98 protein-coding genes and 3 pseudogenes are annotated in these 115343 nt (G+C 37.4%); 74 read left to right on the top strand and 27 right to left on the bottom strand.

All coding sequences use genetic code 11. The annotated features are described in order from the left end of the window. Positions 1–261: 261 nt before the first annotated feature. From MF646_RS00505 to uvsE, 3 genes are all read left to right on the top strand, one after another. Positions 262–4026: an AAA domain-containing protein gene (locus tag MF646_RS00505; protein WP_250094528.1), complete on the top strand. Its 3765-nt coding sequence runs from the start codon at positions 262–264 to the stop codon at positions 4024–4026. 169 nt (positions 4027–4195) lie between these two features. Beyond that, the gene (tlp, locus tag MF646_RS00500; RefSeq protein WP_250094527.1) at positions 4196–4432 is read left to right on the top strand and encodes a small acid-soluble spore protein Tlp; all 237 of its coding nucleotides are present in this window, start codon (positions 4196–4198) and stop codon (positions 4430–4432) included. A gap of 249 nt (positions 4433–4681) precedes the next feature. Further along, positions 4682–5635, top strand: a complete 954-nt coding sequence (uvsE, locus tag MF646_RS00495) for a UV DNA damage repair endonuclease UvsE (RefSeq protein WP_250094526.1) — start codon at positions 4682–4684, stop codon at positions 5633–5635. Positions 5636–5979: 344 nt separating this feature from the next. Here uvsE and MF646_RS00490 read toward each other — a convergent pair whose 3' ends face one another. Further along, positions 5980–6549 (bottom strand): TetR/AcrR family transcriptional regulator, encoded by a 570-nt coding sequence (locus MF646_RS00490; protein WP_250094525.1) that lies wholly within the window; start codon positions 6547–6549, stop codon positions 5980–5982. 157 nt (positions 6550–6706) lie between these two features. Here MF646_RS00490 and MF646_RS00485 point away from each other — a divergent pair, with 157 nt between their 5' ends. From MF646_RS00485 to MF646_RS00475, 3 genes are all read left to right on the top strand, one after another. After that, positions 6707–8770, top strand: coding sequence for an efflux RND transporter permease subunit (locus tag MF646_RS00485; protein WP_250094524.1), 2064 nt, complete (start codon positions 6707–6709; stop codon positions 8768–8770). Then, positions 8767–10551 (top strand): YhgE/Pip domain-containing protein, encoded by a 1785-nt coding sequence (locus MF646_RS00480; RefSeq protein ID WP_250094523.1) that lies wholly within the window; start codon positions 8767–8769, stop codon positions 10549–10551. The genes MF646_RS00485 and MF646_RS00480 overlap by 4 nt, the downstream gene beginning before the upstream one ends. 707 nt (positions 10552–11258) lie before the next feature. After that, positions 11259–11720: a UPF0158 family protein gene (locus MF646_RS00475; protein WP_250094522.1), complete on the top strand. Its 462-nt coding sequence runs from the start codon at positions 11259–11261 to the stop codon at positions 11718–11720. Between the two features lie 259 nt (positions 11721–11979). Here the strand turns inward: MF646_RS00475 and MF646_RS00470 are convergent, their stop codons facing one another. Next, positions 11980–12537, bottom strand: coding sequence for a hypothetical protein (locus tag MF646_RS00470; protein ID WP_250094521.1), 558 nt, complete (start codon positions 12535–12537; stop codon positions 11980–11982). Between the two features lie 145 nt (positions 12538–12682). Here MF646_RS00470 and MF646_RS00465 point away from each other — a divergent pair, with 145 nt between their 5' ends. Further along, positions 12683–12922: a hypothetical protein gene (locus MF646_RS00465; RefSeq protein ID WP_250094520.1), complete on the top strand. Its 240-nt coding sequence runs from the start codon at positions 12683–12685 to the stop codon at positions 12920–12922. Between the two features lie 98 nt (positions 12923–13020). Here the strand turns inward: MF646_RS00465 and hepT are convergent, their stop codons facing one another. Together hepT and mntA are read right to left on the bottom strand one after the other, a co-directional pair. After that, complete coding sequence (hepT, locus tag MF646_RS00460) at positions 13021–13425, bottom strand: type VII toxin-antitoxin system HepT family RNase toxin (RefSeq protein WP_250094519.1); 405 nt, start codon at positions 13423–13425, stop codon at positions 13021–13023. After that, positions 13415–13816, bottom strand: a complete 402-nt coding sequence (mntA, locus tag MF646_RS00455; protein WP_250094518.1) for a type VII toxin-antitoxin system MntA family adenylyltransferase antitoxin — start codon at positions 13814–13816, stop codon at positions 13415–13417. Before mntA ends, hepT begins: the two co-directional genes overlap by 11 nt. Before the next feature lie 330 nt (positions 13817–14146). Between mntA and MF646_RS00450 the strand changes: the two genes are divergently transcribed. From MF646_RS00450 to MF646_RS00405, 10 genes are all read left to right on the top strand, one after another. Then, positions 14147–15049, top strand: coding sequence for an AraC family transcriptional regulator (locus tag MF646_RS00450; protein WP_250094517.1), 903 nt, complete (start codon positions 14147–14149; stop codon positions 15047–15049). Between the two features lie 436 nt (positions 15050–15485). Beyond that, on the top strand, positions 15486–16448 hold the full coding sequence (locus tag MF646_RS00445) for a sugar ABC transporter substrate-binding protein (RefSeq protein ID WP_250094516.1): 963 nt from the start codon (positions 15486–15488) through the stop codon (positions 16446–16448). Between the two features lie 269 nt (positions 16449–16717). After that, positions 16718–17656 carry a sugar phosphate isomerase/epimerase family protein gene (locus MF646_RS00440; RefSeq protein ID WP_250094515.1) on the top strand — a complete coding sequence of 313 codons (939 nt, stop codon included), beginning with the start codon at positions 16718–16720 and terminating at the stop codon, positions 17654–17656. A 94-nt stretch (positions 17657–17750) separates the two neighbouring features. Next, positions 17751–18785: a bifunctional inositol 2-dehydrogenase/D-chiro-inositol 1-dehydrogenase gene (gene iolG, locus MF646_RS00435; RefSeq protein ID WP_250094514.1), complete on the top strand. Its 1035-nt coding sequence runs from the start codon at positions 17751–17753 to the stop codon at positions 18783–18785. Positions 18786–19265: 480 nt separating this feature from the next. Then, the gene (locus tag MF646_RS00430) at positions 19266–20708 is read left to right on the top strand and encodes a sugar porter family MFS transporter (RefSeq protein ID WP_250094513.1); all 1443 of its coding nucleotides are present in this window, start codon (positions 19266–19268) and stop codon (positions 20706–20708) included. A 324-nt stretch (positions 20709–21032) separates the two neighbouring features. Next, positions 21033–21746: a DUF421 domain-containing protein gene (locus MF646_RS00425; RefSeq protein ID WP_250094512.1), complete on the top strand. Its 714-nt coding sequence runs from the start codon at positions 21033–21035 to the stop codon at positions 21744–21746. 226 nt (positions 21747–21972) lie between these two features. After that, positions 21973–23379 carry a sigma-54 interaction domain-containing protein gene (locus MF646_RS00420; RefSeq protein WP_250094511.1) on the top strand — a complete coding sequence of 469 codons (1407 nt, stop codon included), beginning with the start codon at positions 21973–21975 and terminating at the stop codon, positions 23377–23379. Positions 23380–23687: 308 nt separating this feature from the next. Beyond that, positions 23688–25001: an acyclic terpene utilization AtuA family protein gene (locus MF646_RS00415; RefSeq protein ID WP_250094510.1), complete on the top strand. Its 1314-nt coding sequence runs from the start codon at positions 23688–23690 to the stop codon at positions 24999–25001. Beyond that, positions 24998–25324, top strand: a complete 327-nt coding sequence (locus tag MF646_RS00410; protein ID WP_250094509.1) for an AtuA-related protein — start codon at positions 24998–25000, stop codon at positions 25322–25324. Before MF646_RS00415 ends, MF646_RS00410 begins: the two co-directional genes overlap by 4 nt. Before the next feature lie 64 nt (positions 25325–25388). Next, positions 25389–26675 carry a CitMHS family transporter gene (locus MF646_RS00405; protein WP_250094508.1) on the top strand — a complete coding sequence of 429 codons (1287 nt, stop codon included), beginning with the start codon at positions 25389–25391 and terminating at the stop codon, positions 26673–26675. A gap of 160 nt (positions 26676–26835) precedes the next feature. On the opposite strand, the gene MF646_RS00400 is transcribed toward MF646_RS00405, so the two are convergent. Continuing rightward, positions 26836–27471, bottom strand: coding sequence for a DUF2306 domain-containing protein (locus MF646_RS00400; RefSeq protein ID WP_250094507.1), 636 nt, complete (start codon positions 27469–27471; stop codon positions 26836–26838). A 748-nt stretch (positions 27472–28219) separates the two neighbouring features. Here MF646_RS00400 and MF646_RS00395 point away from each other — a divergent pair. From MF646_RS00395 to MF646_RS00370, 6 genes are all read left to right on the top strand, one after another. Continuing rightward, entirely contained in the window at positions 28220–29131 is a 912-nt protein-coding gene (locus MF646_RS00395) for a DMT family transporter (RefSeq protein WP_250094506.1), read from the top strand. 309 nt (positions 29132–29440) lie between these two features. Continuing rightward, positions 29441–31372: a fructose-1,6-bisphosphatase gene (gene fbp, locus MF646_RS00390; RefSeq protein ID WP_250094505.1), complete on the top strand. Its 1932-nt coding sequence runs from the start codon at positions 29441–29443 to the stop codon at positions 31370–31372. Positions 31373–31427: 55 nt separating this feature from the next. Further along, the gene (locus MF646_RS00385; RefSeq protein WP_250094504.1) at positions 31428–31655 is read left to right on the top strand and encodes a hypothetical protein; all 228 of its coding nucleotides are present in this window, start codon (positions 31428–31430) and stop codon (positions 31653–31655) included. Positions 31656–31836: 181 nt separating this feature from the next. After that, entirely contained in the window at positions 31837–32178 is a 342-nt protein-coding gene (locus tag MF646_RS00380) for a hypothetical protein (RefSeq protein ID WP_250094503.1), read from the top strand. Positions 32179–32664: 486 nt separating this feature from the next. Next, on the top strand, positions 32665–34125 hold the full coding sequence (locus MF646_RS00375; protein ID WP_250094502.1) for an MDR family MFS transporter: 1461 nt from the start codon (positions 32665–32667) through the stop codon (positions 34123–34125). Positions 34126–35291: 1166 nt separating this feature from the next. Further along, on the top strand, positions 35292–36239 hold the full coding sequence (locus MF646_RS00370; protein ID WP_250094501.1) for an alpha/beta hydrolase family protein: 948 nt from the start codon (positions 35292–35294) through the stop codon (positions 36237–36239). A gap of 520 nt (positions 36240–36759) precedes the next feature. Here the strand turns inward: MF646_RS00370 and MF646_RS00365 are convergent. Then, positions 36760–36888 (bottom strand): annotated as a pseudogene (locus MF646_RS00365) (tryptophan 2,3-dioxygenase); the annotation flags it as partial. A 32-nt stretch (positions 36889–36920) separates the two neighbouring features. Further along, the gene (locus MF646_RS23365; RefSeq protein WP_250094500.1) at positions 36921–37676 is read right to left on the bottom strand and encodes a helix-turn-helix domain-containing protein; all 756 of its coding nucleotides are present in this window, start codon (positions 37674–37676) and stop codon (positions 36921–36923) included. Positions 37677–37801: 125 nt separating this feature from the next. Between MF646_RS23365 and MF646_RS00355 the strand changes: the two genes are divergently transcribed. Further along, positions 37802–39769, top strand: coding sequence for a right-handed parallel beta-helix repeat-containing protein (locus tag MF646_RS00355; RefSeq protein WP_250094499.1), 1968 nt, complete (start codon positions 37802–37804; stop codon positions 39767–39769). Between the two features lie 90 nt (positions 39770–39859). Here the strand turns inward: MF646_RS00355 and MF646_RS00350 are convergent, their stop codons facing one another. Beyond that, entirely contained in the window at positions 39860–41089 is a 1230-nt protein-coding gene (locus tag MF646_RS00350) for an endo-1,4-beta-xylanase (protein WP_250094498.1), read from the bottom strand. 303 nt (positions 41090–41392) lie between these two features. On the opposite strand from MF646_RS00350, the gene MF646_RS00345 reads away from it, so the two are divergent. After that, on the top strand, positions 41393–41995 hold the full coding sequence (locus MF646_RS00345; RefSeq protein WP_250094497.1) for a hypothetical protein: 603 nt from the start codon (positions 41393–41395) through the stop codon (positions 41993–41995). An 86-nt stretch (positions 41996–42081) separates the two neighbouring features. Here MF646_RS00345 and MF646_RS00340 read toward each other — a convergent pair. After that, a pseudogene (locus MF646_RS00340) lies at positions 42082–42153 on the bottom strand (fasciclin domain-containing protein); the annotation flags it as partial. 144 nt (positions 42154–42297) lie between these two features. Beyond that, a complete protein-coding gene (locus tag MF646_RS23360; RefSeq protein ID WP_250094496.1) occupies positions 42298–43992 on the bottom strand; it encodes a DUF6612 family protein in 1695 nt (564 codons plus the stop codon). Between the two features lie 985 nt (positions 43993–44977). On the opposite strand from MF646_RS23360, the gene MF646_RS00330 reads away from it, so the two are divergent. From MF646_RS00330 to MF646_RS00315, 4 genes are all read left to right on the top strand, one after another. After that, positions 44978–45454: a DUF2975 domain-containing protein gene (locus MF646_RS00330; RefSeq protein ID WP_250094495.1), complete on the top strand. Its 477-nt coding sequence runs from the start codon at positions 44978–44980 to the stop codon at positions 45452–45454. 14 nt (positions 45455–45468) lie between these two features. After that, entirely contained in the window at positions 45469–45690 is a 222-nt protein-coding gene (locus MF646_RS00325; protein ID WP_217228465.1) for a helix-turn-helix domain-containing protein, read from the top strand. Between the two features lie 15 nt (positions 45691–45705). Beyond that, a complete protein-coding gene (locus MF646_RS00320) occupies positions 45706–46497 on the top strand; it encodes a DUF817 domain-containing protein (RefSeq protein WP_250094494.1) in 792 nt (263 codons plus the stop codon). A 121-nt stretch (positions 46498–46618) separates the two neighbouring features. Further along, entirely contained in the window at positions 46619–47194 is a 576-nt protein-coding gene (locus tag MF646_RS00315; protein ID WP_420842466.1) for a hypothetical protein, read from the top strand. A 291-nt stretch (positions 47195–47485) separates the two neighbouring features. Here the strand turns inward: MF646_RS00315 and MF646_RS00310 are convergent, their stop codons facing one another. Then, a complete protein-coding gene (locus MF646_RS00310) occupies positions 47486–48799 on the bottom strand; it encodes an MFS transporter (protein WP_250094492.1) in 1314 nt (437 codons plus the stop codon). A gap of 117 nt (positions 48800–48916) precedes the next feature. Between MF646_RS00310 and MF646_RS00305 the strand changes: the two genes are divergently transcribed. Next, positions 48917–50131, top strand: a complete 1215-nt coding sequence (locus tag MF646_RS00305) for a helix-turn-helix domain-containing protein (RefSeq protein WP_250094491.1) — start codon at positions 48917–48919, stop codon at positions 50129–50131. A gap of 103 nt (positions 50132–50234) precedes the next feature. Here MF646_RS00305 and MF646_RS00300 read toward each other — a convergent pair whose 3' ends face one another. After that, positions 50235–50642, bottom strand: coding sequence for a MerR family transcriptional regulator (locus tag MF646_RS00300; RefSeq protein ID WP_250094490.1), 408 nt, complete (start codon positions 50640–50642; stop codon positions 50235–50237). A gap of 314 nt (positions 50643–50956) precedes the next feature. Here MF646_RS00300 and MF646_RS00295 point away from each other — a divergent pair, with 314 nt between their 5' ends. Further along, positions 50957–51997: an NAD(P)-dependent alcohol dehydrogenase gene (locus MF646_RS00295; protein ID WP_250094489.1), complete on the top strand. Its 1041-nt coding sequence runs from the start codon at positions 50957–50959 to the stop codon at positions 51995–51997. 222 nt (positions 51998–52219) lie between these two features. Then, a complete protein-coding gene (locus MF646_RS00290) occupies positions 52220–53305 on the top strand; it encodes a PQQ-dependent sugar dehydrogenase (RefSeq protein ID WP_250094488.1) in 1086 nt (361 codons plus the stop codon). A 152-nt stretch (positions 53306–53457) separates the two neighbouring features. Here MF646_RS00290 and ilvA read toward each other — a convergent pair whose 3' ends face one another. Then, on the bottom strand, positions 53458–54663 hold the full coding sequence (gene ilvA, locus MF646_RS00285; protein ID WP_250094487.1) for a threonine ammonia-lyase: 1206 nt from the start codon (positions 54661–54663) through the stop codon (positions 53458–53460). 255 nt (positions 54664–54918) lie between these two features. Between ilvA and MF646_RS00280 the strand changes: the two genes are divergently transcribed. Continuing rightward, complete coding sequence (locus MF646_RS00280; RefSeq protein ID WP_250094486.1) at positions 54919–58107, top strand: DEAD/DEAH box helicase; 3189 nt, start codon at positions 54919–54921, stop codon at positions 58105–58107. A gap of 263 nt (positions 58108–58370) precedes the next feature. Here MF646_RS00280 and MF646_RS00275 read toward each other — a convergent pair whose 3' ends face one another. Next, positions 58371–59159, bottom strand: coding sequence for a histidinol-phosphatase HisJ family protein (locus tag MF646_RS00275; protein ID WP_250094485.1), 789 nt, complete (start codon positions 59157–59159; stop codon positions 58371–58373). Between the two features lie 308 nt (positions 59160–59467). Between MF646_RS00275 and MF646_RS00270 the strand changes: the two genes are divergently transcribed. The 17 genes from MF646_RS00270 to MF646_RS00190 all read left to right on the top strand — a co-directional run bounded on the left by MF646_RS00270 (position 59468) and on the right by MF646_RS00190 (position 76739). After that, a complete protein-coding gene (locus MF646_RS00270) occupies positions 59468–61474 on the top strand; it encodes a BglG family transcription antiterminator (protein ID WP_250094484.1) in 2007 nt (668 codons plus the stop codon). Continuing rightward, the gene (locus MF646_RS00265; protein ID WP_250094483.1) at positions 61464–61913 is read left to right on the top strand and encodes a PTS sugar transporter subunit IIA; all 450 of its coding nucleotides are present in this window, start codon (positions 61464–61466) and stop codon (positions 61911–61913) included. Before MF646_RS00270 ends, MF646_RS00265 begins: the two co-directional genes overlap by 11 nt. A gap of 25 nt (positions 61914–61938) precedes the next feature. After that, positions 61939–62250, top strand: a complete 312-nt coding sequence (locus MF646_RS00260) for a PTS fructose transporter subunit IIB (RefSeq protein ID WP_250094482.1) — start codon at positions 61939–61941, stop codon at positions 62248–62250. Positions 62251–62285: 35 nt separating this feature from the next. Then, a complete protein-coding gene (locus MF646_RS00255) occupies positions 62286–63341 on the top strand; it encodes a PTS fructose transporter subunit IIC (protein WP_250094481.1) in 1056 nt (351 codons plus the stop codon). A gap of 96 nt (positions 63342–63437) precedes the next feature. After that, entirely contained in the window at positions 63438–64721 is a 1284-nt protein-coding gene (locus MF646_RS00250) for a class II D-tagatose-bisphosphate aldolase non-catalytic subunit (protein ID WP_250094480.1), read from the top strand. 172 nt (positions 64722–64893) lie between these two features. Continuing rightward, entirely contained in the window at positions 64894–65166 is a 273-nt protein-coding gene (locus MF646_RS00245) for a phosphocarrier protein HPr (RefSeq protein WP_250094479.1), read from the top strand. A gap of 528 nt (positions 65167–65694) precedes the next feature. After that, on the top strand, positions 65695–66171 hold the full coding sequence (locus tag MF646_RS00240) for a cell wall hydrolase (protein WP_338035458.1): 477 nt from the start codon (positions 65695–65697) through the stop codon (positions 66169–66171). Between the two features lie 20 nt (positions 66172–66191). Further along, positions 66192–66656 (top strand): spore coat protein GerQ, encoded by a 465-nt coding sequence (gene gerQ / locus MF646_RS00235; RefSeq protein ID WP_250094478.1) that lies wholly within the window; start codon positions 66192–66194, stop codon positions 66654–66656. A gap of 248 nt (positions 66657–66904) precedes the next feature. Beyond that, positions 66905–67855 carry an ABC transporter ATP-binding protein gene (locus MF646_RS00230; RefSeq protein ID WP_250094477.1) on the top strand — a complete coding sequence of 317 codons (951 nt, stop codon included), beginning with the start codon at positions 66905–66907 and terminating at the stop codon, positions 67853–67855. Further along, positions 67848–68810, top strand: a complete 963-nt coding sequence (locus MF646_RS00225) for an ABC transporter permease (RefSeq protein ID WP_250094476.1) — start codon at positions 67848–67850, stop codon at positions 68808–68810. Before MF646_RS00230 ends, MF646_RS00225 begins: the two co-directional genes overlap by 8 nt. 118 nt (positions 68811–68928) lie before the next feature. Beyond that, complete coding sequence (locus MF646_RS00220; protein WP_250094475.1) at positions 68929–69636, top strand: response regulator transcription factor; 708 nt, start codon at positions 68929–68931, stop codon at positions 69634–69636. Beyond that, positions 69636–71018, top strand: coding sequence for a sensor histidine kinase (locus tag MF646_RS00215; RefSeq protein ID WP_250094474.1), 1383 nt, complete (start codon positions 69636–69638; stop codon positions 71016–71018). The genes MF646_RS00220 and MF646_RS00215 overlap by 1 nt, the downstream gene beginning before the upstream one ends. Before the next feature lie 401 nt (positions 71019–71419). After that, positions 71420–72568: a sensor histidine kinase gene (locus MF646_RS00210; protein WP_250094473.1), complete on the top strand. Its 1149-nt coding sequence runs from the start codon at positions 71420–71422 to the stop codon at positions 72566–72568. Then, on the top strand, positions 72565–73200 hold the full coding sequence (locus tag MF646_RS00205) for a response regulator (RefSeq protein ID WP_250094472.1): 636 nt from the start codon (positions 72565–72567) through the stop codon (positions 73198–73200). Before MF646_RS00210 ends, MF646_RS00205 begins: the two co-directional genes overlap by 4 nt. 190 nt (positions 73201–73390) lie before the next feature. Beyond that, positions 73391–74323, top strand: coding sequence for an ABC transporter ATP-binding protein (locus tag MF646_RS00200; protein WP_250094471.1), 933 nt, complete (start codon positions 73391–73393; stop codon positions 74321–74323). Between the two features lie 10 nt (positions 74324–74333). Continuing rightward, positions 74334–75632 (top strand): ABC transporter permease, encoded by a 1299-nt coding sequence (locus tag MF646_RS00195; RefSeq protein WP_250094470.1) that lies wholly within the window; start codon positions 74334–74336, stop codon positions 75630–75632. Then, entirely contained in the window at positions 75633–76739 is a 1107-nt protein-coding gene (locus MF646_RS00190; protein WP_250094469.1) for an ABC transporter permease, read from the top strand. Between the two features lie 385 nt (positions 76740–77124). Here MF646_RS00190 and MF646_RS00185 read toward each other — a convergent pair whose 3' ends face one another. After that, the gene (locus MF646_RS00185; RefSeq protein ID WP_250094468.1) at positions 77125–77745 is read right to left on the bottom strand and encodes an NAD(P)-dependent oxidoreductase; all 621 of its coding nucleotides are present in this window, start codon (positions 77743–77745) and stop codon (positions 77125–77127) included. Positions 77746–78305: 560 nt separating this feature from the next. On the opposite strand from MF646_RS00185, the gene MF646_RS00180 reads away from it, so the two are divergent. The 3 genes from MF646_RS00180 to MF646_RS00170 all read left to right on the top strand — a co-directional run bounded on the left by MF646_RS00180 (position 78306) and on the right by MF646_RS00170 (position 81295). Then, a complete protein-coding gene (locus MF646_RS00180) occupies positions 78306–79766 on the top strand; it encodes an alkaline phosphatase PhoX (RefSeq protein ID WP_250094467.1) in 1461 nt (486 codons plus the stop codon). 54 nt (positions 79767–79820) lie between these two features. Then, complete coding sequence (locus tag MF646_RS00175; RefSeq protein WP_250094466.1) at positions 79821–80054, top strand: twin-arginine translocase TatA/TatE family subunit; 234 nt, start codon at positions 79821–79823, stop codon at positions 80052–80054. Positions 80055–80956: 902 nt separating this feature from the next. Then, positions 80957–81295 (top strand): LLM class oxidoreductase, encoded by a 339-nt coding sequence (locus tag MF646_RS00170; protein WP_250094465.1) that lies wholly within the window; start codon positions 80957–80959, stop codon positions 81293–81295. 92 nt (positions 81296–81387) lie between these two features. Here MF646_RS00170 and MF646_RS00165 read toward each other — a convergent pair whose 3' ends face one another. Beyond that, positions 81388–82956, bottom strand: coding sequence for a BCCT family transporter (locus MF646_RS00165; RefSeq protein ID WP_250094464.1), 1569 nt, complete (start codon positions 82954–82956; stop codon positions 81388–81390). Positions 82957–83629: 673 nt separating this feature from the next. On the opposite strand from MF646_RS00165, the gene MF646_RS00160 reads away from it, so the two are divergent. The 6 genes from MF646_RS00160 (at position 83630) to MF646_RS00135 (ending at position 87843) form a co-directional block, all read left to right on the top strand. After that, positions 83630–84601, top strand: coding sequence for a tRNA dihydrouridine synthase (locus MF646_RS00160; RefSeq protein ID WP_250094715.1), 972 nt, complete (start codon positions 83630–83632; stop codon positions 84599–84601). A 642-nt stretch (positions 84602–85243) separates the two neighbouring features. Next, a complete protein-coding gene (locus tag MF646_RS00155; protein WP_250094463.1) occupies positions 85244–85777 on the top strand; it encodes a hypothetical protein in 534 nt (177 codons plus the stop codon). A gap of 150 nt (positions 85778–85927) precedes the next feature. After that, the gene (locus MF646_RS00150; protein ID WP_250094462.1) at positions 85928–86443 is read left to right on the top strand and encodes a hypothetical protein; all 516 of its coding nucleotides are present in this window, start codon (positions 85928–85930) and stop codon (positions 86441–86443) included. A gap of 85 nt (positions 86444–86528) precedes the next feature. Continuing rightward, the gene (locus MF646_RS00145; protein WP_250094461.1) at positions 86529–86951 is read left to right on the top strand and encodes a hypothetical protein; all 423 of its coding nucleotides are present in this window, start codon (positions 86529–86531) and stop codon (positions 86949–86951) included. Between the two features lie 83 nt (positions 86952–87034). Continuing rightward, complete coding sequence (locus MF646_RS00140; RefSeq protein ID WP_250094460.1) at positions 87035–87454, top strand: hypothetical protein; 420 nt, start codon at positions 87035–87037, stop codon at positions 87452–87454. Positions 87455–87582: 128 nt separating this feature from the next. Continuing rightward, positions 87583–87843 carry a hypothetical protein gene (locus tag MF646_RS00135; protein ID WP_250094459.1) on the top strand — a complete coding sequence of 87 codons (261 nt, stop codon included), beginning with the start codon at positions 87583–87585 and terminating at the stop codon, positions 87841–87843. Between the two features lie 476 nt (positions 87844–88319). Here the strand turns inward: MF646_RS00135 and MF646_RS00130 are convergent, their stop codons facing one another. Continuing rightward, entirely contained in the window at positions 88320–89372 is a 1053-nt protein-coding gene (locus MF646_RS00130; protein WP_250094458.1) for a hypothetical protein, read from the bottom strand. A 269-nt stretch (positions 89373–89641) separates the two neighbouring features. Here MF646_RS00130 and MF646_RS00125 point away from each other — a divergent pair, with 269 nt between their 5' ends. The 5 genes from MF646_RS00125 (at position 89642) to MF646_RS00105 (ending at position 94355) form a co-directional block, all read left to right on the top strand. Further along, a complete protein-coding gene (locus MF646_RS00125) occupies positions 89642–90022 on the top strand; it encodes a helix-turn-helix domain-containing protein (RefSeq protein ID WP_250094457.1) in 381 nt (126 codons plus the stop codon). Positions 90023–90667: 645 nt separating this feature from the next. Next, positions 90668–91030: a Na-translocating system protein MpsC family protein gene (locus MF646_RS00120; RefSeq protein ID WP_250094456.1), complete on the top strand. Its 363-nt coding sequence runs from the start codon at positions 90668–90670 to the stop codon at positions 91028–91030. Between the two features lie 39 nt (positions 91031–91069). Further along, entirely contained in the window at positions 91070–91921 is an 852-nt protein-coding gene (locus MF646_RS00115; RefSeq protein ID WP_250094455.1) for a DUF6671 family protein, read from the top strand. Between the two features lie 157 nt (positions 91922–92078). Beyond that, a complete protein-coding gene (gene ilvD, locus MF646_RS00110; protein ID WP_250094454.1) occupies positions 92079–93749 on the top strand; it encodes a dihydroxy-acid dehydratase in 1671 nt (556 codons plus the stop codon). 351 nt (positions 93750–94100) lie between these two features. Next, entirely contained in the window at positions 94101–94355 is a 255-nt protein-coding gene (locus tag MF646_RS00105) for a hypothetical protein (RefSeq protein WP_250094453.1), read from the top strand. A 197-nt stretch (positions 94356–94552) separates the two neighbouring features. Here the strand turns inward: MF646_RS00105 and chrA are convergent, their stop codons facing one another. The 3 genes from chrA to MF646_RS00090 are packed head-to-tail and all read right to left on the bottom strand — an operon-like array spanning position 94553 to position 96545. Further along, positions 94553–95680: a chromate efflux transporter gene (chrA, locus tag MF646_RS00100; protein ID WP_250094452.1), complete on the bottom strand. Its 1128-nt coding sequence runs from the start codon at positions 95678–95680 to the stop codon at positions 94553–94555. A 14-nt stretch (positions 95681–95694) separates the two neighbouring features. After that, positions 95695–96117, bottom strand: a complete 423-nt coding sequence (locus MF646_RS00095; RefSeq protein ID WP_250094451.1) for a chromate resistance protein ChrB domain-containing protein — start codon at positions 96115–96117, stop codon at positions 95695–95697. After that, the gene (locus MF646_RS00090) at positions 96114–96545 is read right to left on the bottom strand and encodes a Chromate resistance protein ChrB (RefSeq protein WP_250094450.1); all 432 of its coding nucleotides are present in this window, start codon (positions 96543–96545) and stop codon (positions 96114–96116) included. Before MF646_RS00090 ends, MF646_RS00095 begins: the two co-directional genes overlap by 4 nt. A gap of 272 nt (positions 96546–96817) precedes the next feature. Here MF646_RS00090 and MF646_RS00085 point away from each other — a divergent pair, with 272 nt between their 5' ends. From MF646_RS00085 to MF646_RS00075, 3 genes are read left to right on the top strand one after another with little or no spacing between them, the layout of a single operon-like run. Further along, positions 96818–97453 (top strand): YhbD family protein, encoded by a 636-nt coding sequence (locus MF646_RS00085; RefSeq protein WP_250094449.1) that lies wholly within the window; start codon positions 96818–96820, stop codon positions 97451–97453. Further along, on the top strand, positions 97454–98110 hold the full coding sequence (locus MF646_RS00080) for a hypothetical protein (RefSeq protein WP_250094448.1): 657 nt from the start codon (positions 97454–97456) through the stop codon (positions 98108–98110). It abuts the gene before it with no gap. 17 nt (positions 98111–98127) lie between these two features. After that, the gene (locus MF646_RS00075) at positions 98128–98853 is read left to right on the top strand and encodes a polymer-forming cytoskeletal protein (RefSeq protein ID WP_250094447.1); all 726 of its coding nucleotides are present in this window, start codon (positions 98128–98130) and stop codon (positions 98851–98853) included. 165 nt (positions 98854–99018) lie between these two features. On the opposite strand, the gene shc is transcribed toward MF646_RS00075, so the two are convergent. From shc to MF646_RS00060, 3 genes are all read right to left on the bottom strand, one after another. Further along, on the bottom strand, positions 99019–100905 hold the full coding sequence (shc, locus tag MF646_RS00070) for a squalene--hopene cyclase (protein WP_250094446.1): 1887 nt from the start codon (positions 100903–100905) through the stop codon (positions 99019–99021). A gap of 239 nt (positions 100906–101144) precedes the next feature. Continuing rightward, complete coding sequence (locus tag MF646_RS00065) at positions 101145–101861, bottom strand: response regulator (protein ID WP_250094445.1); 717 nt, start codon at positions 101859–101861, stop codon at positions 101145–101147. 15 nt (positions 101862–101876) lie between these two features. Beyond that, on the bottom strand, positions 101877–103469 hold the full coding sequence (locus tag MF646_RS00060; RefSeq protein ID WP_250094444.1) for an ATP-binding protein: 1593 nt from the start codon (positions 103467–103469) through the stop codon (positions 101877–101879). A 222-nt stretch (positions 103470–103691) separates the two neighbouring features. Here MF646_RS00060 and MF646_RS00055 point away from each other — a divergent pair, with 222 nt between their 5' ends. The 6 genes from MF646_RS00055 to MF646_RS00030 all read left to right on the top strand — a co-directional run bounded on the left by MF646_RS00055 (position 103692) and on the right by MF646_RS00030 (position 109170). Then, complete coding sequence (locus MF646_RS00055; RefSeq protein WP_250094443.1) at positions 103692–104816, top strand: type 2 periplasmic-binding domain-containing protein; 1125 nt, start codon at positions 103692–103694, stop codon at positions 104814–104816. An 88-nt stretch (positions 104817–104904) separates the two neighbouring features. After that, positions 104905–106404 (top strand): tripartite tricarboxylate transporter permease, encoded by a 1500-nt coding sequence (locus MF646_RS00050; RefSeq protein ID WP_250094442.1) that lies wholly within the window; start codon positions 104905–104907, stop codon positions 106402–106404. Continuing rightward, complete coding sequence (locus tag MF646_RS00045) at positions 106401–106841, top strand: tripartite tricarboxylate transporter TctB family protein (protein WP_250094441.1); 441 nt, start codon at positions 106401–106403, stop codon at positions 106839–106841. Before MF646_RS00050 ends, MF646_RS00045 begins: the two co-directional genes overlap by 4 nt. Before the next feature lie 27 nt (positions 106842–106868). After that, the gene (locus MF646_RS00040) at positions 106869–107738 is read left to right on the top strand and encodes an isocitrate lyase/PEP mutase family protein (RefSeq protein WP_250094440.1); all 870 of its coding nucleotides are present in this window, start codon (positions 106869–106871) and stop codon (positions 107736–107738) included. Between the two features lie 184 nt (positions 107739–107922). Further along, positions 107923–108717, top strand: a complete 795-nt coding sequence (locus tag MF646_RS00035; protein WP_250094439.1) for a class I SAM-dependent methyltransferase — start codon at positions 107923–107925, stop codon at positions 108715–108717. A gap of 240 nt (positions 108718–108957) precedes the next feature. Beyond that, positions 108958–109170, top strand: coding sequence for an ArsR/SmtB family transcription factor (locus MF646_RS00030; RefSeq protein WP_338035462.1), 213 nt, complete (start codon positions 108958–108960; stop codon positions 109168–109170). 283 nt (positions 109171–109453) lie between these two features. Here MF646_RS00030 and MF646_RS00025 read toward each other — a convergent pair whose 3' ends face one another. The 4 genes and pseudogenes from MF646_RS00025 to MF646_RS00010 all read right to left on the bottom strand — a co-directional run bounded on the left by MF646_RS00025 (position 109454) and on the right by MF646_RS00010 (position 113935). Next, positions 109454–111397, bottom strand: a complete 1944-nt coding sequence (locus MF646_RS00025) for an ABC transporter permease (RefSeq protein ID WP_250094437.1) — start codon at positions 111395–111397, stop codon at positions 109454–109456. Next, entirely contained in the window at positions 111387–112148 is a 762-nt protein-coding gene (locus tag MF646_RS00020) for an ABC transporter ATP-binding protein (protein WP_250094436.1), read from the bottom strand. Before MF646_RS00020 ends, MF646_RS00025 begins: the two co-directional genes overlap by 11 nt. A gap of 103 nt (positions 112149–112251) precedes the next feature. Continuing rightward, positions 112252–113249, bottom strand: a pseudogene (locus tag MF646_RS00015) (ATP-binding protein). Then, positions 113246–113935 carry a response regulator transcription factor gene (locus tag MF646_RS00010; RefSeq protein ID WP_250094435.1) on the bottom strand — a complete coding sequence of 230 codons (690 nt, stop codon included), beginning with the start codon at positions 113933–113935 and terminating at the stop codon, positions 113246–113248. The pseudogene MF646_RS00015 and the gene MF646_RS00010 overlap by 4 nt, the downstream one beginning before the upstream one ends. Before the next feature lie 636 nt (positions 113936–114571). Between MF646_RS00010 and MF646_RS00005 the strand changes: the two genes are divergently transcribed. Continuing rightward, positions 114572–115234, top strand: a complete 663-nt coding sequence (locus MF646_RS00005; RefSeq protein WP_250094434.1) for a DNA-binding response regulator — start codon at positions 114572–114574, stop codon at positions 115232–115234. The last annotated feature ends 109 nt before the right edge of the window (positions 115235–115343 follow it).

Genomic DNA, 115343 nt, shown 5'->3' with positions numbered 1-115343 from the left:
AATACGTCTTCACTTTAATTATAGAGATGAAATATTATTTTTAAAATTAAAATAATTTATGCCAACGATAATTATTCACTATGAAAGAAAACAGCTCCATTTCCTTTTCAGCCCCATCCTTCCCTATTTTCGACAATTTCTTGGTCTTTCCCCTCTCACTTTGTTAAAATTAGGGAATTACGATTGGTCGAAAAGTAGTGAATATTATATATGTTTGTTTACATATAGTTTATGACAGATGACACGGGAAAGGGGTTAAATATGAAAGAGAAATTGGTCCATATGCGGGATAAGTTAAATGATATTAGTAAGAGAAATCGTTCAATTCGTTTGCTCAAATTATATAATAAATGGAGTTTGGACTTACATGAGTTAGACCGTAGAATTGAAGCTGGTATATCGGAACGTGTCGTATCGAAAGTTGTTAGTAACTCTAAAAGTGACATTCCGCTTTTTTCTGTAAACATCAATGATGATGACTCGTTGTCGCTCTCTCGAAAAGTGACTGATTTATTTCGAAATATGAAAGCAATCGAGGATGAAACAGGGGTCTATGATTTTTACTTAGGCTACCCATTTATTCAAGGGACGATGGTTGATGGCACCTTTTTTCAAGCTCCTTTGTTTTTATATCCGATTCGACTTGAAAAGGATCGAGAGAATCAACAAAAGTGGGTGTTGAAGTATTCTGATGATGAACCGCAAATTAATCGCACGTTGTTTCTAGCATTAAAAAAGGTCAATGGCATGGCCTTTTCAGAAGATTGGTTAGATGGATTAGGTGAAATAGCGACAACTCATGATTTCACAGAATGGAAGGCAGTACTCAAAGATGTGTTTCCAGACATTCAAATTCAAGACGGAGAAATCATGCGTTTACGAGAATACAAGCGAGACGAGATTCCTAATCAGTCGAATGTAATACTTTTAAAGCATGCGGTGATTGGCAATTTTCCTCAAGGTGGCTCTGCGATCGTCAAAGATTATGACCAAATGATTCAATTAAATGAAGAAGACGATTTAGCGTTGGCGCAGGAGCTTATTGATCCGACTGATGATATAGTCGATCTCTCGTCTATGGATTCTCAAGAAAGGGAAAAGGACCGACTTGGCAGTTCGTTCGTTAAGGAGGAAGATAAGCTTTTTTTAATGCAGACAGATGGGTCACAAGAAGAAATATTAGAAGAAGCGCGATATCAAAAAGGTTTAGTCGTACACGGCCCACCTGGAACAGGAAAATCTCAAGTGATTGTTAACCTTATTACCGATGCTCTTCATCAAAAAAAGAAGGTGCTTGTTGTCTGTCAAAAGCGTGCGGCTCTAGATGTGATTTATCAACGTTTAGAAAGTTTAACTCTTGCTCAGCATACTGCACTTATTCACGATGAAAAACATGATCGCAAGGCACTTTATGGTCAGATTGAACAGCTTTTGAATCAGCCGGAATTGTTATTTGACCAGGCTGCGAAAGAGTTAGAGGAATTGTCTGATAGAATTGCTGCTCAAGAAGTTTTGCTAAATTCAATCTCAAAGGCGTTATTTGAATATCATGAATTTGGTTACCGGTTGTACGACCTGTACGGGCAGGCAAAACCAATGGAAGATATGGCTCAATTGTTAGATGTTAGTGATAATCTCCCGAAGCTAAGCAAAACGACTTTAGAAGTCACTCTTGCTGCTGTGTATTCGTACGGCGAATGGTATGAACGCTTTGGCAAAGAGGATTATCCCCTAAAGATGAGAAAGTCATTTGCCTCAATGGAAATGAAGGATAAGTTAACCGTCATTGAAACATTGCAAAATGTATTAACGAAGGCCGAGTCATCTGTAGCGTATTTGAACGCACTAAATCATGAAAAAATTACACCAGCATATACGTGGCTTGTAAATGATAAACTTGGGAAAGTGTATGGAGATTTAAACCCTGAAAAGAAGCGGACACTTCAAGGACTTCGACTATGGTGGTGGACATCGTTTACAGGGAAACAAATCATTGAGGAACTATTAAATGGTCAAAAATTTAAAGGAGTCTCTTCAACAGAATGGCTTACGATTCGCGAAGGCTTAAAGATCATGTACGAGCTTTCGAATGAAACACAAGCGATGGCAAAACAGATTGAAAAGCTCAAAGTATATATTAATGATGATGTCGTCGAGCGGATGAAACAGCGAGTGTCAGAAGGCGATATTCCGATAGAAGAACTCGATAAGATGTTAGAATACATCCATCAAGACTTTGAAGACTTACGACAAATGGATTCGTATTTGGAAAATAGTACAGACTTAGTAAAAAGCGTTGTTGAAAAATTGAAGGAGAAAGAATGGACTGAAGTGTCATCACTTTCGGAAGTTTGGGTGGAACTTGTCCGGAACTCGACGTTTATTCATTGGATCGATCAAGTGGAAAGAAATCATCCCGATGTTAAGAAAATATCAACGAACGAGTTTGCGCGAATTCGCGAGTTGTTTGCGAAGGGTATTGATGAGAAAAGGGAAGTTGCTAAGAAATTTTTACGCCATGAGCTTAGTGAAGCAACGTTGCAAGTAAAAGCGGAGAAAGGAAGACGTATCAAAGAACTGAACCATCAAGTAACGAAGAAAAGAAGAATCTGGCCACTCCGTAAAGTTATTGAAGAATTTGCACATGACGGACTGTTGGAAATCCTGCCGGTATGGCTAACGTCTCCGGAAACCGTATCATCGATCTTTCCACTTGAGGAAGGGTTATTTGATCTCGTCATTTTTGATGAAGCGTCTCAATGTACAGTCGAGAGCAGCATCGCAGCGATTTATCGAGCAAAACAAGTCATTGTTGCGGGCGATGAGAAACAACTTCCCCCATTCAATATGTTTCAAAGTTCCGTTTCGGGTGACGAAGATGAAGAGGAGTACGACATCGATGATTCACAAAGTTTATTAAACCTTGCCAAACGCCGCTTTCCTGAGAAGATTCTCCAATGGCATTACCGTTCTAAGTACGAGGATTTAATTAACTTTTCAAACCATGCTTTTTATCAAGGGCAAGTGCAGATTGCACCAAATGTGGAACCGTTACGAGAACCTCCAGCTTTACAATGGAAGAAAGTCGATGGACTTTGGGTGAACCAGTCCAATGAAATCGAAGCACAAGCAGTTGTCGAAGAAATCAAACAGCTGCTGGTCAAAGCTCCGAATAAAACCATTGGTGTCATCACATTCAATGCCAAACAACAAGATAAAATATTAGATATGATCGATAAAAGAGTTCAAGAGGACCCAGAGTTTCAGGCACTCTATAATCAGGTGATGAGCAAGGATTTGGATGAACGTATTTTCGTGAAAAATATCGAAAACGTCCAAGGAGATGAGCGTGATGTAATTCTCTTTTCCATTGGCTATGCGAAAAATGAAGAAGGAAGAATCTATAATCGTTTCGGTATGTTAAATCAACAAGGCGGGGAGAATCGACTGAATGTTGCCGTCACACGGGCAAAGGAAGGGATTATTGTTATATCTAGCATAGAACCTGAGGAATTAAATGTAGCGAGTACAGCACATATCGGCCCAAGAATATTAAAATCATACTTGCAATACGTAAGAGCTGTCTCCCAAATGGACCATGAACAAGTGAAAGTTGTTGTAAACGATGTTAGGGACAGCTCTAATACGCGAATACAACAGACTGACGTAAGCTTTGATTCACCGTTTGAAGAACAAGTGTACAAACAACTTCTTCATTTAGGATACAAGGTTGACACCCAAGTCGGAATGTCCGGTTATCGCATTGACTTAGCGATTATTCATCCAAACGATCCTCAGCGTTATATTCTCGGCGTCGAGTGCGACGGCGCGATGTACCATAGCTCGAAAAATGCAAAAGAACGAGATGTGTATCGCCAGCGTTTCCTAGAAAACAGAGGATGGACCATTGAACGCATTTGGAGCCGGAATTGGTGGAGAAATGCATCAATGGAGATAGAGCGAATTGACCAAAAGGTGAAACAATTAATGAAGGAGGAAGAGGTGAGAGAGAGGGTTAAAGTATAGTTGATGAAAAAGGCAGGGGGTGCCTGTCTTTTTTATGTAATATAATTCCTAAATGTTCTGACGGGAGAACTTTAAATATACATGTTTATTTTCTGAATTATCATTTTCCGTCTTTGTCATACTATAAGATGGTGCTAGGAAAAGCGCCTATCTTACGTGAAAAAGGGGTATGAACATGGCAAAACCAGATAACCGAAAGAATAATGTGGAGCGCTTGCAACAAATGAAGGATAATACACAACACAATATTGAGGCGGCTGAAGAGACGCTGCAGTCGGATTTACAAGAAGAGCAACGAAAAGCAATTAAAGAGAAAAACCGTAGACGTGCGGAAAGCATTAAAGCGTTTGATGCTGAAATAGCTGACGAAATGGAAGCAAGAAAAAGCGGGTATAAGAACCAATAAAGGGTAAACCAAATTTGTAGATATACTAAAAGAAGCAGGAAACCGAAGGCATTGAGAAAGGGTAACAACCTTTTTCAATGCTTTTTTATATAAGAGGTACGAAAAAAGTGATATTTACCTTTTTTCGGGGCCTCTTGGAGAACCGCCCCTTTTTAGTAAGGTACAATTGCCTCAATGGTGATTCAACCCGTATGAAGTTCCCGTAACTCACACACACTACATTCATCTATCATAGGTTGGAGTGGTACGATGATACTCAGGTTCGGATACGTCTCAACATCGCTATCTTTATGGGAAGCATCTCCTTCTAGGACGTTAACGTTTACGAATTGGAAGAAACAAGATCAAGATAGTAGAAAGGAAAAGTTATACCATATTACAGAGCAAAATTTAAAAAATACAATTCGCATTCTTCATTATAATATTGCACATGGCATTGATGTTTATCGAATGTCTTCTTCGCTCGTACCGCTTGCTACACATCCAGAGGTTAAATGGGATTATGTGACACCTTTTCGGGAGTTGTTTATAGAGATTGGGGCATTGGTTCAAAAATATCATTTGCGTGTGAGCTTTCACCCGAATCAATACACATTGTTTACGAGTCCACAGGATCATGTAACGGAAAATGCCATTACTGATATGACCTATCACTATGAAATGTTTGAAGCAATGGGATTACATAAGGATGCAAACATAAATATCCATGTTGGTGGCGCGTATGGGAACAAGGAAGAGGCGATAGCTAGATTTAACAAAAACTTTGTGAAACTTGATAAAGCTATTCGTAGGCAGACGACGCTTGAGAACGACGATAAAACCTACACAGCAGAAGAAACGCTGCAAGTTTGTGAACAGCACGGTCTTGCCTTTGTTTTTGATTATCATCATCATTGGGCCAATCCTGGAGATGAAACCGTAGAGGATTTACTACCTAGAATTTTTGACACATGGGAAGGGACTGGAAAGCCTCCTAAATTTCACTTATCCTCTCCAAAGTCAGAAAAATTAATACGAGCCCATGCCGATTATGTTGATATGGAGTTTGCCATGGACTTTATCAAAGCATTAAAGGGATACGGAAGATCAGCAGATATTATGATAGAGGCGAAAGCGAAAGATAAAGCGGCTTTAAGGCTTGTCGAAGAGTTAGGAAAAGTGCGGGGGTTTAAGAGAATTAATGGTGGGGAGATAGAGATGTAAGAGGTCGAAGAGGGACAGAAAGAATTATTCAATAGTTGGATGGGCGGGTTCCATGTTATTGTTCATGTGTCATTTCTGTACCTGGTTACCAAATGAAGGACAAAACTAAGGCAGGAATTCAAGGGGAATGTCCTTCATAAAGCTGATGAAGGACAAACAAGGCAGATGCCCAGGAGGAACGTCCTTCATGAAGTCAATTATTGTGGGTATGAATTTATTAAGTTATGAACTTTCAATAAAGGTATAAAAAATATGAAAAATCGTTCAATCGATAATGATTGAACGATTTCTTATTTTAAGAATCATTGCACCGGTACAACAATGCGAGGTCGCTTAGTAGAGTTTTAATGTTGCAATGAGGATAGTCCCTTATTGGCAAGAGAGATCAGGATTTCAGCTATCTCTTTTGGCGACTCTTTTAACCCGTTTTTTAGCCAATGTTGGACAAGGTGAATACTACCGTTTACGATATACAAACTTAAATATTCAGCGTTATAGGGGAGGTTTTTTCTGTCTGCCATCAAGGATTTTAATGAATGCCTATGGGCTAGCGACATGACTTTTTTTTGGAACGTTGGATTGCCATGTTCACTGAATAACGTTTGGCAGCTTTCTCGATTTTTTACTAGGTATTCTAACAGTTTTTCTGTCATTTGAATGGCTTCTTCATTTTTCGTGTAGTTGTATGCGGACAAGGTTTCATTCATGTCCTCGATAATGCCGTCCTCGATTTGGTGAAGAAGGTCATATAAATCTTTGTAATGAGAATAGAAAGTCGAACGATTAATGTCGGCTAATTCACATACTTCTTTAATGGTAATGCTTGTTATCGGTTTTTCTTTCATTAGCTTTATCAAACTTTCTTTCAATACCATTTGTGTATATTTGATACGTCTGTCTATTTTGGAATTCATGTCTTTTCACCCTTCATTTTTGACAATTTTGTTGTAAATCCATCACATTGCTTTCGGGTGTTGGATATGTAACATAAGATAACGAACTGTTTGTTGATTATCCTACACTGTGTCATTATACTTAGTCATTAGTTACGTTTCAAGGAGTTGTTCTGTCATGCTAGACATTGCTGCAAAAATAATGAAATACAAAAAGTCAATTGTGATCGTATTTATGCTAGTAACGGTATTAAGTGCAATCGCACAGCTATTTGTTTCAGTTAACTACAATATGAGTGAATATATGCCTGAGGATACTCCATCGACAAAAGCCATTGAAGTGATGGAAAAGGAATTTGATACCCCTCTTTCAAACGCGCAAGTCATGATTCGGAATGTATCTGTCCAAAAGGCGCTTTTGTATAAGGAAATGCTCGAGGAGGTTGAGGGTGTTTCTGATGTTGTCTGGCTTGATCAGGTGCTGGATGTAAAAACTCCTTTAGAGATGGCAGAAAAGGAATTAGTTGAGTCTTACTATAAGGACAATCATGCTCTCTTTTCGTTGACGATACGAGAAGGGGATGAAGTAGAGATTACAGAGGCTATTTATGAACTGATCGGTGAGGAAAATGCATTGGCAGGAGAAGCAGCCGATACAGCAGTTGCTCAGAGTATGGCAGCGAATGAAGCCATGTATGCAGCTTTGTTGTTAGTTCCGCTTATTGTTATTATTCTTGTGATTTCAACAACCTCATGGGTTGAGCCACTATTTTTCCTTACAGCTATTGGAGTATCTGTACTCATGAATTTAGGGACGAATATTTTTATTGGTGAAATCTCTTTTGTGACACAGTCTGTCAGTCCTATTTTACAATTAGCGGTTTCTTTAGATTATGCTGTTTTTCTGCTTCATAGTTTTGCACATTATCGGAAAGTGACGACAAGTCCTGAAGAGGCGATGCAACTTGCGATAAAAAAATCATTCCCGGCGATAGCAGCTAGTGCTGCTACCACTTTCTTTGGTTTTTTGGCACTCACGTTTATGCAGTTTGAAATTGGAGCTGATTTAGGAGTTAACCTTGTTAAAGGGATTGTTTTAAGTTTTATTAGTGTGATGATATTTTTACCAGCATTAACGGTGTTGTTTTATAAATGGATTGATAAAACACAGCATAAGCCATTCGTGCCAAGCTCCTTTTCCATTGGCAAAGGAGTGATGAAGGTAAGAGTTGTCAGCTTGCTCGTTGTGTTGATTCTGATTGTTCCTAGTTTTTTAGCCCAACAAGAGACAGAGTTTATTTATGGGAGCGGTGAAAACCCAGAAACAACCCGTCTTGGTAGTGACATTATAGCCATTGATGAGGTATTCGGTAAGACCACACCGATTGTTCTTCTTGTTCCAAAAGGGGATGTTGCTAGAGAAGTAAGGATGGAACAAGATTTAGAAGAAGTTCAGCACGTCACAAATGTGATTTCCTATAATCAAGCAGTTAGTCCAGCGATCCCGTCGGAGTATTTGGATTCATCGATTACGGACCAGTTTCATTCGGAAAATTACAGTCAAATCATCCTTTATACCGAGACAGATAACGAAGGTGATGTTGCCTTTCAAGTTGTGGAGTTGGTCCGAGAAATTGCAGCATCTTATTACGGTGATGAAGCGCTGGCTCTTGGAGAGAGCGTGGCCTTGTATGATATGAAAACGACGATTACAAGAGATAATGTAGTGGTGAACATTTTAACGATTGTTGCCATTGGAATCGTCTTGATTTTTACATTTAAATCGATTTCTCTCCCAGTCATCTTACTACTGACGATCCAAGCAGCAGTATGGATCAATCTTTCTGTGCCATATTTTACAGATACACCTTTAGTCTTTGTTGGCTATTTGGTCGTAAGTACCGTTCAGCTTGCGGCGACGGTCGATTATGCGATCCTATTCACTGAAAATTACCTTGAGAATCGGCAAAAAATGCCTGCCAAGCAGTCAATTGTTAAAACGTTAAATGAGAAGACATTCTCTATTTCGATATCGGCAGCCATTTTATCGTGTGTCGGCTTTATTTTGTGGATTACGTCTAGCAATCCGATTGTTGCATCAATAGGATTGCTACTTGGCAGAGGGGCGTTACTTGCCTTTATTATGGTACTCTTTTTCTTACCAGCAGTGCTCTTTGTGTTCGATAAAGTGATTGGGAAAACAACGGTAAAAGCAAAATTTTTAAGGGAGGACAAACAATGAAAAAGAAAATAACATTCGTGTTTTTGACAATGCTCCTCGTCTTTCCTTATCAAATTGGGAATGCCAATATAAATGGGGAACTAGCTTCTAAGGATGAGGTTGTGTATGGAAGCTTGCATGCGGATGGAACACTGAATGAATTATATGTTGTCAATATGTTGGAAGTTGAGCAACAAGGAAGCATTATCGATTATGGGGAATACACGGAAATTCGTAATTTAACAGATCTTTCCGTCATCGAACAAGACGGGGATGAGGTCCAGCTTGAAGCCGCACCAGGTTGGTTCTACTATCAAGGAAATATGACGGGGCGTGAATTGCCATGGAATATCGATATTTCCTACATGCTCGATGGGGAAGAAGTTCTTGCAGATGAGTTAGCAGGAAACGAGGGCCGTTTACTGCTAACAATCAAAACATCAGAAAATAAACGAGTAGACCCTTCGTTTTTTGAAAACTATACGATTCAAATCTCTCTCATTCTTAATACAGAGATTATTGGCAATATCCAAGCACCAGATGCAACGATGGCGAATGTAGGGAAGAAGAGACAATTAACGTATACGGTTATGCCTGATAGTGAGGGGGATATTAGTTTTCTTGCTGATGTTGTCGATTTTGAAATGGAAGGGATCGACATTTCAGCTATTCCGCTATCAATGGCGCTTGATCATCTAGAAACAGACGAAATGACGAGCGAAATGCGAACGTTAAGTGATGCCATTCAAGAAATCAATAACGGTGTGTCTGATTTAAACACAGGTGTGTCGGAATTAAACGATGGTGTTCAAAGCTTGAACTCTGGTTCCAGACAATATGGGGCAGGGATGATCGAAATAAAGGATGCTTCCTCTGAAATCATCAATGCTTCCCGGACAATTGCTGAATCACTCGGGACGCTATACCGGGGACTAAGTGGCACATCAGGTGAGATGAATTTGAGTGATTTAGCACAATTGCCAGAAGGGTTATCGATTATGGCAAATGGTCTTAAAGAGGTAGGGGACGGATTAACCCAATTAAAGGAACACTACGAGATGGCATTTTCCGCATTAAATGAAGCGGTAAACGGTATTCCAGCTACTGCTGTATCCGAAGAAGACATTCAGCAATTATATGCAAGCGACGCCAATCCTGACACAATTGAAAAATTAGTGGATGTGTATGTTGCTGCTCAAACAGCAAAAGGAACGTATGACAATGTGAAAGAAGCGTTTGCTGCTGTTGGCACAACGTTGGAAGGAACTAGCGACGCGGTCTCTGACATAAGCAATCAGTTACGCACGATGGCAAAAGAGCTTTCCGTTGCTTTTGAAAGGATGGAAGGATTGGATGCATTAGGTGAGTTAGAAGAAGGAATCGGTTTGCTTGCCAAAAATTATGGCGAGTTTCACGCAGGCCTCGTTTCTTATACAGATGGTGTTGCGCAGCTGGCAAACTCTTACAGCGAGATTGATTCAGGGTTCGGGGAAGTGGCAAAAGGGACATCGGAGCTGAGTGACGGTGTCGGAGAGCTTCATAATGGTACAGAAGAATTAGCTGACGCTACAAATGATTTACCAGAACAGATGCAAGAAGAGATTGATGCAATGAGGGACCAATTCGATAAGTCAGATTTTGAGCCCGTTTCGTTTGTATCACCGAAAAATACAAACATTGCATCTGTGCAATTTATTCTCAAAACAGAACCGATTGAAGTAGAAGAAGAGGAAGAACCGACTTTCGTTGAGGAAGAAGGGGAAGTAGGTTTTTGGGAGAGACTTAGGAAGTTGTTTCTATAATAAATGCAGCACCTGAAAGAATGTTGTTCGGGTGCTGTTTTTGTGCACCTGGTATACCGGCATGGGTTCAGTTCAGAACCATGTCCCGCGTAAATGCGTGCATGAAGACCATTTTGTTAATCGATATAAGAGTTAAATACGTCATAGGAGTTATGAAGACCATTTTGTTAATTGATTTAAGAGTTAAAGTCGGTCATAGGGGCTATGAAGACCATTTTGTTAATCGATATAAGAGTTAAATACGTCATAGGAGTTATGAAGACCATTTTGTTAATCGATTTAAGAGTTAAAGTCTGTCATAGGGGCTATGAAGACCATTTTGTGAATAAATTTAATAGTTTGAGTGCGTGATCAGGGTTATGAAGGGCTTGTTTGTGAATCTAATTAAGAGTTAAATACGTCATCGCAGTGGAGTAGGACCTGAGGGAAGAGTATTACAAGTTTTATTACAGATAATGGATGAGGCATACATATCTTATTGGAATCTCCGTGATGTTGTCTACAACTCTCTTTAAAATATAGGTTATTTACTGGTTTTTTCACGCGATTCGAGGATGAAAATATCTGTTATAATTGTATTATAAATGAATCCTACAGTTACTAGAGGTACCAAAAAAGCGAAAAAACATATTGAAGCAATGTTAACATTGGAACTCCAAGTGTAAATAATATGGAAACTTTAAATGAGAGTGAGGAGGAAAAAGTCTATGAAAGTGAAATTAGACCACATAGTCGATGGAATGCAGATGCAATCAGAGGAGGGGAATGATTATCTAAATCTTGAAACAGGAGAAATCGTTTATGTCTCTAGGACGTCATTAAGGATTGCAGAAGATGAAGAGGAATTTGATCATTTGCCTGAATGGCAGCAAGATGAAGTGACAATAGCGATTGACATAGTTGAGAACTTTGATAAATATGTCTCACTCCCTACTAGCTTTGACATTCATGAGTATGACATGATGGAACGGTTTTGTTATAGCCTTTCTGATCATAGAAAACAAGGCATATTATTTAATGCCATTAGAGGCAAGGGTGCATTTCGACGATTTAAAGACGAGGTCTATCGATTAGAAATTGCCGAACAATGGTATGATTACCGTGATCATTGTTATAAGGAAATAGCTAAGGAATTTTGTCAGAGCAATAATATTGAATATATCGAGTAAGTTCTAGTGAAAATAGAATGGTTTTCATTGGAAACACAAGTCAAATTAGTATTTCTCTGGGAACATGAAGAACCTTTTGATAATATTCTAAAACAGCATTCGTCCTTCATCAGGGTAATGAAGAACTTTTTGACTACTCTCTTAACAGCTATAGTTCGTCATCGAGGTTATGAAGGAGCTTTCGTTTACAATCTTATCAAACATAAGGGCATAGGGGTTATCCCAAAGGTGATTTCAATTATGTGATAACCCCTAACATCTATTTGTTAGTAATCATTTGTTTAATTAAGCGGATGTCTGTTTCATGATCTATCACTTTTTGAGCTACATCTTTCAAAATAAGCTCTTGTTCAGTATTATGGGCAACTTGTGAGGCGACAGCATCGAGCTTCTTACTCATTTGCTCAAGTTTAGTAGCCATGCCCTCGAGGTCTTGCTTGGTAGCCATGCCCTCGAGGTCTTGCTTGGTAGCCATGCCCTCGAGGTCTTGCTTGGTAGCCATGCCTTTGAGGTCAAGTTTAGTAGCCATGCCCTCGAGGTCTTGCTTAGTAGCCATGCCCTCGAGGTCTTGCTTGGTAGCCATGCCCTCGAGGTCTTGCTTAGTAGCCATGCCCTCGAGGTCTTGCTTAGTAGCCATGCCTTTGAGGTCAAGTTTAGTAGCCATGCCCTCGAGGTCTTGCTTGGTAGCCATGCCCTTGAGGTCTTGCTTAGTAGCCGTACCCTCAAAGTCTTGCTTAGTAACCATGTTTGCTTCAAATTTGTTCACTCGCAAGTTTAATGTTTGTAATTCCTTAAGGATTAGATCAAATTTTTCCATAGATGAGCCCTCCTCCTACATAGATAGAGTTACATGAAAAAAAACACGGTAGTTTGTAACGTTATTATATCATTATTGGTTGTAGGATAACCTGAGTTTGTCATCCTTTCTGACCAATTAGATAGACACGTCGAGAACGATAGAAATGTTATATCCATATCTGATAGAGGACCACTTTGAAAAAGTGAACAAATTATTTAAGGCATGGCTAGAAACGATGGCAGAGCAGGCGAGCAATAGGAAAGAATATAAGCGTGTATGCAAACAGATCCAAACGTACAAAAAGGCATGTGGTAAGACCCATGCACATAAACTTATCATTCATTTTCAACAACATTATCAAAGAAGACCAGCGTTAGTTGATGAGCTCGGGAAACTTATGTAAGGGATGAATAATGGTCAGGGGGTGTCTCAAAGGTCAAAAACAGACCTTATGAGACACCCCTTGTTTGTAGTCTACTTTTAGCATCTAACCCTCTTGTCCTAATAAAGAAGAATTGTTTTAGTATAATTAGTGAAATCTTCTAGATGGTCCTCAAGGATCTTTTGTAAAATAACTAAATTAAGCTCTTGATAATCGTGTACGGCAATATTTCTAAAGCCCACCATTGCTTTCATTTTATTTGAAAGTTGAGAGGGGAGGATTTCCTCTTTTTCTAAAAAAGAAAACGCATCTCTGCTACTCTGTGGCAACCCTAGTTTTTTCTCTGCAACAATATGCATCGCAAGATCTATACTCGCTTCACAAGCACGTTGCAGATTTAAAACAATAGAGTCTTGTTTTGTATAATTATGTAAGTTAGACGGTGTATTGTCATATTCCTCATGAATACGTTTCATACACCGTTCGATCATACTGACTTTATTTAAGATAACATCACTTTTCATAGATAGCCCCACTTTCATCAATACTTTTTAAAATAGGTAAACGCTCCTCATTTAATTTTGCATACATTTTTAGAACTTTTACTTCAAATTGAGCTTTCTTTTGTTCATCTGAACAAAAGATGACGTTTCCGGTGTGTATGACTTGGGCTTGAAAAACGGTGCTGGCTTGCTTCAAATCAACTAAATCCACATCACGATTTAGTTTGGAAGCAAGATCTTGTGAAATCATAAACAGTTGATAACTATCTAACTTTTGATCACTTAAAAATGCAATATCAAAGTCACTACTTTTATTAACGGTTCCTTTTACCGTTGAGCCAAACAAGATAATTAAAAATGGAGATATATTCTTAATTAAATGTTTAACAATTAATTGCTTATCATAGTTCAATGTTAAAGCCCCTCCATATCCTTAAACAGATTAATATAAAGAGTAAGACTTTGTTATTATCTGTTGTGATTTAGATAAACCTATATGTACTGCTAATGATAGTGAAAATGCTTGATGTCATTATACCAAATTTTTCATACTGCTGTATATTTCAGTAAATGCGTATGAAGCGGAATGAAATAAACGAATTATTCCTATTTCATTTACCTATACAAAACGATGCTATAATCAAAATTGAACTGCTTTACAAAGTTGGGGGCCTTGTTACTTCATAGAATCTATCTATAATAGAAATTTAGCCAACTAGCTTCAAATGAAGGAGGGGTCTGCTTGGTTAATTACGTTTCTGCAAAAATTGCGTTGAATAAATTTGTGCATCGAATAGAGCAAAACGGAGCTTTATTTCATGTTCATTATTGGGGAGGGATGCCAAAGCATTATAATAATTTAGTTCATAAACATTCATTTTTTGAGGCTCATTATGTTCTTGATGGTAATGGATTTTATTTGGACGATAACAAAACGTATCCACTTCAAGCGAATACATTATTTTTATCAAGACCAGAGGTGCTTCACCAGATTACGAGTGAAGAGGGAATTACAGTTGTATATGTTGCCTTTGAGTTAGTAGAATCTGAGTCGAGTGAGGAATGGATCAAAATGATTGATGGTGTAAAGGGAAGCTCTCAAGTTGTCGTTAATATAAATGAGGATACAACCGTAGCGTTACTATGGAAGTCATTACTTCTAGAAGCGACAAAACTACAACAACCCTTTTATGAAGAGAACCTAACAACTCTTTCCTATTCACTCATTTCTTCGTTAATTCAAACCTTTGCTCCAGCATCTCTTACAAGTAATCAGAGAAGTATTCCTGAGACTTCCTCCGTTGTTTTGAATCAAGTGAAATTATATATAAGAGATAATTTAACCGATTCCTTGAAATTAAAGGAAGTTTCAAAACAATTCCATATTTCTGAGCGTCATTTATCTCGATTATTTGTTACTCAATTAGGGATGAATTACTCTGACTTTATTCAGCATGAAAGGATTCAAAAGGCTGCAACCTTATTAAAGACGACTGATTTAACGATCAAGGATATTGCGGAGGAAAGCGGTTTTGTTTCCGTTCATCATTTTACCCGAGTGTTTCGAGCCATTATGCGTAACCCACCAGGGCGTTTTCGTTCTCTTTATACAAATTTGAAAAAAACGTCTTTCACGGATTACTAACTATCACTTCAACCATTCGTTTGGAGTGATAGTTTTTTTTAGGTTTAACTACAACATGTCTGTTTTGGACAAAAAAATGTCTTGAAAAGGCAAATATACTTTTTTATCAAGTAAATGAATCCTTTATTGTAATGGCTTTCAACCGTGTAATTGCAGTATTTTCCAGATGGTTAGGTGTTTTGAAAATGTATTATATTTTATCCTATCCGTTGTTTTGATTATTCAAATGTCCGTAATTGGCAAAAGTAAGTCTGTTCTAGATAAATACAATTAACGTCTTAATTCCTATAATCAAATTGTAAGCGCAAGGCTTCAATGGAAAAAATTAAATGATTCTAAAAGCATGTGAGAGAGGAGGAATTAAAAAATAGATATCAGTCGACGGCACAAAAGTAAGCGATTACACTATAGGCACTCAATTAGGGGGAGTTAAAAAATGAAAAGAAGTTTTGTATTAATTCTCAGTTTGGTTATGTCGTTTATGCTTGCAGCTTGTGGTGGTAATGAAGGAGCTTCATCCGAAGGTGGTTCGGAATCTGGTGAAGATAAAAAAGTTATCGGGGTTTCATTACAAAATATTACTGAGTTCCGCACATACATGATTGAAGCAATGGAAGAAGAACAAGAGAATCACCCAGATTTCGAATTTATTTACTCGAATGCGGAAAATGATAGTGCGAAGCAAATGAATCAAATTGAAAACTTTATTGCTCGAGGTGTTGATGCCATTATCTTAACACCAGTAGATACTGTGGCAGCAGTTGACATTTTGGCCAAAGTGAATGAAGCAGGGATTCCTATCATTGTTGCAAATCAAACGTTCGATGGCGTAGATAAGGCAAGTGCATACGTTGGTTCGGAATCTATTGAAGCTGGAATTCTTCAAATGGAAGAGGTAGCAGAAAGGCTTGGAGGAAAAGGAAACATTGCCATTATGGAAGGTCAAATGGGTCATGAAGCCCAAATTATGAGAACGGAAGGAAATAAGCAAATCATTGAACAAAATCCTGATATGGAGATTGTATTTCAAGGTACAGGAAACTGGAATCGTGACGAAGGAATGACTCTGATGGAAAACTGGATTCAATCTGGTAAAGAGATTGATGCAGTTGTTGCGAATAACGATGAAATGGCAATTGGTGCTATTTTAGCACTTGAAGCAGCTGGCAAACTTGATGAAGTTCTTGTTGCTGGTGTTGACGCTACACCTGCTGCATTACAATTTATGAAGGATGGGAAGTTATCAGTTACTGTATTCCAGGATGCTAGAGGTCAAGGTATCGAAAGTATTCGAACTGCAGTTAAGGCGGCGAATGGTGAAGAAGTAGAAACAATGATGGTTCCTTTCCAACTAGTCGTTCCTGAACAAGTAGATGATTATATTGCTAAATATGAGTAAGTAGTAAATATGACGAGGTGAAAGGGCTTCCATTAAGGAGACTGCTGAAAATGTCCTTTTTAGCGGATTCGAGGAAGCAGCAATGGCTCCACACGTTGCGCGTCTGCTATGAGAAACCCACTCATAGCAGGCTTTAAAACAAAGCAACGGTTCCGCTCATTGCTTAAAGGCCACTAAAAAAGGTCAAAACCGTACCTTTTTCAGTGGCCTCCCATTAAGGTTCCCTTTCATCAATTATCTCACCATATTCTGAAAGCGAGGAAAAAATGATGAAGGCTGGTTTGGTTACAGATATTCTTGGCTATATGCCATTTGAAGAAATGCTTGATACGTGTTCGGAATTAGGGTTAGAAGCACTTGAGTTAGGGTGTGGAAACTGGTCGAAAGCACCTCATGTGGATTTAGACGGTCTATTAGAAAGTGCAGAAAAACGTGCTAGATTTTTAGATGCAATCCAAAGTAGAGGACTTGAAATTGCTGCTTTAAATTGCTCCGGAAATCAGTTGGAACCAACAGAAGAAGGAAAAGCTCATGCAGAAGTTGTTGATAAAACGTTTGAGCTTGCCGGTCTTTTAGGTGTGGAAACGGTTGTGATGATGTCTGGGTGCCCAAGTGGAGGACGCAATGATAAAATTCCAAACTGGATAACTCATCCAATTATTCCTCTTCACTTTGAAACATTAGAGTATCAGTGGAATGAAGTGGCATTTCCGTATTGGGAAAAGGCTGTAAAAGTGGCAAAAGATCTTGGGGTTAAGAAAATTGCTATTGAAAATCTAGGATATAACTTAGTTCATAATCCAGAAACCTTATTTAAATTAAGAAATGAAGTAGGCGATATGGTTGGAATGAACTTAGACCCAAGTCATCTTTTCTGGATGGGTGGAGATCCAATTGCGGCAGCTAGAACATTAGGAGACGCTATTTATCATGTGCATGCAAAAGATGTCCGAATTGAACGTGGAATCAATGATGCTCATGGACTCCTTGATATAAAACCAATGGAGAGCTTTTCAACTCGGTCATGGAATTATGTCGCCCTTGGATACGGGCATGATATAGGCTACTGGAAGGAATTTTTTACAGTGGTCAAGATGACGGGTTACGAAGGACCGATTGTGATTGAAATGGAAGATCTAACTATGGAGCCTTTTACAGGTGTTAAGAAGTCTGTAGATTTATTAAGAGAAAGCTTACCGAGATTGTAATAGTAGGTTAAAAATTAAGAGAGTTTTGTCAAAAACAGAGAAGAAGAAAATGCAAAAGCGGTTTTATTCAACTAGATTAGGAGGAACTTTTACTATGACTTTAAGAATTGGTGTAATTGGGACAGGAGCTATTGGGAGAGATCATATTCGCCGTATTACAAATGACCTTACTGGAGGAGAAATTGTTGCTGTTACAGATGTGAATGCTGAATCAGCAAAAAATGTAGTAAGTGAGTTACATCTTAATGCCAAAATTTATGAAAATGGACATGATGTAATCAAGGCGGATGATGTGGACGCAATTATCGTTACCTCATGGGGACCAACACATGAAGAATTTGTTCTTGCCTCTATCGCTGCCGGCAAACCGGTATTTTGCGAAAAACCATTGGCAACAACAGCTGAAGGGTGTAAACGAATTGTAGATGCTGAAGTTGCACACGGGAAACAGCTTGTACAAGTTGGTTTCATGCGCCGTTTCGATAAAAGTTATCGTCAATTAAAGAAAATATTTGATGAAGGAAAGGTTGGGGAGGCTTTAGTTGTGCATTGTGCACACCGAAATCCAACAGCTCCGGGTTTCAGCGGTGATATGGCAATTACGGATTCATTTGTTCATGAAATCGATGTATTACGCTGGTTATTAGATGATGATTATGTTTCGTGCCAAGTGATTTTACCAAGGAACACACGTTTTGCAGAGAATGGTCTTCAAGACCCGCATATGATCTTGCTCGAAACGAAAAAAGGGATTCGTATTGATACGGAAGTGTTTGTGAATTGTAAATATGGTTATGACATTCAATGTCAGATTGTTGGTGAAACAGGAATCGCCAACCTCCCTGAACCACAAAGCGTTCTGATGCGCAGTGAAGCTAAGCTTTCGACAGAGATTTATGTTGATTGGAAGGATCGTTTTATTGATTCCTATGATGTTGAATTGCAAGAATGGATTGATTCAACCGTTAAAGGGGAAATGAATGGTCCTTCAGCTTGGGATGGATATGTTGTTGCTGTTACTTCGGATGCGTGTGTAGAAGCGAAACATTCTGGTGGAATTGTCGCAATTGAATTACCAGAGCGCCCAGCTTTTTATGATCAAGGAAATAATAAGGTACTTATTAAATAAGTGAAACAGGGAAGAGGGGAACGTATTTTGGGGAGACTTTGAAGAAGTGAAAGAAAGTCTTTCTACCATAATTACCTTCCCTTTCGTTGAAGAATATTTAATCGTGATATAGAACGAAAAGGAAATCAATAGTAGGGTCGATCTGAACCTACTATTGATTTTACAGAGACTGTCCCCTAAATGGACTATAAACAGGACAATTTTGTATGACTTCTGTGATTTAAGGGGTTATTTTGAAGTTTGCTTATTGTAAGTCAAATAAAAATCAGAGTTTTTTCTCGATTTGTGAAAGCGTTCACTCAATATTGAAATATATTGTTACGTAATTCTAATAGTGATAATTGCGAAAAATATATAAATACCATTTCGCTTAATAAGGAAGAATTAAATTAGGAAGCTAGCATTAGATCGTAAATGTTTAGATAGAGAATTATATCATTGTAATAAATAAGGGGGGTTGAAGGAAATTCCTTCACTTTTATGATAAATAACAAGCGATATTACATTTTGTTTGTAGCAGCAGTGGCGTCTTTAGGTGGACTTCTTTTCGGTTACGATACAGCGGTTATTGCGGGGGCAGAACAATCGATACAAGTTTACCTAGTAGATAGTTTAGGGTTAAGTTCATTCGTTCATGGACTTACTGTATCTAGTGCATTGGTCGGGTGTATTATAGGGGCAATCATTTCTGGATTGTTGTCCAATAGAATAGGACGACGTAATACACTCATTATAGCAGCTGTATTATTTTTTCTATCAGCACTAGGCTCAGCTTACCCAGAGTTACTATTCTTCACTTTAGGTGAACCTAGCCTTGCATTGTTGATCACTTTTAATATTTATAGAATATTAGGTGGAATTGGAGTAGGTTTAGCTTCAGCGATCGCACCAATTTATATTAGTGAAATGAGTCCTCAGAATATCAGAGGGAGAATGGTCGTTTTATATAGTATGTCTGTTGTATTGGGGCAAACTGTTGTATACATTGTCAACTGGCTCATATCATTAGGTCAAACGAGAGAGTGGATTAATGAAATTGGATGGAGATTGATGTTTGCTTCAGAATTGATCCCAGCTGCATTGTTTTTCTTCCTTCTTTTATTTATTCCGGAAACACCAAGATATATGGCTCTTAAACATGACTATGATAAAGCATATAGCTTATTAGAAAAGATCAATGGATCTAAACAAGTAGCTAGCGAAACCCTTCAACAAATCAAACATTCTATAAACACGTCAACAGAAAAAGTAAACCTTTTCCATTATGGAAAGCTAGTTTTGTTCGTAGGTATGGCAGTGGCGATTTTCCAACAAATTATCGGTATAAATATTATTATGTATTATGCGCCGCGGATCTTTGAAAACCTTGGTGCTGATCCGTCAACATCCATGTTGCAAACTATTTTCGTGGGAGCTATAGGGGTTGTTGTTTCCTTAGTAACTATAAAACTCATTGATAAGAAAGGAAGAAAGTTCTTACTGCTTTTGGGTTCTGCAGGATGTGCAATATGTTTAATTGCAGTGGCATCCCTTTTCTTAATGGGTATCCAAGGAATTAGTACGTTGATATTTATTTTAGGATTTGTAGCTGTATTTCAGATGACTTGGGGACCTGTTACTTGGGTATATGTCTCAGAGGTATTCCCTAATAAGATTAGAGGTCAGGCAGTTGCAATTGCTGTCACATTAAGTTGGGGAGCTAATTTAACAGCATCATCTACATTCCCACCGCTAAATGCTGCTTTAGGTACAGGATCTTTCCTTATTTACGGCCTTATTAGTACGTTAGCCTTTTTCTTTGTATTGAAATTTGTTCCAGAAACAAAGAATAAATCACTTGAAGAAATTGAGGCGACTTGGCTCGCTGGAAAAAAAAGTGAACTAGAAACAACAGATATGGCTCCTCATAAAAAGGCGAATTAGGATTGAGGAGAAATCTGAAAAATATGTAATCAAAAGATGAATGACTCAACTTTCGCACCCTGAGTGTCGACCTTATTTTCGGTCTATCTAAACTTTAAATTTTGAACGTTCAACTTTGTTTTCTTGACTAGTGCTTTTATAGGTTCCTGTCCTTCAGTAGGTTAAAATCGTGGAGGACAGGAACTTTTTTTGAATCCTTTAAAGGAAGGAATTTGAACATGGGACAAGGAACCAGTCCCAGATGTCCCTCCAACATGGATATATTTGAGATGTTTGTTTCAAGATAAGATTACTACTTGTAAAATTCACTAAGGGTTTAGTTTAATGTTACAGACACTTGAAATCATATTTCGATGCTTCTTAGCATTTGTAATGCTTATTTCTATTGCCCATTTACTTGGGAAGCAAACCATTTCTCAAATGACATACCATGATTTTATTGCCACTTTAATGTTAGGGGCTATTGCTGGGAATTTAACTTTTAACTTAGCCATTAGTATAAAATATATTATTGTTGCTTTGCTAACTTTTGTAGGAATCCTTTTTCTTTCTACTTTACTTTCATTAAAAAATAGAAATATTCGAGCGTTACTTTCTGGAGAACCGACAGTAATTATTCAAGATGGATTAATACTGGAGGGAAACCTAAAGAAGTTAAAATTTACAATGGATTCTCTAAATCAGGCATTGAGAGAAAAGGATATTTTTGATATTGATGAAGTCGAGTATGCAATTATGGAAACAGATGGTCATATTTCAGTATTAAAAAAGTTGCCACATCGGAGCACAACAAAAAAAGATATAGGGATTTTTAGTCATAACAAATCCTTTTTTCCGATAGAGCTCGTTATGGATGGACAAATAGTAGAAAAAAACTTTACACAAAATCAACTTACGAAAAGTTGGTTAGATGCAGAGCTATCCCAACGAGGGTTGAAATTAGAGGATGTTTCCTATTGTGTGCGTGGTACAAATAATCAGTTGTATTTTGATCTATACAAAGACAACATTCACTCACCAGTTGATTTGGAATCATAATGTTTGGGATAAAGCGAAAAAATTCAATGAAGAAATTGAACAAGTTCTCACTATTGAGGTTTTTGTGAGGCATCCTACGTGTTAGTAAGAGAAAATTTACTATGTCAATATCCATCTTTTTAAAAGGTCAAGTGAAAAAAATAGAATTTCCCTGTTAAAATAAGGGGTAGACATAGAGAAGAATTTTTTTGCGTGGTTAAGGATAAATTCACGAGGAGGTTCCGTAATGCCTTACGAAAACCTAAAAGACCTTTCCCTTAAAGACCAATTAGAATGGTTCAAAGCTGCCATCCATTCCATTCACGATGGGGTACTCGTAATAGACTCAGGTGAAATTGTAAGATTGATTAACCCAGAATACACCCGAATTACCGGAGTAAAACCTGAAGAAATTATTGGCAAACCACTTCGGTCTGTCAGGCCGAAAGCTCAACTGGTTGAGACGTTAAAGGATGGGAAGGAACGGATCGGTGTTTATCGTCAAGAAGGCAATGTTGAATATGTTGTTGATATGGCCCCCATTGTCTTAAACGGAGAAATCATTGGAGCTGTTTCGATTTGTAAAGGGTTAACAGAAGTACATAAGCTCTCAAAAGAATTAGAGAAAAACAAGCAGAAGCTTTCGCAACTAAAAGAGCAGATGGGATCTTTGTATCAAGCTAAATACACGTTTGATCAGATTATCGGTACAGAAGGCGGATTAAAAGAAGGTGCCTACTTAGGGAAAAAAGCAGCAGAATCTCATTTGCCGGTGTTAATCATTGGCGAAAGTGGAACGGGAAAAGAGCTGTTTGCTCAAGCAATTCATAATGCAAGCTCTCGTTGCGATCAACCGTTTATTCCTGTGAACTGTGCAACGATTCCGGCATCTCTAATCGAAAGTGAGCTATTTGGCTATTCAGAAGGAACTTTTACGAGTGCGAAAAAAGGTGGAAAACTAGGACTATTTGAAATAGCCAATTCAGGGACGATTTTTCTAGACGAAATCGGAGAATTATCTTACGAGCTGCAGGCAAAGCTGTTGCGTGTATTACAGGAAAATACTATCCGAAGAGTGGGGGAAGCAAGAGAAAGACAAATTGATGTGCGGGTCATTGCAGCAACGAACCGTGATCTTCAACAACTGATTGAAAAAAATCTATTTCGTGAGGACTTATTTTACCGTTTGAATGTGTTACACCTTGAGATTCTCCCGCTTAGAGAACGAAAGCAGGATATTCCTAAAATTGTTGATTTCATTCTAAGCAAGCATGACATTCATCAAGGCAAAGAGCGTTTCTATAAATTGCATGAATCCACCTTAGCTATTCTTCAAGCTTATGACTGGGTTGGTAATGTGAGAGAATTGAAAAATACGATTGATTATGCGATTTGTATGACGGATGGGGGAGACATTTTACCTGAACATCTACCAAGTACGTTCCATAATCACGATCTGAGCATGCATAACAACAAGACGAATAGCTCTTCTTTAAAAGAAGCTGTTGACGAGACGGAACGAAGAGTGATAACAGAGGCTTTAACAACGTACGGGCCAGGACTTGAAAACAAAAAAAGAGCAGCGAAAGCATTAGGAGTGTCATTAGCCACTCTTTATAACAAAATGAAAAAATATAATATTGCTGATTTCTAAAAAGTTAGAATTTCGCTCTGGTATTTCTAATTTTTTAGAAATCTAGATTCAAGCAGTGATTTAAATGGGAAAAATGAAGTGATTACAATATTCGATTTCTAAAAACTTAGAAACCACTTTGGAAAAAACGCTTACACGAAGCGTTTTTTATTTTGGCACAGTTGTTGCATTTAGTATAGTGAGAAACGGTTACAAGGAGGATAGGTGCTGGGAATTGGTTTTTGTTAGAAAGAAACGAGATTCAAGATAAACATAAGAAGCCTACACAGCAGAAAAGAATGTAGTAAGAAAAAATGAGGTGAATTGTCATGTTGAAAATAGGCAGTGGAGCTGGCTTTTCAGGGGATCGACTTGAGCCAGCAGTAGAGTTAGCGCAAAAAGTAGATTTAGATTACTTAGTGTTAGAATGCTTAGCGGAACGAACGATTGCGATTGCCCAAAAAGAAAAGAAAAAGGATCCTACAAAAGGCTATGACCCATTACTGATTGACAGAATGCATGCATTACTTCCAGTACTGAATGAAAAGCGTTTTCGAATCATTACCAATATGGGGGCAGCTAACCCAACAGCAGCAGCAAAAAAAGTAATTGAAATTGCAAAAGAACTAAATATCTCATGCAAGGTTGCCGTCGTGACTGGCGATGATGTCGTAAAAGAACTCGAAACGGACCAAGAGATTTTAGAAAACAGAAACACAGTGAAAGACTATCAAACCATTTCAGCAAATGCCTACTTAGGAGCTGAGGCCTTGCTTCCAGCCTTAACCACTGGTGCTGATGTCATCATCACAGGTCGAGTTGCTGATCCATCACTCTTCCTTGCTCCGATGATCGATTACTACAATTGGTCAGTCGATGACTATGAAAGGTTAGGTCAAGGGACGGTTATTGGTCACTTGTTAGAATGCGCAGGGCAAATTACTGGGGGTTACTTTGCAGACTCAGGGATGAAGGAAGTACCGAACGTAGCTGAATTAGGATTCCCATACGCCACAATTCAGGAAGATGGCACAGCAGTCATTTCTAAGACCCCAGACTCTGGTGGAGTTGTGAATCTGATGACTGTGAAAGAACAATTATTATATGAAGTACATGATCCTGCTCACTATTTAACTCCAGATGTTACAGCAGATTTTTCTAATGTAAAACTCATTGAAGTTGGTGTAAACGAAGTGAAGGTTTCTGGAGGGTCAGGGAAAAAGAAACCAAGTAGTTATAAGGTATCGATTGGTTATCATGCAGGTTATTTAAGTGAAGGTGAAATCTCTTATGCAGGCACAACGGCTGTGGAAAGAGGAAAGTTGGCTGAAGAGATATTAAGAAGACGACTATCTAAGGATATTCCTGATATGCGAATTGATTTGATTGGATGTTCTTCGGTACACCGCATGAGTTTTGGTACACATCACCCGTATGAGGTCAGACTCCGTGCTGCGGCGTTATGTGAAAATCAAGAACTTGCCAAACGAGTAGGGAATGAAGTAGAAGCCCTCTATACGAATGGTCCCTATGGAGGAGGAGGAGCTAGAAAGAAAGTTTCTGAATGTGTAGGTGTTGTATCGACGTTACTTAAAAGAGAAATCGTTGATAAACAGGTAAAGGTGGAGGTGTTCCAACAATGAACAGAAAGTCAGTAAAATTATATGAAGTCGCACATAGCAGGGCAGGAGATAAAGGAAACACTTCTAACTTATCACTTATTCCATATAAAGAAGAAGATTTTGAATGGCTCGGCAAAGTCGTAACTGCCGAAAAAGTGAAAGAGCATTTAAAAGATATTATCGATGGAGAAGTCATACGCTATGATGTGGCATCGATTAAAGCATACAACTTTGTTTGCAAGAATAGTTTGCTAGGAGGGGTCACAACATCGCTTGCGTTAGATACTCATGGAAAGAGCTTAAGCAGCGCGTTGTTAGAAATGGAAGTTAATCTACCTTCTTAACTGATAGGTAGGTTAACCACATAATGTAAGCGCTTTAAAAAACATCTTTGTAAGGAGGAATCATATGTTAGCGACGTTGGGATTTTTAACGATTGCGGTATTTTTATTCTTAATTCTAACGAAAAAGGTATCGGTCATTGTTGCATTAATTATTGTTCCGTTAGTATTTGCGTTACTAGGAGGCTTTGGTGCAGAAATCGGTCCTTTGATGCTTGAGGGGATTCAAAGTGTAGCGCCAACGGGAATCATGCTAGGGTTTGCCATTCTATTTTTCGGTGTCATGAACAATGCAGGGTTATTTGACCCGATCATTTCTAGAGTGCTAAAAATGGTCAAAGGTGATCCATTAAAAATTGTAGTTGGAACAGCAGTTATTGCAATGGTTACACACTTAGACGGTTCTGGGGCATCAACGTTTTTAATTACGATTCCAGCTCTCTTGCCATTATATGAAAAATTGAAAATGAGCCGTTTAGTTTTAGCAGGTGTTGTTGCTTTAGGTGCAGGGATTATGAACATGATGCCATGGGGAGGACCGGCGGCACGAGCAGGAAGTGCGTTAGGTTTAGACCCAAGTGCGATTTTCTCTCCTCTTATTCCAGCGATGATTGCAGGAATCATCTGGGTATTATTTGTTGCATATATTCTTGGAAAACGAGAAAGAAAACGTTTAGGAGTGCACGACTTCGAATACAACTATCAACAAGAACTATCCGAAGAAGACCGCAAAATGCGCAGACCAAAGTTATTTTTTGTTAACTTAGCGATTACGATTTTAGCCATTGTCGCTTTAATAAAAGTATGGCTGCCACTGCCGATTGTTTTTATGGTAGCATTTGCTGTCGCCTTACTCATTAACTATCCAAAACCTGACGATCAACAAGAGCAAGTCAGAAGTCAGGCGCTTGGTATGGTAACGGTTGTTTCTATTATATTTGCAGCAGGAATTTTCACAGGGATCTTAGGAGGAACAGGGATGATTGAAGCAATGGCCTTGGCGATGGTCAACATTATTCCTGAAGGGGTAGGCGGATCAATGGCTCTACTAGTAGCAGTGATTAGTATGCCGATCAGTCTTCTTTTTACACCGGATGCGTATTATTTTGGAGTGTTGCCGGTCTTAAGTCAATCTGCTGAAATGTATGGAGTCGCTTCGATTGAGATGGCCCGAGCTTCTATTTTAGGACAAATGACAACCGGGTTCCCACTAAGTCCGTTAACCGCAGCAACGTTCCTATTAATTGGGTTAGCTAGGGTAGAACTAGGTGATCATCAGAAGTTTATCTTTAAGTGGGCGTTTGGAACAACGATTGTGATGGCGATTGTAGCGTGGATTACGGGTGCAATTTAAGTTAAATGTAGTATAGATCCCTTTGATATTGTAAGGGATCTATTTTTTTTAGAAAAAATAGTAATGGTGTCCATTAGCATTCAAAAGTGAGAAGGGGAAAGTAGCATTTACATTTTGGTTGAAATGTCCTTAAAAGTGAAATTGGTATAAGCCCTTACCCTCACACTCTTCTTTCTTTACGAAGCCTAAAACGAATCCACAGTTCAATCACTACCAGATTCCCAACCCAACTTAACCAAATGGCTGATACATATCCGGCTGTAAAGTTATCCAATGAATATCCTACAATTGCTGACCACATTCGAAACGTTATAGCCGTAAATGTCACGGCATAGCTTCGGTACATCCATTCCTCATGTAGAACTTGTTGTTTCTTACGAATGTACGTATACGCTTTAAATGTCGTATACAGCCACGCTACATTTAAGCATAAAAATCCAAGTATGGCTAGGATTCCACCATGGGCGTAGAAAGATAAATAGATGCCTGCGATAGAACTAATGAGAATCGTTAGTACATATATTTTTCCTAAGTTCCGGTGGAGATTTAAATTTCGGTTGCGCAGTTTTTTTATAAACAAAAATGGACCAATAACCAACGGGAAAGCTGCAGTAATGATGTGGATATACAGTGCGATGTTCCATAGTTGATTTGTCATTTTAAACATTGCCATTCCTTCTCTGATCAGAATGGCATTGACTTCAACTGGATCTAATACAACATAACGCACAATTGCAGAGATGACAAAAACAAACGATAACAACAAAATGATCGAAAAACCTATTTTCTTACTCATATTCGCTTGTCTCCTCTCCGGGCTTCTATATATACATATGTACTAAGACGGGAAATAGGATTTGAAGAAGAGTGGTAAGGGCACAACAAGGGGAAATGCTTAATGCTGTGATAGGGATAAAGAATCTGTAAGACTTTTAAGTATATATAAAGAAGTATTCCTGTCACTTTAAACGCAAATAAAGATCTAATTAGAGAAGAAGCATCTAATTAGATCTTATTTGTAAGTACGAGCATATACTTCAGCTAGTTCAGAATAAAGTTCAATATTCGCTTGAATCAATTTCTTAAAGAATTTCTTCATTACGTACCCCTCCTCTTTATTTGTTATCCTATTATAACTTTTTCGTTGTCAACCTCTCAATATCGGTGAAAACGGAAACAATTAGTGAAAGAGAGCAGAAAAACAGATTGGAAGCGATTGTATCTAATGAATTCGATTAATTTCTTGTTTTTTCGTCGTTTTTTATAGTTATGGAAAGCGAATGTGCTTTAACGGGATTGTGAGAGGAAGGATTCTAAAGCCGATGAATGAAAAAAAAAATAAAAGTTCGGGGCAAATGGTTTTCATAAGACCGATGAAGGACAAATCAAGGTAGAAGTGTAAGGGTAATGGCCTTCAGCAGGGAAAGTACGTTCTCTTTGCTTCCTTACTATTCAAAGGGATATGATAAAGTAAGAATGTAATAGATTCCCCCTCATACACTTGTATTTTTGCACTTAAACTACATAGAAAGGATCTATCTTGCATGAATCCATACATACTAATGATTTTGGTTGTGGTTATGTATTCAGGAAACATCCTAGTTGGTAAGTTTATTAATGAATTATCCCCATTTACAATTGCATTTTTTCGTTTATTGATTGCATTTGTAGTATTGTTCCCTATTGGGTTTCACAGTGCATGGAAGCACCGCTCAACATTTTTGAAATATAAAAAGCCACTCTTACTTATGACCTTAACAGGTGTCACGTTTTTTAATACGTTCATTTACGGGGCGTTACAATTTACGACGGCTTCTAATGTTGCCGTTCTTGAGACAGTCATTCCGGCATTGACTGTGGTATTAAGTGCATTACTACTTAAAGAGAGACTGCAAGGAATTCAATGGAGTGGTGTTCTGATTTCAATAATTGGGGCTGTGTGGGTTGTAATTGATGGGAAAATTACTAACTTTCTTTTGATGAATTGGAATGTAGGTGATGTACTCATGATTGGAGCGATTATATGTTGGGCAATCTATTCGATAGTTGTTAAGCAATACATACATCTATTTCCCCCTTTTGGTTCTATTCTTGTCATGACAGGTATTTCAGTTTTTGTCTTACTTCCATTCGTCCTCATTGAGTGGTTTATAACAGGACTGCCAGTACTAGCAGCTACACCGTCGTATGTTATGAGTCTCTTATTTATGGGCATCTTCCCATCATTTATTGCTTTGATTTTCTTTAACCGGGCGGTTGCATCTTTAGGTGCCTCACAAGCATCAGTGTTTTTAAATTTGCTACCCGTTTTTACAATGCTAGGGGCCTACCTTTGGCTAGGGGAATCTATCTCAGTTATGCAAATAATCGGTGCATTAATAGTGATTTTAGGTGTAATGTTAACAACACAGGTTAGTAGCATGCAAAGCAAGAATGAAAAGGTGTTAGAGTCTTAAGAGAATAAGTGAAATAAGGGGACGGTTCCGAAAGAAACGCGGGAACCGTTCTTCGTTTCATAAAAGGTGGCTAGGATTTCACCGTGGACGTAGAAAATTGTACTGTTAATTTTTTGTAATAGGGACAGTAGGACTGTCCCATTGTCTGTGATATAATAGTAGAAACTTTTCGAAATGTTATATTTAAAGGTAACAAGACTATGAAAATATAAATCTAATTTCGATTTAAGCTTTTTCCTATAATATAGGCATTTATTTGCAATCTTTTTTACATAAAACAACGAAGAATTTGGAAGGGGATACATAATTGTGAACTCAAAATATTTAGATTTGTTGGCCCAAAAATATGATTGCGAAGAAAAAGTGGTCACTGAAATTATTAATCTAGAAGCCATTCTTAATCTACCAAAGGGTACAGAACATTTTGTTAGTGATTTACACGGGGAGTATCAAGCCTTTCAACATGTGTTAAGAAATGGTTCGGGGAATGTAAAAGGGAAAATAGAAGACCTTTATAAAAAGGTATTAACTGAAAAAGAGATTAAAGAATTTGCAACATTAGTTTATTATCCTGAAGAAAAAATAAAGTTAATTAAGAATGATTTTGATAATGAAAGAGAATTACATCAATGGTACACAGTCATCATTGAGCGTATGATTAATCTTATTTCTTATGCGTCTTCTAAATATACTCGCTCGAAATTACGAAAAGCATTGCCTGATCAATTTGTTTATATTGTAGAAGAACTTCTATACAAAACCGATGAATACACAAATAAGGAACCGTATTATACAAAAATTGTCCAGCAAATTATTTCACTAGGTCAAGCTGATAAGCTCATTATCGGTCTTGCTTATACGACTCAGCAATTGGTTGTTGACCATCTTCATGTAGTGGGAGATATTTATGATCGAGGACCTGAACCTGATAAAATTATGGATACTCTCATCAATTATCATTCCGTTGATATTCAATGGGGGAATCATGATGTCCTATGGCTAGGGGCTTTTTCTGGATCCAAGGTTTGTCTCGCTAACATTATTCGTATTTGTGCTCGCTACGACAATTTGGACATTATTGAAGATGTGTATGGAATCAATCTCCGACCACTTCTAAATCTTGCGGAAAAATATTATAACGACAACCCAGTCTTTAGACCGAAAGTGCATTCAGATAAAATAGTATCTGAGGAAGAACAATTACAAATTACGAAAATTCATCAAGCTATTGCCATGATTCAGTTCAAACTTGAAAGCCCTATTATAAAGAGACGCCCGGACTTCAAAATGTCAGAAAGACTTTTGCTTGAGAAAATTGATTATGACAGAAACGAAATAACGATTCATGGGGAAACATACTCACTAGAAAATACTTGCTTTGCGACGGTGAATCCGGAACAACCCGATCAACTGTTAGAGGAAGAAGAGCACGTGATGGACAAACTGTTATTTTCTGTGCAACATTCAGAAAAGTTAGCTAGACATATGAATTTTCTTATGAAAAAAGGCAGTCTTTATTTAAGATATAACGGTAACTTATTAATACACGGCTGCATTCCTTTAGATGAAGAAGGCAATATGGAAAAAATGGTCATTGAAAATCAAACTTATGCTGGTCGTGAATTACTTGATACGTTTGAATATTATTTACGACATGCTTTTGCTCACCCTGAAGAGACAGATGATCTTGCGAAAGATATGGTTTGGTATTTATGGACAGGAGAATATTCATCACTATTTGGGAAAAGGGAAATGACGACCTTTGAAAGGTATTTCATTAAGGATAAAAAAACCCATAAAGAGAGAAAGAATCCATACTACCATTTACGTGAGAATGAGGAAATATGCAGCAAAATCCTAGCAGAATTTGACCTTAACCCTGATCAAGGTCATATCATAAATGGCCATACACCTGTTAAAGAAATTGACGGAGAAGATCCAATTAAAGCAAATGGAAAAATGATTGTCATTGATGGCGGCTTTTCCAAGGCGTATCAATCAACAACAGGGATTGCTGGATACACGTTATTATACAACTCCTTCGGTATGCAACTTGTCGCACATCAACATTTTAACTCAAAAGAAGATGTACTCATAAACGGAACTGATGTGTTATCAGTAAAAAGATTGGTAGATAAAGAATTAGAGAGAAAGAAGGTACTAGAAACGAATGTTGGAGAGGAAATAATACAAGAACTCTCTATTTTGAATAGTCTAATGGAATATCGTTATATGAAATGATGTGATCGATTATAAAAGTGCCAACTTTTTACTTGTAGAAGGTGGGTACTTTTTTTTGAGATTGCCAACTTTTATAGTTTTCCCTGGTAGTGATGTTGATCAAGAAGAGACGTTCATTGTAGAGGCAAGTGATGAGGCTGAGGCAAGGAGTAAAAACAGTCCATTTGCAGCTTCTGAGTTCCCAAGTGAAATGTATAGCTACATCTTAGAGAAAACAAATTTTAGTTACTTTGATGATATACGTGTGTATCCGATTGAGCTGAGGGACAAGCAATCATTATAAAAACTTAAGCCGGTGCATTTGCACATAGCTTAAAATTTAGAAATAATGGAACGATTCTCCCTATTGAAGGGTTAATAAACAATTTCAGAGTGAGCAATTACACAAATAAGTTAGAAAAATAGTGTTTTCCGAAACAAAATAACTGCTGATGAATTATTAAGCTTTTGAAGGAGGACATTTAATGGGTCATGATATTGAAGGATACAATAAATCAGGAGAAGAAATTGCTTATGCACGTTTTAGTATGGGGAATGATAATGCTACCATACTGTACGACTTACTGAACGCAAATGACTACGATGGAGGAGTTAGTGGAGTAGGCGACAGTTCTTCTTTTTCAATACAACAAATTGAAAAGGCTTTGAATGAGTTCAAGCAATTATATGATAAGGGTGATTCAACCCTACCTCAAAATGATTTCTTAGATTGGGATCAAAAACAAATCCTGAATTTTATAGAAAGCTGTTTTCGAACAGCACAAAAAGAAGGAGTGTCAGAGTGTTGTTTGGCTAATGCTTTATAAGTTTTTTGCTCTATTCCTTCAATGTGACTATTCACTTGCATATATTCCAAGTTGCCTTCCTTGTCGAGCCTACCTTATGTATTGATCCCCAAAAAACAAATTCTAAACTGAGAAGAAACTATATATTTTTCTCCCATTACTATCCTAGCCACCTTGAATTTATGTAATAGGACAAAGGACAAGCACTTTAGCAGATAGAACAATGAAAAGTGCCAACTTTCAATTTATTATTTATAGAATAGTTGGTACTTTTTTTGAGGAATTGGGTCAGGGAAGGTGTCAAACTTTCTGGGTTCAATTCAGAATCTGTCCATGATGTCCCTTTAAAAAAAGGTCTGTATTTCGTATTGCGAAATATAATAGTTGAGATATACTTATATACAGGACCAGACATAAAGGAATGCGAACGTTGTTAAGTAAATAAAAAACTAGCCACTTCAACCGAGTTTATAATGGTTGAAGATATGATTAATTAGGGGTTTTTATATGGAAAATAAAGAGAATTATAGTAAAGTACTGATTGCTGGATTATTACTCATAGGGTCTTTTATTGCCATTTTGAATCAAACGCTCATGATTACAGCGATTCCCCCGCTAATGGTGGAAATGAATATCACGGCGAATACGGGGCAATGGCTAACGACCGTTTTTATGCTTGTGATGGGTATCATGGTACCCATTTCTGCTTTTTTAATTGAAAAATTTACGACGAGACAGCTTTTCTTATCGGCCATGGCAATCTTCACGATTGGAACTGTGATCGCGGCCATGGCAACTAATTTTCCTATCTTACTTACAGGCAGGATTATTCAGTCGATTGGAGCAGGGGTCATGCTTCCATTAATGCAGACGGTGTTTTTACTTATTTTTCCTGTAGAACGACGGGGGGCGGCTATGGGGTATATTGGTCTTGTGATCTCATTTGCACCAGCGATCGGGCCAACGTTGTCTGGATGGGTGATCACGAATTATGAGTGGCGCTATTTATTTTATGGAATTATCCCTTTAGCACTGCTGATGTTGGTGTTAGCATATTTTAGTATGAGGAATGTGACGGAGCTAAAAAACCGGAAAGTCGATCCATTTTCGATTGTGTTATCTACTTTTGGTTTTGGTGGACTTCTGTACGGGTTCACTAGTGCAGGGAACAATGGCTGGGGGAGTCCACAAACGATAATCTTCCTAGTCCTTGGAGTGTTAATGATCTACTTTTTTATTAAGCGCCAGCTTGGTTTGTCCCATCCGATGCTGGAATTCCGTGTTTTTAAGGCTCGTATGTTTACTCTTTCTACCATCATTTGCAGTATCGGCTTCTTGGGTCTTATCGGGCTTGAGACACTGATTCCATTGTATATGCACAACATGCGTGGTTTTACGGCAGTAGAGGCGGGAATTGTCTTACTCCCTGGAGCATTGATCACAGGTTTCATGGCTCCAATTACAGGAAGAATATTTGACCGATATGGTGCACGGGTGTTGGCAATTCCTGGTTTAATTATCATGACGATCTCCACCTTTGCTTTTCTTTTCATTGATACAACTACATCCATTTTGTATTTATCTGTGATGTATGCGATTCGTATGTTTGGTTTCTCGATGGTGATGATGCCTGTTAATACAGCAGGGCTCAATCAAATACCAAGAAAATTGATTCCCCATGGGTCAGCGGTTTCGAATACGGTGCGCCAGATGTCAGCGTCTATTGGAACTGGGTTACTTGTAACAACGATGACAACGGCAGAAAGGGCTGGAGCTAATCTTCCTCAGATCGTGAATCCTGATATATTTGGAGCCATTATCGCATTTGGGATGATTGGTGTATTGACGCTAGTGGCATTGATTCTTTCCTTTAAAGTGCAGAAAACTTATCCACCGACGGATGAAGAATGGGAGGTGGAGGCAAGTTTTAAAAGAAAAGGTGTGGGTTCAAAAATAGCTAATGGATGAGTTCACGTCGTACAAAATCATAATATTATTAGAAATATGACCTCTTGCGAATGAAATTTCGTAAGAGGTTTTTTCTGTTCAGTAATGATTATGAATCAATTATTGTTGAATTCGGGCGGTGCATTAGATATTTTAGTAAGTTCAATTAAATTAGAATCACCAAGTGTTTGAGACTAAGACTAAGAGAGTAATTTGTGTGGACTCGGGAAACCTTATACTGAAAATAAAATTAATTTAATTTAAAGAGAGGATTATAAATGACGAAAAAAAGAAAAAGAAGGCAACATATTGTTTTGATACTAAGTATTATAATGCTTAGTATTTTCAATAATTCTATCCGAGATATTCCTAAATATTATAAAAATATGCTTTATGTTAGTTCAGTTAATGTAGTTTATTACTTTCTCTTTAGAAGGCACCTTGTTTGGGAATTCATTCCAAATGGTGTTCATTGGTTGGTTATTAGGCTAGTTCATGTATTAATAGTAACTCCATTTATAACACTTATGTTCTTATCGAATATGCCAAGTGAATTATTTAGGCAGGTTATTTACCTTATAAGGTTTGTTTTAATTGCTTGTGTTGTTGAATATGTAGCACATAAGAAAAAGTTAATTCTCTTTGCTCATGGTTGGAATATTCTCTGGTCCAGTTTAATCTATGTAAAGATGTTAGTTTACAGTTATTTATTCAGTAAGCGACCTTTAATAACTTTGGTGCTATCTTTGTGTTCCATTGTTTTTTTTGTTTATAAATTCAAAGCCCCTTTAAGAGTAAAGCACTTTTCCAAGTATTTTGAGCCAGTAGTTGATTTGTATTACCATACGTTTCTTGAGGATTTATTTAGTAATAAGACACGAAAAATATTTTGAGTATGTACTTTAATTAACAGATGCGCACAAAGCAATAGTCAATCAACAAACCAAATCAATGCTCAAGAGTTGGTTTTCTTTATGATGTAACAGAAGCGTTTCCGTCACAAACGAAGACGCTTATTTACATTTTTATCACAATAAAAGGAAATTAGTGTTAACATTATTTAGTAATACAGTAATAGCTATAGCGATTATATCGGTATTGGGAATTTTCTTGAGCTTCATTAAACGTTACACAAAAACAAAAAAGGATATAAACGCTTAGAAAAAAATAGGAGATGAGGTGACTATTTGGAACAGTCATTTGTAGAAAAGGAAGTTTCATTCACAGCTGAATATGAATTACAAGGGACACTAACTTTACCAAGAAGCGCTAAAAAAGTCCCAGCAGTATTAATTATCTCCGGTTCTGGACCAGGCAACAGAGATGGTAATATTAAATGGCCAAAAATAGAATTAAACATTTATAAAGATTTGGCTGCTTTTTTCACGTCTCTTGGTTTTGCTACTTTACGCTACGATAAAAGAGGAACAGGGAAGAGTAAAGGGAAGTTCAATAAAGCAGGAATGTGGGATTTTGTTAATGATGCCAAAAGTGGAGTTGAGTTTCTAAAGAATCAGCCAGAAATTGATAGAGAAAGAGTATTTGTATTAGGGCATAGTGAAGGTGTAACACTAGCGATTGCACTAAATTCCAAAGAACGTTTAGCTGGTATTATCTTACTGGCAGGAACTTATCAGTCGATGGAACATACGTTAAGGAAACAAAGAAAACAACTGTTTCAAGAATTGCAGGACTTAAAGGGATTTAAAGGATTTATCATCAATATGATCGGAATCACAAAAAACGAAGAAAAGAAAACGAAAAACTTAATCTCAAAAATCAATAGCTCAAAAAGGGACAGTTTTTGGCATTCATTTATGAAAGTAAATGCCAAATGGCTAAGAGAGCATCTATCCTATAATGTACAAGATGATATAAAGAAGATTCAATGTCCTGTGTTAGCTATCACAGGGGCAAAAGATGCTCAAGTTGATTGTAGAGAAGTATATATTGCAAAAGAATTAAACCCAATATATGTTGATTCATACATTATTGATAAAATGAATCACATCTTAAAAGAACAAGACTATGATAATTCATTTATCAATATTGCAAAAGAATACAAATCACAATCAACACATGCATTACACGAAAAGTTTGTGGAAGTGGTTAAGGAATGGGTGAAAGATAAGTAGTTTCACCCATTTCGTTTCGATGAAATAAGATATGATAGTATGAACGAAAGAAGCAAAAGACTCTTGGCATTTAGGGTAATAATTTCCTTTTTTTATATTCGAAAGATCGAAAGTAAAACTGGAACAACGATCACTCTTGTATGTAGTTTACTTATTTTCTCATTTATGTTTTGTTTGCTTCAGCAGCAACTTTAGCATAGTGAGAGAGGGAGGCTTTTAATGATGGATTGCATCATGCGCAAATTACGATACCAAAGGGTGATCGGTTTGAGTTTAGAGACCCATTTGGTAACAGAGTAGAAATGATAAAAGAAGTCTAATAATTCATATATTGTTGTAACTCTTGTGCTGAAATATATTGTGAAGACATATGGAAACTTCCAAATCGCCTCTAAGCTCATTGCCGCTCCAGCAGTTGCTAGAATAACCCCTAATTTAGGTGACCATTGCACGTGTTTTGTACCCAGAACAATCCTTTGCTATTTTTATTACTTAAAAGAAGCAAGGCGAGGGACTTATTTTAAATTTCCGTTCGTAAATCCCATAGCTCTTGGAAGAAGCATTGATCTAGAACCTTTTTCAAATAGTTCACACTAGAGGAGTCTCCAATCCCCACTTTAAATCCAATGATTCTCTCAACAGTCTTCAGGGGAAAGGAACCAGTCCCCTCTGTCCTTTTCCCTAAGCTAGTTCTCGGAATTTTTTTGGTGAATGGCTTGTGAATTTTTTGAAATTACGATTGAATGACCTAAGGTTATTATAACCGCAATTCATAGCTATCTCGCTAATCGATTGATAACTATTTTTTAATAGATAACAGGCTTGTGAAGTTCGATATTGATTCAAGTATTCAGTAAAGCTTATATTTGTCATTTGTACAAAAAGTTTAGACAGGTAGGTATAATCGTATTGTAATTGTTTTGCTATTACCTTTAGCGTACAATCCTCATTATAATTCCTATCGACATAAAGGAGAATTTTATGTAATATTTCCGTTTTTGTTGAGTGTTCTACGGGAAGAAATTCAGTATTATCGACCAATTTACCGCAAATATCATACAGGAAACTTTTCTGTCTATAAATAGAGTCTAGATTATCTAAATCGAAGGCTTTCCTTAAGTGAATCACATTATTTTCTGGGATATACCCCTTATATTTCATGAAAAAATCTCCAATTAATTCAGGTGAAAAGATAACGATGGAAATATTGGAATGGTCCATGGTTTTAAATTCATGCATTTGGTTATTAAAAATGAATGCGATATCATTTTTATTCATCACATATTCTTTTTGGTCAATACTTACTAGTAATTCTCCTTCATTAATAATAATGAGTTCATAAGCTCTGTGAAAGTGAAGAGGAAAGGTAAAATTAACTAGATTAGAAGAGCGAAAGAATTCTTTTTCTTCAACTCCGTGATGTTCAAAAAAACCCACTAGCTTCGCCCCCTTAAAACAAACACTAATATTGTCTTAAATTATACTATATTTTGAATAGAACTAAACTAAATTTTTCTCCTATAATGAAGCTAGTTCTAATATATAAAGGAGGAAGTATTATAATGGCCTTTGAATATCATGTAGCAAAAAATGGTTCAGATCATGCAGAGGGAACAAAACAGAATCCATTCTTAACAATTAATAAGGCGGCTTCTGTTGCTCAAGCAGGAGATACTGTTATTGTCCATGAAGGAGAATATCGGGAATGGGTGAAACCAAAATTTGCAGGATTAAGTGAGTATAGAAGAATTACATATCAGGCAGCTGAAGGTGAAAAAGTTGTCATTAAAGGATCCGAGCAAATTCAAGATTGGGAACAGGTCGAAGGAACTGTCTGGAAAGTTGAATTACGAAATGAATTTTTCGGAGATTTTAATCCATACAAAGAAGAGATTTTCGGTGACTGGGTTGTGTATAATCCAGGAAGACACCTGGGTGATGTTTATTTAAACGGCATGTCCTTTTATGAGGCAGAAACTTTTGACCAGTTAAAAGATCCAGAAGTAAAAACAGAAGTGTTAGACCACTGGACAAAGACAGTTGTTCCTGTCCATAACCAAGAACAAACAAAATATGTTTGGTACACAGAAGTAGATGAATACAATACAACCATCTATGCTAATTTTCACGGAGCAAATCCTAATGAAGAACTAGTAGAGATTAATGTACGTAAAGCTTGTTTTTATCCAGAAAAAATTGGTATCAATTATATTACGGTTAGAGGTTTTGAAATGGCTCAGGCGGCAACTCCATGGACTCCGCCAACAGCTGATCAGCCAGGATTAATCGGTCCTCATTGGAGTAAAGGATGGATTATCGAGGATAATATTATCCATGATGCAAAATGTAGTGCAATTAGTATTGGTAAAGAAGCTTCAACGGGTCATAACGATCGCAGTATTCGCAAAGATAAGCCAGGCTATCAATATCAGCTAGAGTCAGTCTTTTCTGCTAAACAAATTGGTTGGAGTAAAGAAAAAATTGGTTCCCATATCATCCGCAATAACACAATCTATGATTGTGGTCAAAATGGTGTGGTAGGTCATCTAGGTTGCGTATTCAGTGAAATTTATAACAACCACATTTACAATATTGCATTAAAGCGTGAGTTTTATGGACATGAGATTGCAGGCATTAAATTACACGCAGCAATTGACGTTCAAATTCATGACAATCGTATTCATGACTGCTCGCTAGGAACATGGTTAGATTGGCAGACACAAGGTACGAGAGTGAGCAGGAATCTGTTTTATAGAAATAACCGTGACTTGTTTGTTGAAGTTAGTAGTGGTCCATATATTGTTGATAACAATATTTTAACTGCAGACTATGCGTTAGATAACCATGCTCAAGGTGGAGCATATATTAATAATCTAATTCGAGGGAAAATGGTTCAACGCAAAATGCTTGATCGTGCAACACCATATCATGTACCACATAGTACGGAGATAGCTGGCTTTGCTCCTGTGTATGGTGGAGATGATCGATTCTATAATAATATCTTTATTGGCGACGATTCTTTTAATGTAGCTGGTTCCTATGCAGAGACCCCTGCAGAGATAACAAATGAATATGTTGGTACTGTTCACTATAAAGGTTATACAACTTCACTTGAGGAATACATCGAGACAGTGGATCAAGAAGGTGGTGACCATCGTACATTCCATCAAGTTGAGCAACCGGTATATATTAATTGTAATGCATACTATAATGGCGCAGAATCGTTTGAAAGAGAAAATGAAAGTGCTGTAGTGGATAACTTTAATCCAGAAATAAAAATCATCGAAGAAGGAAAAGAAGTTTATCTTTCTATTGGGCTTCCAGAAGATTTTGAGTCATTACTTGGAGAAATTCAATCTACCAAAACTCTAGAAAGAACACTTATTGTTGATGCAGAATTTGAAAATCCAGATGGAAGCGAAGTAATCTTGGATAAGGATTTATTAGGAAAGCAAAGGCAAGAAAAGAGTGTGTTAGGACCACTTGCTAATTTGCAAGCAGGGAATAATTATATAAAAGTCTGGGGCTAAAAGTTTTCTGGACAAGGGATGAAAGGGTGTGTCCCAAAAGGTCAAAGCCTTTTGGGTACACCCTTTCCTCCATTTTAGCTGGAAATTCTTTTAGATTATTATCTGCTCTGTATCTACACCTTTCTCTAATTTAAAGTTTACTTTTTTATCCCCGCAGACAAGGTCATATTCACCGAGGAATCCTTCAAATGAAACGAATCCGTTGTCATCTGTTTGACAAATCACATTTGTATTCCAGTCTTCTTTGATTAGTCTCTTTACTACTTCATAAGCTGGTTTTGGGCTATTATCTTTTCTAAGAAAGCCAGCAGGGGCACCCAGCCATGCGCCATCATCGCTGAATGACCAAGTTGTAATGGCTTCTACGAGAGGATGTTCAAACAGAATTGAATACATTTCTTCTATTTCTTTTGCTTGACGTTCCTCGTATTCTGGTGTTGATGGCCATTCTGTGATCTGGTAATCATTCAGGTCTACAATGTCAGCTGGCATAAGATGTCCAGATGTTAATGTGTTTTCTGTAAAGTGTATTGGTAGACCAAAAGAAGAGAAGCGATCTAATACTTGTTCTAATTTCTCACGTCCCCAATAGCCTTGGTGTTGGTGGGATTGAATCCCAATTGCATCAATTTCAACTCCTGCATTGAGGCAACCATCTATTAAGATTTCATAATTAATCGATGTATTAAAGTCATTTAATAATAATGTAGCATTAGGGTTGAATTCACGTGTTTTTTCAAACATCTCTTTAATGATTCCAACACGGCTAAGGTCTTTAGAAATTCTAGTAATCCCATTATCGTACTTATCAAAAATTGGCATGATAACCACTTCATTGATCACGTCCCACGTATCGATTACCCCTTTAAAATCTGATACATCACGTTCAATTCGATCAAACTGTGCTTTTAAAATTTCTTCATTGCTCATATCAAGGAGCCATGGAGCGGTAAGGGTGTGCCAACAAAGGGGATGGCCTTTCACTGTAACATTTCTTTCTTTTAACCACTGCGCAGCCGTTTTTAATTCATTTGTGCGTGGTTTTCCTTTTTCAGGCTCGAACAATGTCCAATAGAAAGGTAGTGTAGCAGAGTTAAATACATCTAAAAACTTATCCAATTGTTCTTCTAAAAATGCCAGTCTGTCTTCAGGTACACTTTTGTTTGCTACTTCGATAGCCTCAAAAATACCGCAGCCAAATAAGAACTTATGATTTGTCTGTGTTAGAGCTACATCTTTCCCTGCAATAGGGTTCCCTGTTGCATCGACAAGTTTAATTGTCTTGTTCGCCTTACGGTGAGCCCAATTATTTACGCTCATGATATACCCTCCATTTTTTGCATTTTATAAAAGTAAGCGCTTCCGAGTTATATTTTACCAAACTTTGTTCATTCGGTAAACAAACTTTTGGGACAGGGGGACAGGAATGGTGTCCCACTCTTTGAACATACGACATTGGGACAAGAACCTGTCCCTTAGATACAAGAAGAGGAATTAGGCTATATGAATAGAAGAAATACAAATCATGGAAAAAGTGGGGATGCAAAAGAGGGTAATAAATTGTTTAAATCCTGTTATTTGTACTTAATAGTGTTTTGTAAATTAAGGAGGAGGGGGTTTTAAGTGTTACGTAACACAGATTCTAATACACTATTTCCATACATAGCCACATCAGGTATGCTTTTACTTGTTACATCCTTTTTTGTACCAATTGTGGCAATCATGTTCATTCAAGATTGGCTGTTCTTTTCTGTTGATCACTGGTCTTTTATTAGACCTACGGCAGCTTATATCGGATTTGGTGCTGGAATGGTTTGGACTGCTATTGTTTTGTTCTCATTTTTGTTAACAAAAATGTACTCAGAAAAGAGAGATCGAACGTATAAATTAACATGGCTACATCTTCTTTTACTTGGGTTAGCTGTTCCTCTGTTTGTATTTTCTATTACTCATTATGCCTATCTTGACGAGAACGGTGTTCAAAAAAATTCATTTTGGACATTGTCCGAAGACAGTATTGCATGGAATGATGTAATAGAAGTGACGCGACTAGTGGAGGAAAGAACTAAGCGTGTAACGGCATACTCGTTCACTGACGGCGATTTAACTATTACGATTCCTTATGATTCACGAGATTACTTAACAATTCAATCTATTAATTATGTCGTTGATACATATAATTGGGACATTGTTGAAGTTGTTGAAGGGACAAAGAGGCCAGGTTGAGATCAGAGGATCAGAGGGGACAGGAAAGGTGTCCCACTCTTTTAAACATATGATGTTGAGACAAGGAAATAGAGTCCCTTTAATCCCTAGGGCACTAACACTTTATCAATAACATGGATTACACCATTGGATGCTTTAATGTCTGGTGTCACGACATTGGCATCATTACTTGAATAGGGTCAAGTGAATCCCCGATATGTATACTCTAAAAGGTAGTATCCTAATAATTGACATTTATTCTAGGTGGATGATAAAAAGCATTTTTTTGGAACATTAAAGGTGGGTTCCTTTTCCCATAGTCCCTAATTAACATATAGGCGTCTTGGATTGGAGCCATCTTTGTTGATAACAAACCAGCCAAGTTCAAGGTTAGAAATATGTTTCTGGTAGAACACTAAATCATCAATCACTTGAATGGAGAAAGCTCGATCATCGAGTTTCGTTGTTTCTCGGGTTTCTAGGTCATATTTGTATAGTCCTAGATTATCGTCAACGTTTGTGAAGTAAATACTATCATCTGTCACGTTAAATCCTTGTGATTCAACATTTGTAAGCTTCTCAAAGCGCTCGCCGTCGGTAGGTGTACGATAAATAGTATTGCCGTCGTGACGATTTTCATAATAAATAAAACCGTCTTTTGCTTGAAACATACCTACCTGATGATTTGTTAATGGAAAGTTCATTTTGTTATTTGGATCTAGATCTGTTACAAACAAGTAAAAATCATCTGTTAGGTAGAAAACATTTCCTTGGTGAATCGTAAAGCGAAACAGGTGATCTACTAGAGAAAAAGTTGTTGTCGTTGCACTAGAAAGCTTGGACTGATAGAGCGAACGATTATTGGTTCCTGCAAAATCTTTATAATACAAGGTATCATTAATGACTCGTAAACCGATTGCATTGTGATATAGACTTTTTTCTTTATCTGATCCATCTTTTTTAATTCGATATATGTGGTTATCATCTGTTGGATCCTGATAGTAAATCCAATGCTCCGTTATATTAATATTAGAAGCACTAACATCAGAGATTTTGTTCATACCTTTGTCGATGTCTTCTTTTTTAAATCGATAAATTCCGTCATGAGCTAAGTGATCGATGAAGTAGATCCACTCCCCATCGGATGTAAAGTTAGCTCCATTGAAATGATTCCCATCTGAAATCCCTTTTGTTTCAATGGGAACTTCTTCTGTTTTTTCTTGTCTACCACTAATGTATTCTCCGTAAGACATGGCTTCATTGATGACAGCCTCAGGAATGTGAATCGTTTCAATCTCATCATAATAATAGGTAATATGAAGTTGCTCAGAAAATGTCATCGGATCATCTACTAGTTCACCACCAATATCTAAAAGAAGTTCTATTGATTCAGAATCTCGTTTGAATGATTCCTTATTAATTGTAAACTCGTAGGAAAAATGATTTAAAATACCGTCTTGACGGAATGCATAAAATAAAAATTCAATAAAAGGATCGTCACTCACATGAAAGAAAGGGAAGATAGCCGAAATTAATATATCTAATCCTTCCTGATACGAGGTTAAGGCAAATCTATAATGATCCTCTTCTTCTGTGAAAGTGAAGGAATCAATAAATTCTTGAATAAGAGTCAATTGCTCAAGTGGAGTGGGTGGAGTATGTTGATAGGAACTTTTAATCCATTCTTCCTCTTCCCTTATTGTGCCTTTATGGTAAATGGCGTCATCAGATATAAGCACGTCCGTTGACACTTTATCTCCGTCACCGTAATCACTTTTTATGTTAATTTGTCCAGCCCGTGGAGCATACTGTGCGACCCCTTCGCTAGAAATACGTAACTGTTGCCCCTCACTATCCTCGGCATGAGAGCTAAGTGTAAAACGAAACTCTTCTATCTCCTGCATTTCTTCGATGACGTTTTCTAATACTTCTGGTGCATCTAACTTAGAGTGATTACAGCCGCTTATTATGAAACTACTTATTACGAAACAACTGAACAAATAAATAAAGTTTTTCACAAATATCCTCCCAAATAAAATCATTCCTAAATAAGGGTAACGGGTCAAAACTAATATTTCAAATAGAAGTAACTCCAATAATAGAAAAAAGGTTATGAAAAAAAGTGAGTAACGTTTTTCAAGTGGACAGGGGAATAAGGTAGAATAATTGTAATTGCGCTAATAGGAATTAGTAAGGAAAAAACTTAGAGGGAAATACAGAATAATATTTTCCCCTTCAACTATGGCAAGAACTTATGCAAATAAAAAATTTTAATGCTTAGTAACGGTGAGCATTGTTATAGTAACTACGAGATAGCAGTTGTTAAATGGAGTGAAAAATAAAATATAGTGACTTTAATAACCCAAGTAACTGGGTACATGTATAAAATAAACTAGAAAAATCATTGCGTACAAATTAGAAGTGAGGGGAGACATTCATTGAGGAATTAGCGGAAATTGCAAATATGAGTGTTGCTTCGCTTCATCGGCATTTTAAAGAGGTAAGGCTATGAGCCCGATTCAGTGAGAGAACTACATTTTAAAGAATTGGGACAGGCGACAGACAGAAAAGGTGTCCCAGTTTCACTTTGACCATATAACTTGGGACAAGAAACTTGTCTCTGATGTCCCAATTAACGACAAAAGCAGTGAGAAAAGCAGTTTAAAAGTTCTTCATAAAGCCGATGAGGGACAAAAGCAGTGGGAGAAGCAGTTGAAAAGTCGTTCATAAAGCTTATGAACAACAAAACAAGTCGGAATTGCAAAGTAAAAGTCCTTCAACAGTTGATTTAGGGTTAGCGTAGTCTTGCTTGGGGATGATCATGTTAGAATATTTGTTCTACGAATAGAGTGTTTCTTGTCATGAGGAATGCTTTTTTTCTTTGTATGAAATTTAACAGGATATCTAAATACAGAAAATATATAATGCAAAATAATAATCATTTATCGTAAAACGATAAATTTTGTGTTATGATCAAATTAATAAAAATGAGAGGTGTTTTTTATGAAACAAGGTTCAACACTCTTTTTAAGGATAGCTGTTATTCTGATTGGAGCTCCTGTTCTTGGTTTATGTCTATTTGGCATACCTTGGTTGGCTAATAATCCAGTAAATCCAGATTATGCCCACATGCTATATCCCATTTTAATCATTATGTATGGGACAGCGATCCCATTTTTCACTGCTTTGTATCAGGCATTCAGGCTATTAAACTATATTGATACGAACATAGCATTTTCTAACATTTCTGTAAGAGCTTTAAAAATGATAAAATACTGCGCAGTCATAATCGGTATCCTTTATTTGGTAGGCATGCCATTTTTATATCTCATCGCAGAGGTGGACGACGCACCTGGTATCATCGTCATCGGTTTAGTAATTATTTTTGCTTCATCGGTTATCGCCGTCTTTGCTGCGGTTCTCCAAAAACTTTTACAAGAAGCGATCAATATTAAATCAGAAAATGATTTAACTGTCTGAGGTGGGTGGATATCATGGCAATTGTAATCAATATTGATGTGATGCTGGCTAAAAGGAAAATGAGTGTAACAGAACTTTCGGAGAGGGTTGGAATAACAATGGCTAACCTTTCTATCTTGAAAAATGGAAAGGCAAAGGCGATTCGATTTTCAACTTTAGAGGCCATTTGTAAGGCTTTAGATTGTCAGCCTGGTGATATTTTAGAGTATCGAAGTGATAAAGAAGCCGAAGAGTAAATGGAGGCAAAATAAATGAGAGCAGTAAAACAACTCGTTCGTTTTGGTTGGGAGCAGGCTCTATCATGTTTGTTTCCAGTTATTATTTTTGCCTCTTTGGCTTTAACACAAGTCATACCACTTCCCTTCCTGCCAAGGTATGACTGGCTGCTCATCATTTGCCTTCTTATGCAGTGGTGGATGGTGAGTTCTGGGCTTGAAACAAGAGATGAGCTAAAGGTGATCACATTGTTCCACGTTATTGGTCTCGCTCTTGAACTTTTCAAGGTACATATGGGCTCGTGGTCTTATCCAGAAGAAGGATATTTTAAAATTTTTGGCGTGCCTTTGTATAGTGGATTTATGTATGCAAGTGTAGCGAGTTATCTTTGCCAGGCGTGGCGGCGGTTGAAGGTTGAGTTGATTAAGTGGCCACCGTTTTTAGTCGTTGTTCCTCTTGCAGCTGCGATTTATTTGAATTTCTTCACCCATCACTATTGGATTGACGTTCGTTGGTGGTTATCTGGCCTGGTCATTATCGTTTTTTGGCAATCATGGGTCACATACGAAGTGGATGGAACTCGTTATCGTATGCCACTCGCCCTATCTTTTGTGCTCATCGGATTTTTTATATGGATAGCCGAAAATATCGCAACATTCTTTGGAGCCTGGGAATATCCAAATCAAACTGATGTGTGGAGTCTCGTTCATTTAGGAAAGCTAAGTTCATGGCTTTTATTAGTGATTGTTAGTTTTCTTATAGTGGCAACGTTAAAGCAGGTTAAGGGGAAAACAGCTACTAGAGTAGAGACAAATCAATTTTTATAACTATTATATTGTGATGCTTATACATCGCTTTTTTGTTTTACTTACGACGAATTTAATGAAAAATGAATAATTGTCAATCTTTAGGTGAAGGTATACCCAAATACAATACAGGGTGATGCAATTGAAGAGAAATATATTTCTTGTGATGGTTATTTTTTGTACCTTTATTTGTGGGGTAAGCAGTGAAACAGTTTCTGCAAAAACAATTAGTGAGTCTCGACCTTTTGAAGAAATTTATCCTGAAATTGGTTATAAAACGGTTGAAGAGGCTGTTAAAGAATTTGAGCTTCATTTCAAACAAGACCTAAAACTGCCACTTAGGCTCCCGCCTATAAGCTTTACACATCATTTCGGAAGGTTTACAGATGCAGATGGTGACATAAACGATTCTCTTGAATTGGAGTTTATCAATGATAAGTCACCAGAAAATCATTATTTTATCTTTGTTCGATCTATTGAGCATAAAATTCCTATAAAAGATAAACGTATTGTTAAACTATATAAACTAAAAAATGGATATGAAGCAAAGTTTATAAACGTTTCGGAATCGTTCGAAGCCCTCGTTTTTGAAAGAGATAATTGGCAATATATGCTTAATATTCCTAAAAGGATTTCAAAAAAGGTCACTCCTGAAATGTTAGTTGAAGTAGCCAATTCAATTGATTATCCAGATGAAAAGAAAAATCCATTAGAATAAACTAGTAGAGTATTATAAAAGGAATATGGTTAGACAAAGAGGATCCTGATTCCGCTAAATTGAAGAAATGTGCGCCAAAAAAGGGGGAAGTGGATCCTGGTTCCGTTAAAGCCACAAAACAATTGGATTCTAAGCCCGAAACAAGAAAATAACGGAATGAGGATCCAAAAACACACTCAAAACAAAGGATTTGATTGGAATAACGGAATGAGGATCCGTCAAAACAGCAAAAGCAAATTATTTATATGCGGTGGTCACTAGACCACCGCTATTTTTCAATTGAAATCATGTTCATATTTTTACATTGATTTCTTTGACCTTTCCCTCCAACACTACTTTTTCTTCAGTAAGATCTGGATGGGCTTTACGCAGCAACGATGGTCTTGCAAGGACAAGAACAACCATTATTAGGAAAGACGCAGACAGAAGGAGGACCCATTGACCCGGAAAGATATCGTACAGAAAGCCGTACATTACCATACCAAAAGGAATGAGTGACATGGACATCGTTTCGATAATCGAAAATACACGGCCTTTATACGCGTCATCGATTGTGTTTTGTAACATGACTTGTAACGGTGTGTTGATGACGATAATGATTAAGCCGAGACAGAACATGAGTACCAAATAATAAGCAAATACGAGGTTATACGTTAATGTGCTAATCAACGGTAAGGAAACGGCTCCCATCAAAATACCTAACGCTAGGATACCTCGTTTGGAAACAAGCAGTGGAAATTTTACTTCTTTTCTCATTGAAAAGTACAGTGACATCAATAACATCCCCACGGAAAATGCCCCTTGTGTAAAACCAAAATGCTGTGGTTCCATTTTTAGTTTTTCTATAAGAATATAAGAATACCCTACCTCAAAGGCTCCGAACAAAAAGTTTACCAAAAGTCCGATCCACAGCATAAGTACAATAACAGGCTGCAATTTCAAATAGCTAATGCCTAGCTTTATACTCTTTAAGATCGATTCTTTCTGTTCTCCTTTTTCCTCTTCTTTCAGTTGACTGAAAAGCTGGAAATTCATTGTTGACTCAAGAATAACAGCAAGGATGGATGCGGTCATATAGATCAAAAGAAACACAGGCATAGATACCGTTCCGTATAATATTCCCCCAATTGCGGGGCTCCCAACTGCTGCAAATGAGATCGACATTTGATTTAAAGACATGGCTTTTTGAATTCGTTCCTTATCGATTAATCCAGTAATAGAAGAAGTAAAGGCTATTCCTGAAAACGTAGAGGCCAATGACAAAATAACGGTCGTAACATAGATGGAAAGCAAAGAAAGTCCAGAAGTTAGCGTTACAATGAGAAGACCAACAATTGTGAGAGTGGTGGCAATTTGAGCGCAAATAACAATTGTTTTTTTCGAGTATCTATCGGTAATCGCTCCAGCAAATGGGGCAAGAATGGCCCTTGGTAGAATACTACAGATTAAGTTCGTCGCAAAGCTTGTAGCAGAACCTGTCATCTGTAAGATGTAGAAACTGATTGCGAATGTATAAATTTGAGCCCCGAATGTAGAAACGAGCTTACTAATTATAAACGTATACAGGTGATAGGTCGCCTTTTTCACTTTCCACTTATCATCCATTTTCACACCTTCTCTTTAAAAGTTTAATTTAATTAAACAAATCATACCACGCTCTTCTCTTTCCTTTCAAGAAAAAGTTTAATATAATTAAACAAATGGGCGGATAGGGGGACTATTATGCTTGGAGAGCATATTAAAAAATTACGAAAGCAAAAAAAGCTTACACTTGAAGCACTTGCTGGCAAAGAATTATCAAAAGGGATGCTCAGCTTAATTGAAAACAATAAAGCAAATCCGTCAATGGAAAGCTTATCTTATATAGCTAAACGATTAGATGTGGATGTTACTGATTTATTAGATGCTGTCAGCTCAGAGGAACTTCGAGGAATATTAGAAAAAGCGGAAAAAATATATAATGATCCTGATCAAAAAAAGGCTGATAAATATATACAGCTCATTGGATTAATTGAGCCTTTATGGGAGGTTATCCCTCAAGGGTATGAGGCAGCCCGACTATTAGAAATATATAGCTATTCTCTTTGGAAAGAGGAGAAAGAAAACTGGTTAGAGGTATCCGAATATGCTGCAAAAATGTTTGATCAATTGAATATCTCTACTAATCGGGCTTCCATTGCTATTTTTTGGGTAAATCAAAAATTTCTTGAACACAAATACGACGAAGCTTTAACGATCTTTTTACAGGAACGAAAAACCATCGAAACAACTTTTGCTTATATTGACCCTTTAACAAGGCTTGACCTTGATTATCATGAAGCCATATTACATTTTGCTGTAGGCAGTTCTCAGTCAGCCATAAGGATCATGGAAAATGCGATCCTGTTTTCAAAGGAAAAAAAGGTCTTTTACCGTATAGATGATTTATATCGACTTGCAGCCTGCGAGGGAATGCTTTCAAAGGATGAGAAGAAGAAAAACTTCTATTTAGAAAAGCTAAAACAATACGGGGAGTTCGCGGACAATAAGTTCTCTTTATATTTTTATAAGCTTTTCCATATCATGGCCCTCATCTCAGAAGAAAAGGAATATGAAAAGGCATTGGAAGAGGTTGATCAGTTGCTTTCAGACTCGGATACACTCGAGTTTTATGATTCTTGGTTTACTTTGGAAAAGGGAAAGGCTTGTTATTATTTAGGTCGCTATGAAGAAGCGTTATTTTTGTTAAATAAGGTTGTCATTCCAGATGTACATCATCCTTTTGATTTATCAATATTGTATGTCGTAGATACATTTATAGCTCTATGTCATCGTAAGCTAGGTGATAAACAAGCGGCTTCCCAGTCAATCGAACAGGCATATGCTAATTACAACTCATTGCCTTCTACACCGTTTAAAGAATTTACGATGGAGGTATATGGGGAGATGAAAAAATGAAAAATCGCAAGGAGCTTACTATACGTAAGTGGTAGTAGGAACCAAACAAAACCACCTGTATTTCATAAACATTCATGAAATACAGGTGGTTTTCTGTTACTGATTAATTAATCTCTATTTTATTTTTTTGGTGAATATCTTCTGTTCCGGCATCCAAAGCAGTCTTGTAATATAAGCATTTATGTTCGATAAGTTCCATTGTTTTTTTTAATTCTTCCATCTGTGCTTCGACAATGGCTTTTCGCCCCAAAAACATGTCATGTCTTTTTTGCAACGTGGAATCCCCATCCGAACACCAATCAATGAAACTTTTAATCTCCTTAATAGGCATCCCGGTAGATTTTAGACATTCAATTACTTTTAAAGCGCCGATATCGGATTCTTTAAACAATCGTGCCCCACTAGATGTTCGTTCTACAAAGGGCATAAGTCCCTCCTTGTCGTAGTAACGCAAGGTGTATACTGTTAGATTTAATTCTTTGGCAACTTCGCTAATAGAATATGTCTTCATCTATTTCCTCCCGATTATTAATGATATAGACCTCGAGTTAACTCGATATTATGAGGGTATATTACTAGAGTATTTGCTGAGTGTCAAAACGCCTTAAAGGGAAAATAGATAGATTAATATGAAAGGTGTATAAAGTGTGGGTCATCTTAAGAAATTATTAATTAATCGCTTGACCTAGAGTTAACTATAAGGATTATTATTGTTTTGCAAGAGAAAGTAGGTGATGAATAGAGAAGAATTTATCATGATTTCTTCATTTCGCTTCCAAGCAATTCTCTTACTCTTGAAAAATATAATTATTTGGAGGTTTTTCTATGATAACTGCTAAAGCACGAGCTGTCGACGGTCCAGACAAACCCTTTCGAGCAGCTGAAATTACACGACGTGATCTTGATTCGAATGATGTTCTAATTGAAATTAAATATGCAGGCATATGCCATTCTGACATCCATACTGCTCACGGTGAATGGGGTGAAGTGAACTATCCTCTCGTACCTGGACATGAGATTGCAGGAGTGGTTACAGCTGTAGGGCCTGACGTTACAAAGTATAAAATAGGTGACCGAGTTGGGGTCGGTTGTATGGTTGACTCTTGTGGTGAATGTAAGAACTGCCATAAAGGAGAGGAACAATACTGCCTAAAAGGAAATGTTCCTACATACGCTGGAGTTGACAAATACGGTGAGCCGACTCAGGGTGGCTATTCTACACATATAGTTGTAACTGAAGACTTTGTAGTTAAAATTCCAGATAACATTCCGCTTGATGCAGCGGCACCATTACTTTGTGCAGGTATTACGACATATTCGCCACTTAACCATTGGGATGCTGGTCAAGGGAAGAAAGTAGCGGTTGTTGGTATGGGCGGTCTTGGTCATATGGCTGTCAAGATTGCACACGCCATGGGTGCAGAAGTTACCGTTCTCTCTCAATCATTGAAGAAAAAAGAAGATGGTCTAGAGTTCGGTGCCGATGACTACTATGCCACAAGTGATCCTGAGACATTTACTAAACTTGCTGGAACTTTCGACCTGATCATTAACACGGTAAGTGCAAAAATAGACATTAATGCTTACTTCTCGCTGTTAGCGCTAGATGGAACTCTAGTAAACGTTGGCGCGCCTGCAGAACCATTGTCAGTCAATGTGTTCTCGCTCATCCCTCATCGTCGTTCATTTGCAGGGTCAATGATTGGGGGAATCCGTGAGACTCAGGAGATGTTAAATTTCTGTGCAGAACATAATATTGTTCCTAAAATTGAAGTAATCTCGGCCGATCAAATTGACGAGGCATACGAACGCGTATTAGCTTCAGATGTGAAGTATCGCTTTGTGATTGACACTAGCACAATATGAGTTACGTCAAAGGTTGGTTTTCAAAGTATTTTTAAGGTGTCCTAAAAGCCTTTTTTTGGGGGGAGGCACTGAAAAAGGGCGTTTCTCCTTTTTCAGTGCCCTCTTTTTGGGTATCCTTTTTATTAAAGAATATGTTGGCTTAATTTATAGACCTTACTTCATGTCCAACTTAACTATAAAAGACATCAATCAATAGAAACCCAATAGGAGATGAGATAAAGGATGAAAATAAATTTAGGTATATATTTATTATTCGTTTCCCTGCTCGTTGGCTGTTCATCAAATGAACAACAAAATGCAATAGACAACGAGCAAACTGCTTCAAATGAGCAGGGGAATGAAGAGTTAGAAGTGATTGCAGAAAATCTTGAAATTCCTTGGTCAATAGAAAAGCGTGATCATACTTTCTACTTAACAGAAAGACCAGGATCCATCATAAAATTGGAAAATGGAGAAGTGGAACGACAAAGCGTAGAACTTAAGCAAGATATTTCAACAGCCCCCGAGGCAGGATTATTAGGATTTGTGCTTGCCCCCGACTTTTCTGAATCAAATCTAGCTTATGCTAACTATACATATGTAGATGACTCTGGACAATTTAACCGTATTGTAACCCTCCGTTTGGAAGATAACATTTGGAGGGAAGAGAGTTTGCTTCTCGATCATATCCCAAGTGGTACGTACCATCATGGCGGAAGGCTTAAAATCGGCCCCGATGGAATGCTTTACGCAACAACTGGTGATGCGTCTGAACCGAGTATCGCACAAGATCTTGATTCACTAGGTGGAAAGATTTTACGAATGAATCTTGATGGCTCCATTCCAAGTGATAATCCATTTCCAGATTCCTATGTGTATAGTTATGGACACCGAAATCCCCAAGGCATTACCTGGTCGTCTGATGGTACATTCTATTCAAGTGAGCACGGCAGCCGAGCAAATGATGAGGTCAACTTAATCGAAGCTGGTCAAAATTACGGCTGGCCGATTATTGAAGGCGATGAGGAACAAGAAGGGATGGTTTCACCACTATTCACTTCAGGTGAGGCAGACACTTGGGCTCCATCTGGAATGGACTATTATAATGGTAAATTGTATGTTGCCGCATTAAGAGGATCTGCTGTATTAGAATTTGACCTTGAAACAGGTGAACAACGAGAAGTAATAACTGGACTAGGTAGAATTCGGGATATTTTCATAGAGGATAATTTCCTTTATTTCGTTAGTAATAATACAGATGGGCGCGGTGCACCACAGGAGAATGACGATAAGCTATATCGAATTTCGATTTCAGAATTAAATGAATAGAAATGGAAATTGAAAAAGAGAAGGTGAATGCCAATGGAAATCATAAGTCTAACGTGTTAGATGAAAGGTGCGAAACGAATTGAACGAACGATTTATAGAGATTTATTAGGGACAATGAATGAACTGTCCCTGATGTCCCTCTTTTATCGAATTTAGATCAATTCCGCTGTGTACCCTTTCTGCTGCAATGCGTTTATGATTTCTTCTATGTGGTGCCGATCTCTTGTTTCAACAGAAATGGATAATTGGGCATAGCTCGGATAAATTTTATCCCCCATGTGGCTAAAGGAGATATCTAATATATTTCCTTGGTGTTCTGTCACAACCTGTAACACCTTTTCAAGGTTTCCAGGTTTATCTTTGAGAATAGTATTGAAACGCATGAAGCGTCCGGCCTCAACCATACCTCTTTCAATAATTCTAGAAATAAAACTTACATCCACGTTTCCTCCACTGATAACGGGTACAACTTTCTTGTTTTTAATAGGAAGCTTTTGATTTAACAGGGCAGCTAGTGAAACTGCGCCTGACCCTTCTACAAGTAGTTTGTTCCTCTCAAGTAGCATAAGCATCGTTCGAGCAATTTCTGTTTCATCAACAGTGAGCATGTCATCCACGTATCGTTGAACTAACGGAAAGGTGTGTTGACCTGGCCTTTTGACGGCAATCCCATCTGCCATCGTTGGACTAGCATCGACTGTGATTGGTTCCATTTCCAAAAGCGACTGTGCCATACTCGGACAAGCCGCTGCTTCGACTCCGTACACTTGTATAGATGGATTTTTTTCTTTCACTGCTGCTGCGAGTCCAGCAATTAACCCGCCACCTCCGATTGGGCAGACAATGGCATCGACTTCAGAAATCTGTTCCATAATTTCAAGTCCAACCGTTCCTTGCCCAGCGATGACAGCTTCATCATCAAAGGCATGAACAAAAGCAGCGCCCGATTGATCTTTTAAATTTAGGGCATAGGCAAGGGCTTCATCAAATACAGCTCCTTTTAATTCAACATTTGCACCATATTCTTTTGTTGCTTGTACTTTGCTTAATGGAGCCCCTGCTGGCATGATAATGGTAGAAGGGATGCCAAGCATCCTACTTGCATAAGCAACACCCTGTGCATGATTTCCTGCAGAAGCAGCAACGACCCCATTTTTTAATTCATCTTTTCTCAATGAAATCATTTTATTGTAGGAGCCGCGTACTTTAAAGGAACCTGTCTTTTGCAAATTCTCAAGCTTTAAGTAAATATCGTTATCCGAATATTCACTAAAGGTTAGTGAGTAGTCTAATGGAGTTTTATGTACGATTCCCGCCATCTTTTCCTGAGCTGTTACAATATCGTTTAATGAAACCATTTGTGCCCCTCCTAGTTATGCTTTAAATCAGTTGAACTAGTATTATGTTAGTTTTTACAGGAGGAAAAAGGTTATTCGCAACAATATTGATACATTTCTGCTAAGGTCTGATTCAAGTCATTAACTGCTTAAGTAAGGTTACTAAAGCTCATAGAGAGACTTATTCATAATAGTGCCATAAGCTTAAATCTTTTTTGCTTATCAAAATTGTGATAGGGTTTATGTAAGACCAAATTAAAGAAGAGAGCGGAAGTCATGGAGATGAAACTAACTCACAAGATGATTAAAGAATTATGCGGTATGGTCTCCTATAAAAAAGGGGACTCTTTTTATCGCTCCAATAAAGTGACATTTCAAGAGTATAGACCTGATTTCTGTGAAGCTACCGTTAGTGGGAAGGAAGACTTTCGTGTCACCATTGAAAAAGGAGAAGCTGGGAACATTCAGATGACATGCACTTGTCCTACATTAGCCAACTTTCAAAAAAGCTGCCAGCATATCGCAGCAGTTTTACTTTCGCTTTATGATCTGCAACGACAAGAAACATCCCCTTTAAGTGTACAAGATGATTCAGCTGCCTATGGTGAGTTAACAAAAGACTTCATCTCTCTTTTTCAAGAAAAACCAACACAAACAAGGGGACAGAAACGTTATTTTGAAAAAAGAGAAGTTCTGACTGTCAGGTTTACCATTAAACCTGTTTTGTACGGACAGAATCAGCCCTTGCTTGGAATAGAAGTTGAGATCAAAAAGACAAAAGTACCATACATACGCGAGTTTCTAGTAAATGTGAAACAAGGCAAGCCTAGTGTAGGTACCTATGAGCCAAACATTCACTGTTTTTCAAAGGAAACAGATGCCATTATCCAACAGCTTATTCGGATCATTCATGATGAAAAAGCCTTTCTCGAAGCAATGCCTGAGGTTACCAATACGAATCAGACATTACTGATTCCACCATCCTCTTGGGAGGACCTTATCCCTTTATTCTCAAAAGCCCCATTCATTTCGCTTATGCATGATGGACATGCATTTAAACGATTCAAACTGGTGGATGGAGCACCTCCTATCCAGTTTACCCTTGAAGAAACCGAGGGTCCCGATTATCAATTGGCGATCAAAGGTTTTGAACGAATGAGTGTTTTGCCACTTTATCATGTGGTGTTGTGTGAGGGGAAAGTGTTTCAGTTAGAGGAAAAAGATTGCGAGCGATTATTTGAATTAAAGCAAATGCTAGCGTCCCCAAGTAACAATCATGTTCCGATTCCACAGGGACAAATTGATTTTTTTCTTACTGAAATCGTGCCTGGCCTGAAAAAAATTGGTGAGGTCCACCTTTCAAAAACGTTGTCTCAGATGTTGAAAGCTCCACTTGTTGCCAAGCTTTACTTGGATCGTTTGAGAAACCGACTGCTTGCAGGACTAGAATTTCATTATGAAAATATTATGATTCAACCATTAGAAAGCCGAGACATTGCCAAAGGGCCGATGGTGATTAGAGATTTGGAAAAAGAAGAGGAAATCCTGCAATTAATGGAGCAAAGCGGGTTTTCAAAAACAGATGGCGGTTATTTCATGCAAAATGAGTTGCTTGAGTATGAATTTTTATACCATGTCGTTCCGAAGCTTAAACAACAAGTCCAAATCTATGCGACAACGGCTGTACGAAACCGCATCTTTAAAAAGAACGCGTTTCCGAAAATAAGAGTGAAGGTCAATCAAAAGGATAGAACCAATTGGCTGGCATTTACATTTGAGATGAATGGGGTGGCAGACCATGAGATTAAGGAGATGTTAGCCGCATTAGAGGAGAAGCGCAAATATTACCGTCTTCAAAATGGATCGCTCCTGTCGCTTGAGACAAGAGAAATGGAAGAAATTCAGCGTTTCTTGAATGCCGTTCCGCCTCAAGATTCAGACTGGGAAGCTAGTTTGAATGTCCCTATCGCACAAGGACTCAAATTTCTTGATTCCATTGAGGACAGCGATGTTTTCAAGGCTGAGGAATCACTTCGTCAATTTCTTGATCAGCTGCTGAATCCTGGAAATGTAGAATATGAGGTACCGATAAACTTCGAGTCAGTATTACGAGACTATCAAAAACGCGGGTATCAATGGATGAAGACACTCGCAAGCTATGGCTTTGGAGGTGTTCTAGCTGATGACATGGGGCTTGGAAAAACGGTGCAAAGCATTACCTTCATCGTATCAGAGCTTCCGCGTATTCGCGAAAGCGGACAACCCGTACTAATTGTTTGTCCATCCTCCTTAACGTATAACTGGTTACGTGAAATCATGAAATTTGCACCGGAACTACAAGCGGTTGTGATTGATGGAAAGAAAGAAGAAAGAGAACGGCTTCTAAAAGATCCGAAAGAAGATATCATCATTACGTCCTATCCGCTACTCCGACAGGATATAAAATGGTATGAAAAGCAAATGTTTCATACGGTTTTCTTTGACGAAGCTCAGGCGTTTAAAAACCCGGTAACCCAAACCGCTCGTGCCGTTAAAAGAATTAAGGCCAAACACCGCTTGGGACTAACAGGAACCCCGGTGGAAAATTCACTTGAAGAACTTTGGTCGATTTATCATGTCGTCTTTCCTCAGCTATTCCAAGGATTAAAGGAATACAGCCAGCTAACGAGGAAACAAATTGCTATAAGGGTTCGCCCGTTTTTACTGCGTAGAATGAAAGAGCATGTGCTATCCGAGTTGCCTGAGAAAGAGGAGTCGCTTGTATCAGCCGAACTGCTACCTGAACAAAAGAAGCTCTATCTGGCTTATTTAGCAAAGCTCAGGCACGAAACAGTCAAGCACCTCGATAAAGATACCCTGCGAAAAAATCGGATAAAAATATTAGCAGGAATAACGAGGCTGCGCCAAATTTGCTGTCATCCTGCTCTGTTTGTAGACGGCTATAAGGGAAGCTCAGCGAAATTTGAGCAGCTCATGCAAATCGTTGAAGAATCAAGACAGGCAGGAAGAAGAGTGCTGATCTTCTCCCAATTCACCAAAATGCTTGAACTAATTGGCAGAGAGCTCACATTAAGAGGGCGTACTTATTTCTATCTGGATGGGCAGACACCATCAGAGGAACGATTAGATCTTTGCCAGCGATTCAATGATGGGGAGAGAGAGCTGTTCCTGATTTCCTTGAAAGCAGGGGGAACTGGACTGAACCTGACAGGGGCGGATACCGTTATCTTATATGATCTTTGGTGGAATCCGGCGGTCGAGGAACAAGCGGCAGATCGAGTGCACAGAATGGGACAGAACAAAAGGGTGAAGGTTATAAAGCTAGTAGCACGTGGTACGATTGAGGAAAAGATGAATGAGCTACAGGAGAAGAAGAGAGATCTTATTTCGGAGATTGTAGATTCAGAAGAGCAACGGTCAGTTGCCTTAACAGAAGAGGATATTCGTGAGATATTAATGGGGTAACTGAGCTTGGGGGATAGCATAAGAGGACGATACAGCTAAGCTTAACGAAGATTATATCATGGCACGGCAAAGAGGATATGAGATGATCACTATCTTACTTACTTTGATGATATTCTAGTGTATCCGATAGAACTGAGAGAGAAGCATCAGCATTAAATGAAGGCCTATGTACTTATGCATAGGCCTTTGTTGTTTTTCTGGTGAGGGACGAAGATTTCTGGTCTTACTGTGTTGAATAAGCAGGGAGATTTTAAATAATCTCATTAAATCTTAATAGGAATCGGTTTTCTTTTTTCGAATGAGAAAATATAGTTAAAACCAAATTCTTTTGCTAGTTTGATCCCTTCTTTTACATATGACCCAATTGAATCGGGTTCATGAGAATCTGAACCTATTGTCAAAATCTCTCCTCCTAATTTTTTGTATAGTCTAATAACGTCAATTGATGGCAACGTTTCATTTAAAGAAGTTCTAAGACCAGATGTATTAATTTCAATTCCTATATTTCTATCGATTATTTTAGATAAAATAATTTCTATCATCTCTCTGTGTTCGATGAAATCGTATGTTCCATACACTTTGTGAGCATAGCGTTTCATTAAATCTAAATGGGCAACTATATCTATATCAGCCTCTTTAACCATCTCATAAACCTCTTGAAAATATTCCATATATGCTTTTTCCTGCTGTACCTCTAAGCGTTTTCGTAATTTATTATTACTTATGTTATGAACAGAGCCTAAAATCACATCAAGTTCTAATGGTTTTAATGTTTTAGAATAGTGTTCTTTTAACAAATGAGGTTCACAAATTTCAATCCCTTTTTTGATTTTTATTTCTCCCTGGAACTTGAGCTGGCACGAATTTAAATCGGAAAGGTAGTTGTTAAGATCTATATGACCATACGTAGGTGCTTTAGGATTAAGGGAATAGTGCTCAGTGAAGCAAATTTCATTCAATCCTTTTCCAATTGCAACTTTACAGACCTCTTCCATGACAGCTTGGGAATCAAATGAATGATTCGTATGATTGTGGAAATCTAAAAAATACATAACCTTAAATACCTCCTCTGTTAATACCCATTTTAATCTTTTAAAGTGTTATAACTCTAATATAAAATGAGCAAAAACTCAATGTTACATTCAGAAAATTTAAATAAGTCACATTTGTTCATGAGTGAAGTTGCAACAGCTTGTTATATTTAAGCGCTTACACATTTGCTATAGTTTAATTACAGAAACATACTTCAAGATTTAAGAGGATTAAGCAAGTTTTTATTAGAATATATACCAAATTTGAATTTCGAATTTCCTACAGCCTAATCCTTTATCTTAGTGAATTTCTTTACAGGGGGGGAAGAATGAATAGTCTAACGAAGCGCCAAAAAAAGTTAGTTAACTTATTAGTTAGTGAATCCGATTATAAAACGATTGAATTCTACTCAAGAAAAATGGGGGTTTCTGAAAGAACCGTCCATAACGATTTAGGGAATATAAAATTGTTTCTAAATGAACAAAATGTAGTGCTTCAAAAGAAACCTGGTTCAGGAATTAAGGTAAATGCTAATCAAGACGAAAAAATGCTGATTCTGAATGGAGTGAATGAGAATAAGGAAAATTTTGACCCTCTATCAATAGAGATGAGAAGAATTAATATTTTTTCGAAACTTTTTTACTCGCAGCAAACACTATCGCTTCAAAAGCTTTCTGAGGAATATATGGTAAGCAAAACATCAATTGTGAAAGATTTAGATAAAATTGAAGAATGGATTAGTGAATATGGAATCAAACTTGTTCGAAATCGTGAAGGTACAAGAATTGTAGGGAAGGAAATAGCAATTAGAAACGCAATAGCTAGTATTGTTACTAATTTGTTAGCGGTAGATTTTAAAGAAGAAGATAAAGAACAGGGTATGAAAAGTAGGTTAGATAGATCTTCGTATTTAGGATTATCTAAAATGTTTGATAAACAAGAAATAACAACCGTAGAAACAATGATCGCTAATGCAGAAAAAAAGCTAACGTATAAAATAAGCGAGCCGTATTATACAAATTTATTAACTCATATTCTTATTTTAATTAGAAGAGTAAGAAATGGTAATAAACTTTATGCAAGTAAGAAGCAAGTGAAAATAGGTGAACATCAATCAACGGATACTTACTTAATTGCAGAGTCCATGGCTCGTGAAATTAGCAAGGAGTTTCAAATTGAGGTAATACAAAGTGAAGTTATTTACATCAATCAATATTTGATGAGTTCAGGTGTTGAAAAAGAAATGTTACTCAATAATACGCAACATTTTATTAATAATGTGGATGATCATATAAAAGATTTAGTTGGTGAATTAATATCACTTTCTTCTAAAACTTCAAATATTGATTTGAGTAATGACCAAGAACTTTACCTAGGTTTATTGATGCACTTTAAACCAATGGTAAATCGGTTGAAGTATTCAATACAAATTAACAATCCAATACTGGATGAGATAAAAAGTGAATATTCAGCAACGTTTGGACTTACATGGCTCGTTTGCTCTAACCTAGAAACTAGGTATGGATTAAAAGTTAATGAGGATGAAATTGGATATATTGCTCTTCATTTTCAAGCGGCTTTTGAAAGACTTGTGACAGCCAAAAAAGTTATCGTTGTCTGTCCAGGAGGAATGGGGACGTCTCAATTAATAGCCAATCGAATAAAGAGATATGTTCCACAAGTGGAAGTTAAGGATGTAGTATCAATCAGTCACATAGAAAACATAAATACAGATGATATTGAATTTATCATTTCTACCGTTCCGTTAGAAATTAATACAAAACCAGTCATTGTCATCTCGTCGTTGGTAAGTAAAAAGGACATTAAAAATATCAATAATTTCTTTTCGGACTTTCTATTTACTACCCATAACAAAAAAATTAGTTGTCCTAATATGGTAAAAGTAGTAGATAAAGATCTCATATACACAGATTTAGATTTTGATAACAAACAAGATATTTTAGATTTTTTGTGTGAACAGCTTGAAAAAAGAGGCTATGTAAATAGTGAATTTAAAGAATCTCTAATAAAGAGGGAGAACATAGCTCCTACATCACTTGGAAACTATGTAGCAATTCCACACGGTGGCTATGAAAATGTGAATACACCAAAAGTGGTTATAGCAGTTCTTAATAATGATGTTAATTGGGGGAAAGATCCCGTAAGAATCATCTTTCTAATAGCCATGAATTTTAAAGAAGATGTAAGTGTGAAACACGTGTTATCAGACCTATATCAAGTATTTGATTCTGAATCAATGCTAGAAGAAATAGTGAATTGCCATACTGCGGATCAAGTGTTTCATTTAATAAGGAGTGGAGAATATGGTCATTAACAGAGAGTTAGTCTGTCTAGATTTAAAAGCGAAAGATAAATTAGAAGCTATCCATGAACTAGGAGAGTTAGCATATTCGATAGGACGTGTTAAATCGAAAGATAAATATATAGAAGCTGTAATAAATAGAGAAAATGATTTTTCTACTGCCGTTGGCTATTCAATTGCTATCCCCCATGGAAAGTCAAATGAAGTAATAGAACCGTTTGTCGCGTTTGGTAGATTAAATGAAGGGATAGTATGGGAAGGATCAGAGGCCCAAGAGGTGCGATTAGTTTTTTTAATAGGAGTCCCAGAGCACAATAGTGGTGATGTGCATTTACACGTCTTAGCTAATATTAGTAGAAATCTTATGGATGCAAATTTTCGAAATCAGTTATTAACAGCTGGAAGTATTGATGAGATCTCATCCGTGCTCCAAGCTGTTGAAATACAATAAAAAGTAAAAAGAGGAGATGGAAATAATGAATATTGTAGGGATTACTGCTTGTCCAACGGGAATCGCACATACGTTTATGGCTCAATCAGCATTGGAGAAAACGGGAAAACAATTAGGACACAAGATTACTATTGAAACACAAGGTGCTATGGGAATTGAAAATGAACTAAAGAAAAAAGCAATTGCTGAAGCTGATGTTGTTATACTTGCCGTTGGTTGTTTAATAGAGAAAAAAGAGAGATTTGAAGGAAAAAAAGTACTAGAGGTTGGAGTTCAAGCTGCTATTTCGAATCCAAAGAAAGTAATTGAAGATGCTATGAAATTAGTAAATAGCTAAGAGGAAACTTACTTAATTATAAAGGGGGAAAACAAATGAAAGAGGTGTTAAAACAGGTAAGGGATTACTTAATGTCAGGCGTATCTTACATGATCCCTGCTGTAGTTGTCGGTGGAATCTTTATTGCTGCAGCTCTTGCGACGGGAAGTCCTGGAGAAAGTGGGATGGAAGTAACAAATCCATTCATGGAAAATATATTATTGCTTGGTGTAGCAGGATTTACAATGATGGTGCCTATATTAGGTGGTTATATCGCATATGGGATTGCAGGGAAACCTGCTCTAGTTCCAGGTATGATAGCAGGATATGTAGCTAATTCTCCTATTGGTGAGTCAGAAGTAACAGCTGGATTTTTAGGAGCAATAATTCTCGGTTTATTTGCAGGGTTTGTTGTTAAATGGATAAAAACGTGGAAGGTACCTAATATCTTAAGACCAGTTATGCCAATATTCATTATCCCGATTGTTAGTGTTAGTATTGTCGGTTTAACTTATCTTTATCTTCTGGCACAACCGATGGGTATGATGATGACGAGTATGACAGAAGGTCTGTTAGGGATGACAGATGGTAGTTTAGTTCTTTTAGCAATCATTTTAGGATTTATGATTGCATTCGATATGGGAGGACCTGTTAATAAAGTTGCATGCTTATTCGCTTTTGGATTAATGGCAGAGGGTGTGTATACGATAATGGGGATCATTGCCATTGCAATATGTACTCCACCACTTGGGATGGGTCTTGCAACTTTGCTAAATAAGAAAAAATATAGTGCACAGGAAAAAGAAGCTGGTAAGGCAGCATTAGCGATGGGGACGATTGGAATAACCGAAGGGGCTATCCCGTTTGCTGCAGCTGATCCGTTACGAGTCATCCCTTCAATCATGATAGGTTCTGCTACTGGTGCGGTTATTGGGGCTTTAGCAGTTGTAAATAACTATGCACCGCATGGAGGTCCAATTGTATTACCAGTTATCGACAATCGACTTTGGTACGTTATAGCCATTGTAGTAGGTACAACTGTAACGGCTTTACTAGTAAATGCTCTAAAAAAAGAAAAGTCAAATGATCTATCGAATGAAGAAGCAGCGTAATGAACTTTATTAAAAAATAAACTGATGAACAATATGTGAACAGCATATTGTTCATTCTATTTAAAGCTTTAGTACACAATTAGAGGAGGAATAATCATGCAAAAAGTTAACATTAATGAACTAGTAAAGGGAATGCTTTCATTACAAGATCAAGGCGAGTACGTAACGGCTTTAGGGATTGGGCCGATGTCATCAAGTTTACTACAGGCCAGTTTTGAACTTGCGAAAGAAAAAGATTTTCCATTAATGTTTATTGCAAGTAGGAACCAAGTTGACTCAATGGAACTTGGGGGAGGGTACGTTTGTAACTGGGACCAAGCTTCGTTTGTAGGAGCGATTGCCGATACTTCCAAAAAAGTAGGGTTTGAAGGTTTATATTATGTATGCAGAGACCACGGTGGTCCTTGGCAAAGAGACAATGAAAGAAATGCTCATTTAGAAGAGAGTTTAGCCATGGAGCTTGGAAAACAATCGTATATTGAAGATATGAAACAAGGATTTGATCTTCTTCATATTGACCCTACTAAGGATCCTTTTGAAATGGGTAAAGTGATCCCTATGGAGACAGTTTTACGAAGAACAATCGAGCTGATTGAATTCTGTGAGAATGAAAGGAAGAAACTAGGCTTACCTGAAATTGGCTACGAAGTTGGGACGGAGGAAACAAATGGTGGATTAACTTCAACAGAAACGTATGAAACGTTTATAAAGAACCTTAATAAAGAACTAGAAGCTCGACAATTACCTACTCCAACGTTTATTGTAGGCCAAACGGGGACATTAGTTAAAAAGACAGAAAACGTCGGAACATTTAATGGGAAGAGTGCAAAACAACTAGCGGATATCGCAAAGAAATATGGTGTCGGTTTAAAAGAACATAATGGTGATTATATTGACGATCATATTTTGCTCCAGCATCTTCCATTAGGTATAACAGCAACCAATGTAGCACCATTGTTTGGAACAGAAGAAACAAGGGCTTATCTAGAACTAATCAAAGTTGAAAAACAACTAGTGGAAGTAGGGTTACTTAAAGCCCCTTCAAACCTAGAACAGGTGTTGAAAATACAAGCAATTAAGAGCGAGAGATGGAGAAAGTGGATGGTAGGTGACCAATCGAAACTAGGTGTTGAGGAAGTACTAGATGACCAAGAATTGACTGAACAAATTTTAGATATCGCTGGTCATTATACATTCAATGAAGAAGAAGTAAAACAAGAGATCGAACAGCTATTCAATAACCTTAAAGAGTGTTCAATTGATGGAGAAAGATTTGTTGTAAATCGTATTAAGCGTTCAATTAACCAATATGTCGAGTGTTTTAATCTAGAGGGAAGCACGACTAGAATTTTAGAACAAGTAGAATATACTTTACTTTAGACCAGTTTTTAAAGTTACTATATGCTTAAAATAGATTCTCATAAAAAGCACTATAATCTGTAGAAATATTAAACTATAAAACTTAGTATTCCAATGTGTTTAGTAACATATTGGAATTTAGAAATACGATATGTAAACCCTTAGTTATATTAAAAATAAGGTGGCTGATAATATGGTCGAAAAAGTATTTACAGTTATTGATAAGACAGGAATTCATGCACGTCCAGCTTCAATACTAGTTCAAATTGCAAGCAGGTATAACAGCGATGTTTCACTAAAATATAACGGGAAAAGTGTAAATTTAAAATCAATTATGGGTGTTATGTCTCTTGGTATTCCAGAAGGTGCTGAGATAAAAATAGAAAGCTCAGGTTCAGATGAGGAACAAGTAATTGAAGCGATTAGTGAAGCAATAATGGAACAAGAGTTGGCAAAAATAATGTAGAAAGTGGGATGGAGAATTAGAAACAGATAAATTGATAGAGTTTATTACTAAACTAGATTGACGATTTAGTGAGAACTTCGCACAAATAATAATAGATTTCGTTCCTGCTCCTCGGCATTATTGTGTTAGGAGCAGAACTTTTTAAGTCAATAATAAGTCTTAAAGTATTTCTTACAGGGATTAACAGTGTGAAGTGATTAGGGTTTTTCATCCCGATCTATACAGATAATTTAATAGAGTGCATTTGTTATATCAAGGTGAAAATGAGTCCAAAAGTTAATACGGACTCATTTTTTTGGTGTATTAATTAAATGAATTTCGATTAACAGTATTTGCATGTTGTGTGGAGTTATTCCTATATTCCCCAGTTAAGGCAGTCATCAAATTATATAAATTTAACAATTATTACGGAGAGTAACAGCGCAATTATTATTTAATTTGCAATTTTTAAGGTTTGGGCGGATAGGCAAGCTACCAAAACTACCTTCAGGCAATAAGTTACTTGTATAAGCCGAAGGGAGTGAGAAAATGGGTAGGCGAATTAAACATACTGAACGTGACGTGAATTCTTTAGCAAGGCTCATGCTGGCGGAGGCGATTGGTGAGGGAGCTGAAGGGATGGATCTGGTAGGAACAGTTGTGGCCAATCGGGTCGAGGCAGACTGTGAGCCGGACTTCAAAAATTTACGTAATATCCGTCATGCTATCTATCAAGAGATACCGGGAACTGGAATTCCTCACTTCGAGCCTGTTTTAAATGGATCCTTGTATACACAGCGTCCTACGGAAGAAGACCTTCAGAGGGCCAGGAATTTGTTGAATGGTCATCGGAATCCTCGAGCCAGAATGAATTTGTGGTTTTTTAATCCAAGTCCGGGGCAAGCATACCGAGATCCTTGTACCCCCACGATGCCAAGAACCCCTATGACGGAGTTCGATTTTGCGCACAAAAATCATTGCTTCTATGTCGCTGTACCGGGCTACTGCCCAGAGTTTTATAGATGAAATAATAAGGAGATGATCTCATGACTTGTGGAAACTCTAGATATTATCCAATGAACAATTACCCAGGTTTTGATCCAGATACTATGATGCAGGCCCCTGCCGCACAACAACCAAGCGGCTTCCCGGCGGGTATGCATTCTGGACCCGCGTATTCTGTGCCAGTGGTTCCGATGGGGACTGGGCAGCAGCTACCTACAGGCGTGGTGGAAGAATCGTTTATCGAAAATATCCTGCGCTTCAACAAAGGTAAGATTGGTACATTCTACTTTACTTACCAAGGAAACAACAGCTGGAACGCAATGGTCTATCAAGGGCGCGTTGAAACGGCTGGCCGTGACCATATCATCATTAGTGACCCGGCCAGCGGTAAACGCTACTTACTTCTGATGGCAAATCTCGACTGGGTAGAATTTGGAGAACAAATTAACTATCCTCACACGGAAATTAGTCCGGAAGTCCAGGCATCCTTGGACATATCAGAGTAATGTTGTAGAACGCTAAAAACCCGCTACCTTTCTGAGTTATTAGATAGAAGCAATCATAAAAAGATTGATAGAAAGTATCCTTTGTCCACTCTTTTATAAAGTACAAATGTGAAGCCTGCTCTGAACATGACATCAAATTCAGAGTAGGTTTTTTTCGTCGTGTTTTAATACTTTTTTAATATCTTTATAACTGAATTTTAGACAATAGCTGACATAATATCAGTAGGAAATGCAGGGGGGTTAAAGATATGGAAAAGCAAAAGCAAACTATTAGCCAACAACAACCGATTTTACAAATAAAAAATCTGAAAAAAACGATTGGGAAAACTACGCTCATTCATGGAATATCACTGGATTTATATCCTGGTGAGGTGTTTGGATTTCTAGGGCCAAATGGTGCAGGAAAAACGACGACTATTCGCATGATCGTTGGTCTAATGAGCATCACCGATGGGGAAGTTATCATCAATGGTCATAGTGTTGAAAAGAACTTTGAGAAAGCAATTGCCAACATCGGTGGAATTATCGAAAATCCTGAAATGTATAAATTTATGTCGGGTTATGATAACTTGATACATTATTCCCGAATGGTGCCAAACATCCCAAAAGGAAGAATTGATGAAATCGTAAAATTAGTAGGTCTACACGAGCGAATTCATGAAAAGGTGAAGACATACTCTCTCGGTATGCGTCAGCGCTTGGGCTTAGCTCAAGCACTGCTTCATTCTCCGAAACTTTTAATTTTGGATGAACCGACGAATGGACTAGACCCTGCTGGGATCAGAGAAATTCGGACGTATATTCGTAGAATTGCAACTGAAGAAAATATGACCGTGTTTGTATCAAGTCATTTACTATCTGAAATGGAGCTGATGTGCGACAGAATTGGCATTATTCATCACGGCAAGCTTATTAGCGTGGAGAAGGTGAAAAATATGGTTGAAGATAATCAACAGATTTCTGTTCAATTTAAGGTTACACCTTTGGAAAAAGCAATAGAGTTTTTCAAAGCCAAATATCCGAATGAATTAGCAACAATAAGTGGGGAATATTTGTTGATTGGTACACAGGAAGAAACGATCACGGAATATACGAAGCTTTTTGTGAATAATGGCTTTAAGATTACAGGGATCAACGGGGAACAGAAGACACTGGAAGATAAATTTCTTGAAATAACAGGAGGGGAGCAACATGTTTAACATTTTTCAGTTAATACAAAATGAAAACATGAAAATATATAAACGATTAGGAACATGGATCATGGTTGGAGCAATCATTGGGATCGTTCTTATCGGAGGGATCGTTACAAAGTTTCTATTGAGTAATGACACCACAGGTAACTGGCAGCAACAGCTTGAGATAGAGAATGCGCAATTAGCAGAACAAATCAGTGAGTATGAGGACACGCCAATGATCAGTAGTAATGCCATAAGTCCTCTAAATGAGCAGCTCGTCATCAATGAGTACCGTCTGGCAAATGAGATCCCGCCTGTTGAATCAGAAACACTTTGGGGATTTATGATCTCCTCACCTGATTTTACCGCGCTAGTTTCAGTTTTTGTCATCGTCATTGCTGCAGGGATTGTAGCGACAGAGTTTTCAACAGGTACGATTAAGCTCTTGTTGATTCGCCCAGTGAGGCGCTCTAAAATATTGTTTTCTAAATATATCGCAACACTAATTTTTGCGCTATTCATGCTAGCAACAATCTTTGTTTCTTCAGTTGTGGTCGGAAGTATTTTGTTTGGTTTTGCTGGGATCGATCTGCCTTACCTCGTCTATCAAGGTGGAGAAGTGGTGGAACGAAATATGCTTACTCATATTATCAGTCTTTATGGGCTAAACAGTGTTGATATGATTATGATGGTTACCTTTGCCTTTATGATTTCGACTGTTTTTAGAAGCAGTTCTTTAGCGATCGGTCTCTCACTTTTTCTCTTATTTACTGGACAACAGCTTGTGATGCTTTTAAGTCAATATGACTGGGCTAAATATATTCTTTTTGCGAACACCAACTTAAGGCAGTATATTAGCGGGGCACCTATTGTAGAAGGGATGACGATGACATTTTCTATGATGGTACTCCTCGTTTACTTCATTTGCTTCCATTTGATTTCTTGGGTAGTCTTTAAGAAAAGAGATGTAACAGCTTAAAATGAAAGAAACTTAGTTATGCTAGGCTTCTTTGTTTTCTAAGGCTTAATAGAACTCAGTTGATAATAGGGCTATAGGTAAACAAAAAGTAGAGAATGACAAGGAAGTGGGAAGCAGTATGAGTGAGGATACGATTCTAATCGTGGAGGATGAAAAGGAAATAGGTGAGTTAGTCAGGGATTATTTACATGCAAATGGATACCAAGTGATTCTAGCTCATGATGGAGAAGAGGGATTGCAGGAGTTTAACCATAAGCATCCCATGTTGGTCGTCTTAGATGTGATGCTCCCTAAAAAATCAGGGATTGATGTATGTCGGGAAATCAGGTTAACGTCAAATGTACCGATCATTATGATGAGTGCAAAAAAGAGTGAGACGGATAAAATTATTGGTCTAGGGATTGGTGCAGATGATTATATTGCAAAGCCGTTTAGTCCAGGTGAGCTTGTAGCACGCATTAAGGCACAGCTTAGAAGGTATACGGACTATTCCGGATCGAAACCGGCGGAAACAGAAGATGTCTTAAAAATAGCCAACTTAGTTATCGATGCAAAGGGCTACAATGTTACCGTTTTAGGAAAAAAGGTGGAACTGTCAGCAAAAGAATTTCAGCTACTTCATTTCATGGCGAAAAATAAAGGGCAGGTGTTTTCAAAGGAGCAGCTTTTTGATAATATCTGGGGTTATGACAGCTACGGGGATACAAATGCGGTGACTGTGTATATTCGTAAGATACGTGAAAAAATAGAAGAAATCCCGTCGGAACCTAGATTCATTGTAACGGTTTGGGGAGTAGGATATAAATTCGATGGGAGTTCATTGTAATGGGACTGCGGCCAAGGTTGATTATTGCCTTTCTTTCAATCATTATTTTACCGATTGTTACGTTCTTTGGTACGCTTTCCTTTTTCACTAATCAGCTAGAGCAGTTAGAGGGAGAACAAAATAATGAAATCGAATATGTTCTTAGCGAAATTAATGAAACAGTGTTAGAAAATTATGATGTTATTGGTGATACTGAACAGTTTTACAATAAAATTAAACCAGTGATCGAGCCCTATCATTTGGAGCTAATTGTCTCGACGAAGGAAAAAGTTGTATTATTTCAATCTACAGACCATATACCAGACAAAGATGAACGTATGTTTACGCTGAGGCATTCACAGGTTCAAACGTTAACTGGAGAAATACTTAACATTGAAATAAAGTCCTCTTCGTTGGACTTATCCTCTGAACTATCTTATAGAAAGATACTTACTTCGATTATCATCAGCCTGAGTAGTGGTCTCATCGTTCTTGTGCTATTAATGGTTGGTTGGACGCTATATATTTCTAAAACGATTTTACATCCACTTAAAGAAATTTACACAGCAACAGAAGAAATGCGTGACGGCAACCTGAATTATGAGATTCACTACAAAAGAAATGATGAGATAGGCAGGTTCATTAAAGGTTTTAATACGATGCGAGATCATTTGAAACTATCGATTGCTAAGCAGCAGCTTTATGAAAACAATCGTAAGGAATTAATCGCAACAATCTCTCATGATCTAAGAACACCACTTCAGTCTATTAAGGGCTATGTGGAGGGGATAAAAGATGGAATCGTACAAAATGAAGAGATGAAAAATCGGTACCTGAATGTGATTTTATCGAAGACAGACCAGTTAAATCGCTTAATAGATGATTTGTTTGAGTTTTCTAAACTGGACCTTGACCAACTTGTAATGGAAAAACAGTTAGTGAGCAGTAATGATTTTTTCACTAAGATATTATGTGATGCAGAAGTAGATGTGAAACAAAAGCAAGGACAGTTGGTCGTGAAAAAGCCGATTCCAGATGTTGTTATTAATATTGACCGAAAGCGGATGGAACAAGTATTTACGAACTTGTTAGATAATGCAGTTCGATATGGTGCTTCTGAAATCAAAATTGCATTTGCTGTAAATGTAAAAAAGACGACTTTAGAGATTCATATAACGGATAATGGAGATGGAATTTCAGAAGAAGATATTGAGAGAATCTTTGAACGCTTTTACCGCGGGGAAAAATCGAGGTCTCGTGAGCATGGTGGAACAGGCTTAGGACTTGCTATTGTTAAATCGATTATGAAAGCCCATGATGGTGAAATCAAGGCAGAAAGTAAGCTCGGTGAAGGAAGTAAGTTTGTTATTGTGATACCGGTAATTAAGGGTGCGGATAGATAATTTCCATAATAGCGGTCCATGATGCGAAAATACCTTTTTAATAATTTAAGGGTGCAAGGGAAACGGCTAGAATAAAAAAAATAACGAACAAAATAAGATTAAAAGGATTGGAACTTGTATGGTATGCAGGAATCAATCCTTTTAATGTTGCACTAAAATTATCTCCGTTTTTTGCTTTATTACAGCTAAAACAGCTCAATTTATTTCACTGACGTATATAATAGGGGAGGTGGGAGGATATACATCAGCTCTTACTCCAAATGAGACAAAACGATTGCCCCCTCACCTTTCACCTCATTATTTAAAGTTCTATTTTTTCGTATGACCTATTTTGCTATGATATGACTAGTTAATAGATAACAAAATTTCACTCAAACAAAATAAGGCAGGTGGGAACGGGCTTGTATACATATTGGATTTGGCTATTATTACTCTTACTATCTTGGCTATTTGCCTTATTGCATTATCAAGGGAGTTTATTAGAAATCCCAAACCGCATCATTGGGTGTGCAGCCTTCTTCAGCTTCTTTTTCATGTTACCTTTATTTAAAAAGCATCAATTCATTTTTACGATGATCACGGCTTTGGTCGCAGCATCGGCTGTTCTAACGCTATGGCCAGATAACAGCGAAACTACGAACCCATATACCTTCCTTGTTTTTACAATCTTAGCAGGGATGTCGGTGTTTTACCTCAAAGGTTGGCAGAGTATTCTAATCGGATGCATCCTGTTTGTAGGATTGGTTACACCTCATTTTTTCGTGTATCCTAGTTATTCACTGGTCTTTATTGTGCTTTATACGTTGTTAGTGGGGGTTGCCTTGGCGACATACCGCCACACGAAAACAAAGGTAGATGAAAACGAAGCTAGGAACGAAGCACTATTGAGTGAGTATAAAAAAATGAGGCGGCGTCTTGTAAGCGATGAGCAGGCTGCGAGGCAGGAAGAGAGGACCCAGATTGCTAGGGAAATCCATGATTCTGTCGGTCATAAATTAACGGCATTACTTATGCAATTGGAAGTAGCGCGAATGGAACAGACGGATGAAGCAGCTCATTCAAGGCTCCTAGAATTAAAACAGCTTGCAAAGGAGAGTCTTGAGGAAACACGTTGTGCAGTAAAAACGTTGAAACAAGATGAAATAGGTGGATTATCTGCGATTATCAGGCTCGTTCGAAAACTTGAAGCAGAGAGTTATATGCGAATTCAGTTTTCAATCAGACATGGTGCGTTAACGGCGCCATTAGGAAATGAACAGGCGATCGCCGTGTATCGCGCAGTACAGGAAGCCCTGACAAATGTGATGCGTCACTCCGGTGGCCGTGAAGTGGAAGTCATCTTTGAAGCACCTGCTGGCGGGGTATTCCGATTTGAAGTGTCAAACCCAGTGAAAACGCAAGGGCAGCATAAAGAAGGATTTGGACTATCTTCGATGAGAGAACGGATTGAGGATGCTGGCGGGAAACTTGAAATCGCTCAATATGATGGACAATTTATCGTGCGCGGGACGTTACCACTTCTCGCAACGAAAAGGGGGAAGATAGAGTGATTCGAATATTACTAGCTGAAGATCAGGTGATGGTTAGACAAGGACTGAAAATGATGGTAGAGACAGACGCTGAGATAAAGGTAACAGGGGAAGCGAGTCATGGCAAGGAAGCGGTTTCCCTTTGTGAAACACAACATTTTGATGTGATTATCATGGACATTCGAATGCCTGAAATGGATGGATTGGAAGCGGCACGTATCATCCATTCCCGTTGGCCAGACCGTAAAGTACTTATGTTAACAACGTTTAATGACGATGAATATGCATTGGAGGCTCTAAAGAGTGGTGCGAGTGGTTATATGCTTAAGGATGCGAAACCACAGGAACTCATCAAAGCCATTCGAAGTTGTTTGGCTGGGGGTCTCTCCTTGCAAGATCAAGTAGCAGCAAAAGTAATGCCCCGTCTCCTCAATCAACAAGAGAGAACACAAGATGTCAATCCAACTCTCACACCAAGAGAGTTGGATATTATCCGCCGAATTGGTGAAGGGCGAAGTAACAAAGAAATCTCAGAGGAACTGGCCTTGTCGGTTGGTACCATAAAGAATCATATTACTATAATCCTCGATAAGCTTGAGCTGAGAGACCGCACACAGATTGCGATTTATGCGATCAGACACAACCTTGTTTAAGCCTTTAGAAGGTTTAATAAAATGACTTAAGTCATGCAAAATGAAAAATCTGATGACTGAAGACAGTGGGAGCACTGTCTTTTTATGTATATACTTGGAGTTATATTAGACATGAAATAACGTCCACCAATAGCGAATGCAAGCGTTAATCTTATGAAAAAGGGTTTTTACGATAAAAGGAGGTAGTGTCATGCTTGAAACAGAAGAGCTGAAAAAAGTCTTTAAGGGAAAGGCCGCAGTAGATGGTGTTAATTTATATATGGATAAAGGGGAATCGGTCGGGTTATTAGGGCCAAACGGGGCAGGGAAATCAACAACGATCTCCATGATTTCCTCACTCATTAAACCTACTTCAGGCGATGTGAAGTTAAAGGGACAAAGTGTTTTAAAGGATCCAGGGATTATTCGAAATGTCTTAGGTGTTGTTCCCCAGGAAATTGCCTTGTATAACGAACTGACTGCTTATGAAAACTTGAAGTTTTTTGGAAGAATATATGGATTGAAAGGGAAGGAGCTAGAATCGAAAATTCAGGAGGTACTAGAGATTGTCGGTCTGAAGGAGCGACAAAAAGAAATTGTCAAAACCTACTCAGGAGGAATGCAACGACGAATTAACATGGCTGCAGCGATGCTTCATGAACCAGAACTTCTTATTATGGATGAACCGACTGTGGGGATTGACCCCCAATCAAGGACTCACATCCTGGATACGGTAAGGCATCTTAATCAAGAGAAGGGCCTGAGCGTACTGTATACAAGTCATTACATGGAAGAAGTGGAGCGACTGTGTGATCGTGTATACATCATGGATCACGGTCAGATTATTGCCTCCGGAACAAAGGATGAACTAAAGAGTATTTTGTCCGGTGAAGAAACGATCTGGATCGAGCTAGACCGGTCTTATCCAGATTTGGTCACAGACTTACAGTCACACGATGGAATCCGTCAGACGATTGAAACGGAGAAGGGCTTGAAGTTGATCGTACCAAAGGGAAGCAAGTTACTTGGTAGTATCTTTCAGGATGCGGAACGTCATCAGGCACAAATTTTAAATGTTAATGTGCAGGTACCATCGTTAGAAGACGTGTTTTTACACCTTACAGGTCGAAAGCTAAGGGATTGAGGTGAAGGAGATGGGGAACTTTTTAAAAAAGGATCTTCTCGTTCTGCTTCGTGATCGAACAGAACTAATGATTCTCCTGCTCATGCCAATTTTATTAATCGTTATTCTGAGCTTCGCTTTAAGGGGGATCCTTGGTGGGGATACATCGTACTTCCATATGGATGTTGCTTTTGTGATAGAGGACGATGAACAGCAGGGGGTCATTGACTTTATAGAAGATTTGGAAACGATCGGAATGCCTCGAGAAGTGATTATGGAGTTAGAACAAGTTGTAGAGGAAGTAAAACCTTATACGATGTTGGAAGACCTAATGAATAATGAAAGTGTCAGCAACATGGTGACAATGGAAGAACTCGAATTTTCTGAAGCAGAGGAAGCATTGGAAAACGAAGATGTCACCGCAATTTTGCTGATTCCTGAAGATTTCACGTACCGTTCTCTTCAAAAAATGCTATTAAATGAAGGGGGTGGCAGTGAATTGAAAATAACTGTGAAGGACTATAGTTCGATTCGAACAGATGTATTTGTTAACATTGTGAATCGATATGTTAATACAGTGAATTTTGAAACGGCGATATCTCAGACATTAATAGATTTGGGCCATGGGGATGTTTTGTCAAATCGAGCTGATGGAGAAGTGATCGAGACAAGGGAGTTCGGAGGAGTAGAATCCATTTCTGCCCGTGAGCCAATCACATCATTCCAATATTATACAGTCAGTATGGCAGTGATGTTTGTATTATTTGTTGGAGCGGCGATTGCAAGTAAAGCGTATGTGGAAAAAAAGCAGCATGTGTTTAATAGAATCATACTTTCGAACCGTCATCCAATTGTTTATTTAGGTGGAAAAATGATTTCGGCATCTGTCATTTCTTTTCTCCAATTAATCATTCTTTTTCTTGTATCAACCTTGGCCTTTCGAACATTTCCCCTCGATGAACCGGCGTTTTGGGGAGGGATTGCTATCATTGCCATCATTCTTGCAATCTGTGTAGGGGGTTTTGCTTCCTTATTAACAGCGCTAACGGTGAAATACGAAAATGATGCCCTTAACCATATTTTTTCTGGTGGAATTGTGACCTTACTTGCCCTTGTTGGGGGGAGTTTCTTCCCAACATCCGAAATGCCGGCACTGATTGGAACGATAGGGAATTGGACACCAAATGGTGCGGCATTGACTGCATTCTTAAAGTGGATGCAAGAGCTTAATATGACGACGATTCTCCCTTATTTAATTCGAATTGCAACGTTGGCAGCCATTTTGATTATAAGCAGCATTCTCATTTTTCCAAAAAGGAGGTCGTTGTAGATGAGATCAGTATTTTTATTACAGTGGCAACGGTTACGCCGTGCTCCTATACTCGTTCTCTCATTCCTCGGATTGACCATTCTGTTCGTATCTTTTCTAGCAGGATTTGGTGGACCTAACAGCCATATTACGATTTACACCTACGGAGACCCTTCCTTGGAGGAAGAGAAAAGAGTGGAGTGGCTGGATCGATTAAATGAAGCGGAGAATATGACCTTTCGTTGGGTAGAGGAATCAGAAGCCCATGAAGCTGTTTCTTCCGGGGACGCTGGACTTGCACTGAAGTTGATGAACGATGACTATCGAATTCTCATCGCAGTACAGGAGCCGTCAAGTGTTACAGTGGAAAACTATGTGTATCAGGTGTTTTCGGAGGAGTTACGGTTACAGGAAATAGCATCGCAGGTAGACGCGGGGGAATTCCGTACAGAATTTGAACGTTTTCTGAATGAACCTAGCATGAAGGTAGTAACTGAATCCTTGAGTGGAGAAGAAAGCTCATTTATTTATGATGACCAACTTCACGTGTTGTTTGGGATGACTCTATTCTTCTCCATTTACACGATAATGTTTAGCTTAATGAATGTCGCGGAGGAAAAAAGAGTGGGAACTTGGGACCGTCTCATCGTTTCGCCGCTGCACAAATGGCAGATCTATTTGGGACATTTGCTTTATTGCTTTCTGATTGGGTATGTTCAAATTCTCGTTGCTTTCCTATTTTTTAAATTTATCTTTGGATTTGATTTGGGGCAGCGGTATGGCGCTCTTTTATTCGTCATTGCTTGCTACACGTTTGCAATTGTGAGCCTCGGGATGCTTGTCATGGGGCTAGTGAAAAGGTCTCAGCAAATGCAGGCTGTCATTCCCATTCTCGCTACGGCGATGGCCATGCTAGGTGGTGCGTATTGGCCAATCGAGATTGTAACAAATGACATCATGGTTGCCTTAGCAAAAGGGATGCCGATTTATTATGGACTAGATGCCTTAAGAGGTGTTGCCATCTATAACCTTGGATTGCCTGAACTGTTGCAGCCCATATCGATTATGTTATTGTTTGGTGTGGTCTGCATGGGACTCGGGATTAATCTGATGGAGCGCCGGGCTTAGTAGTTGGATAGTATATTGTGGAAACCTAGGGACGACCTGGGTTTCAATCGTAACTTAGTTCTTTTTTCGTTCGTATGAATCTATTAAAGTCGGATCTGGCGCGATTATGTGATTACGGCAAGCATGGGAAACCCATGAAGGATAGCATGTCCTAAAAAAGCTTAATCTGACGCGTTTTTCCGAACCTAGATCATCCCCAACACAACGCTGGCAGGACTCAATATCGTTTTTCTTTTAGAGTTTCGATTCAGCCCTAACAATCGGTATCTTTAGATGAAAACAATTTAATTAAAAAGATACAGCACTCACAACTGTTGATACATCAATGTTTGTGAGTGTTGTTTGTTTTTTCGGGATACGGGATAATGGAGAAATAAGAGTATTATTAGTAGGCGATACCTACACGTGATTTTATATAATCGCTTGTTTTAATCTGTCTAAATGTAAATTCTGCTGTATCCGGTACGGAAATTTCAATTCCATCCTCCGGCAAAAAATTTCGCTCTATACGATATTTGCCTATCCTTTCTCCATCCGGCAAGTAGGTAGGACAGACAATCGTCCATTCGAGGCTTGATTGTTTGAGCATATCGTAAACTTTATGATGTTCTTCCGCTGCACGAGTTGACTTACGCTTTGATTCACTTGATTGATAACGCAGAGAATTTGGTGTGGTTCTACTTTGTAGGATACCTGCAGTTCCTATAGTTATTATTCGCTTTATACCTTCATTTTCCATTGCTTCGATAATAAGTGACATACTTTCTGATAGAGTGGTTGTGCCATCAGTATTTAGTGCGCTAATAACCACATCGCTTCCTCGCATTGCATGTACGATATCATCTTTATTTAAAACATTCCCTTGAATAATGGTTAAATTTTTATTATTTATTTGAATCTTCTCTGGAGTACGAACTAATACAGTCACATGATGTCTGTCGTCAAGGGCGTGAGTAACTATATGACTCCCAACTCGTCCAGTTGCCCCTAAAAGTAAAATATTCATAAGAATGAGCCTCCTTTTGCAAATACTAATATTTTACTATAAAAGCTATATTATTGTCTTATGCAACGATGCTTACTCGAATAAGACAGGACAGGTGAAAAAAACAGAGTCACTTCTGCACAGTATGTCCCAGCCTCTTTTTTACTTATTTCTATGCAACCCTATTTAGTTCCGTTATTGTCTCAATGGAGCTGTATTTTTGCTAGATACCTTAAAAGTCACCTAAAAAATCGGAAGGAATTTACCGATTATTAATAAACATTTTACAAAATATTCATTTTATTTAAGCTTCATTTAATAATTTCAAGACAAAAGTTTGACTAAAGTGCTTTTTCAACAAAGTAATTTTCTATTTAACAGTATCTTTATATCATTAAAAGGGTATAAAGTCTCGAAATTATAATATCTCTACAACTAATTTAAGACCTTTGAATTATTTTCTACTATTAACAATATAAAAATATTATTTAAACAACTCTTTAAAACTAATTTGTTAAATTTTTCATAGAGCAACTTCTTCTCTGTTAGGCATCCTATATAAATTTGAGGAGGAATAATTAATGGGAAACAATGGTATGAACAGGAGAGATTTTTTGAAAGTTGGGGGAATAAGTACGCTTGCATTAACTTTAGGAACTAGTGGTGTATTATCATTGGCGGATCAATCGAGAGCATTAGCATCAACAGCAGACCCGACAAAAGGTAGAGGATGGGGTGGCTACGGACCTCTAGTAAAAGATCCAAATGGATTTCTTGACCTACCAGAAGGATTTAATTACAAAATTATTTCTACGACTGGAAAAGCAATGGTAAATCCAAATGGAGACTTAGTTCCTGGCTTACCTGATGGAATGGCTGCTTATCAAGGTCCTAAAAATACAACAATCCTTGTCCGGAATCACGAATGCGGCACAAACCACCAGTTTCCTGTAAATGGGAAAAACCCTTGGAGTAAAGGGGCAGCAGGCGGAACAACAGCTCTTGTTGTTACACCTAATCGTGAAGTTGTTGACGAATATGTAACAAATTCAGGGAATATTCGTAACTGTGCTGGCGGTGCTTCTACTTGGGGAACATGGTTAACATGTGAAGAAACTCGCGAAATGGGACACGGGTTTGTATTTGAAGTAAATCCTCACGATCCTGAAAATGAAATGTCAAAAACACCAATTCGTGATATGGGTTATTTCTCTCACGAAGCTTGTAGTGTCGACCCAGCTACTGGAATATGGTATTTAACTGAAGACAACGCCCCTTCATTCTTATATCGCTTTACTCCTCATAACCGCAGGCAAAAATTAGGATCTCTTCAGGAAGGTGGAATTCTTGAGGCTGCTGCATTGGACGAGCTTCCTGGAAACCAGGCAAGTACATTCGAAAAAGGACAAAAAGTTGGGATTGTTTGGAAGCAAGTTAATCCTGAACGTGCAAAAGAAGATGCCAGAGATCTAGGCTGTATTCAATTTACACGTCTAGAAGGCTCTTGGTTTAGTGGAGGCGCATTCTGGTTTGATGATACGAGTGCGCGTACAGATAATGGACCGAACCGTTTTGGTCGTGTGTACCGTTATTTCCCTGCAACTAATACACTAGAGTTATTCTTTGAATCTCAAGATAGTAATGACCTACGTGCACCAGATAATGTAACAATTACACCTTGGGGTGATCTTTGGATTGCTGAAGACGGTAACCCAGCAGGTGATCGCATTATCGGCTTAACGCCAGAAGGTAATGTGTATGAGTTTGCTCAAAACGTATTTAACTCATCTGAGTTTGCTGGTGTTTGTTTTGCTCCTGATGGCAAAACGATGTTCGTAAACATTCAAAGCCCTGGTTTTACAATTGCTGTTTGGGGACCATTTGCTCGTAGAAACTCTGCTCGCCAATTTACGATGAGCCATGCTGCTCCTCCTGCAAGCTTCGCACCACAAATTTCAGACAAAGTGAAAGCATATGCAGAAAAAGAAGGTATGTCTCCATTAGCTGCAGCTGTTTTAGATCGCCATGGAGTAACTTTATAATCCTGTCCACCTAACTCAGTACGTCTAACTAGATCTTTATAAGGAGGTTCATCCATGTTATCTAACATTGGAATTCCAGGACTTATACTTGTTCTTGTCATTGCATTAATCATCTTTGGCCCTTCTAAACTACCTGAAATAGGGAAAGCATTTGGGAGTACTTTAAAAGAGTTTAAAAAAGCAACGAATGAATTAGTCAATAGTGATAGTAATGAAACAAGTAAAACAGAAGAAAAAACAACCCTTCAAGCTGTTGAACAGACGAATAATAGTAAAACAGGAAGTTAATTTAATGATTGAAAGATGTGAGTTGGAGAACCTATACATGCTTACATCTTTCTACTTTTAGAAAAAGTTTAAGGATCTACTAGGAAACTTACATATTCAATATATAATTTTACAATTCTATTAACTAAAATCACCGGAAAAATGAGAAAAGATAATTTCTCACTTTGAGGCATCTTCAAGTTAAAAAGGAGAGGATTATTCCAATGGTATCGGTTTGTCCTAGACACGTAAAAGAAGGCTTAAATGTTCTAGATGTCCCACACGTATATAAAATAGACCAAAAGAGTAAGGAAAAGAAGAAAATTTGTAAATGCCAGTTTTGCTATTTAAAGGCCGATTATAATCTCGATAGTAATTCCAATTATCCAAGAAAGAATACAAGAACAGGAATAGAATAATTACCTAGATAATGGGTACTGGTTTATACCATCAAAATAATACCTATAGTGGCACACACCATATGAGTTTGGGTGAGTGCCACGCTTTTTGAATTGCGGCGCTTACAAGATGGGTACAAACATGGACCGTGATACGCTTTTCTTATGACCAAGTTAAAGAGAAGCTCGTCGATGCCAACAAATTGTTCAGCAAGTGAATGGCCGATGGCTGGGGGATTAGGTTAAGAACCCACCTGGTAAATAAAAGTAGAAGCTTCTTTTAAATAGTAATTAGCATTGAAGATTACTTAAATAGACGGAGATATTCCGCCTATTGACTCGGAAAAATCTGGAAATGGGTAATTTTTGTTTGTATAATCGGAAAACCTCCGCCTATATACCTCGGAACGAGCTTTATTCTGCATCTAACCGAAAAAATTCCGCTTATTCTATCACTAATTACTCGATTATTGACAAGAATACGAGAACTTCCTTCCGTCAGAGGATTATAAAGAGCCTTACGCAATGGTAGCAGTAAACGTCATCGCGGCAGATACGGATGAGAAAGCAGAATTGCTTGCCACTTCCATCAAACAAAGCTTCCTAAACATGATGAGGAACACACCATCACAGTTACAACCACCAGTAAAGAATTTGGATGAGCTCATGAGCCCATATGAAAAGGCAGTCTTAGAAAAACAATTAAGCTCCGCGATCATCGGAAGTCCTATCAATGTAAAGAAAAAGCTGCAATCCTTCTTAAATGAGACGAAAGCAGATGAGATAATGGTGAGTACAATGGTCTTTGACCACAACGCCCGACTCTACTCCCACCAACTCGTGGCAGAAATAATCGGGTTATAGGAAATAGGCCACTGAAAAAGGTCAAAACCGTACCTTTTTCAGTGGCCTCATAAATTAGGGGGTGTTTTTAAATTTATTTATTAACAATGTTATTATTTTGCTACTTTTACTTTTACTTCTTTTGTATATTCAATAGAAGGTGCTATCCTTTGTTCTAAAGCCATTTGCTTTGCAATTTTTGGTGCACTCCAAAGTGGTGGAAGTAGCAATATAGATACAGGTACTGCCGTTACAACAATAAAGTTTTGTAATGCTTGTATACTTCCTTCGCCAATTGTTAGTAGTACTACAGATAATATACCAAACAAAACGACCCAAAAGACTCTCATCCATTTTTGTGGATGATCTGTACCTTGTAAGGTTACTGCTACTGTATATGAAATGGAGTCAACAGTAGTCGATACAAACACAATACTAACAATTAAGAACCCAATAGCCAACCATAATCCCAGTGGTAGTTGGTCCATAATTGCCATTACGGTCGCAGGCATTCCGCCATCACCTAATGGGCTTGAAATGGAACCAGGATTATTTAGTTCTTGAGATAATCCAGTACCACCAACAACTGCAAACCAAAAATTACTAACTAATGGAGCAATAATAGATACTGCAATAATAAGCTCTCTGATCGTCCGACCACGCGATATTTTACTAATAAAAATAGCCATCATTGGTGCATATCCTAGGAACCAACCCCAGAAAAATATAGTCCAATAACCAAGCCAAGCGTGATCTGTGCGATATAGATTCATTTGGAAAAAATGCTGTAATTGAAAAGCTTGAGCACTAATAAAAGAATCTATTAAAAACATTGTTGGGCCAATCATGAGGATGATTGCTGTTAATATTACAACAAATATAACATTTAAACGACTTAAAAATTGAATACCTTTGTCAACACCACTTGCTACAGATATAGCAGCAATAAGGATTAGTGCTCCAACAATGATAATATTCGTAGCCAAAGTATTTGGAATATCAAATAAAAAATGAAGACCGTATCCAATTTGCAGACCTAAAAATCCGATAGGTCCCATTGTACCTGCAGCAACTGCAATAATTGAAACGGTATCGGCAGTTGAACCAATGAAACTTTTATTAAATATCTTTTCTCCGAAAATTGGGTATAAAATTGCACGTGGTTTAAGTGGATATCCTTTATGATAATGTGCATACATGAGGACAATTGATGTTAAAGTACCTAAACATGCCCAAGCTAGGAAGCCCCAGTGGACAAAACTTTGGGATAAAGCCGGTATGATTGCCTCTTGCGGTGTCATCCCATCATTCGCAAACAAAGGTGGAGTTGTAACAAAATGATAGATTGGCTCTGATGCAGCCCAAAATACACCACCACTAGCTAGAAGCGTACATAGAATCATAGAAATCCAACGAAAATAACTATTCTCAGGTTTCTCCATTTTTCCTAATTTCACATTTCCATATCTGGAAAAAGCTAAAATCATTCCGATCACAAAATTTCCTAGTAATAATAATTGCCAATAAGCACCAAAAAATGTTACCGACCAATTGAAGGATTCAGTTACCCAGCCTTCAACCATATTAATGTCAATTAGCGCAAAAATGACAAAGAGGAGTAAAAACCCTCCACTAACAGCAACTGTAGTCCAGTCCGTTTTCAAATTCTTTATTGTATTCATTCTTTTCCTCCATAAAGTATAACGAAGCGAGAACGTTATTTTAATCTTCCATTGTCTATCCTTGATATCTGGAGGAAAAGATTACGGAACTGAAGGGCCACTTGCTCTCTTTCTAATCCGTATACACCTATAATAGTCGTCTAAGATAATTTCACCTACCTTTCTATATATTCATTTAATATAAATACCCATTAGCCGAATGTTTAACAGCTTAATATTATAGTGTTAAAACATTACTCAGTCAAACCCTTGATCTTTTGAGGGAAACTTATGATGTGGAAGATGAAAGGGAGTAGTTAGGACTATATGGACAAATGGATATCTAACGAATAATACTCTTCTAGTTAAAAGTAAACATTATTGCAAGTCCGCCCCTGAAATCGCCCAATAATATATTTGCGATTTCGGGGGCTTTTTCCTGTTGCCCCCTTGTCAATCCAGTGTTCTTCCAATTTTCTTTTCAGTCTTTTTGAGCATAGCTTTATTTTTACTCGAACAGTGGAATGCTGGTTGATGAGTGGATTTTAGTAGAAGAGTATTTTGGTTGTCCTATCAGTTTGATAAAAAGTGCTTAAGCATGGTATAAGTGTAAAAGAAGCAGGGACATTTTGCTTTTAATTTTGGGATAAGGGTTTGGACTGGTATCCCATAGCGAGAGGATTTGAATTTGAAGATGATAGATAATTTTTGGCGTGAATTACCACGACCTTTTTTTATACTGGCACCAATGGAAGATGTGACGGATGTTGTTTTTCGCCATGTAGTAAGCGAGGCAGCCAGACCTGATGTGTTTTTTACAGAGTTTGCAAACAGTGATAGTTATTGTCATCCAGAGGGAAAGCAAAGTGTGCGCGGACGTTTGGCTTTTACTGAGGATGAACAACCAATTGTAGCCCATATATGGGGGGATAAGCCTGAGTACTTTCGGCAAATGAGTATTGGTATGGCGAAACTTGGGTTTAGAGGTTTGGATATCAATATGGGCTGTCCTGTACCTAATGTGGCACAGCATGGGAAGGGAAGTGGCCTTATCAATCGCCCAGAAGTTGCAGCAGATTTAATCCAAGCAGCAAAAGCAGGTGGATTGCCCGTAAGTGTAAAGACAAGGCTTGGTTACACGGATGTAGAAGAATGGCAGGACTGGCTGACACACATATTGAAACAAGATATTGTTAATCTTTCTATTCATCTGCGGACAAGGAAGGAAATGAGCAAAGTGGATGCTCATTGGGAGCTAATCCCGGAGATTAAGAAACTTCGTGACCAAGTGGCACCAGATACACTTTTGACAATCAATGGGGATATTCCTGATCGTCAAACTGGCTTGAAGCTCGCCCACCAATATGGTGTTGATGGGGTTATGATTGGCCGTGGTATTTTCCATAATCCATTTGCCTTTGAAAAAGAGCCGAAAGATCATAGCAGTAAGGAATTACTCGATCTTTTACGATTGCATCTAGATCTCCTTGATAAATATTCAGAATTAGAGCTACGTCCGTTTAAGGCTCTTCATCGCTTTTTTAAGATATATGTCAAAGGATTTCGAGGGGCGAGTGAATTAAGAAATCAATTAATGAACACAGAGTCAACAGATGAAGTGCGTGAATTGCTCAATAACTTTGAATCAAAGAATCTTGATGGTTAATCACTTTAAGAGGACTTAATTTAGCCAATTGTAGACCGTCAAAATACCAAATCAGCCCAGAAAAGCAGGGGAAAAAGTCTTCGTAAAGCTGATGAAGACGTAAGTGGATTGGGGAATTATGGAAAAGGTCTTCGTAAGCTGATGAAGACGTAAACAGCCTGGAAAAGCAGGGGAAAAAGCCTTAGTAAAGCTGATGAAGACGTAAACATCTTGGAAGATCATGGAAAAGGTCTTCGTAAGCCGATGAAGACGTAAACAGCTTGGAAAAGCAGGGGAAAAAGTCTTCGTAAAGCTGATGAAGACTTAAACATCTTGGAAGATCATGGAAAAGGTCTTCGTAAGCCGATGAAGACGTAAACAGCCTGGAAAAGCAGGGGAAAAAGTCTTCGTAAAGCTGATGAAGACCTAACCAGACAAAAAAGCAGGGGAAAAAGTCTTCATAAAGCCGATGAAGACCCAAGCAAATTAAAAATCGTACGAAAAAGTACTTCATACAAACCAATATGAATTATTCTTGTTGAGATACAGGATCTTCAAGTAACGGGTAGCGTTAATCCAATAGAGGGTTAGCGCTTTTTCTGTTGAAGTTATTGTACTAACGATACAGGATTGCTTCATAATGTTTTGAAAGGAGACATCATAGTGAAATTGAAATTATTTTTGATATGTACACTCTTATTGGTAGGATGTACGGGTCCCAAATATGAAAAAGAAGATATAATAGCGGTCCTAGAGGGAGCAGAGGTTACGGTAGAAGACGTTCTTTGGCAATATTCTTTAGAAAAAGAAGAAGAAAAAATAATTAATTGGTACTTAAAACAAGAGATTGTTATTCAGGAATCTCAAGCTAGAGGAATTACTGTTTCAGAAGATGAGATTGATGAAATAAAACAAGAATTGTTTCCTGGTTCGAAACCACCAGAAAGGTACGAATATTTAGATGACAAAAGTTTTTATGAACAACAAGCAGCGTTATTAGGAGTGTCACCAGAAGAATACTATGAAATATGGGAAGGAATTACCTTAACAAAGCAAGCTTACGTAGAGAAATATATTGATGAAAAATTGGGGGGACCAACCGAAGAAGAGGTGGATTTATGGGCTCAAAAAATTGATGAACATATAGATGAATTGTTTGATACTTACAAAAAAGAAGGGAAGTTGGTAATAAAATAAAAGCTAGAATTTGAAAATATTACACGTAAACTTTGGGTGCGGTGATCCTAGAAAGGATTGGCGCTTTTCCTGTAAAGTTATTTACGAACGAACAGGTTTCTTAAAGCTAGCTTGGGATTAAGTGTTAACATTTATAGAGGAGGTGCTTCGTTGAAAAAATGGTTTATTATACTGGGAGCTGCGCTATTATTAATCGTTAGTACATTTAACTATGTTTTATCAAAAGGAGAATTTGTTATCGGGTCTACCTCTTATATCGCTATGGATGCTCCAATTGTAAAAGAAAGACTTCCGTTTTATTTGGGCTACGGTTTGCATTGGGATGGTTTTGGAAAGCCGACTTTAAACAACGTAACATTAATAAAGCACGATGGAACGGAGCTAAATGAAGACGATATACAAATATCGGTTACTTCGATGATAGATGAAATGGGTGTGACTGGAGTGATAAACGAGGAAAGCGTAATTGAAGAAGGGTATTTCAATGAATACCTACCAGTAGAAAACTATAAAGTAGACGATAACTTCCTGCTCGTCTTTCGGGTGGAACTACACGAAGCAAACTATGAAAATAACATAAGTCACCTAATGATCGAATACAAAAACTTTGGCTTTCGACAACAGGACACTCTTGAGTTCGAAGGTTTTTTCAAGGAATTAGAATAAAGTTTCATAGTTATTGAATAACGAGCAGAATAGTTCAATTAAAATATTTATTTACTTCTTAATATAAAGTAAACTGGGAGGAGTTATGCATAAACACGTAATTTTTATTTTATTAGTTAGTTCCATTTTTGGTTGGGTTAGTTTTGATATTCATGTAATGAAAAGTGAACCTACTTTAATAGGTGCAATTTCTTCAATTCTGTTTGTTATTATTATGTTCATTTACAGTGCATATATGGGAAAGCAAAAATACGTTGATTTTGCCGTATTCATCACTAAATATTGGGGTGTAGGCTTATTTATATATTTAACTGGTTACTTTCTGTTTTTGGCACCTGTTTTCTATCCAGCGAATTTCATATTTACCATACCAATATACGGAGCTATTAGCTATTTCTTTGATGTACTTCCATCCGTAAGTGTAGGTATTTTTAGTGTTTTTTTTCTTTACTTCACATGCTTAATTGGATATGTTGTTGGGCGTTTTGAAAAAAAGATACTAAACTGATGGGTGATAGCTGAATAGAGGTTATCGCCTTTCTGTTATTGAAGTAAAGTTTACTTCAATACTATGGAGGAGAGTGGTTTATAATGAAAAAAGTAATGTCATTTTTCATATTTATTCTATTATTAGCTGGATGTAGTTCGGAATTGACTTTCGCTGAAATTGAAATTGCTACTACGAATAATGATGTTCGTACTTTTTTTGAAAGTGTAGAGGACACAAATGGTGCACATCTTTATTTCGATCGGGACAGGGTGATATATGTGATGTTAAATGGAAAAAACGTGATCCAGGGTGAAAATGCTATTCATTTTACTGATTTTAGTGTGGATTCAGACGGTAAAATATTAAACATTCATTATATTGAAGAAGAAACAGAAAATCATTCTGATGCAACTTTAAAGCATCAGGTAGTATATAAAATAAAAAAATATAAGCAGTATGAAACAATACGAAGTTTTAAAAATGGCAATGAAGTATCGTTTCACGCTGTGTCAGGAAACTAATTAACAATCTTCAATTAACGTTAGTTGGAAAGAAGCAGGAAGATTGAAGTTGAGTTTACCTTTATACCATAATTGGTTATAAATAGTAGACTGGTAGGGAGTAACTTATTGAAATGGAGGGAGAGATTTTGGAGAAAAATGATAAACTCATTCTCTATGTAAATTTGGTTATTGGAACTTTGGGTCCCATTTTAATTGTATTAGGAATATTAAAGTATTTTGAAGCTGTTGGTGGGACAGGGTATCTTACTCCATTTTTTGGATTTGTTATAACGATGATTTATCTAAATTACCTTGAAGAAAAAGCAGGTATAAGTAAAAAAATCATATGGATTAAATCCTTAATATCGATTGGAACAATACTGGCACTTATGTATTTTTTATTCTAATAACGTCATTCTTCTTGAACAAAACGAAGGGGGTGTCTCAAAGTTTGTTTTTGACCTTTTGGGACAGCTATTTAGCCACTGCTAAAAAACATGTGAACCTAGGGTTTTATCGAGGTTCAGCCTTTCTGACAAGGAGGGTGTACTCCAAGGAACAGGTAAACAAATGCGCCATATACGGGTGAAAAAAGTTGAAGATATTAAACAAGATTTGTTTATTTCGATGATACAAGAGGCAATCGAACTTAATAAATAACTCTGAGTTAATGTATATGTGATTATCAAGAAAAATACAATTACAATAGAAAAGCAACTATAAATAATTTACCAATGAACGTACTTGCATCGCTTAGTCTCGTTAATAAAGACATAGAACATGGAACAATTCAATACTTCAAAAGAAATAAGAGATCCTTTATAATCAAAGGATCTCTTATAAGTACTATATTATAAACTAAGCATATTTATTATTTAACTAATTAATTACTATACGGGAGATGAGAGCTGTGAAGGACAATTTTCAGGTCGCCATCATCATTTCTTGTATAAGAGAAAGTGTATTCTACTTCGACAGGTTCTCCTCCATCAGCTGGTGTGAAATAATACACGCCCATACTTACAGCCTTGTTTCCGTCAATGATAACTCCTTCATTTTCCCATTGCACATCTGTCCAAGGTGCAATAGCAAAACCACTATCCTCGGAAATATCTCCACCTACGAAATAAGACAAAGCACTTTCAAAGGTACCACGGAAACGTTCCTCCCTAGCTAAAGTTGGTTTGAAAAGAACATTGCCGATGTCATAACCATAGAAACGTTCGATATGCTCAGTAGCAGCGGCTTCATAGTCGCCACCCTCGCTGTAAACTTCCCCGATATGAACAATTCCTTCTCCCCAGCTTTGCTGAAATTCCAGAACTTCTTCCTCTGTGATTGCTTGAGTAGCGCTATATGGAAGATGAGAGCTGTGAAGGACAATTTTCAGGTCGCCATCATTATCCTTTTTAAAAGTGAAAGTGTATTCTACTTCGACAGGCTCTCCTCCATCAGCTGGTGTGAAATAATACACGCCCATACTTACAGCCTTATTTCCTTCAATTAAAACCCCTTCATTTTCCCATCGTACATCTGACCAAGGTGCGATAGCAAAACCACTATCCTCGGAAATATCTCCACCCACGAAATAAGACAAAGCACTTTCAAAGGTACCGCGGAAACGTTCCTCTCTAGCTAAAGTTGGTTTGAAAAGAACATCACTCATGTCATAACCATAGAAACGTTCGATATGCTCAGTAGCAGCGGCTTCATAGTCGCCACCCTCGCTGTATACTTCTCCGATATGAACAATTCCTTCGCCCCAGCTTTGCTGAAATTCCAGAACTTCCTCCTCGGTGATCTCAACTACTTCTTCTACGTCCTCAACTTCTGTTTCTTCTACAGGATCAGCTTCAGTTGCAGTATCCTCTGAGCATGCAGTTAGTAGAGCAACTGACAAAATTCCTGCAATCCCCATCATTTTAAATTTTTTCATAATTCCCCCCACCTTTTTGTTTTAATTCTGTTAACTATATGTTAACTTTTTAATATAAGTTAATCATAGAGTAATAACAATGACAATAATAGCAATTACTTCCTCCAAATACAACCCCTTTTATAGAAAAAAAGGTTATATTTGTATTAATTTAGAATCTTCAAGTTTTAATAAAAAGATTTGGATAAAACGTTTTGATATAATTTAAGGAAGAGTAAAAATTATATCACTAGAAAGATTTAGTGATGATTAAGGTGGGAGGCGAGCCAATGCCAGATTTTAAGACAAGACTAAAGAGGTTGAGAAAACAAAACAATTTAACTCAACAAGAAGTTGGAGATAAAATACAAGTTTCTAAAGTGGCAGTTTCTGGATATGAAAACGGGATACGTTCCCCTGAGATCAGTACATTAAAGAAAATAGCTGATTTGTTTGAGACAACAATTGATTATTTAGTAGGCTATTCCGATATCCCTGAGAAATCTAGCGATTATATTAATCCAACGACTACTCATTATCTTTCTGACATTGGGATACTCGAAGGTAAATATAAAATAATTATTGATAATAAAGAAGTTGATGAGGAGCTAATAAAGGAAGCTATAGATTATATTCGAGCAAAGCGGATTATGAAAAAACTATCTTCATAAGCACGTATTCGATTTAAAATAAAGATCGGGAGCGAATTGGCTCTTAATCTTTATTTGTTTAGATGCCTCGCGTTGAAATTAACTGGATGCTACAAAAAATATTGAGTATAAGGGGATTAATTTGTTGACAGATTTATAAAACTGGGTATATATTATTTATAATTTAATAAGCGGTAGATGTTTATTTTCAACTTCTTAAATAATTAGGCCTTTAGCATTCTTTTAATATTTTAAATATTGACTGGATGAAAAAGTTTCCTAATAGTACAAGAATGAGAGAGTAATGTAAATCGGTATGTTTCATAATCTAGGCGAATTAGATTAGAGATATACCGATTTTTTTTAGAAGAGAATTTATAACATACATTATTATGCCAATAAAAAGGTAGCTCATCAAAAGACTTCACTGAAGTTAGTTGAGGTGAAACCGACAATTTTCAGATTCAATGATTTTATATCATCATTGACGTTTGAAGTTGTCGGTTTTTTTATTGAGTAAATACCATACAACCAGAGGTAAGAGAAGCTCTTTCAAGATACGAGGAGTGTTGATCCCGAAGGACGTTGGGAAAACTGGTAACCACTGAAAGTACTTCATTTCCAACTAAGTGACTTTGCCATAATAAATGAAAAAGAGGGGTAAAAATGAACAAAACAAAGGGTGCGACTGAATCTGAAATCAGTAAAGCTTTAATTCAATGGCAGAAAGAATACCTTGGCCGTGGTCCAATAGCTGTTAAAACAGATATTTTAAGAGATTTAGTTATTGTTATACTTCGTGGTATTTTAACTCCTGCTGAGTATGCACTGTGTAAAGATAGAGAAGGAGTCTTGTTGATTAAAAAAACAAGAACTGATCTCATTGAATCAGGGGTAGAAGACCTAAAGAGATTGATTTTTAATATAACTGATGAAGAAGTAGTGAGTTTTCATACCGATGTTAGTACTAAAACGGGTGAAAGAATGATGACTTTTAAACTAGCGAGTAATTTGGAAAAAAAATATTAAAAAATATTAAAAACTGATAGAGAGGGGGGAATATACAATATGCATCCCTACAAGGGAAGAAAAGCTGCCCTATCAACAATGCATGATAAACGACAAGCCATTGGTAAGCCTTTCAATGATCTATTAGGAGTATCAATTAAAGTTCCTGAAAAGATTAATACCGATCTATTAGGAACATTTTCTGGAGAAATAGAACGTGAGCTTACACCGTTAGAAACTCTCCGAAAAAAAGCAAGAATGGGTATGGATGAACTTGGTCTTCCTCTAGGGCTAGCGAGTGAAGGAAGTTTTGCACCGCATCGTTATTTTCCTATGGTTGCAGAAGACCATGAAATCCTTTTATGGATTGATGACGAACGTGGTATCGAAGTTATTGAGCAGGAGATAAGCCTCGAAACCAATTATGATGCAAAAACAGTTACTTCTTTTAATGATCTTAAAGATTTCCTAGATAAGGTACATTTCCCTTCTCATGCCTTAGTTGTTAGACCAAATTCAGGTTTTATTCAAGGTTTTACTTTTAAGGGATTAAAAAGATCTTCTGAGGTGAAGGAAGCTATTAACCTTTGTACTTCTGCATCTGCAGATGGCTTAGTTCATGTCGAAACAGATATGCGAGCTCATATGAATCCTACCCGTATGAAGGTAATAAATAAGCTAGCGGAAAAACTAGCTGTTCGATTGATGAACTTATGTCCGAATTGTTCTTGTCCAGGGTGGGGAGTAGTAGATGTGGTACGTGGATTACCTTGTGAAGCTTGTGGTCTTTTGACAAAACAAATTGCAAAAGAAGTATATGGTTGTCCTAGTTGCAATTTTAGAAAAGAAGAACCTCGTCAAGATGGTGTTACAACATCATCTCCCACTTATTGTGATTGGTGTAATCCTTAATAAAAGGATTAATACAATAAATAGTTTGAAAAAGGAGGTGTTGGTTTGATTGCTATGTTGTAACGGTTGGAGAAATCTCTTATATATTGTGAAGGTTTAGAAAGTATTAAGGTAATAGATTAATAATAAATACGGAGATTGTAAGGAGGTTTAATTAATGAATAACAATACATCTAAAATTCGAAGTTCTGTTTTTAATGATATAAACCGTGCCCCAAATCGTGCAATGATACGGGCAATGGGGATTAAAGATGAAGATTTTAATAAGCCTTTTGTAGGAATTGCTAGTACATGGAGTGAGGTTACCCCATGTAATATGCATATTGATGAATTAGCTAGAAAAGCAAAAAAAGGTGCTTTAGATGCAGGGGGAACTCCTTTTATTTTTAATACGATTACAGTTTCAGATGGTATCTCTATGGGGACAGAGGGGATGCGTTTTTCCTTACCAAGCCGTGAAGTCATTGCAGATTCTATAGAAACAGTGGTAGGCGCTCAGAACTACGATGGGGTAGTTGCAATTGGAGGATGCGATAAAAATATGCCAGGGTGCATGATTGCAATAGGACGTTTGAATTTACCTGCCGTATTTGTTTATGGGGGAACTATTCGACCGGGGAAAGTAGATGGGAAGGACATTGATATTGTTTCTGCTTTTGAAGCAGTAGGAAAATACAATAATGGAGATATTGACCGTGATGAACTTCATAAAATTGAATGCCATGCTTGCCCAGGAGCTGGTTCATGTGGGGGGATGTACACAGCGAATACAATGGCATCGGCAATCGAAGCTATGGGGATGAGTTTACCTAGAAGCTCATCAAACCCTGCAGAGACAGAAGAAAAATTAGCAGATTGTATAAAAGCAGGAAAAGCTGTTATGAATTTATTAAATAAAGGAATTACTCCTAAAGATATTATGACGAAGAAAGCTTTTGAAAATGCTATTACTGTTGTAATGGCTCTTGGAGGGTCAACCAATGCTGTCCTTCATTTATTAGCATTGGCTCATACAGTTGATGTAGACCTTGATTTAGATGATTTTGAACGTATCCGTAAAAAAGTTCCTCATATAGCAGACCTAAAACCAAGTGGTCGTTATGTAATGGAAGATCTATCTGAAATTGGTGGAGTACCTGCCGTAATGAAGGTACTTCTTGATAAAGGGTTACTTCATGGAGATTGTTTAACAGTAACCGGTAAAACAATAGAGGAAAATCTATCTGAAATTCAACCTTTAAAAGAGGGGCAAGAAATTATCTCCTTTGACAATCCAAAACGTGAGACAGGACCATTAGTTATTCTAAAGGGTAATTTAGCTCCTGATGGTGCATTAGCAAAAATGTCTGGTTTAAAAATTAAAAAAATAACAGGGCCTGCTCGTGTTTTTGATTCTGAGGCAGATGCAACAAATGCTGTTCTAAATAATGAGATCAATCCAGGAGATGTCATTGTCATTCGATACGTTGGACCTAAGGGGGGACCTGGAATGGCTGAGATGTTATCAATTACAGCAATAGTGGTCGGTAAGGGTCTTGGCGAAAAAGTAGGTTTAATTACAGATGGTAGATTCTCTGGAGGAACACATGGATTAGTAGTTGGTCATATCTCCCCTGAAGCACAGGTTGGTGGCCCAATTGCATTAATTAAAGAAGGAGATTTGATTACAATTGATAGTGAATTACAAGAACTTGCTGTTGATGTTTGTCCAGAAGATTTTAATGAAAGATTAAAGGATTGGAGTCCTCCAGAGCAAAATTTAAAGGGGATCTTAGCTAAGTATGCTCGGTCAGTTTCGTCAGCTTCAAAAGGAGCAATAACCGATTAATAGTATATAAGCAAATATAAGCAAGTAGAAAAAGAACCTATCGTTATCAAAAGTCCGGAACAGAGGTGTAATGGCTCCGTGGTAACGCGCCGTGAGTGTGTAATCCACTCCTATCAAGGCTTCTAAAAGATGTAGCGACTTCGCTCATTGTTTCGGGGGTGTTTCAAAGGTCAAAAACAGACCTTTGAGACATCCCCTTTTCGCTTGAATTTTATTAATTCCTATAACACTATTCAATTAATTAATTGAATAGTCAGATTGTCGAGAAACCCCACTTCTAAAAAGTGGGGTTTCTATTTTGACTTTGGTCATTTTTTTTGGCTGACTCTCATTCTTTCTTTTATTTTGGGGATGTCTGCTATAGACTCTGCACAGTTTTCTGCAGCCGTTTCAGAGGTAGCGGAAGTTGAATATGTAGGGACAGCCCTCACTTTTCAAATGTGTATTGGCTTCTTAATCACCATTTTTTCTATCAATCTAATTCCTATGATTCAGAGATATGTAGGTTGGGAATGGGTCTTCGCATTATTAGCAATTGGACCTATTCTTGGTATTTTGTCTATGGTCAAATATAAACGACACGAGTTTAATCATGTGGAAAGATAATTGGTCCTACTAATTTGATCATCAATGTAGGAAATCAATAAGGTTTTTGAAGTACAACTTGGTTAAAAATTAGTAAGTTACTACACTGGTAATATGATTGATGAGATGTTAGTGGAAGGAGGGACGGACCTTATGCCTTTCTTTTCGTTATAGGAAGGAAGCGCTAGGTCCGTCCCCGTGTTCAGGTATTTTAATACTTATAAAAAGATAAGTATAGTCCCTAAAGCTAAAGCTAATAGGAATACTTGCCAGATTTGCCATTTGAATTTAAATAATAGACCAAGCATTATGATAGCAATAACAACACTTCCCCAATCAATAAAGACTTCTAAAGATAGCCGTATTAGGAAACTAGCAATAAGACCAACAACTGCTGCACTAACACCAGTTAGGTATAGTTTAAGTTTCTTGTTTTCTCTAATTTTATCGAAATACGGAGCACCTAAGAGCACAACTAAAAAGGCAGGTAAAAAGATAAAAAAGGTTGCTAGTGTAGCTCCCCAAAAACCATATGCTGCAAAACCAACGAATGCTGCGACCATTATTAATGGTCCAGGTGTTAATTCATTAATAGCTAAGCCATCAATATATTGTTCAGTAGTTAGCCAACCATAATTATCTACAGCTTCAAATTGTAACAATGCTAAAACCGTATATGCTCCTCCAAAGCTAAGTGCACCAACTTTTAAGAATAATAGGGAAAGGCTAGTTGGTATCGAAGCGGTCCCTACTGAGGCGATTGCTAAAAATGGAAGACTGTTAACACTGAATGCTTTATTGTTAAATGAGCGAACTAGAATCATATATACTACTCCCATTACCAATAGTAAAAGGATTAAGTCAATTTGAGTAATAAAAGTTAAAGTTAACATGAAAAGGGTAATAAATATTTTCTTTCCATCTTGTAATACCCCAAACTTGTTTGCTATTCGGTAAAGACTAAATAAAACAATGGCAACCATTGCTGGCTTAACACCATATAATAAACCTTGAGCTATGTTAGAAGTTGCAGCATACTGAAAGTAAGCCCAAGCCAAGATGGTTATCAAGATAAAGTTCGGTAACATAAATCCCAGACCAGCTAATAATCCACCTAAATAACCACGTTGTCTATATCCAACATACATACAAAGTTCAGCTGCCTCTGGTCCTGGTAACATCCCACATACAGCAAAGGCATCTCGAAATCGTTCATTATCGATCCATTTTTTCTTTTCTACCGCGTGCTCATGAATGACTTGTATTTGTGCAGTTGGACCACCCCATCCCTGTAATCCAATCAGGATATAGGTCCAAAAAATGTTCCATAAACTAGGTTTCTCCACTTTTTTCTCTCCCATTATAAATGATTATTTCTTTTTATCATTGCGTATAAAGCGTCATAGATAATAAATCCTTTTTCTAAAGCCTCATAATCATCCTTGCTATTTAAGCTAATTCCATCACAAATAAAATCAAGACCAGGTGCAACAGGCTCTAAAAAAATTTCTTGTACCGTATCTGCTTCATCTACAATTTGGGCAATTTTTTTTAGGGTGGTATCTTGAATGTTATAGTCTTCTAAGAAAGAATAAAATGAACATCGTCCATTTCTGTGAGAAAATTCTGCCCCTGGAATATCAAATCCTCTTGTATCAACAGGAATTTCTTGTTCGCCTTCAGGGATAAAAATAAATTCAGCTTCTTGATCAATATACTTTTTAATTAACCAACAACAAGCCATGCGGTCTACTCCGATGTTTTCCCATGTTACCCACTTCATTTTAATTCACTCCTTCGTTGTATTATTTTTTCACGTACTTGTAATTCCAACGGGGAATTGAAATAATCAATTTTTTTTATCCGTTGGTATTTTTTTGACAAAGAAACCAAATCAATGTTTTCTTCATCCAGTTGTTTTAGAAGTTCAATATAACCTTCATTGATTTGTTCAATGAACAACTGACTTATTTCTTTATCAGACAATCCAAAGTGAAGTTGTGATTCCCACATAGTTGCTTCTCCACCTAAATCCTTAATCTCAACAGTTAACCATTGAAATTGTTCATATGTATAAGCATTTTTAGGTAAAAGCCATATAGCATCATGTAAATGAAAAGCCCCTAAACTTTTTAGCTTCCTCCAGACTTTCACCCTTGGAGAACTGGGCTTTCTAGGCATTTTATAAGTGAGGTGTAGCCAACTAATCAATATTTCACCTCCCGCTAATGTAACCACGGTTACATTATACTTTAATTTTAACTATATTAACAGAGTGGATATAAATGTCTTCTTCAAGTCAAAGAGGCAATCCTTGAATAAGCGTGGATTGCACTTACTGTACAATGAGTCTGTGCTTTTGCGTGTTCAACTCGTACCGTAATAAGTAAGTAGTAAGTTTATTATTTTTAATTGAATAAAGTAATATAGCATATTTACAACGTAACAGTGTTATGTTACGTTTTTATTAAGGAGTGAAGGCGATGGATGAAGAATTAATTTCGAAAAAAGACTTATTAGAGCAAACGGATATTACTTACGGACAGCTCTATCGTTGGAAGAGAAAAAAGTTAATACCGGACGATTGGTTTATTAGGAAATCAACATTTACTGGACAAGAAACGTTTTTTCCAAGAGATAAGATGGTGGAAAGAATTAATAGAATTAAAGAATTGAAGGATACTTTATCATTAGACGAATTAGCAAATGCTTTATCTCCAAAGAAGAAGGACATAAGCATATCAAAGAAGGATTTTATAGAACGAAACATTGTTTCGAAAAATGCTATTGCTATTTTTGAAGAGCAATTCGGTGATCTAGATACGATAACCTTCCAAACTTCACTATTTTTATATCTTTTAGATAAATCTTTGGAGACAGGAGAGGTCGGATGGGAAGAAGGAATGCAGGTCATTCAAACATTACATGACCATTTTCCTAAGCTAGAGGAAAAGCGTGCATCATTAGTGGTGTTAAGAAAGATGGGTGTTGTAACAGTGTTACTAGTTACCAACCCCGACGACTTTTATGTTGATGAGAAAACCAAAGTGGCTGTTTTATTGGACATTGAAACAGAATTGAATAAACTACTGGATTCCTTAGTAACAGGGGGTTTTTAAATGACAATGAAAATAAATAAAAATTTAAAGGTTATAGGAGAAGGAACCTATCCTGGTGGAGATTACGAAAAAATTAAAGTTACTGGACAAGGGGAAATTTCTGAAGGTGTTTCTTCCAAAGAAACAAAGATTATTGGGGAATGTCGTATAAAAGGAATAGCGTCAATGGATCAAGTGCATGTAATTGGGAAGCTAAGTATAGATGAAGAAACAAAAAGTAATAGAATAAAAGTTATTGGTGAGCTAAATGCTAGGAAGTCGATGAAAGCTGATACGCTTGATATGAGAGGGTTTCTCAACGGGGAAGGAAATGTGGAGCTAGAAAAAATGAACCTTAAAGGGGGCTTTAATATCATTGGATTGTTAAATGTTGGTGATCTACTAGTGAATTTACAAGTTGCTCCTAGCAGGGTAGGAGAAATTGGTGGTGAGAAGATAGTAATTAAAAGTAGAGGTTTCTTGAAGCGATCTTACACACTAGAAGCAGAGGTAATAGAAGGAGATAACATTTATTTAGAACATACCACAGCAAAAATAGTTAGAGGAAATGACATTGAAATAGGTCCAAATTGCCATATTGAGAAAGTTGAATATAGGTCTACCTTTACAAGTAAAGATAAAAATTCAAAAAACATATTACAAATTAATCAAATATAATAATGGGGGATTTCATTATGGTTCAAAAAGCAAAAGGGGACTTAATTCTATCTGGGCATAGTGAGTCAGGTGGTGGCTCATTCATAAAGGTTGAGATCAATGGCCATGGAGCAATACATGGAGATGTAGAATGTAATGATTTTGAGTGTAATGGTTCGGCAAAAATAAATGGGGATATCACGTCCCAGAACGCTGTTATCAACGGAAGTACAAAGGTACAGGGGAATTTTTCTTCTGACGAGATTGAGATCCACGGGGATTTAACGATAGACGGACATGCATGTTTTCGGAAAATGGAAATCAAGGGGCATACACGATTGAAACAATCTTTAAAAGGCGACGCCATTCTCCTCGAAGGAATGATTAAGGTAGCTGGCGATTGTGAAGTGGAGAAAGCAGAGCTTAATGGAGCCTTTACCATTGATGGATTACTCAATGCCGATCACGTTGAAATATCGTTACATGGGAAATCATCTGTGAAAGAAATCGGTGGAGAAGTGATTACTGTAAAAAGAAACCGGCGCCCCATTCTTTTATTAGATAAGTTGATTAAAACGTTGAGCAAAGAATTACATGCCAATATCATTGAAGGTGATGTGATTAAACTAGAATATACGAAGGCGAAAGTTGTTCGTGGAAATACAGTAGAGATCGGTCCTGGGTGTGAAATTGAGTTAATCGAGTATAGCAGTGACCTAAATGTATCGGAAAAGGCTGTCGTCGAGAAATCCGAGAAACTTTAAAAATTTAGACCATACTGATTAAATAAATAGTCTATTCAAAGCCTAATGCAAAAGAGTTGTAGATGTCCATATACTTATCAATAAAAAAAACCGCGTGTCTAAGAATAAAGCGCGGTTTTCAATGCCTTATATTTAAAAATGAATTGGTATTAGCTAGTAAGGGCATTAACTTAGATACTCATACTTGTTTCGATAGTTACTTAATGTTAATAGTGGCCATATATATTTGTAACTATGATAATGAATATAAAATCCGCCGGGGAGTCCTGCGCCAGTAGGATAGTTTATAGTCCAATGATTCTGATAAATATTTTCTAATAAATACGCAATTCCATTATGAATGGCTTCTGTTGGTTTGTCGTAAGCAGCAATCAACGCATCTAAGGCCCACGCTGTTTGCGAAGGGGTGCTTGCATGCAATGGGACATATTTGTTACGAATATCACTGTAACACGATTCTCCCCATCCACCATCCTTATTTTGAATGGAAAGAAGCCAATCAATACCCTTCTTGATGGAGAAGTGGTTCGAGTCCATTCCAATTGCTTTCATTCCTGTAATGGCTGCCCATGTTCCATAAATGTAACAAATACCCCAACGTCCATACCAAGATCCATCGTCCTCTTGATTTCTTTGTAGCCATTGAGAACCTTTTTCTAATTGAGGGTGGGGCAAAAGAAGGTTCGCCTCGTTTCCTAAATACTCTAGAGTTCTTCCGGTTAAATCTGTTGTAGATGGATCAATAACAGAACGATCCGCAGCATCAAAAGGGAAATACTTCAGTAGCTTTTTATCTGTATTTTTTTCAAAAGCTGCCCATCCACCGTCATTATTTTGCATTGATAAAACCCAGTCAAGTCCACGATTCCAGCTACTTCTATATTGAGGATGTTCCGAAACAGTTTGTTTTAACGCTCTTAGAGAAGCGGTCGTATCATCTACATCAGGAATAAACGTATTGATGTCAGAAAATCCCCAACCTCCTGGTAACGTATTAGGGTTATTGAAGGCCCAGTCTCCATAGATCAAATGCTGGCGTAATAACAGATATTGGCTTGATTGCTTGATCATTTCATCAGATTCAGAAACACCAGCATTCAAAAGAGCGTGAGTTATTAACGCAGTATCCCATATGGTCGATGGTGAGTTCTCGATATGAAGAAAGGTAGTAGTTAGGCATACTTGATTTTTTATCCCATTTATAGCGTTTCTAATAAGTCGATGATTTTTAGAATAACCAAGGGCAAGAAAAGCGAAAACCATATAAATGGTGGAGCTAACATAGCTAAATAGCAACCCATTAGGCTCAATCCGTTCTATGATAAATTTCTCCGCCTTCTTTAATGCAGAATCGCGTAATCGCTTGGGCAATTCTAAAAGTTTCTTTATTTCATCCTTTACGGTGCTTACAATAAACCTTGCTTCCTCTGAATCATATTCAGCATCATTTGGAAAACGCTCTAGAACCATATCAGATAAATCAGGTGTTCGGCTTGTTTTGAGTTTGAAATTAAGATTAGATGAGATGAGCATTGCGGCAAAGTGTACACGAGTATAGCCGACCAAATCATAAAAGTTAATAGGGGAAGTACGTGGAAGAAGAATCAGTTCAATTGGCAATTGTAAATGCTTTGGCCACGGTATTTGACCAGTTAATGCGAGTATGATTTTTGTGAAGTTGCTTGTGTTTGTGAGACCACCTTGCTTTATAATAAACGTTTTTGCCTGTTTCATGTTTTCTGACTGCTTTTCAACATACCCTGAGTATAATAAGGCGAAGTACGCTTCAACTGTAGCTGATAGATTGCCTTCTTGTTCATCATGGTACAATTTCCAAGCTCCGCTTTTTTCTTGTTTGTGAAGCAGTCTTTTTACGAGCTGCTGAATAAACCATTCTTCTTGATCGTTTTCTAAAGACCTTAATAGAATAATTGTGTAAGCATCAGTCATTGGGCCACTTTCAAAACAGTAGCGCCAGGAACCATCATTTGATTGCTCGCTTCGCAGCGTTTGAATCAGTTCTTCGATGGCTGAATTTACTTGAATATTCAACTTATACCCTCCTTTTTACTGCACGTAAAAATAGATAATATTGGGAAGTTATCAATAAAAACATTTACGTAATCTTATATGATTGAACTTTGTAATTATTAGTAGTCTTAAACATTCTCAAAAGTTAGGGATTCAAGGGGACGGTTCTTATGCTTCTTTATAATTAATAAGAAGTAAGAGAACCGCCTTTGTTTCTCAAAGACTTATGAAAAAGTCTACTAATAAGAGAATATTAATTATTAGTTTGGCTGTTTTAATTGATAACGGCGTTCTGGCCTCCCAACGGTACCGTGGTGAATTGTAATTTCTATTAAGTCTTCGGAAGCGAGATATTCTAAGTAACGACGGGAAGTGGAATGACTCACTCCTGCTAATGCAGCACATTCATCAGCATTTACACTTTCAGATAGGTTAACAATTATTTCTTTAATCCGATTAAGTGTTAATTTATCGATTCCTTTTGGGAAATTTTTGATAGATGGGACTTCTGTCGATTTAGAAGATGTTTCGCTTGTAAGAAAAAGGGAGTCAACTTCATTTTGAACAAATAATTCTTTTTGATCTAGTTTTGATGTAATAGATTTATATTTTTCTAAGGTTGAAATAAAGCGGTTCATCATTACTGGCTTTATAAGGTAACTAAATACGCCACCACGAATAGCTTCCGCAACCGATTTTTTATCGTTAGATGCGGTTATTAATATAATGTCAATATTACGATACTTATTTCTAATTTTCCAAAGTAATTCAATACCATGGATGTCAGGTAGAAATACATCCAGTAAAATTAACTTAGGTTGGTAGTTTTCTAGTAATTCTAAAGCTTGTTCTCCCGTATTAGCAATAAATGATACCTTTAAGGAATCTATTTTTTCAATAAATTTAGAATAACTAACAGCAGCCACTTCATCGTCTTCTATAATCATCACATCAATAAGGTTATTCGTATTCAACATTATGATTCTCCCTTTTTATATTACTTGTTTTGGAATGGTAATTGTGAATCTTGCTCCGCCTAATTGACTTTCTGTAATAAAGACATTTCCATTTAACTTTTCAAGAGAGTTCTTAACAATAGCCAAACCTAAACCATGATTTTTGGGTGATTCTTTCGAAGTATAGCCTTCCTCGAAAATTTTCCACTCTTCCTCCGGCAAAATACCTTTTCCATTGTCTTCAATATCAAAAATAATATCGGGACCTAAGTCAGTGAAGGATATATTAACTTTTCCTTCAGAGTAATGGGCTTTATACGCTGCTTCAATTGCATTTTCGATGACATTGGCAATAATCGTAACTAAGGTCTGTTCATCAAATGTATCAGGCAATGGGCTAAGTTCGCTTTCATTGTCAATTTCTAATTGAACTTTTCGCTCTGTTGCACGATTTGCTTTCCCCAAAAGACAAGCAGCAATCATTGGGTTTCTTACGGATTCAATTAAAAAGGCTAAAAAATCTTGTCGGTATTCGACTTCTTTTGAAATTAGTTGTATAGCATCATTAGTTTTATCTAATTTGAGCAATCCATAGATAGTGTTTAACTTATTTAGAAACTCATGATTTTGTGAACGCATATTTTCTGTAAAGACTTTTATTTTTGAAAAATCCTCTTTTAATTGTTGAATTTCAGATACTGGACGTAATGTAAAGACAACTCCTAATAATGTGTCATTATGTAAAAAGGGAGAGTGGTCCATCACATAGACAGAATGGTCAATGATAATTTCTCTGTTTGTGATTTCCTTCTCTTTGTTAACTGAATTAAGTTCCAAAATAAGTTGCGGGTGCTTAATTGAATCTCCAATGTTTATGTTTCTAAAGTACGGAATGTTACGCGCTTTCTTATTAATTGAGACGATGTGTCCGGTACTGTTTGTAGCGATAATGGGGTCGTGTATTGACTCCAAAATGGCTTCCTTTTCTTTAAATAAGTAAGAGATCTCTTCTGGTTCTAAACCGAAGAACATTTTCTTTAATTTTCTTGCTACTAGAATCATCCCAATAATCGCTAGAATTAAAACGCCAATAAAGAATTGCGAGGCGAGAGTTAAGTAATTGTTTAGTTTATTTTTAATATCTTCATATAAAAATCCAATTGATGAGACACCTATTAGCTGATCGTCCCTATTGTAGATAGGTGTTTTCGCTTTTGTTGCAGCACCTGATACCCCAACTCCTTTATATATAACTGATTGCTCATGCAGGAATACATCTTCATTACTCGTACCCATTTCTTGACCTATTTGATCTTGGTCATGATGTGAGTATCGAATATCCTCTGTATTTCCAACTACGACATAACTAGCACCAGTTAGTTCTCTGATTGTTTCAGCTATAGGTTGAATAACAGCAGATGGATTCTCAGATTCAAAGGCATCGATTATTTGATCATTCTTAGCAACTAATATAGCAACATCCATTGCACGTTCCCCAAAATGCTTATTCATTGCTTCATTAAAAATAGAAGTGAAGAGGAAGAGGGTCACTATAAGACAAGAAATCAAAACAAAGGACATTAATAAAATCATTTTTAATAAAAGGTTAAATTTAATTCTTTTCCACATCGCTACCCTCCTAATCCCTTCCATTTATAGATTCGTGAAAAAAATGAAAAAAATAAAAAAAATAGAACTAATAATATAAATTTTAAAAATATTCATTTTAGTAAGCGCTTACTATACACTTTCATTTAAGAGATGAATCTCTTTTCGATTGATTGATAAGTAAAGATATACATAGTCAATTGAAAAAATCATCACAAATATAAAAACTTAGGGGGAAGTACTATGTTAGTTAAAAAGAGTTTGTTAGCCTTTTTTTTCATCGCAACGCTACTAACTATTGTAGCATGTTCAAGTAATGATGGGGCAAGTACAAATGTAAATGAAAGTGCAAATAATAATGGAGATACAGCTTTTTATGATGGGAAGTCACTAGAAATTTTAATTCCAACAAGTCCTGGTGGAGGCTCTGATATTATGGGACGGTTCATGGCTCCATATTTACATGAACATCTTGAAGGCAATCCAACAGTTCAACCGGTCAATGTGCCTGGTGGTGGAACGATTACAGGTTCAAATGAATTCGCTTTAATGAGAGAAGCAAATGGAGAGCATACATTTTGGGCAAGTATTTCGACAACAACTGCTTATCTACTTAACAACCCAGCTGTTAAATTTGACTATAAAGAGATGACACCGGTTCTTGGCTATCCTGATGGAGGAGTCGTCTATATTTCTAGTGATACAGGTGTAACGGATCCTAGCCAATTATTAGAAGCAAATCAACAACTTGTTTACGGTGGCACGAGTGCAACAGGACTACCTCTTACAACGATTCTTTCATTTGAAGTGTTAGGTTTAGATGTTGATGCGATTTTCGGTTATGAGAGTAGCGGACCAGCTCGTATTGCTTTTGAACAAGGGGAAACGAACATTGATTTCCAAACAACTTCTTCTTATCTATCAAATGTGTTGCCGTTAGTTGATAGCGGGCAAGCGGTACCACTTTATTCCATCGGCCAAATTAATTCAGATGGTGAGTTAATAAGAGATCCACAGATCCCGGATTTACCAACTGTTAAGGAAGTTTATGAAGGAATTTATGGGGAAGAGCCAACAGGTCAGGAGTGGGAAGCATATAAAGCATTTGTTGGTGCATTATATACGGTCCAAAAAGTTCTATGGGTTCATGCAGATGCACCTGAAGAAGCTGTAGAAGCTCTAGTAGTAGGTATTGAAAATATGGTTGAAGATGAAGAATTTGCTGTAGAAGGTCAAGAAGTATTTGGTTATGACCCATTTGTAGGTGAAGAACTACAATCATTAATGAACCAATTACTGGAATTACCTGATGGCGTTCAAGATTGGGTAGTGGAATACTTGGAAAGAGAACATGGTGTTGAACTATAAGTGGTTAAGTAAAATCAAAAAATAAAAATGCTTGGGAGTCACTTCGGGGGTGACTTCCAACAATTTTTATAAGGAAGAAGGTGAGAGTATGATAGAGACATTGTTTCAGACATTAGAAATCGTTTTGGATCCTTCCAGAATTGGATTTATGTTTTTAGGGATCATGCTTGGATTAACGATCGGATTATTACCAGGACTTAGTGGCACGGTAGGAATGTCTATTCTACTGCCTTTCGTGTATGGAATGGATCCTTTCACAGGGATGGCTTTACTAATAGGAATGATAGCAGTAGTTCATACAGGTGATACATTTCCTTCTGTTTTGCTTGGTATACCGGGTTCTTCAGGCTCTCAAGCAACAATAATGGACGGTTTCCCACTAGCGCAAAAAGGAGAAGCGTCAAGGGCTCTAGGTGCAGCCTTTTTCTGTTCAATGATTGGTGGAATTATCGGTGGGGTCGTACTATTTTTGGTCATCCCATTTGTTAGGCCTCTTGTTCTCGCCTTTGGATCACCTGAACTCTTTATGTTGGCGTTACTTGGTTTAAGTATGGTAGGTATCTTATCGGGGAAGCGCCCTGTTATTGGTATTATTGCTGGATTATTTGGAATGATGTTAGGAACAATCGGAAGTGCTCCTGCTGTTCCGGAATATCGTTATACATTTGATTGGTTATATCTATTTAATGGCATCCCATTGCCGTTAATTGCTCTAGGATTGTTTGCCTTTCCAGTTCTCATTGATTTACTTGTATCTAATCAAAGTATTTCAAAAGGGGCGAAATTATCTGGGAGTTGGTTAACAGGAGTAAAGGACTCGCTTAGTCATAAATGGCTTGTATTCCGTAGTTCCGCCCTTGGTGCTGTAACAGGTTTCGTTCCAGGACTTGGCGGAAGTGTAGTGGACTGGTTGAGTTATGGGATTGCAAAACAAACAAGTAAGAAAAATGAGAGCTTTGGTAAGGGTGATATACGAGGTGTTATTGCCCCAGAAAGTGCGAACAATGCTAAAGAAGGTGGAGCACTTATTCCAACATTGATGTTTGGGATTCCAGGTAGTGGAACGACGGCAATATTATTAGGTGGTCTGCTGTTAATGGGAATGGAAGCAGGACCACAGTTAGTGACAACGCAGCTCCCACTTACAATGTCAATTATTTGGACGTTAATCATTGCAAATATCTTTGGAGCAATCGCATGTTTACTATTAATCAAGCCCATTGCGAAATTTAGTACAGTTCATCCATCGAAACTAGTTCCATTTTTAGCAGTCTTATTAATTCTTGGAGCCTATCAAACAAGCAACCATTGGGGGGATATTATTCTCTTTCTCGTAATTGGGATTGTAGGTTGGATAATGAAACAACTTGATTGGCCAAGAGCCCCAATTCTGATCGGTTTTGTACTTGCTTTATCTGCGGAAAGGTATTTATGGATTTCCTTCTCGCGCTTTGGGTTAGAGTGGCTAACAAGACCTGGTGTTATCATCATTGCTGTGTTAATTGTTGCTATTTTAGCAAGTAGTTTCTTTTTAAATAGAGGTAAAAAAATAAAAGCAATCGCTGAGGATAAAGGGGTGAGGTCATGAAAAAGTCCCATGCATCTTTACTCTTTCTAGTTCTTGTATTCTGTTTGTTCTTGTGGATGATGATTCAAGCCCAAACGTTCCAGGAAACTGCAAGCTATTTTCCGTTTTATATTGCTCTATTAGCAGGTATTTTAACAGTAGTGGCGACGATTAAGCAGATAGTAACCTTAAAGAAAGCGAAAGATGAAGAATTGTTCCATGAAAACTTTATGAATGTTTTAAAATACGTTGGTTGGATTGTCAGCTACATTGTTTTAATTTATGTTGTTGGTTTTGTTCCGGCAAGTATGATATATCTTTTTGTTTTCTTGTTGTTAGAGGCTAGAATGAGCATATTAAAGTGTTTACTCTCTACAGGTGCAACAGCTGTTGTAATAATTGCGATGAGCCGGTTTATGGATTTAAAATGGCCATCAAGTTTACTAACATTTTTTTAATAATTAAGAGTGAGATTAGGTGAGAGCATGAATAGAAATCAAATGTTTCATCGCATGGTTAGCGACCAGTCAGATTTACTTGTGGCTCCAGGGGCAGCTAATGCGATAACGGCTCGACTCATTGAAGAGGCAGGGTTCCCAGTTGTTTATGTGACTGGGGCAGGTCTTTCTAATTCGATGCTTGGTTTAGCGGATGTAGGTTTACTTTCTTTTAAAGAAGTGATAGATCAAGTTAAATATATATGTGATGCCGTAGAAATTCCTGTTATCGCTGACGGTGATACAGGATTCGGAAATGCTGTTAATTTGATTCGAACAGTGAAAGAGTTTGAAAAAGCGGGCGTCTCTGCCATTCAATTAGAAGACCAAATCACCCCGAAAAAATGTGGACATTTTGATGGGAAACAAATTGTTCCTACTGAAGAAATGGTAAATAAAATTAAAGCTGGAGTAGACGCGCGCAAGGACCCACATTTTAAAATTATTGCCCGGACCGATGCAAGATCAATAAATGGCATTGAAGCTGCCATTGAAAGAGCAGAACATTATATTGAGGCGGGAGCGGATATTACATTTATTGAAGCGCCGGAGTCGATTGATGAAATGAAATTAATCACCTCGAGGTTACATGGGGTACCTCAAGTTGCAAATATGGTTGAGCACGGGAAAACACCAATTGTGCACAATGAGGAATTAGAAAAAATGAATTTTAAGATTGTTCTCTATGCGAACTTTTTACAAAGAAGAGCTATTAAAGCGATGCAGGAAGCATTATACAGCTTAAAGAAAGAAAATACGACTTATCATTTTATGAATGAGATTATCACTATGAAAGAACGAAATCGTCTTACGAAATTGGATGATATTAAAAAGATGGAAGTTAAATATATGTTATAGAGAATGATAGATTTTATTCATGCTACTTGTCATTCGATTCCAGTAGGGCTGAGCGAAGTTATCATAATAGTAGGAACTTAAAACATATAAAGCAAATTTGCCTTTAGTTATTTTCATTCAAATCTGTCAAGTGTTTTTTGACAATTCTTTTTTTGTTTATTTAATACTTTAAGGAGTGGAAGAGATGGCTACGAAGAATACAAAAATAGATGTACAATCACAATTTGGGAAAAGTGCAGAAAGCTATGTTACTAGTTCATTGCATGCAAAAGGAAATGATTTAGCAAAATTAGTCGAGATCGCTGATAGAAAAGCAGAAGCAGAAATCCTAGATATTGCTACAGGTGGAGGGCATGTTGCGAATGCACTTGCACCTTTGTCTAAAAAAGTAGTAGCCTTTGATTTAACAAGTGAGATCCTTACTGCAGCTAAAAAATTTATTGAAGGAAATGGCGTCGAAAATGTAGATTTCGTTCAAGGAGATGCAGAACGATTACCGTTTTTTGAAGAACAGTTCGATATTGTCACTTGTAGGATTGCTGCACATCACTTCCCGAACCCTGAATCTTTTGTCAAAGGAGCGTATCGAGTTTTAAAAAAAGGTGGTCAATTTTTATTGATTGATAATGTATCACCTGAAAAAGATATTTTAGATACTTTCTATAATAAAGTGGAAAAAGAGCGAGATTTCAGTCACCATCGTGCTTGGAAGAAGTCAGAATGGATTAAGATGTTAGAGGAATCAGGTTTTGAAATAGAAGAAATGTATCGTTTTCCGAAGACATTTGTATTTGATGATTGGTGCAATCGTATGAATGTTTTAGAAGACAAAAAAAATGGTTTGTCTGACTTCATATTAAGTACTACCAATGAGTTTCACGATAAGTTTAGGATAGTGATAGAAAGTGGAAAGGTTTATTCGTTTATGGGAGAGTCAGTTTTACTTAAAGCTGTAAAACCTGATTTTTCAAGAGAGTAGATGTAACCAAAAGTGCTTCAACAGGGAAGAAATTTGAATTTGGCTAAACAAAACTCCCTTCAGTATTGTCCCAATTGGTATTAATGTTTATGAAGATCCATGATATTTTGAATAAATTCACTTAAGGTGACGAGCAGGTAACTTATATAAGAAATGGATAAATTATAACTGACAGAAAACGTATTTTGGTTTCTTTAATAATCAAAATACGTTTTTTTATATCAATCATTAGGAGATGAAATAAGGCTTCGAATAGTCAAGTTGTTATCGGAAAATGACTGTTCGTTACAAGAACTTTCAGAGATATTAAATATGGGAAAAACGACGATTCATCATCATCTAAAAATATTACGTGCAGCTATATTAGTTGAAATGAATGGAACGAAGTATTCTCTGAACGCAAATGTAATAAAATTGCTTTTCAAGGAATTAGATCATTACTTAAAACAATAATGCAAGGAGAGCTTATGAATTCTTCTTTATTTAAAAATCGCTCGTTTGTATGTATAGAAAAAAACAGTCAAGAAAGAATTGCTTCTTAGTAGAGAGCGGTGCAGTAGAGTTTAACAAGCCTTTTGTAATTAATGCTAAACTAAAACAAAAAAAGGATAGGTAAGCCATATAATTCAGCCTCCCATCCTTCTTCTTTTACCAGTTATAATGTGTCATCTTATATTTTAGGCTTATTAGAGTTTTAATTATTTAATTTAAAACCAACTTCCTAGAACTTCGCCTATCACATCGACATCTTAATAACTTTTTTATAATAAAGCACAGACAGAATGCAGAAAACAGAGTACAGTGCTGCATACAATCCCATGACAATAATCATCGGTGTCCATAGCTCTGTGCCGAAAAAGAACCAGCCTGATTTGACGGCAAAGTAGCTGTGCAGGAGGCCAACTACAAGAGGAATACCGAAATTGAATAGCTGCTTTCCTAGTATCCCTTGTAGAAGATCGTTTTGAGTGAAACCTAGTTTTCGCAGGATTTTGTAATTTAATTGTTCTTCGTCGCCTTCTTCTACTTGTTTAAAATAAAGGATACAACCTGATGTGATCAAAAAGGTAAGACCGAGGAACCCGACAATAAACATGATAAGGCCCATATTGATTTTTTGTTGGCGCTCTTCTGAGTATTGAGAGCTATTGCCGAAATCTTGACTAAATGGCATGCTGTTAAAAAGTTGATCAGCTGCTTCCGCTGTTTCTCTATCATCTAATGTATAGCCAAAATAGATAGATGAGTCTAGCTGAATTTCTGGATTTATGTCATTAGCGAGCGCTGTAAATGTCGTTTCATTCACAATCACTGCAGGCAATCCTCCCGTAAAGTATAGAGGCAGCACACTCTCATTTAGTAATCCTGCATACTCTAAACTAAAAGTTGTCGTGAGTCCGTGGAAGGTGAGTGTTCCTGAATCTTGCAAGTTTAGCAGCATCCTCATCGCATCACTAAATCCAGAGAATACCGTTTCGTCTTGACTTACACCAATGTCTTCTACATGACGGTCACTAATAACTGACATTCTCATTTTGCCTCCGTCAAACTGCAAGTTCTCTATATCTCTGCCCATAACCTCTTCTAAATCAACTTCCACTTGAAGAACATCAATCTTTTGTTCACTGTAGGCAATACCGCTTTCCCTTAATATCTTACCGAAAGCCTTTGCATCTTCTGTTGTTACAAATGCGAAATCAGTTGGTGCGGCGTTCTCCGCATTTCTCTCAGCTGAATAGTAGGAGATGTAGCTTAAGGATAGCAGACCGATTGCAAGTGCTGATACGGTGGTGATAATTGTAAGCAGCATCGCATTTGATTTCATGCGAAACATGATTGAAGATAGTGACATTACTTGATTGATGTTTAAGTATCCGCCTTTATTTTTTCTAATCATGTTGGCAATAAAGCGAACAGAACCTTTGTAGAACAAATAAGTCCCGATAATCACAGACGCTAAAATAAAGATCATCGCAACGAATAGGTTGTTCATTGACACGAAGTCCCCATCAAAAAGCCTCGCCGATACATAGTAACCAGTCGAAATTAATAGTATCCCAAGAATCCCAGTCAAGATTTCTACGATCGTAAGCTTTTTCACTCTGCTTTCAGCTTTGCTCTTCACATGAAATAGTGACAAGATGCTTTGGTGCTTAATGAAGAGATAGTTCATTAGCGAGATCAAAAGGTAGATACCACCGAATACGAGCAATGTTTGGATGAAGGCATGGCCAGAAAAATAGAGAGAGGCAACGGCATCCACGCCCGTTATTTTAAATAAGATCATGGCTACTAATTTTGAAATGGCAAAGCCGATAAACGTTCCGATTAATAGTGAGCCAAAATAGAGTAGTAAGTTTTCAGCACTTAGGATCATGAAAATACGGTTTTTCGTCATTCCTATGAGCTGAAATAAACCAATCTCTTTACTACGTCTTTTGATGAATAGATTATTTGCATATAACAAAAACACGGTCACAATCGCGATAAGGAGTACAGATGCTGTCCTGATGGCTGCTAATCCTCTAATCGACCCGGATGCCCCGTCCATTGAAGGATCATATTGCAAGGTGACGAAGGCAAAGTAGAGGGCAGCACTAAAGATGAGAGCAAACACATATAAGTAATAGCTCTTAAGGTTCTGTTTAAGACTGCGGATAATAAGCTGATTAATGCTCATAGTGCACCCCGCCTAATACTCCTTGAGTCTTCATAATATCCTTTAAGAATGTGTTGCGGCTTTCTTCTCCTTTGTTCAATTGGGTATAGATTTGACCATCTTTTATAAAGATAACACGGCTGCTGTAGCTTGCTGCAACAGGGTCGTGAGTAACCATCACTATGGTTGCGTTACGTTTTTCATTTAAAGTGCTTAATTTACCTAGTAAATCAGACGCTGCTTTTGAATCAAGGGCACCAGTTGGCTCATCAGCAAATATGATACTTGGCTCGTGAATGAAGGCTCTCGCCGCAGATGTCCTTTGTTTTTGGCCGCCTGATATTTCATTGGGGTATTTATCGGCTATCTCTTTAATTCCAAGGTCTGCTGCGACCATTTCAAATTTCTCTAGTGCTTCTTTTTTGGCAGTATTTGTGATCGAGAGGGGGAGTAAGATATTTTCTTTTACTGTTAACGTATCAAGTAAATTATAGTCTTGAAAGATAAACCCTAAATGATGCTTTCTAAATTCCGCGAGCTTCTTTTCTTTGCTTTTCGTTAGTTCTTCACCTTCGATTTTTAAGGAACCGTGGCTTAGTCGGTCAATCGTTGATAACACATTTAGAAGAGTTGTTTTGCCCGATCCTGATGCACCCATGATCGTAACAAATTCCCCTTTATTAATACTAATATCAATCCCCTTTAAGACCTCTTGTCTCGTGAATTTATTTCCGTAGCTTTTATGGATTTTTCTAGCTTCAAGTATATTCATAGAAAAGTTCCTCCAACTGTTAAGATACCCCTATTTTATCTATTCCTGTCCATGAAGTCCTTTGATTATCCTAACAAAACAGCAAAAGCGAGTGACATTTTTGTCACACGCCTTGTATCTGGAGAAATCGATTCTCTTTTGAGAAGGTAAGGGTAAAGGTTGTCCCTTTGCCAATAGTTGACCGAACGGAAATGTGAATGCCAAGTGGGGTGGCAGCCTTTTTTGCTAAGTATAAACCCATGCCTGTAGCATGTTGGTCCTGATGCTTGTAAAGCCTTTATCGAAGATTCTTGGCAAATCACGCGGGTCTATTCCGCGGCCATTATCGGCTACTTTTAGGATCGTTTGTCCCATTTGATCCGCCGATTGGATCGAAATTTCAGAACCTTCTTTGCTGTATTTAACAGCATTTGTTAAAAGCTGACGAAGGATAAAGGACAGCCATTTCGCATCAGTGAGTACATGTGTTGAATCTAATTCTACATCAAAGCCAATTCCCTTTTTTAAACACCAAGACCGCAACGTACGAATTTCACTATAAAGAAGTGACTCTAGTTCTACGTTTTCAATGAACAAATCATTTTCAATGAAAGGTATACGTTTCTGATGCAACTGTTGATCAAGCAAATAGTGGATTCTTAACCATTCATGAATGAGCTCGGATTTTAATTGATGATCTTCCGTACGGTCAATGATTAATTGCAGAGCTGTTAATGGGGTTTTCACTTCATGAATCCAAGTAAGTAGCTCGTCCTTCTCTTGTTCAAAGAGAAGCTGTTTTGTTGAGGCATTTTTTTCTAACTGTTCGATTGAAGAGGTGATCTGCTTGTAAATGAATGATTCAAATGGGCTGTTTGGTTCAGGAAGACTTGTAATATCAGTCGTAGAATCCCGTAAGTCAAGCTCTTTAAAAAATGACGTCTCTTTAAAATAGCGAATAACGACAAACAGGGAAGAGATAACGAGTGATAGTAATACATAATAGAACATAGAGTCAAGAGAAAGAGAGGGGTCTAAGTATGCAAGTAGTAAAGCAAGTAGCTGCAAAAGTACAATCAACATAATCCAGCTAATTCTCTCCATCAAGAATTCCTTAATCATTTTTCCACCTGCTCTATAGCGGTGTATCCTTGCCCAACTTTTGTTTCAATGCCATTTCCAAGTCCAATTTCAGCTAGTTTTTTACGAAGCCTGTTCACATTCACCGTTAACGTATTATCACTAATAAAGCGCTGATCATCCCACAGCAGGTTCATTAAATCTTCTCGGCTGACAATTTTATTTTTACGTTCAACAAGCAGCTTCAAGATAAATATTTCATTTTTAGTAAGATCGATCATTCCCTTTTCATTTGATACACGGTTTCTCTCCAAGTCAATCGTTGCACCCATCCACGTCTTCAGGTCCGAAGTGGTGGTACTGTAGTTATATACGCGACGCAAAATGGCTTGGATTTTTGCAATTAGCACTTCAAAGTGAAAGGGCTTTTGAATGAAATCATCTGCACCTAAATTCATCGACATCACCATATCTGTAGGATGATCGCGTGAAGATAAGAAGACAATCGGAACATTCGAATGTTCACGGACCATGCGGCACCAATGAAAACCATCATATTTAGGAAGCTGAATATCGATAATCACTAAATCTGGCTGGATCCGAGCAAAGCTCTCCATGACATTTTGAAAGTTTTCAACCCCATACACTTTATAATCCCAGTCTATAAGCCGGTCTTTCATCTCTTTAAATAGAGTAGCATCATCTTCGATTAATAATATCTTAAACAACGTTATCACCTACACTTTCACTAAAAGTATAGCAAAAACTTAAGGGGAAGGGGAATTATGGTAGGAGGTATAATTGAATTTTAGGTCGTCTTTTCGTATTTGACCCATACGGTGCAATCGCTTCATATAAACGACGAACTAAATCCTTGTTAGCCATCAACTGACAGCGTATATATCCTTTCAATTTAAGCAGTGTAGGTTTTCCGTCATTTGGCACTAAAATATTTGAGGCTGGATTATAATGAATTTTTTAACGGAAATAGAAATGAAAGGATATTGTCGGAATATAAAGAAAATTTATTGACAAATTTTAGAATTCTATTAAACTGAAAATAGTTCTACCCTCAAATTCTTCCTTAATTTTCTTATTATATTAGCTCCTCCAATTTAAGACACATAATAAATTCTCCTGTTCACTCGAATTACCGCTCATTGATTTCAAAAACTTTCCTGAGTTCAAATCAATTGATAATGGAGATGATTCATTCATGTCATGGAATATGTATAAAGATTAAATGCTCATGGTTTTCGATCTTTCTTACTATTTGGCAACCTACCTGAAAATTAATATTTATCCTATGAAGAGTATCGATTAAATGGCAAAAGACATGACCATTAGATAGGAGAATGGATGCTATGGGATTTGAAGAAGAATACCAGATCTTTATAAATGCTCACTTGCAGGCAAGAACCGGTGAACGGTTGCGGCGTTTACAAGAGGGTCACAAACATGCTGAAATGTTGTTTTTGAAGGAAGTGTGGTGGCCTTTATTTCACCATTTTCGGTATCTGTATCCAGAATATGAAGTCAATGATTTCAAAGATGGTACAAGGTATTTGGATTTTGCTTATATCCGGCCCACCATTCGAATTTGCTTTGAGATTGATGGATATGGCCCTCATTTAAAGGAGATAAGCAGATGGCAATTTTCCGACAGCCTAGAACGTCAAAACCAGTTGGTGATTGACGGATGGACCGTGATACGCTTTTCTTATGACCAAGTTAAAGAGAAGCCTCGTCGATGCCAACAAATTGTTCAGCAAGTGATTGGCCGATGGCTGGGGGATGAACTGGACCTGACCACTTTATCCTTAGTAGAAAAGGAAGTGCTGCGTCTAGCGATTCGAAAAGGAGAAGCCATATCCCCTATAGAAGTCCAGAAGTATTTGAAGCTAAGTGACAAGACGGTAAAAAAAGTGCTTTCTCAACTAGTCGATAAAAAGATGCTGATTCCTGCATCTGGGGTCGTGAGGGTCCGCTCTTATCGGCTGGGGGATCAGCTTAAGAACCCGATCTGATAAATAAAAGTAGAAATTTCTTTTATTTAGTAATTAGCATTAAAAATAGCTTAAATAGATGGAGATATTCCGTCTATTGACTCAAAAAATCTGAAAATGGGTAATTTTT

Origin of the sequence: Halalkalibacter alkaliphilus (assembly GCF_023555415.1) — a bacterium.
Classification (GTDB): Bacteria; Bacillota; Bacilli; order Bacillales; family Bacillaceae_D; genus Halalkalibacter; species Halalkalibacter alkaliphilus.
This window is presented reverse-complemented; position numbering and strand designations above follow the sequence as displayed.

Coding starts and splice junctions, on each gene's coding strand:
- MF646_RS00505 (WP_250094528.1), top strand. CDS start 262: ATGAAAGAGAAATTGGTCCATATGCGGGATAAGTTAAATGATATTAGT.
- tlp (WP_250094527.1), top strand. CDS start 4,196: ATGAACATGGCAAAACCAGATAACCGAAAGAATAATGTGGAGCGCTTG.
- uvsE (WP_250094526.1), top strand. CDS start 4,682: ATGATACTCAGGTTCGGATACGTCTCAACATCGCTATCTTTATGGGAA.
- MF646_RS00490 (WP_250094525.1), bottom strand. CDS start 6,549: ATGAATTCCAAAATAGACAGACGTATCAAATATACACAAATGGTATTG.
- MF646_RS00485 (WP_250094524.1), top strand. CDS start 6,707: ATGCTAGACATTGCTGCAAAAATAATGAAATACAAAAAGTCAATTGTG.
- MF646_RS00480 (WP_250094523.1), top strand. CDS start 8,767: ATGAAAAAGAAAATAACATTCGTGTTTTTGACAATGCTCCTCGTCTTT.
- MF646_RS00475 (WP_250094522.1), top strand. CDS start 11,259: ATGAAAGTGAAATTAGACCACATAGTCGATGGAATGCAGATGCAATCA.
- MF646_RS00470 (WP_250094521.1), bottom strand. CDS start 12,537: ATGGAAAAATTTGATCTAATCCTTAAGGAATTACAAACATTAAACTTG.
- MF646_RS00465 (WP_250094520.1), top strand. CDS start 12,683: ATGTTATATCCATATCTGATAGAGGACCACTTTGAAAAAGTGAACAAA.
- hepT (WP_250094519.1), bottom strand. CDS start 13,425: ATGAAAAGTGATGTTATCTTAAATAAAGTCAGTATGATCGAACGGTGT.
- MF646_RS00445 (WP_250094516.1), top strand. CDS start 15,486: ATGAAAAGAAGTTTTGTATTAATTCTCAGTTTGGTTATGTCGTTTATG.
- MF646_RS00440 (WP_250094515.1), top strand. CDS start 16,718: ATGAAGGCTGGTTTGGTTACAGATATTCTTGGCTATATGCCATTTGAA.
- iolG (WP_250094514.1), top strand. CDS start 17,751: ATGACTTTAAGAATTGGTGTAATTGGGACAGGAGCTATTGGGAGAGAT.
- MF646_RS00430 (WP_250094513.1), top strand. CDS start 19,266: ATGATAAATAACAAGCGATATTACATTTTGTTTGTAGCAGCAGTGGCG.
- MF646_RS00425 (WP_250094512.1), top strand. CDS start 21,033: ATGTTACAGACACTTGAAATCATATTTCGATGCTTCTTAGCATTTGTA.
- MF646_RS00420 (WP_250094511.1), top strand. CDS start 21,973: ATGCCTTACGAAAACCTAAAAGACCTTTCCCTTAAAGACCAATTAGAA.
- MF646_RS00415 (WP_250094510.1), top strand. CDS start 23,688: ATGTTGAAAATAGGCAGTGGAGCTGGCTTTTCAGGGGATCGACTTGAG.
- MF646_RS00410 (WP_250094509.1), top strand. CDS start 24,998: ATGAACAGAAAGTCAGTAAAATTATATGAAGTCGCACATAGCAGGGCA.
- MF646_RS00405 (WP_250094508.1), top strand. CDS start 25,389: ATGTTAGCGACGTTGGGATTTTTAACGATTGCGGTATTTTTATTCTTA.
- MF646_RS00400 (WP_250094507.1), bottom strand. CDS start 27,471: ATGAGTAAGAAAATAGGTTTTTCGATCATTTTGTTGTTATCGTTTGTT.
- MF646_RS00395 (WP_250094506.1), top strand. CDS start 28,220: ATGAATCCATACATACTAATGATTTTGGTTGTGGTTATGTATTCAGGA.
- MF646_RS00380 (WP_250094503.1), top strand. CDS start 31,837: ATGGGTCATGATATTGAAGGATACAATAAATCAGGAGAAGAAATTGCT.
- MF646_RS00375 (WP_250094502.1), top strand. CDS start 32,665: ATGGAAAATAAAGAGAATTATAGTAAAGTACTGATTGCTGGATTATTA.
- MF646_RS00355 (WP_250094499.1), top strand. CDS start 37,802: ATGGCCTTTGAATATCATGTAGCAAAAAATGGTTCAGATCATGCAGAG.
- MF646_RS00350 (WP_250094498.1), bottom strand. CDS start 41,089: ATGAGCGTAAATAATTGGGCTCACCGTAAGGCGAACAAGACAATTAAA.
- MF646_RS00330 (WP_250094495.1), top strand. CDS start 44,978: ATGAAACAAGGTTCAACACTCTTTTTAAGGATAGCTGTTATTCTGATT.
- MF646_RS00325 (WP_217228465.1), top strand. CDS start 45,469: ATGGCAATTGTAATCAATATTGATGTGATGCTGGCTAAAAGGAAAATG.
- MF646_RS00320 (WP_250094494.1), top strand. CDS start 45,706: ATGAGAGCAGTAAAACAACTCGTTCGTTTTGGTTGGGAGCAGGCTCTA.
- MF646_RS00310 (WP_250094492.1), bottom strand. CDS start 48,799: ATGGATGATAAGTGGAAAGTGAAAAAGGCGACCTATCACCTGTATACG.
- MF646_RS00305 (WP_250094491.1), top strand. CDS start 48,917: ATGCTTGGAGAGCATATTAAAAAATTACGAAAGCAAAAAAAGCTTACA.
- MF646_RS00300 (WP_250094490.1), bottom strand. CDS start 50,642: ATGAAGACATATTCTATTAGCGAAGTTGCCAAAGAATTAAATCTAACA.
- MF646_RS00295 (WP_250094489.1), top strand. CDS start 50,957: ATGATAACTGCTAAAGCACGAGCTGTCGACGGTCCAGACAAACCCTTT.
- MF646_RS00290 (WP_250094488.1), top strand. CDS start 52,220: ATGAAAATAAATTTAGGTATATATTTATTATTCGTTTCCCTGCTCGTT.
- ilvA (WP_250094487.1), bottom strand. CDS start 54,663: ATGGTTTCATTAAACGATATTGTAACAGCTCAGGAAAAGATGGCGGGA.
- MF646_RS00280 (WP_250094486.1), top strand. CDS start 54,919: ATGGAGATGAAACTAACTCACAAGATGATTAAAGAATTATGCGGTATG.
- MF646_RS00275 (WP_250094485.1), bottom strand. CDS start 59,159: ATGTATTTTTTAGATTTCCACAATCATACGAATCATTCATTTGATTCC.
- MF646_RS00270 (WP_250094484.1), top strand. CDS start 59,468: ATGAATAGTCTAACGAAGCGCCAAAAAAAGTTAGTTAACTTATTAGTT.
- MF646_RS00265 (WP_250094483.1), top strand. CDS start 61,464: ATGGTCATTAACAGAGAGTTAGTCTGTCTAGATTTAAAAGCGAAAGAT.
- MF646_RS00260 (WP_250094482.1), top strand. CDS start 61,939: ATGAATATTGTAGGGATTACTGCTTGTCCAACGGGAATCGCACATACG.
- MF646_RS00255 (WP_250094481.1), top strand. CDS start 62,286: ATGAAAGAGGTGTTAAAACAGGTAAGGGATTACTTAATGTCAGGCGTA.
- MF646_RS00250 (WP_250094480.1), top strand. CDS start 63,438: ATGCAAAAAGTTAACATTAATGAACTAGTAAAGGGAATGCTTTCATTA.
- MF646_RS00245 (WP_250094479.1), top strand. CDS start 64,894: ATGGTCGAAAAAGTATTTACAGTTATTGATAAGACAGGAATTCATGCA.
- MF646_RS00240 (WP_338035458.1), top strand. CDS start 65,695: ATGGGTAGGCGAATTAAACATACTGAACGTGACGTGAATTCTTTAGCA.
- gerQ (WP_250094478.1), top strand. CDS start 66,192: ATGACTTGTGGAAACTCTAGATATTATCCAATGAACAATTACCCAGGT.
- MF646_RS00230 (WP_250094477.1), top strand. CDS start 66,905: ATGGAAAAGCAAAAGCAAACTATTAGCCAACAACAACCGATTTTACAA.
- MF646_RS00225 (WP_250094476.1), top strand. CDS start 67,848: ATGTTTAACATTTTTCAGTTAATACAAAATGAAAACATGAAAATATAT.
- MF646_RS00220 (WP_250094475.1), top strand. CDS start 68,929: ATGAGTGAGGATACGATTCTAATCGTGGAGGATGAAAAGGAAATAGGT.
- MF646_RS00215 (WP_250094474.1), top strand. CDS start 69,636: ATGGGACTGCGGCCAAGGTTGATTATTGCCTTTCTTTCAATCATTATT.
- MF646_RS00200 (WP_250094471.1), top strand. CDS start 73,391: ATGCTTGAAACAGAAGAGCTGAAAAAAGTCTTTAAGGGAAAGGCCGCA.
- MF646_RS00195 (WP_250094470.1), top strand. CDS start 74,334: ATGGGGAACTTTTTAAAAAAGGATCTTCTCGTTCTGCTTCGTGATCGA.
- MF646_RS00190 (WP_250094469.1), top strand. CDS start 75,633: ATGAGATCAGTATTTTTATTACAGTGGCAACGGTTACGCCGTGCTCCT.
- MF646_RS00185 (WP_250094468.1), bottom strand. CDS start 77,745: ATGAATATTTTACTTTTAGGGGCAACTGGACGAGTTGGGAGTCATATA.
- MF646_RS00180 (WP_250094467.1), top strand. CDS start 78,306: ATGGGAAACAATGGTATGAACAGGAGAGATTTTTTGAAAGTTGGGGGA.
- MF646_RS00175 (WP_250094466.1), top strand. CDS start 79,821: ATGTTATCTAACATTGGAATTCCAGGACTTATACTTGTTCTTGTCATT.
- MF646_RS00170 (WP_250094465.1), top strand. CDS start 80,957: ATGGTAGCAGTAAACGTCATCGCGGCAGATACGGATGAGAAAGCAGAA.
- MF646_RS00165 (WP_250094464.1), bottom strand. CDS start 82,956: ATGAATACAATAAAGAATTTGAAAACGGACTGGACTACAGTTGCTGTT.
- MF646_RS00160 (WP_250094715.1), top strand. CDS start 83,630: ATGATAGATAATTTTTGGCGTGAATTACCACGACCTTTTTTTATACTG.
- MF646_RS00145 (WP_250094461.1), top strand. CDS start 86,529: ATGCATAAACACGTAATTTTTATTTTATTAGTTAGTTCCATTTTTGGT.
- MF646_RS00140 (WP_250094460.1), top strand. CDS start 87,035: ATGAAAAAAGTAATGTCATTTTTCATATTTATTCTATTATTAGCTGGA.
- MF646_RS00130 (WP_250094458.1), bottom strand. CDS start 89,372: ATGAAAAAATTTAAAATGATGGGGATTGCAGGAATTTTGTCAGTTGCT.
- MF646_RS00125 (WP_250094457.1), top strand. CDS start 89,642: ATGCCAGATTTTAAGACAAGACTAAAGAGGTTGAGAAAACAAAACAAT.
- MF646_RS00120 (WP_250094456.1), top strand. CDS start 90,668: ATGAACAAAACAAAGGGTGCGACTGAATCTGAAATCAGTAAAGCTTTA.
- MF646_RS00115 (WP_250094455.1), top strand. CDS start 91,070: ATGCATCCCTACAAGGGAAGAAAAGCTGCCCTATCAACAATGCATGAT.
- ilvD (WP_250094454.1), top strand. CDS start 92,079: ATGAATAACAATACATCTAAAATTCGAAGTTCTGTTTTTAATGATATA.
- MF646_RS00105 (WP_250094453.1), top strand. CDS start 94,101: ATGTCTGCTATAGACTCTGCACAGTTTTCTGCAGCCGTTTCAGAGGTA.
- MF646_RS00095 (WP_250094451.1), bottom strand. CDS start 96,117: ATGAAGTGGGTAACATGGGAAAACATCGGAGTAGACCGCATGGCTTGT.
- MF646_RS00085 (WP_250094449.1), top strand. CDS start 96,818: ATGGATGAAGAATTAATTTCGAAAAAAGACTTATTAGAGCAAACGGAT.
- MF646_RS00080 (WP_250094448.1), top strand. CDS start 97,454: ATGACAATGAAAATAAATAAAAATTTAAAGGTTATAGGAGAAGGAACC.
- MF646_RS00075 (WP_250094447.1), top strand. CDS start 98,128: ATGGTTCAAAAAGCAAAAGGGGACTTAATTCTATCTGGGCATAGTGAG.
- MF646_RS00065 (WP_250094445.1), bottom strand. CDS start 101,861: ATGTTGAATACGAATAACCTTATTGATGTGATGATTATAGAAGACGAT.
- MF646_RS00060 (WP_250094444.1), bottom strand. CDS start 103,469: ATGTGGAAAAGAATTAAATTTAACCTTTTATTAAAAATGATTTTATTA.
- MF646_RS00055 (WP_250094443.1), top strand. CDS start 103,692: ATGTTAGTTAAAAAGAGTTTGTTAGCCTTTTTTTTCATCGCAACGCTA.
- MF646_RS00050 (WP_250094442.1), top strand. CDS start 104,905: ATGATAGAGACATTGTTTCAGACATTAGAAATCGTTTTGGATCCTTCC.
- MF646_RS00045 (WP_250094441.1), top strand. CDS start 106,401: ATGAAAAAGTCCCATGCATCTTTACTCTTTCTAGTTCTTGTATTCTGT.
- MF646_RS00040 (WP_250094440.1), top strand. CDS start 106,869: ATGAATAGAAATCAAATGTTTCATCGCATGGTTAGCGACCAGTCAGAT.
- MF646_RS00035 (WP_250094439.1), top strand. CDS start 107,923: ATGGCTACGAAGAATACAAAAATAGATGTACAATCACAATTTGGGAAA.
- MF646_RS00025 (WP_250094437.1), bottom strand. CDS start 111,397: ATGAGCATTAATCAGCTTATTATCCGCAGTCTTAAACAGAACCTTAAG.
- MF646_RS00020 (WP_250094436.1), bottom strand. CDS start 112,148: ATGAATATACTTGAAGCTAGAAAAATCCATAAAAGCTACGGAAATAAA.
- MF646_RS00005 (WP_250094434.1), top strand. CDS start 114,572: ATGGGATTTGAAGAAGAATACCAGATCTTTATAAATGCTCACTTGCAG.